This window comes from Dyella flagellata (genome assembly GCF_030160275.1).
In the GTDB taxonomy this organism is placed as follows: Bacteria; Pseudomonadota; Gammaproteobacteria; order Xanthomonadales; family Rhodanobacteraceae; genus Dyella_B; species Dyella_B flagellata.
Genome location: NZ_BSOA01000006.1, coordinates 57,672 through 173,014 on the forward strand (window position 1 = coordinate 57,672; position 115,343 = coordinate 173,014).

Annotated in this window: 80 protein-coding genes (1 of these 80 only partly in view); 16 read left to right on the top strand and 64 right to left on the bottom strand. The window is 61.6% G+C overall.

The features are described from left to right. The 9 genes from QQJ96_RS04775 to QQJ96_RS04815 all read right to left on the bottom strand — a co-directional run. Nucleotides 1-136, bottom strand: the start of a protein-coding gene (locus tag QQJ96_RS04775; protein ID WP_284330820.1) for a cupredoxin domain-containing protein. The gene continues 434 nt to the left of window position 1, outside the view; only the first 136 of its 570 coding nucleotides appear in the window; its start codon is at nucleotides 134-136; its stop codon lies beyond the left edge, outside the window. A 10-nt stretch (nucleotides 137-146) separates the two neighbouring features. Continuing rightward, complete coding sequence (locus QQJ96_RS04780) at nucleotides 147-320, bottom strand: hypothetical protein (RefSeq protein WP_284330821.1); 174 nt, start codon at nucleotides 318-320, stop codon at nucleotides 147-149. 16 nt (nucleotides 321-336) lie between these two features. After that, nucleotides 337-1,608 (bottom strand): cytochrome c, encoded by a 1,272-nt coding sequence (locus QQJ96_RS04785; RefSeq protein ID WP_284330822.1) that lies wholly within the window; start codon nucleotides 1,606-1,608, stop codon nucleotides 337-339. Between the two features lie 2 nt (nucleotides 1,609-1,610). Continuing rightward, the gene (locus QQJ96_RS04790) at nucleotides 1,611-2,366 is read right to left on the bottom strand and encodes a c-type cytochrome (RefSeq protein ID WP_284330823.1); all 756 of its coding nucleotides are present in this window, start codon (nucleotides 2,364-2,366) and stop codon (nucleotides 1,611-1,613) included. 389 nt (nucleotides 2,367-2,755) lie between these two features. Beyond that, the gene (locus tag QQJ96_RS04795) at nucleotides 2,756-3,583 is read right to left on the bottom strand and encodes a hypothetical protein (protein ID WP_284330824.1); all 828 of its coding nucleotides are present in this window, start codon (nucleotides 3,581-3,583) and stop codon (nucleotides 2,756-2,758) included. Nucleotides 3,584-4,048: 465 nt separating this feature from the next. Continuing rightward, nucleotides 4,049-4,198 carry a hypothetical protein gene (locus QQJ96_RS04800; RefSeq protein WP_284330825.1) on the bottom strand — a complete coding sequence of 50 codons (150 nt, stop codon included), beginning with the start codon at nucleotides 4,196-4,198 and terminating at the stop codon, nucleotides 4,049-4,051. Continuing rightward, nucleotides 4,195-4,989 (bottom strand): thioesterase II family protein, encoded by a 795-nt coding sequence (locus tag QQJ96_RS04805; RefSeq protein ID WP_284330826.1) that lies wholly within the window; start codon nucleotides 4,987-4,989, stop codon nucleotides 4,195-4,197. Before QQJ96_RS04805 ends, QQJ96_RS04800 begins: the two co-directional genes overlap by 4 nt. Before the next feature lie 305 nt (nucleotides 4,990-5,294). Beyond that, nucleotides 5,295-6,614: an ATP-binding protein gene (locus tag QQJ96_RS04810; protein WP_284330827.1), complete on the bottom strand. Its 1,320-nt coding sequence runs from the start codon at nucleotides 6,612-6,614 to the stop codon at nucleotides 5,295-5,297. 2 nt (nucleotides 6,615-6,616) lie between these two features. Beyond that, nucleotides 6,617-7,291 (bottom strand): response regulator, encoded by a 675-nt coding sequence (locus QQJ96_RS04815; protein ID WP_284330828.1) that lies wholly within the window; start codon nucleotides 7,289-7,291, stop codon nucleotides 6,617-6,619. Between the two features lie 97 nt (nucleotides 7,292-7,388). Between QQJ96_RS04815 and QQJ96_RS04820 the strand changes: the two genes are divergently transcribed. From QQJ96_RS04820 to QQJ96_RS04835, 4 genes are read left to right on the top strand one after another with little or no spacing between them, the layout of a single operon-like run. Further along, entirely contained in the window at nucleotides 7,389-8,150 is a 762-nt protein-coding gene (locus tag QQJ96_RS04820) for an ABC transporter ATP-binding protein (protein ID WP_284330829.1), read from the top strand. Then, nucleotides 8,140-9,057 carry an efflux RND transporter periplasmic adaptor subunit gene (locus QQJ96_RS04825; RefSeq protein ID WP_284330830.1) on the top strand — a complete coding sequence of 306 codons (918 nt, stop codon included), beginning with the start codon at nucleotides 8,140-8,142 and terminating at the stop codon, nucleotides 9,055-9,057. Before QQJ96_RS04820 ends, QQJ96_RS04825 begins: the two co-directional genes overlap by 11 nt. A gap of 11 nt (nucleotides 9,058-9,068) precedes the next feature. Further along, complete coding sequence (locus tag QQJ96_RS04830; protein ID WP_284330831.1) at nucleotides 9,069-10,553, top strand: efflux transporter outer membrane subunit; 1,485 nt, start codon at nucleotides 9,069-9,071, stop codon at nucleotides 10,551-10,553. Then, nucleotides 10,553-11,746: an ABC transporter permease gene (locus QQJ96_RS04835; RefSeq protein WP_284330832.1), complete on the top strand. Its 1,194-nt coding sequence runs from the start codon at nucleotides 10,553-10,555 to the stop codon at nucleotides 11,744-11,746. Before QQJ96_RS04830 ends, QQJ96_RS04835 begins: the two co-directional genes overlap by 1 nt. Nucleotides 11,747-12,040: 294 nt before the next feature. Here the strand turns inward: QQJ96_RS04835 and merR are convergent, their stop codons facing one another. Both merR and QQJ96_RS04845 read right to left on the bottom strand, forming a co-directional pair. Continuing rightward, the gene (merR, locus tag QQJ96_RS04840) at nucleotides 12,041-12,436 is read right to left on the bottom strand and encodes a mercury resistance transcriptional regulator MerR (RefSeq protein WP_284330833.1); all 396 of its coding nucleotides are present in this window, start codon (nucleotides 12,434-12,436) and stop codon (nucleotides 12,041-12,043) included. 78 nt (nucleotides 12,437-12,514) lie between these two features. Next, the gene (locus tag QQJ96_RS04845) at nucleotides 12,515-13,891 is read right to left on the bottom strand and encodes an FAD-containing oxidoreductase (RefSeq protein WP_284330834.1); all 1,377 of its coding nucleotides are present in this window, start codon (nucleotides 13,889-13,891) and stop codon (nucleotides 12,515-12,517) included. 376 nt (nucleotides 13,892-14,267) lie between these two features. Here QQJ96_RS04845 and QQJ96_RS04850 point away from each other — a divergent pair, with 376 nt between their 5' ends. Both QQJ96_RS04850 and QQJ96_RS04855 read left to right on the top strand, forming a co-directional pair. After that, nucleotides 14,268-15,356: a TolB family protein gene (locus QQJ96_RS04850; protein WP_284330835.1), complete on the top strand. Its 1,089-nt coding sequence runs from the start codon at nucleotides 14,268-14,270 to the stop codon at nucleotides 15,354-15,356. 178 nt (nucleotides 15,357-15,534) lie between these two features. Next, a complete protein-coding gene (locus QQJ96_RS04855; protein ID WP_284330836.1) occupies nucleotides 15,535-16,170 on the top strand; it encodes a TetR/AcrR family transcriptional regulator in 636 nt (211 codons plus the stop codon). 81 nt (nucleotides 16,171-16,251) lie between these two features. Here QQJ96_RS04855 and QQJ96_RS04860 read toward each other — a convergent pair whose 3' ends face one another. Beyond that, nucleotides 16,252-16,665, bottom strand: a complete 414-nt coding sequence (locus tag QQJ96_RS04860; protein ID WP_284330837.1) for a hypothetical protein — start codon at nucleotides 16,663-16,665, stop codon at nucleotides 16,252-16,254. 33 nt (nucleotides 16,666-16,698) lie between these two features. On the opposite strand from QQJ96_RS04860, the gene QQJ96_RS04865 reads away from it, so the two are divergent. Both QQJ96_RS04865 and QQJ96_RS04870 read left to right on the top strand, forming a co-directional pair. Then, the gene (locus QQJ96_RS04865; protein WP_284330838.1) at nucleotides 16,699-16,863 is read left to right on the top strand and encodes a hypothetical protein; all 165 of its coding nucleotides are present in this window, start codon (nucleotides 16,699-16,701) and stop codon (nucleotides 16,861-16,863) included. A 361-nt stretch (nucleotides 16,864-17,224) separates the two neighbouring features. Next, nucleotides 17,225-19,486, top strand: coding sequence for a WD40/YVTN/BNR-like repeat-containing protein (locus QQJ96_RS04870; RefSeq protein WP_284330839.1), 2,262 nt, complete (start codon nucleotides 17,225-17,227; stop codon nucleotides 19,484-19,486). 309 nt (nucleotides 19,487-19,795) lie between these two features. Here QQJ96_RS04870 and QQJ96_RS04875 read toward each other — a convergent pair whose 3' ends face one another. Together QQJ96_RS04875 and QQJ96_RS04880 are read right to left on the bottom strand one after the other, a co-directional pair. Next, on the bottom strand, nucleotides 19,796-21,355 hold the full coding sequence (locus QQJ96_RS04875) for an alpha-N-arabinofuranosidase (RefSeq protein WP_284330840.1): 1,560 nt from the start codon (nucleotides 21,353-21,355) through the stop codon (nucleotides 19,796-19,798). A 157-nt stretch (nucleotides 21,356-21,512) separates the two neighbouring features. After that, nucleotides 21,513-23,330, bottom strand: a complete 1,818-nt coding sequence (locus tag QQJ96_RS04880) for a phospholipase D-like domain-containing protein (protein WP_284330841.1) — start codon at nucleotides 23,328-23,330, stop codon at nucleotides 21,513-21,515. 344 nt (nucleotides 23,331-23,674) lie between these two features. On the opposite strand from QQJ96_RS04880, the gene tssA reads away from it, so the two are divergent. After that, nucleotides 23,675-24,718, top strand: coding sequence for a type VI secretion system protein TssA (gene tssA, locus QQJ96_RS04885; RefSeq protein WP_284330842.1), 1,044 nt, complete (start codon nucleotides 23,675-23,677; stop codon nucleotides 24,716-24,718). 40 nt (nucleotides 24,719-24,758) lie between these two features. Here tssA and QQJ96_RS04890 read toward each other — a convergent pair whose 3' ends face one another. The 31 genes from QQJ96_RS04890 to QQJ96_RS05040 all read right to left on the bottom strand — a co-directional run bounded on the left by QQJ96_RS04890 (nucleotide 24,759) and on the right by QQJ96_RS05040 (nucleotide 71,856). Continuing rightward, nucleotides 24,759-25,856: a hypothetical protein gene (locus QQJ96_RS04890; RefSeq protein WP_284330843.1), complete on the bottom strand. Its 1,098-nt coding sequence runs from the start codon at nucleotides 25,854-25,856 to the stop codon at nucleotides 24,759-24,761. Nucleotides 25,857-25,867: 11 nt separating this feature from the next. Further along, nucleotides 25,868-35,203, bottom strand: a complete 9,336-nt coding sequence (locus QQJ96_RS04895; protein WP_284330844.1) for a filamentous hemagglutinin N-terminal domain-containing protein — start codon at nucleotides 35,201-35,203, stop codon at nucleotides 25,868-25,870. A 10-nt stretch (nucleotides 35,204-35,213) separates the two neighbouring features. Next, nucleotides 35,214-37,196: a ShlB/FhaC/HecB family hemolysin secretion/activation protein gene (locus QQJ96_RS04900; protein ID WP_284330845.1), complete on the bottom strand. Its 1,983-nt coding sequence runs from the start codon at nucleotides 37,194-37,196 to the stop codon at nucleotides 35,214-35,216. A gap of 530 nt (nucleotides 37,197-37,726) precedes the next feature. After that, nucleotides 37,727-38,137, bottom strand: coding sequence for an STY0301 family protein (locus QQJ96_RS04905; protein WP_345782684.1), 411 nt, complete (start codon nucleotides 38,135-38,137; stop codon nucleotides 37,727-37,729). A gap of 12 nt (nucleotides 38,138-38,149) precedes the next feature. After that, the gene (locus tag QQJ96_RS04910; protein ID WP_284330847.1) at nucleotides 38,150-38,542 is read right to left on the bottom strand and encodes a BPSL0067 family protein; all 393 of its coding nucleotides are present in this window, start codon (nucleotides 38,540-38,542) and stop codon (nucleotides 38,150-38,152) included. 75 nt (nucleotides 38,543-38,617) lie between these two features. Next, entirely contained in the window at nucleotides 38,618-39,031 is a 414-nt protein-coding gene (locus QQJ96_RS04915; protein ID WP_284330848.1) for an STY0301 family protein, read from the bottom strand. A gap of 237 nt (nucleotides 39,032-39,268) precedes the next feature. Next, nucleotides 39,269-39,592 (bottom strand): hypothetical protein, encoded by a 324-nt coding sequence (locus QQJ96_RS04920; RefSeq protein ID WP_284330849.1) that lies wholly within the window; start codon nucleotides 39,590-39,592, stop codon nucleotides 39,269-39,271. Beyond that, complete coding sequence (locus tag QQJ96_RS04925) at nucleotides 39,589-43,227, bottom strand: bifunctional serine/threonine-protein kinase/formylglycine-generating enzyme family protein (protein WP_284330850.1); 3,639 nt, start codon at nucleotides 43,225-43,227, stop codon at nucleotides 39,589-39,591. Before QQJ96_RS04925 ends, QQJ96_RS04920 begins: the two co-directional genes overlap by 4 nt. 1 nt (nucleotide 43,228) lies before the next feature. Further along, nucleotides 43,229-43,939, bottom strand: a complete 711-nt coding sequence (locus QQJ96_RS04930) for a PP2C family protein-serine/threonine phosphatase (RefSeq protein ID WP_284330851.1) — start codon at nucleotides 43,937-43,939, stop codon at nucleotides 43,229-43,231. Then, nucleotides 43,936-45,504 (bottom strand): type VI secretion system-associated protein TagF, encoded by a 1,569-nt coding sequence (gene tagF, locus QQJ96_RS04935; RefSeq protein WP_284330852.1) that lies wholly within the window; start codon nucleotides 45,502-45,504, stop codon nucleotides 43,936-43,938. The genes QQJ96_RS04930 and tagF overlap by 4 nt, the downstream gene beginning before the upstream one ends. Before the next feature lie 7 nt (nucleotides 45,505-45,511). Continuing rightward, nucleotides 45,512-49,018, bottom strand: a complete 3,507-nt coding sequence (tssM, locus tag QQJ96_RS04940; RefSeq protein WP_284330964.1) for a type VI secretion system membrane subunit TssM — start codon at nucleotides 49,016-49,018, stop codon at nucleotides 45,512-45,514. Between the two features lie 41 nt (nucleotides 49,019-49,059). Next, complete coding sequence (gene icmH / locus QQJ96_RS04945) at nucleotides 49,060-50,388, bottom strand: type IVB secretion system protein IcmH/DotU (RefSeq protein WP_404649145.1); 1,329 nt, start codon at nucleotides 50,386-50,388, stop codon at nucleotides 49,060-49,062. Beyond that, complete coding sequence (tssK, locus tag QQJ96_RS04950; RefSeq protein ID WP_284330854.1) at nucleotides 50,364-51,707, bottom strand: type VI secretion system baseplate subunit TssK; 1,344 nt, start codon at nucleotides 51,705-51,707, stop codon at nucleotides 50,364-50,366. The genes icmH and tssK overlap by 25 nt, the downstream gene beginning before the upstream one ends. Before the next feature lie 64 nt (nucleotides 51,708-51,771). Beyond that, on the bottom strand, nucleotides 51,772-53,142 hold the full coding sequence (tagH, locus tag QQJ96_RS04955) for a type VI secretion system-associated FHA domain protein TagH (protein ID WP_404649144.1): 1,371 nt from the start codon (nucleotides 53,140-53,142) through the stop codon (nucleotides 51,772-51,774). Next, nucleotides 53,114-53,659: a DUF6931 family protein gene (locus tag QQJ96_RS04960; protein WP_284330856.1), complete on the bottom strand. Its 546-nt coding sequence runs from the start codon at nucleotides 53,657-53,659 to the stop codon at nucleotides 53,114-53,116. Before QQJ96_RS04960 ends, tagH begins: the two co-directional genes overlap by 29 nt. 125 nt (nucleotides 53,660-53,784) lie before the next feature. After that, nucleotides 53,785-55,725: a type VI secretion system Vgr family protein gene (locus QQJ96_RS04965; protein WP_284330857.1), complete on the bottom strand. Its 1,941-nt coding sequence runs from the start codon at nucleotides 55,723-55,725 to the stop codon at nucleotides 53,785-53,787. 344 nt (nucleotides 55,726-56,069) lie between these two features. Continuing rightward, nucleotides 56,070-57,356, bottom strand: a complete 1,287-nt coding sequence (locus QQJ96_RS04970; RefSeq protein WP_284330965.1) for a tetratricopeptide repeat protein — start codon at nucleotides 57,354-57,356, stop codon at nucleotides 56,070-56,072. A 105-nt stretch (nucleotides 57,357-57,461) separates the two neighbouring features. Continuing rightward, nucleotides 57,462-58,601: a lipase family protein gene (locus QQJ96_RS04975; protein WP_284330858.1), complete on the bottom strand. Its 1,140-nt coding sequence runs from the start codon at nucleotides 58,599-58,601 to the stop codon at nucleotides 57,462-57,464. Between the two features lie 37 nt (nucleotides 58,602-58,638). Further along, nucleotides 58,639-59,043, bottom strand: coding sequence for a carboxypeptidase-like regulatory domain-containing protein (locus QQJ96_RS04980; protein ID WP_284330859.1), 405 nt, complete (start codon nucleotides 59,041-59,043; stop codon nucleotides 58,639-58,641). Nucleotides 59,044-59,203: 160 nt separating this feature from the next. Beyond that, a complete protein-coding gene (locus QQJ96_RS04985) occupies nucleotides 59,204-59,491 on the bottom strand; it encodes a PAAR domain-containing protein (RefSeq protein ID WP_284330860.1) in 288 nt (95 codons plus the stop codon). Nucleotides 59,492-59,590: 99 nt separating this feature from the next. Continuing rightward, nucleotides 59,591-60,550 carry a hypothetical protein gene (locus QQJ96_RS04990; RefSeq protein ID WP_284330861.1) on the bottom strand — a complete coding sequence of 320 codons (960 nt, stop codon included), beginning with the start codon at nucleotides 60,548-60,550 and terminating at the stop codon, nucleotides 59,591-59,593. 63 nt (nucleotides 60,551-60,613) lie between these two features. Further along, nucleotides 60,614-61,051, bottom strand: a complete 438-nt coding sequence (locus QQJ96_RS04995; protein WP_284330862.1) for a hypothetical protein — start codon at nucleotides 61,049-61,051, stop codon at nucleotides 60,614-60,616. A gap of 103 nt (nucleotides 61,052-61,154) precedes the next feature. Continuing rightward, nucleotides 61,155-63,890: a type VI secretion system ATPase TssH gene (gene tssH, locus QQJ96_RS05000; RefSeq protein WP_284330863.1), complete on the bottom strand. Its 2,736-nt coding sequence runs from the start codon at nucleotides 63,888-63,890 to the stop codon at nucleotides 61,155-61,157. 74 nt (nucleotides 63,891-63,964) lie between these two features. Next, nucleotides 63,965-64,987, bottom strand: coding sequence for a type VI secretion system baseplate subunit TssG (tssG, locus tag QQJ96_RS05005; RefSeq protein WP_284330864.1), 1,023 nt, complete (start codon nucleotides 64,985-64,987; stop codon nucleotides 63,965-63,967). After that, entirely contained in the window at nucleotides 64,951-66,834 is a 1,884-nt protein-coding gene (gene tssF / locus QQJ96_RS05010; RefSeq protein ID WP_284330865.1) for a type VI secretion system baseplate subunit TssF, read from the bottom strand. Before tssF ends, tssG begins: the two co-directional genes overlap by 37 nt. Next, nucleotides 66,834-67,337 (bottom strand): type VI secretion system baseplate subunit TssE, encoded by a 504-nt coding sequence (gene tssE / locus QQJ96_RS05015; protein ID WP_284330866.1) that lies wholly within the window; start codon nucleotides 67,335-67,337, stop codon nucleotides 66,834-66,836. The genes tssF and tssE overlap by 1 nt, the downstream gene beginning before the upstream one ends. A 6-nt stretch (nucleotides 67,338-67,343) precedes the next feature. Beyond that, nucleotides 67,344-68,132 (bottom strand): type VI secretion system accessory protein TagJ, encoded by a 789-nt coding sequence (locus tag QQJ96_RS05020; protein ID WP_284330867.1) that lies wholly within the window; start codon nucleotides 68,130-68,132, stop codon nucleotides 67,344-67,346. A 198-nt stretch (nucleotides 68,133-68,330) separates the two neighbouring features. Further along, nucleotides 68,331-68,834, bottom strand: a complete 504-nt coding sequence (locus QQJ96_RS05025; RefSeq protein ID WP_284330868.1) for an Hcp family type VI secretion system effector — start codon at nucleotides 68,832-68,834, stop codon at nucleotides 68,331-68,333. Between the two features lie 77 nt (nucleotides 68,835-68,911). Further along, complete coding sequence (gene tssC / locus QQJ96_RS05030; RefSeq protein ID WP_284330869.1) at nucleotides 68,912-70,402, bottom strand: type VI secretion system contractile sheath large subunit; 1,491 nt, start codon at nucleotides 70,400-70,402, stop codon at nucleotides 68,912-68,914. Between the two features lie 6 nt (nucleotides 70,403-70,408). After that, on the bottom strand, nucleotides 70,409-70,912 hold the full coding sequence (gene tssB / locus QQJ96_RS05035; RefSeq protein WP_284330870.1) for a type VI secretion system contractile sheath small subunit: 504 nt from the start codon (nucleotides 70,910-70,912) through the stop codon (nucleotides 70,409-70,411). Nucleotides 70,913-71,433: 521 nt separating this feature from the next. Next, nucleotides 71,434-71,856 (bottom strand): lysozyme family protein, encoded by a 423-nt coding sequence (locus QQJ96_RS05040; RefSeq protein ID WP_284330871.1) that lies wholly within the window; start codon nucleotides 71,854-71,856, stop codon nucleotides 71,434-71,436. Between the two features lie 426 nt (nucleotides 71,857-72,282). Between QQJ96_RS05040 and QQJ96_RS05045 the strand changes: the two genes are divergently transcribed. Further along, a complete protein-coding gene (locus QQJ96_RS05045; RefSeq protein WP_284330872.1) occupies nucleotides 72,283-72,699 on the top strand; it encodes a nuclear transport factor 2 family protein in 417 nt (138 codons plus the stop codon). Between the two features lie 8 nt (nucleotides 72,700-72,707). Here the strand turns inward: QQJ96_RS05045 and QQJ96_RS05050 are convergent, their stop codons facing one another. After that, complete coding sequence (locus QQJ96_RS05050; protein ID WP_284330873.1) at nucleotides 72,708-72,935, bottom strand: hypothetical protein; 228 nt, start codon at nucleotides 72,933-72,935, stop codon at nucleotides 72,708-72,710. Nucleotides 72,936-73,112: 177 nt separating this feature from the next. Continuing rightward, complete coding sequence (locus QQJ96_RS05055; protein ID WP_284330874.1) at nucleotides 73,113-73,382, bottom strand: hypothetical protein; 270 nt, start codon at nucleotides 73,380-73,382, stop codon at nucleotides 73,113-73,115. A 437-nt stretch (nucleotides 73,383-73,819) separates the two neighbouring features. Between QQJ96_RS05055 and QQJ96_RS05060 the strand changes: the two genes are divergently transcribed. Both QQJ96_RS05060 and QQJ96_RS05065 read left to right on the top strand, forming a co-directional pair. Then, entirely contained in the window at nucleotides 73,820-74,347 is a 528-nt protein-coding gene (locus tag QQJ96_RS05060) for an FHA domain-containing protein (RefSeq protein ID WP_284330875.1), read from the top strand. 18 nt (nucleotides 74,348-74,365) lie between these two features. Next, nucleotides 74,366-76,069 carry a serine/threonine-protein kinase gene (locus QQJ96_RS05065; RefSeq protein ID WP_284330876.1) on the top strand — a complete coding sequence of 568 codons (1,704 nt, stop codon included), beginning with the start codon at nucleotides 74,366-74,368 and terminating at the stop codon, nucleotides 76,067-76,069. A gap of 79 nt (nucleotides 76,070-76,148) precedes the next feature. Here the strand turns inward: QQJ96_RS05065 and QQJ96_RS05070 are convergent, their stop codons facing one another. The 8 genes from QQJ96_RS05070 to xylA form a co-directional block, all read right to left on the bottom strand. Next, nucleotides 76,149-77,072 (bottom strand): LysM peptidoglycan-binding domain-containing protein, encoded by a 924-nt coding sequence (locus QQJ96_RS05070; RefSeq protein ID WP_284330877.1) that lies wholly within the window; start codon nucleotides 77,070-77,072, stop codon nucleotides 76,149-76,151. 571 nt (nucleotides 77,073-77,643) lie between these two features. Next, entirely contained in the window at nucleotides 77,644-78,384 is a 741-nt protein-coding gene (locus tag QQJ96_RS05075) for a GH12 family glycosyl hydrolase domain-containing protein (RefSeq protein WP_284330878.1), read from the bottom strand. Between the two features lie 341 nt (nucleotides 78,385-78,725). Then, a complete protein-coding gene (locus QQJ96_RS05080) occupies nucleotides 78,726-80,333 on the bottom strand; it encodes a family 43 glycosylhydrolase (protein ID WP_284330879.1) in 1,608 nt (535 codons plus the stop codon). 36 nt (nucleotides 80,334-80,369) lie between these two features. Continuing rightward, nucleotides 80,370-81,512, bottom strand: a complete 1,143-nt coding sequence (locus tag QQJ96_RS05085) for a sugar ABC transporter permease (RefSeq protein WP_284330880.1) — start codon at nucleotides 81,510-81,512, stop codon at nucleotides 80,370-80,372. Nucleotides 81,513-81,627: 115 nt separating this feature from the next. Continuing rightward, nucleotides 81,628-83,160, bottom strand: coding sequence for a xylose ABC transporter ATP-binding protein (locus QQJ96_RS05090; RefSeq protein ID WP_284330881.1), 1,533 nt, complete (start codon nucleotides 83,158-83,160; stop codon nucleotides 81,628-81,630). Next, nucleotides 83,157-84,164: a D-xylose ABC transporter substrate-binding protein gene (xylF, locus tag QQJ96_RS05095; RefSeq protein WP_284330966.1), complete on the bottom strand. Its 1,008-nt coding sequence runs from the start codon at nucleotides 84,162-84,164 to the stop codon at nucleotides 83,157-83,159. The genes QQJ96_RS05090 and xylF overlap by 4 nt, the downstream gene beginning before the upstream one ends. 20 nt (nucleotides 84,165-84,184) lie before the next feature. Next, nucleotides 84,185-85,669, bottom strand: coding sequence for a xylulokinase (xylB, locus tag QQJ96_RS05100; protein WP_284330882.1), 1,485 nt, complete (start codon nucleotides 85,667-85,669; stop codon nucleotides 84,185-84,187). Between the two features lie 8 nt (nucleotides 85,670-85,677). Then, nucleotides 85,678-86,991 carry a xylose isomerase gene (gene xylA / locus QQJ96_RS05105; protein WP_284330883.1) on the bottom strand — a complete coding sequence of 438 codons (1,314 nt, stop codon included), beginning with the start codon at nucleotides 86,989-86,991 and terminating at the stop codon, nucleotides 85,678-85,680. Between the two features lie 173 nt (nucleotides 86,992-87,164). On the opposite strand from xylA, the gene QQJ96_RS05110 reads away from it, so the two are divergent. Continuing rightward, complete coding sequence (locus tag QQJ96_RS05110; RefSeq protein ID WP_284330884.1) at nucleotides 87,165-88,349, top strand: XylR family transcriptional regulator; 1,185 nt, start codon at nucleotides 87,165-87,167, stop codon at nucleotides 88,347-88,349. Nucleotides 88,350-88,405: 56 nt separating this feature from the next. On the opposite strand, the gene QQJ96_RS05115 is transcribed toward QQJ96_RS05110, so the two are convergent. Together QQJ96_RS05115 and QQJ96_RS05120 are read right to left on the bottom strand one after the other, a co-directional pair. After that, on the bottom strand, nucleotides 88,406-91,750 hold the full coding sequence (locus tag QQJ96_RS05115) for an autotransporter outer membrane beta-barrel domain-containing protein (protein ID WP_284330885.1): 3,345 nt from the start codon (nucleotides 91,748-91,750) through the stop codon (nucleotides 88,406-88,408). Nucleotides 91,751-92,293: 543 nt separating this feature from the next. Then, a complete protein-coding gene (locus QQJ96_RS05120; RefSeq protein WP_284330886.1) occupies nucleotides 92,294-94,705 on the bottom strand; it encodes a glycoside hydrolase family 31 protein in 2,412 nt (803 codons plus the stop codon). A gap of 621 nt (nucleotides 94,706-95,326) precedes the next feature. On the opposite strand from QQJ96_RS05120, the gene QQJ96_RS05125 reads away from it, so the two are divergent. Together QQJ96_RS05125 and QQJ96_RS05130 are read left to right on the top strand one after the other, a co-directional pair. Then, complete coding sequence (locus tag QQJ96_RS05125; protein WP_284330887.1) at nucleotides 95,327-97,585, top strand: sialidase family protein; 2,259 nt, start codon at nucleotides 95,327-95,329, stop codon at nucleotides 97,583-97,585. A 62-nt stretch (nucleotides 97,586-97,647) separates the two neighbouring features. After that, nucleotides 97,648-99,021, top strand: a complete 1,374-nt coding sequence (locus QQJ96_RS05130) for a glycoside hydrolase family 27 protein (protein ID WP_284330888.1) — start codon at nucleotides 97,648-97,650, stop codon at nucleotides 99,019-99,021. Between the two features lie 20 nt (nucleotides 99,022-99,041). On the opposite strand, the gene QQJ96_RS05135 is transcribed toward QQJ96_RS05130, so the two are convergent. Both QQJ96_RS05135 and QQJ96_RS05140 read right to left on the bottom strand, forming a co-directional pair. Then, nucleotides 99,042-100,313: an MFS transporter gene (locus QQJ96_RS05135; RefSeq protein WP_284330889.1), complete on the bottom strand. Its 1,272-nt coding sequence runs from the start codon at nucleotides 100,311-100,313 to the stop codon at nucleotides 99,042-99,044. Between the two features lie 50 nt (nucleotides 100,314-100,363). Continuing rightward, nucleotides 100,364-101,749: a porin gene (locus QQJ96_RS05140; RefSeq protein WP_284330890.1), complete on the bottom strand. Its 1,386-nt coding sequence runs from the start codon at nucleotides 101,747-101,749 to the stop codon at nucleotides 100,364-100,366. Between the two features lie 233 nt (nucleotides 101,750-101,982). Here QQJ96_RS05140 and QQJ96_RS05145 point away from each other — a divergent pair, with 233 nt between their 5' ends. Then, nucleotides 101,983-104,592, top strand: a complete 2,610-nt coding sequence (locus QQJ96_RS05145; RefSeq protein WP_284330891.1) for a PAS-domain containing protein — start codon at nucleotides 101,983-101,985, stop codon at nucleotides 104,590-104,592. A 54-nt stretch (nucleotides 104,593-104,646) separates the two neighbouring features. On the opposite strand, the gene QQJ96_RS05150 is transcribed toward QQJ96_RS05145, so the two are convergent. The 5 genes from QQJ96_RS05150 to QQJ96_RS05170 form a co-directional block, all read right to left on the bottom strand. Then, nucleotides 104,647-105,303, bottom strand: coding sequence for a response regulator (locus QQJ96_RS05150; RefSeq protein ID WP_284330892.1), 657 nt, complete (start codon nucleotides 105,301-105,303; stop codon nucleotides 104,647-104,649). Between the two features lie 95 nt (nucleotides 105,304-105,398). Further along, the gene (locus QQJ96_RS05155; RefSeq protein ID WP_284330893.1) at nucleotides 105,399-107,924 is read right to left on the bottom strand and encodes a glycoside hydrolase family 3 C-terminal domain-containing protein; all 2,526 of its coding nucleotides are present in this window, start codon (nucleotides 107,922-107,924) and stop codon (nucleotides 105,399-105,401) included. A 47-nt stretch (nucleotides 107,925-107,971) separates the two neighbouring features. Then, entirely contained in the window at nucleotides 107,972-109,507 is a 1,536-nt protein-coding gene (locus tag QQJ96_RS05160) for a DUF5597 domain-containing protein (RefSeq protein ID WP_425605330.1), read from the bottom strand. A gap of 178 nt (nucleotides 109,508-109,685) precedes the next feature. Continuing rightward, nucleotides 109,686-111,914 (bottom strand): WD40/YVTN/BNR-like repeat-containing protein, encoded by a 2,229-nt coding sequence (locus tag QQJ96_RS05165; protein WP_284330895.1) that lies wholly within the window; start codon nucleotides 111,912-111,914, stop codon nucleotides 109,686-109,688. A gap of 178 nt (nucleotides 111,915-112,092) precedes the next feature. Continuing rightward, the gene (locus QQJ96_RS05170; RefSeq protein ID WP_284330896.1) at nucleotides 112,093-115,092 is read right to left on the bottom strand and encodes a TonB-dependent receptor; all 3,000 of its coding nucleotides are present in this window, start codon (nucleotides 115,090-115,092) and stop codon (nucleotides 112,093-112,095) included. Nucleotides 115,093-115,343: the final 251 nt, after the last annotated feature.

The window sequence follows — 115,343 nt, forward strand, 5'->3', positions numbered from 1 at the left end:
CCCAATGCAGGCTGGTAAAAATGACCACTGCGACAAGCAGGCTGATGATGCCGACCATCAGGAAAGCCCATCGCTTCTCGATCCGCGCGGTCAGCGCGGCCGTATCGTGCGAATTAGCGGAAAACGTTTGGGCCACGACAGGTCCTTTAGTGAATCACGCCACGCGGCAGGAAAACCAGGAAATAGAACAGGAACCACAGCCCGATGACGATTGCCACTGCGATGCCGGTAACCGTCAGCGCGCCACGGGGGCCGGCTCTTACGATTTCCTCCACACGCTCGTCTTCGCTTCGTGCCGATGGATCGTCATGACTGGACATTGGGATCTCGCCCCTCTCAATTCAGCGGAACCGACCGCAACGCATTGACATCCTGGACCGTAATAGCCGTTCCGTGGTTATTCCAGGCCGTGCGAATGTAGGTCACCACCGCCGCGACTTCTTCGTCGGACAGCTGCTGTGCAAATGGCGGCATGCCGTAAGGCCGGGGATTGCGCATGGTCCCCGGTGGGTAACCGCCATTGAGGACCATGCGAATCGGATTGACGGAAGAGGCCATTTGAATCGACTGGTTCGCCGCAAGCGGAGGAAAATCCCAGCCCTTGCCCTCGCCATTCGATCCATGGCACATCGCACACTGTGCCGTGTAAATCTTCTTTCCCAATGGGGAGAGACGAAGCTTGTCCTGCGTCTGCGTTTCGTTCGGCGCAGCGGTTTGGCCGGTAGACGGCAATGCCTTCAGATAGACCGCCATGGCATGGATGTCGGCATCGGACAAGTATTGCAGGCTGTTGTACACCACTTCAGCCATGGGGCCATAGACTGCGCCGCGCTCCGATACACCCGCTTGCAGCAGGTCCGAAATATCCTTGATGCTCCAGTCGCCGAGTCCTGCTTCGCGATTGGAGGTCAGGGAGGGTGCATACCATTCCTGTGCAGGAATCAAGCCGCCCTGGAAGGTTTCCGACTTCGAGCTGCCGCCTAGCGCATTGATCGCGGTGTGGCACATCGAACAGTGCCCGAGCCCTTCGACAAGATACGCGCCGCGGTTCCATTCGCTCGACTTCGACGGGTCAGGTTGGTATTCCCCTTCACGAAAATAGAGAGTGCGCCAACCGAGCAACAAGTTGCGGTTGTTGTACGGGAATCGCAGGTCCTGCTCCCGATTTTTCTGGCGTACCGGCGGAACCGACTTCAAGTAGGCAAAAATGGCATCCGCGTCGGCGCGAGTCACCTTGGTGTAGGCGGCAAATGGCATGGCCGGGTAAAGCAGCGCCCCCGAGCGCGTCCGCCCAGTATGCATCATTGCGTAGAATTCGTCGGGCGTCCAAGCACCGATGCCGGTTACCGGATCGGGCGAAATATTCGGCGAATAGAGCGTGCCGAACGGCGTTGCCATCGCCCGGCCGCCTGTAAAGGGCTGGTCGCCGGGATTGCTGTGGCAGGCCACGCAGTCTCCCGCCCGGGCCAGGTACTCGCCTTGCGCAATGGTGGATGCTTCCTGGCATCGCGCGCCCTGCACCAGGACCATCAGGCCAAAGGCCAGGCCAAGCATCGACCGTAACGCGCCGGCCGACTGTCCATGGGTTTGTCGAGGTAGCGATGGCATGCTCATCTTGCCTCGGCGCCTTCGCAGCTGAGCGCCAGTTTCAGCGAACCCGCGGGGGCTGGCGCAGGATTCGCAGGCGCGGGAAGTGAAGATAGATAGGCGGAGACGGCCGTAATGTCTGTCTCCGACAACAGCTTGGTCAGCGGCTGCATGCAGTTGGACTTGCTTGCTATTCGTGTCCCATAACGCGATGCGCCAAGCTGCGCGCTGATGTATTTGCTGTGCAGTCCCAGCAAACCGGGAATATCGGGCGACATGCCGGTCAATGATGCGCCATGGCAAGCGACACACGCGGGAATATGCCGCGCAGCATCGCCTTTCAGCACCAGCTTCTTTCCCAGCGCCAGCACTTGCGGCCCCACACTGAGTCTTGGCAACACCGGAAAAGGAGCTTGCTGGCTTGCAAAATAACCGGCCATTTCATGCAGATAAGTATCCGGCAAATACGCGAGCAAATAATTCATCGGAGGGTATTTGCGCTGGCCGTCCCGAAAGGAAACCAGCTGGTTGTACAAATACCCTGCCGGCTTGCCGGCGAGCCGAGGAAAATAATCGTCCTCGCTGCCCTGCCCTCGCTCCCCATGACAGGCGGTACAAGCCATGACACGTGTTGCGGTGGAGTCCGACACCGTCAGCGAACTCTGGGTCTGTGCATGAAGTCGGCCAGCGACTGTCGAAAGCATCGCGATCGCCACCAGCACGGCGACTTCGCGGAAGGCTCCAAGAAAACCGCTGTGACGACAGTCGATCTTCCTCATGGAATAAACCCCATGCCTAGGGTGAATGGATCAGGCCGGCACCCATAGTGAAAATCCCCTTCGCGCAATGTACAAACATCAGACTGGTGCCGCAAGGTGATGGATCCTGATCAATTAGCACAAACGCCGCCCTGGCGCCTTGCAAAAAGGGTAGCTCAACAGCGCAACCAGGACTTGATCCAAATCAATTTCCCTTTACACGACGACTTTGCGCCTCATCTTTGCTTTGTGCTTGCCTGACGCAGCAGTAGAATTTTTTGAGCGAACTGCATGTCATGGCAACTTTCCATCATTGCGTCCGCCACGTAGCCGCGCTCGCGCCATGAGCCGGGATGCAGCACGCACTACACCGGATGCGGCCCCCTAGGGATGCCCTGATCTATTCCGCCTCAGGCAGCGTTGGGTTTTCCGCCTGCCCCGCGCAGATTAGTGACCTTGCCGAGCAGGCCGAACCAGAATGGCGCGCCAAACAACGACGAACTGGCGGTGATTAACCAGCCGGCCACCGCATACAGCACATTGACGCTCCAAACAGGCGGAGCACCCCATCCGATCGGCAACTGACCCAGTGCCGATAAAGCGTCGTTGACGCCCGGCGTCGATGACGGAACCGGCAGGTGGAACAAGCCTGCGGCGGACATCGTCCATAACTGGGTCAGCACATGACAGGCATCGATGTTGAAGGTGATGGATATCGCCAAGGCGAACACGAACGCCAGGAACTGCGCGTGTCTTTTATAGGCGCCGGAGATCCGGTCCATGGCCGAATCAAACCAGTCGGCAAGCTGCTTCTCGAAGGCGGCAGCATCGCCGGCGGCACGGTCGTACATGCCGCAGAGGCAACTGCGAATTTGCGCATCCGAAATGGCCTCGAGCATGGGGCGCAAATTCGCGAACGCGACTCGGCCTCCACTCAGCACGTCCACCAGCGCGCGCGCGAAATTCACCGGCGCGATATAGGACGGCGCCAGCTTCATGGACAGCTTGGCAAGACTGTCGGCGCGGCCGTCGCCGCGAGGATTGACCAGGGCATGGTTATAGATGTCCAGCACCAAGGAGTGGCCATTGAGCAATTGCGTGACACCCGTCAACAGCGTTCTGGCGCGCAGCCGGAACATGGAAGCGGCTGCCTCCTGCACGCTGCTGGAGATCAGCGCGACCGAGCCAAAGCACACGATCATGCCTGTAGCGACTTCAAGGACTATGCTGCCGAACATGGTTCCCTCCCCCGTTTGGCGAATGCCTTCGCCTTAGCTGCTTTTGGCCGCAACGCCCCGACCTGGCCGGACAAGAGCTTCGCCCCGAGCGAGCAATTTTACAAGCCATCCCGCTCCACGGATCACATATCGGCAAAAACCACCATCGCAACGACACCCGACGTCGGGGCTGCTTGCGCCAGCTAAACCGTCACCAGCTCCTCGCCCATCGGCAAATCCATCAACCGCAAGGCGGTCGGATGGCTGAGTACGGGTTCGTCCTGGTCCAAGCAAACGTCCTTGCGTGACGCCCGAGGGAAAAAGCGTACGGCACCGGCGCCCCGACGGGGCGAACCAGATGATGGGCCAGCGTACGGCCCAGCGCGACGTTACGCCGATCGTCAGCCTGACGAAAGCGCGCGGCACGTTGGCGATCCTTATCGACCAGCATGCTTTCGTCGGCAAAGGCCTCCACTCCGCGCAGGATCAGCATAAAGCTGTTGCCCCCAACAAGGCATCGTCGCAGATGCGTCGTGCCTCCAGCCATGAGTCGGCCGGCAAGTCATGGATGAGGGTGAATCGGCAACCCGCGCGGGCTTGCGGCAAGAGATCCGGTTCGGCGGCCGGATCATTCATGTGTTGGCTCCGGCAAAGCGCATCGCTGCGTGATGGCTCCAACGCGCAAGCAGATCGTCGATCAACGCGACGCGTTGATGATTCAGATAGAAATGATCGCCGTCGAAGCTGCGGCAGGCAAAGCCAGGCAGCGCCCAACGCTCCCAGGCCAGTATCCGCGTTGGCGTGATGTGCTTGTCGGCGGTACCGGCATAGGCGGTGATCGGCAATCGCAACGTGCAGCCTTCCGGCACCGCGTAACTATCGACGAGATTGAAGTCCGCACGCAGCACCGACAGCACCATCTGCAGGTATTCGGGATGTCCGAGGACCTCCTTCGAGGTGGCGGCATAACTTTGCAGTGTGTGCAACAGCTCGGCATCGCTCAGGCTGGCGCGCGATTTTTCCCGCCGGCACAGTTGCGGCGCGCAACAAGCCGACACGAACAGCCGCTGCGGCAAGGGCAAACGACGTTCATGCAACTGCCTTGCTACCTCGAAGGCAACCACGCCCCCCACGCTATGGCCGAAGAAGGCGAACGGCAGATCCAGCGGCATCACGTCCGCCAGCAGCATGGCCAGCGTATCCAGCCGATACAGTGGCCGTTCGGCGAAGCGCGTTTCCCGCCCCGGAATCGCCGCCGCCCATACTTCCGTATGCGGCGCGACGTACCGCTGCCACTCCCGGAACGACGAAGGTCCACCGCCAGCGTGATGGAAACAGATCAGGCGACGACGCGTGCCGGTATGCGCGCCAAAGCGCCGGAACCAGCGTCCCGGATCGACGGCGCTTGCTCGCATGCTCACTGCCATGCTCCCCCCTTATTGCTGGCAACCCCTTACACTGCCTTGAGTTCGTTCTGCGCAACCCGCCCGCGGCTGTTTCATATAAGAAATCAGTCTTGGCTCTGAGCATAGGCCGGCACCATGCCGCTCTGGCGCTTATTCACGGCGGCAAAGATGCACCAAAAATACAACATACCGATGACGGCCCCCCATGACCAACCGACCGTCCGGCGGGCAGAATACCCGAGTTTCCGACATGCGAGGTGGTGATTGCGTATATCGGTGAGTGGATACCCTCGATTTCGCTGAGCCGCGAGCACCAGCTGCCGAATTCAACTTGCCCTTGCTGCGATGTCCGAACACGGCAATCGCAAACGAACCAGCAGGCCGGACCCGGTAGTGTGCAAGCTCAGCTCCCCTCCGAGGTTTCGGGCCATGTCAGCGGCGATCGCCAGCCCAAGGCCGCTTCCGATTTCGGTGGTGCCCGGGGCGCGGAAAAAGGGCTCGCAGGCGCGGGCGAGATCTTCCTGCCGCATGCCCGGGCCGTTGTCTTCCACCTCGATGCAGGCCCAGCCGCCATCCCGATAGGCGCGCAAGTCGACCCGGCCGTGTTCCGGTGTATAGCGAATGGCGTTGTCGACGAGATTCCTCAAGGCAGCGTGCAAGGCCAAGCGATCGGCATGCAGGGCGAGCGCCTCCAGCTGCTCTACACCGAGGTCAGTCTGCTTGCTCTCGGCATAAGCATAAGTTTCGTCCACGACCTGATGGACAAGCTCCTGCACCGCCACCGTTTCGCTTGCGGTCGCGGCGTCCTGCTGCAAACGTGCCAGCGAAAGCAGCTGCGCGACAAGCCGCGTACCTCGACTCAGGCCCGCGCGCAGTGCATCGATCCGCTCCCGCATCTCAGGCGTCATCGGCAACCGATCGAGGTTTTGCGCCTGCAGAGTCAAGGCGGTCAGCGGCGAACGCAGTTCGTGGGCGGCATCGGCGACAAAGCGGCGTTGCTGCGCGATCGATTCGCGCAAGCGCTTAAATTGCCGATTGATCGAGGCGATAAAAGGAGCAACCTCGGATGGTATACCCTGCGTAGGCAACTCGACCACGGTTCTTTCATCGGCGCGGTCGAGCGCCTCGGCCAGTTGCACGACCGGCTGCAACATGCGCCGAACGACCCCTGCCACCAGCGGAATCAAGGCCGCTATCAAGCACAGCATGGGCACCAAGGTGCGCATCGAACCATCGCGGGCGATTTCGTCACGCAAGGCAGTAGGCTGCGCCACCGCGAAGCGCAAACCGGAAGGCTGCGATCCGACCCAGACGCGCCATCGCCCGCCATGGGCATATAAGGCATGCAGGCCATCGCCGAGGCCGCAGGGAATCGTGATCTCACGCGTAGCGCCGCATGTTCCTGCGGCGCCATCCTGTTGCAGCGGGACGATATCGACCGAGGTTTCCGACGACAGCGCCTGCGAACGCTGCAAGTCGTTCTGCTTGACGACTGCGGCTGGAATCCGCGTGGCGAAAGCGCCGATCTGCTTGAGCGTGTCGTCCTGCAACGCATGCGCTTCCTGCATCGCAAAGTAGTACGAGGCCACGGTAGCGATCGATCCAATCACCAGCATCGAGCCGATGATCCACAGCGATAGCTGCACCCTCAACGATCGTGAGGCTGCGCGTTGCCCAATGTCCATCCCACACCTCTGACGTTCTTGATGACCGACGCGCCAAGTTTCTTGCGGACGCGGTGAATGAGGAACTCGATGGCATTGCTTTCCACTTCCTCGTTCCATCCGTACAACGCGGTTTCAAGGGTGGAGCGCGAAACAATGGAGCCGCGACGCAGCACCAAAGCTTCCAGCAGCGCGTATTCGCGCGCAGACAGTTCGCACTCCACACCGTCGAAACACGCCACGTGCCTGGCCGGGTCGAGCGTCAACAGGCCATGACTCAGCTTGCCCGTAGCCTGCCCGGCTGCACGACGCCCCACAGCGCGCAAACGCGCCAGCAGTTCGTTGATGTCGAAAGGCTTGACCAGGTAATCGTCGGCGCCCAGATCAAGCATGGCGATGCGATCGGCAATGGCATCGCGCGCAGTCATCACCACCACCGGCACGGTGTCGCCGTGCTTGCGAAGCTGTCGCAATACCGCTTCTCCATCTTTGCGTGGCAACCCGAGGTCGAGCAGCACCGCGTCATGCTCGTGCTGGGAGAGTACGTGCATCGCAGCTTGCCCGTCACGCACCCAGTCCGCCGCGTACGCGGCATCGCGCAGGGCTTGCAGCACAGCCTGCGCGATCATCGCGTCATCTTCTACGACCAGTATTCGCATGCGTCATTCTACGCGTCGCCGCGCATGGACTGGCAACCATGCATCCCGGCTCGCATACGCCTGGCCAGCGCTAAGTCTCATCTAAGTCTCGTCGGGCATGGTGTTCGCCCTGGCCGCCTATCGGCGTGAAGAACCCGCGATGCCTCCCCCCTCTTCCCCTGCCGTTCGTTGCCAGCGCATCGTCAAGTACTACGGGACCGGCGATACCCGTGTCGTGGCGCTGCGCGGCATCGACCTTGACGTGTACAAGGGAGAATTATTGATGCTGGTCGGCCCATCCGGCTGCGGCAAGACCAGCCTGATATCGGTGATTGCCGCCTTGCTCGAATCCGACGAGGGCGATTGTCACCTGCTTGGCGAGAATATTCAGCGCATGGAGCTTGAGGCTCGCACCGTGTTTCGCGGGCGCCACGTCGGTTTCGTGTTTCAGGCTTTCAATCTGTTGCCGACCTTGTCGGCCCTGGACAACGTGGCAGTTCCCTTGTTGATCCATGGCCTGCCGCGCAGCCTGGCCGAGACGAAAGCCGGGGCACTGCTGGAACGCGTCGGCCTCGCCGGTCACGCCCATCTGCTACCAAGCCAGCTCAGCGGCGGACAGCAACAGCGCGTCGCCATTGCTCGTGCGCTGGTGCACGAACCGGACCTCGTCATTTGCGATGAACCCACGAGCAGCCTGGATCACGCCACCGGCCACAGCATCATGCAATTGCTGCGCGAGCTGGCTCGGACGCAAGGGCGTGCCTTGATCGTCGTTACCCACGACCCGCGCATCCTGGAATTCGCCGATCGCATTGCGCATATGGACGACGGGCGCATCGTCGATGTGACCCGCGTGCCAGGAACTTCCCATGAAATCTAATTACCTATTACCGTCGCTGGCCGTACTCGGTTTTGCCGTCACCATCGCCGCCGTCGTGTTGGGCAACCCATGGCAACCATCCGCGCCGGCCACACCGATGCCGCAGCCGCGCATACCCTACGCCGCCTATGTTGCGGGTGCAGGCGTGATCGAAGCGCGCCTGGAGAACATTCCCATCGGCACCCCGGTAGCCGGCATCGTGACGGCGATCGATGTGCGTTGGGGCGATCGTGTCCAGGTTGGCGACCGGCTGTTCGAGATCGACGATCGCGCTTTGCAAGCCCAGCTGCTTCCCGCCACCGCCAAAGTGAGGGAGGCTGAGGCGCAATGGGCGCAAGCGACGCGTCAACTCGCGCTGGCGCAGAGCGTGCCTGACCCGCGCGCGGTCAGCGGCGAGGACATGAGTCGTCGCCGAGGCAACGCTGCCGTCGCCAAGGCCGCCCTGGACAGCGCGCGAGCGGATCTGGAACGCATCCGCAAGGAACTGGATCTGCACAGCGTGCACGCGCTGGCAGCGGGAACAGTCTTGCAGATCAATATTCATCCCGGGGAATACGCCTCTTCCGGCATGCCACTTATGTTACTGGGCGACAACACACGCCTGCATGTGCGCGCCAACATCGATCAGAACGATGCCTGGCGTGTGCACGCCGGCTCCGCCGCCACCGCCTTTGTGCGCGGGAACCCGAATATCGTCATCCCGCTGCGCTTCGAACGCATCGAGCCCACGGTGATTCCCCGTGCCGTCGTGACGGGCGACAGCACCGAGCGGGTCGACACGCGCGTGTTGCAGGTGATCTACAGTTTTGACCCGGCGAAATTGCCGGTTTACGTGGGCCAGCTGGTGGATGTCTATATCGAGGCGCCGCCGGAGCAGTCCGGCGGCAAAGCCACACCACGGTCATGAGCGAAGGCGTCATGACATCCCCGTTTACACGCACGCTGCTGCTTTCCATTCTCGCTTCATGCATTGGCGGCTGCATGGTGGGACCGGACTACCAGCGCCCATCCGTGTCCATGCCGGCGAATTGGAGTGAAGCTGCCAGCAACGACGATACGACCTCGGCGGTACCGCTTGAGTGGTGGAAACTCTATGGGGACGTGCAGCTCGACGCTCTCGTCCAGCGTGCGCTGAGCACCAACCTCGATCTGCAGCACGCCGATTACCGTATTCGCGAAGCGCGCGCCATGCTGCGGGAGAACCGCTCGGCATTGTGGCCGGCCGTGAATGCCTCTGCTTCGGCGGAACGAGGGCAGCAAAGTGCAAACGCGCCAGGTGTTTCTCCCTTCATCCAGGGCGGTGATCTTGGCTCGGGCGCTTCGCTGCAGAACTTGTTCCAGGCCGGATTCGATGCCAGCTGGGAGCTGGACCTGTTCGGCGGCACGCGCCGTTCGATCGAAGCCGCGCGAGCGAATGCGCAGAGCGCCGCTTTCGAGCGCAACGCCGTGGCGCTGTCGCTGACGGCGGAAGTGGCACGCACGTACGTGGACCTGCGCAACAGCCAGGCCCAGCTCGCCCTGTCCATGCAAAGTGCCGCAAACCAGCGTGATGCGCTGAGCCTGGTTCGCTCGCGATACCTCGGCGGGCTCGCCACCGACGTCGAGGTAGACGCTGCCGAAGCGCAGCTCCACAGTTCCGAAGCGACCTTACCGGCATGGGAAACCCTGAGCAAACAGGCCATCCATCGACTCGGCGTGCTGACGGGACAGCCGCCGGAGGCGCTCATTGGAGAGCTTGCAGCAAGCCGGCCATTGAATGACACACCGCCCGCTATAGCTGTTGGATTGCCGTCGGACCTGTTGCGTCGCCGGCCCGACCTGCAACGCGCCGAGCGGCAACTGGCGGCGGCCACTGCCCGCATTGGTGTCGCCACAGCCGAGCTTTATCCGCGATTTTCATTCGATGCTTCGGGGGGACTGGCGAGCTTCAGCGCCAGCAGTTTCTTCGATCCGCATAGCATTATCTGGTCCATCGGACCGTCGTTGACGTGGCCGGTCTTTCGCGGCGGACAGATCAAGGCCACCATCGAAGTGCGCGACATCCAAGCCCAGCAGGCTTTGCTTGCCTACCGGCAGGCGATCCTGACGGCGCTGGAAGATGTGGAAAACGCGCTAGCCGCGTATCACGACGAACAACGGCATCACGACGCATTGGCCGCCACCGTGACTTCTAGTCGGCAAGTTTTCGAGCGCACGCGCGCCCAGTATCAGGGCGGACTGATCGACTTTCGAGGTGTCCTCGACCAGCAGCAACGCCTGCTGCAGGCAGAGGGCGACCTGGAGCGCAGTACCGCAGCCGAATGGTCCAAGTTATTCGCGCTGTACAAAGCCCTTGGCGGTGGATGGGATAAATCGGCGCCGCATGCGGATACCACTGTTTCAAGCGCGCCTGGACACGGCTGATGTTTCGCATTGCCATCAAGATGTTGTGGGGTGACCGCGCCAAGTTCGCGGGGCTGATCTTCGGCATCGCATTCACTTCCTTTCTCGTCACCTTCGCCATGTCCTACTTTTGCGGGTTCATGACCTGGGGCTTCGCTTTAATTGCCGAGAATCCTTCGGCCGACGTCTGGGTGATGGATCCGGCCGTACCCTCGACCGAATTGACCACCAATCTTCCCGATTCCGCGCTGTACCGCGTGCGAAGCGTCCAAGGCGTGCACTACGCCGTGCCGATGGCGCTTGGCACGGCGGAAGTCCGCTTTCCCAATGGCAGCTTCCAGTCGTTCCAGGTCATCGGCGTGGATGACGCCAGCTTGGCAGGCATTCCTCCCATTCAAGCTGGCGCATCGCCGTCGCTGCTGCGCGCGCCTGACGCAGTGCTGGTCGCCGAAGGCGGCACCAGTGACAAGCTGAATACGCCAGCCCGGGTGCAGGATCAATGGCCGTACGGAGCATCTCATCTGGACGTCCCAACGCGGATGTTGCAGGCAGGCGACGAATTGCAGATCAATGATCGTCGCGCCGTGGTGATGGGTATCGCGCAAGCGCTGCCGCGTTATCCGGCACGCCCCTTGCTCTATACCACGATCGCCAACGCCAGCCGCTTCCTGCCGCCGGAACGCCACCGGCTGACCTTCGTGCTGGCCAGTGCGGCGCCCGGTATAAGCGCGCGCGAACTTGCCACACGCATCCAGGCAAGCACAGGCTTGAGGGCACGCGCCGCATCCGACTTCAAAACTGACACGGTACTCTGGTTCCTGGTCAACTCCGAAGACGTCGGCGACATCGCGGCAATGCTGCTCTTGGCCATGACCGTAGGATTTGGCGTTACGGGTGTAATGCTGTACATCTTCACCAGCGAGAATTTACGTCACTACGCCTTGCTTGGAGCAATGGGGGCAACGCCACGCCTGCTGATCCGCATGCTGTTCGTACAAGCCGGCATGTGCGCCATGCTGGGAAGCGGATTGGGGCTGGGTGCATGCAGTTTGGCCAGCTATGCCGTTGGCTACATCGACTACCCATTCCGCTTGATGTGGTTCACGCCGCTGTTCGGCATGCTGATGGTGGTGCTGGTGAGCCTGGGGGCCGCCGCACTAAGCGTGCGGCCCGTACTGAAGCTGTCACCGGCCGTGGTATTTGCCGGGCGCTAGGGATGCCCTGATCTATTCCACGTACCCGTCACCGCACTGTATGCGCGCCTCGCTTCGCCCCGGCGGCGACGGCATACCGGGAGTATGTCTAGACGGCGGGGCGAAGCGAGGCGCGCATACAGTGCGGCCCCAACATTTTAAATTTTGATGACGGGGTGACGTCCAGAAGGCCCGCAGGCCGTGCCCCGCGGCTTGAACAGACGGCCAGTCTGCCCTGTGCCACGCGACACGCCCTGCGGGCCTTCTGGACGTCATGCCGGGCACGCGGAATAGATCAGGGATCCCTAGCATGCCCTAAGCCATCTGTTCCAGGGCCGCGATCAGCGGACAATGCACCTGGCCGGTATTGCAATGGCACTGATCCACCAGCTCCGTTAAGGCTTGTTCGACGCGCCGCAGCTGTGCAATGCGCTCGCGCACGATCGCCAATTTATTCTCGCCCAGTTGCTCGGCCTCACGGCAATGGCGCCCATCTTCCAAAGCCAACAGATCAGCCACTTCGTCCAGGTTGAACCCGAGCGACTGCGCGCGCTTGATGAAGCGCAGGCGGCGCACATGGGTCTCATCGTAACGACGGATACCACCCAGTGGCTTGGCCGGCTCGGAAACCAGCCCGCGCCGCTGATAATAGCGGATCGTTTCGATGGGGACCTCGGCGACCTTGGCCAAGCTGCCGATGGTGTAGCTCATGGGTGACTCCGTAGCATCACTATAGATGCAAGCTTACGCTGGAGATAAGCCGAGCTGCACTGCATCGGCCTGAAGGCCTCATTTTACGGGTACAAGACTCTGCAAAGTGGTCGGCAGCAATTCCGCCACGGTGGGGTGGATATGCACGGCGTGAGTCACGGTTTGAAAGCGCGCCTTGGCATACATCACATCCAGCAGGCTATGGATAGCCTCGTCGCCGTTGACGCCCAGGATGGCCGCGCCGAGCAATTGCTCGCTTTTCCCATCGACGACCACTTTCATGAAGCCCAGCGTTTCACCGCGCTCGATCGCGCGCCCCACGCGCGTCATAGGCCGCACACCTACCCGCACGTCATGGCCCTTGTCCAAGGCCTCCCGCTCGGTAAGCCCGATGCGCCCCAAGGGCGGATCGATGAACAGCGCGTACGCAAGGATGCGATCGGAAATGCGCCGCGGCTGCTTGTCCAGCAGATTGGCGGCGACAATTTCGTAATCGTTGTAGGAGGTGTGAGTAAAGGCACCCTGGCCGTTGCACTCCCCCATGGCCCAGATGCCATCGACGTTGGTGCGGCATTGATCGTCGACGCGGATGTAACCATGCTCGTCGGTAATCACGCCAGCCTTGTTCAGTTCAAGCGCGTCGGTATTGGGACGACGCCCTACCGCCAATAGAACGTGCGTGCCATGCACCTCCGTGCGCGGATTGGCGCATTTGGCCTCGATGCTTATATCGCCAGCTTTGCCCTGCAATTGGATGCATTCGGAAGCGAGATGAAACTGGATGCCCTCTCTCTGCAAAATGTCGACCACCGCCGCCGACACATCGGCATCTTCCCTTGGCAACAGGCGATCGCTGCGTTCGACAATGCTGACCTCGGCCCCGAAGCGCCGGAACATCTGCCCAAACTCCAGCCCTATATAGCTGCCACCGACGATCACCAGGTGCCTGGGAAGCTCGCGCAATCCTAGAATGCCGGTATTGGTGAGATAGGGCACGCTGTCGATGCCGGGGAAATCCGGGATGACGGCGCGGCCGCCGACATTGAGGAATATTTCGTCGGCTTCGATCAGCGCATCCCCCACACGCAGCGTGCGCGGCGATTCGAATGCTGCATGCCCGCGCAGCAGAGATACGTTCCGCATGCCGGCCAGCCACCTCTCGACATTGCTGCGCGATTGCCCGGATATGCCCTGCGTGCGCTGCCAGACGGCTTCCATATCCACTCGAACCTCGCCCGTGTTCACACCATAGCTGACCGAGCGACGCCCTTGATGCGCAACATAAGCGCTTGCCACCATGGCCTTGGTGGGAATGCATCCGGTATTGACGCAGGTGCCACCCACCAGCTTGCGCTCGACCACGGCCACCTTGCGGCCGGATTTACCCAGGCGCTCCGCCAAGGCAGGGCCTGCCTGCCCCGCGCCAACGACCACTGCATCGTATCGCTGCTTCATGACGCCGCCATCACGAATTCGGAGGTAGTTAAAGTGTGTAGCAAGAATGAAGAAGAAACTGTTAATAGCGCAACGATTTAAATCCTAGACATATAAGTCCTTGGAAAAACTTTGCGCGACGACGGAAACAAAATATTTTAACGCTCCATCTTCCATGAAAAAGAAAACGCTACAAACGTGCACGACTTCAGCGTCAATTTTACGAGCTTTTTTTCCGAAGCTTCACATTTGCAGCCCTAGCATCTCCCACACGCCCTAAGCATTTCGCGCTCAGGGCACATCTACACAGGGGAACACAGAGGTAGTCCGTATGATAGTCACGCAGCCAATGCGTCGCTGGGCAGCGACGTCCCTTATTGTCGCCGCCGGTTTATTTGTGGGCGCATCCGCATCCGCTACCCAGGCAGCCTTGCTGGCGCCTGTAGGTTCGGTTCTTTATTCACAAACTCATGTCGATACTTCCGATAGCCCAAATGGCACGACGCTGTATCGAGCGCCCGCAGCCGGTGGCGCGGTCACGCAGCTGATACCTCTAAGCCTAGGCACGCTGGATCTGGGGGCTCGCTGGTCCCCGTATGGCCGTGCCGTGGTCTTTGAACGCGTCTCCACCAAGCAATGGTTCACGCAATCGGAAATCTACCGCATGGATCGTGATGCCGGCAGGCTTCAGCAAATTACCGTAGGCAGCAGCCGGCACCAATTTCCGGTATGGGGACCCAGCAACTGGATCGCCTATATCGATGGCGGCGTGGACACCAATCAATGCCTGGCCCTGGTCAGGCCCTATGGCGAAGATCAGCACATCTTGTTCTGCCCCGGACCTGTCGATGCGGTGTTCCAGGCGCCACAGTGGTCGCTCGATGGTACGAAGCTATTCGTCGAGGTTCACTACTACGGAACCGAAGGGGTCAATCCGCCGGCGTATTCGGATGTCTATAGCGTCAACGCTGCGACAGGCAAGGCCACCCGAATCTCGCATCTGACTACTGGCGACGTCGCTCATCTGGAGATTTCTCCCGATGGCACCCACGGTGTTTATGCCTGGGATGCCACCACCGCCATGGAGATCGTGAACTTCACCACCGGCCAGACGCTGGGTTCGGAATTCGGCACGCTTTATGGCAGCTCGCCGAGCTGGTCGCATGACGGCAGAGAAATAGCATTCGCCAGGGATGTCGCTGTGCCCGGCACCAACTACGGTACTTTTGGTGCCGTGTTTGTGATGTACCCCGATGGCAGCCACGTCCGCCAGATCACCACGCACCCCGTGGCGTTCGATTATTACTATCCCGTGCAATGGTCGGCGGATGATTCGCACGTGCTTGTGAACTGTACGCGCTATGTCACCCAAGGCACGCATCCGGGGCAGTACTTCTCGGTGCATCTGCTCGACATGGCGACACAGGCCATCACCAATGTCGCCGCCAATGGCACCGCCAATGAAGGGGCGTGGGGGCCGCTTTAATCCTTCCTAGGGAGGCCCTCTCCCTTCCAGGAGAGGGCCCACTCGCATCATACCGGCGCACGAATGCCGGGGTCGACACCCCGCAGCTGGAAAACCCATTGCCAGGCCCTCAAAATCCTCAATCAGGTTATGCTGTCCGCTGACACCATCCATCCGGTTCAAAGCGACACCGCACGCCATGATTCTCCGCGACGAGCAGAAAAAAATAACCCGCCAACGCATCATTGATGCTGCCGGCCGCGGCTTTCGCAAAGGCGGCTACGGCGGTATCGGCGTCGACGCTCTAGCGAAGGAAGCAGGCATGACTTCCGGCGCGTTCTACGTGCATTTCGACTCCAAGAAAGCAGCGTTCCAGGAATCGATGCTGCAGGGCATGCTGGAACTGCAGGAAGCCGTGCGCCATTTGCAGGCACAGCATGACAAGGCATGGTGGCCTCAATTCGTGCGCTTCTATCTCAGCGTAAAGCGTACTTGCGATCTGTCCGAAAGCTGCGCTCTGCAAAGTCTTCCTGCGGAAATCGCGCGCCTGGATGAACCGCTGCGCGCGCAATTTGAAGCCGAGCTGCGCAAGCTTGCCAAAGCCATCGCCGAAGGCCCGCCCTCCCCCGTTACGCCGGCGGACGAGGAATCCGCCTATGCAGCCCTGGCGCTGCTTGCCGGCGCGGTGACCCTGGCGCGCGCGGTTTCCAGCGAAAGCCTGTCCCGGAAAATCGCGCAAGGCGCGCTCCAGGCACTGTTGCCGATGAAAGAAAAACCCAAAGCTGCCCCCAAAAAACGCGCGACGAAGAAAGCGGCGATCAAAAAGAGAAAATGATGGTCGCAAGAACGCACCATCCCGCCGAAGCAGGCGGGATGGTGCGGAGTACGTTTCACGGCCGGAGCGTAAGCGGCGAACTCAGGCCGCGGCGGACCCAGTCAACTGGGCATTGGTCAGCGCCTGACCCGCAATCCCCCAGGCGCCGTCCACCGCATGCACCACATTGACCCAGATACGGTCCTTGGGCTGCCTGCCGTTGGAAGCCTCGTACACGATGCTGGTGGCCTCCTCGATGTAGCCCTGCTGGATCTCACGTCTCGCAAAGATAAACGCCGGCACTTTCCATTCGATGAACACCACCGGGCCTTCCATCGAGCCTGAGAAGCTACGGTCTTGCGGAACCACGTGGATGGAACCGACTACATTACGCTTCAAATCCTGGTTCTCGGACTGGCCATGCCACTTGAGCATGCAATCGGAAAGGCGGGCAAACGTGGTCTTTTCGGTCCCCTTGGGCAAAACGCCTTCGGTGAGAGTCAGAGTGAGCGGCATGACAGACTCCTTGTGGGTAGTTGGCACCGCGGAATGGGCGCGGCCGTCAACGGCCGTACAAATAACGACCGTTATCCAATACTAGATAACGATCGTTATTTCGTCAACGCCTTGGCGCCTGCGGATGGCGGCTCGCCCGAACAAGGCCTGCCGCTTCCGAAGAAAGCCGTTGCTGCTGTGCAGCTAGCATTTTCATAAGCCCGATTGGTGTCCTTCGCAATGCCACCCTCAAGTGCTTGAAAGATAGAGTGCCGGAGCAGGAAAAGCTCTCGCGCATGAATCGCTGACCAGCGATTCGGCATGGCGTTTGTCGGCACAAATCCAGCCCGTGATTTGTTGCATTGCATGAGTATCCGCATCGCCCGGCAATCGACGCGCCAAGGACAGGGTGTCCAAAAAAAAATCGGCGTAGAGTGCCGCCGGCTTCAAGCAAGCCCGCAACGAAAGAGCTGTTCTGTTGCGAAAACACGGCGTAGTGAATCGCCTGCCTAACGGTGCCTGGATGGATCAAAGGCAGCGAACTCCCGCCATGATCTGCATAGACAAACCGGAGGGGACCATGAAGAAGCTGTTGCACCGGGCGATTGCCCAGGGACTCTTTTGCGGCACGCTTGCCGCGCTTTCGCTCTCAGCCGTAACGACACTCTCGGCGCAAACCACGTCCCCCTCTTACACCTGGGACAACGCAAGAATCGTTGCCGGTGGTTATGTCGACGGCATCATCGCGCATCCAAGGCAACCAGGATTGTTCTACGCCCGCACCGACGTGGGCGGCGCCTACCGCTACAACGCCTTCACTGGCCAATGGGTATCGCTGAGCGACTGGACATCGCCGGCCGACTCGCAATGGATGGGCATCGAAAGCATCGCGATCGATCCGAACAACCCGCATATGCTGTACCTGGTCGCCGGTTTGTATACGCAATGGTGGGGCGCCAACGGTGCGATCTTGGTGTCGTCCGACCAGGGCGCGCACTTTACTGCGCATCCGCTCAACTTCCGCGTCGGCGGCAATGACGATGGACGCAACGTCGGCGAACGTTTGCAGGTGGACCCGAACAAAGGCTCGATTCTGTTTTACGGCACTTTCAACGACTCAGCGCAAGCCAGCACCAACGGCCTGTGGACGAGCACGGACAGCGGTAGTACCTGGACCAAGGTAATCGGCTTCAATGCGCTGTCCAGCGACGGCAGCGGTGCCGGCGTAGCCTTTATTGCTTTCTACAAACATTCCGGCCACCGAGGCTCACCGACCAAGACCGTCTTTGCCGGAGTATCCACCAAAACTGCAACGTCGACGCTTTATAAGAGCACCGACGGCGGCGTGACCTGGTTGCCGGTCAGCGGCGGTCCGAGCGGACTTCTGCCGCAACGTGGCTTGATCGGTCCGGACGGCAACCTGTACGTGACTTACGGCAATGCCATCGGCCCCAACGGCATGACCGCGGGCCAAGTGTGGAAATACAACATCGGCCTGAATACCTGGCAGAACATCACGCCATCGGATAAATACAATTATCCCTCCGGCTTCAGCGGTCTGGCGGTGGATTCGGCCAGGCCCGGCACGGTGGTGGTGATGAGCATGGATCACTGGTGGCCGAGCGACACCATGTATCGCACTATCAACGGCGGTTCGAGCTGGACGGACGTAGGTGCCAATGCCGTGCGTGACGCCAGCTTGTCGCCGTGGATCGTGCCGCAAGGCCAGACCCAGGCGCCGTTTGGCAATTGGGGGGAAGTGGTGATCGATCCATTCAATTCCGCCCATGCGATGTACGGCACCGGCGGCGGCATCTGGGGCACCTTCGACCTGACCGCCGCCGATGCCGGCAAGGCGACCCATTGGCACGTCGGCGCCAATGGTATCGAGGAAACGGCGGTGCTGGCGATGATCTCGCCCACGGCCGGTGCGCCGTTGATCAGCGGCCTCGGCGACGTCTGCGGTTTCGTGCATGCCAGCCTCACTGTTGCTCCCAGTACCCAGGTCAGCAACCCCGTCTGCGGGAATGGCACCGGATTGGACTTTGCAAAGAACGCACCGTCGACGATCGTGCGCGTTGGTACCGGCGGCAACAATGTGTTCGGTTCGGTCTCAAGCGACGGAGGCAAGACCTGGACGGCGTTTGCCAATCAGGCAGGCTCCAGCAATGGCGGCGGCACGGTGGCGGTTTCTGCGGACGGCGACACCATCGTATGGGCCCCTACGGATGTAGCGCCTGTAGCCTCCACCGATCATGGCACCACCTGGACGACGCTGACCTATCCCTCCGCCAGCGGTGCGACGAAACTTCCCACCGGCGCACAAGTCCTGTCGGACGGCGCCAACGCCAATCTGTTTTATGCCTGGAACCCGGCATCCGGCACGTTCTTCAGCAGCTCCGACAAAGGCGTAACCTGGTATGCATCGGCAACATCCGGCCTGCCCACCGTGGCCTCGTGGCAGAAAAGCCAGGCGGTCACGGTGACCAGCGTACAAGGAGATATCTGGCTCGCTACACCATCGGGCCTGTATCGCAGCACCAGTTCCGGCTGGAGCTGGAGTCAGGTCGACGCTTCCACCGTGACAACCGCCAATTCGATCGGTTTCGGCAAGGCGGCAGTCGGCAAGTACTATCCGACCATCTATCTATCAGGCACGGTGAACGGTGTAACCGGGCTGTTCCGCTCTACCGATATCGGCGCCAGCTGGGTGCAGATCAATGACGCGCAACATCAATGGGGCGGCGTGTCGCTGGTGGTGGGTGATCCGCGGACGTTCGGCACGGTGTATCTGGGCACGAACGGCGCTCGCGGTGTTATCTACGGCACGTCGCCGAATTGATGCACTGGCCACTCCATCCCCTGCGTGCAGGGGAGGAGCAAGCGCGCTTTGCTACATAATCCACCATCGCGATAGGCATACAGGGCAATGCTTGGGTTTGCACCCTGAGGTATCCCCACGTTTTTCCTTTACCTGCATACGTGCCCCAAATGCCGTCATTCCCGCGAAAGCGGGAATGACGGCCCGTTTCTTTGGATATCAGCGGGCTAAAACGCAGCTGCCTGATTTTTACGGGATCCAAGAGCAAAAAACGTGGGGATACCTCAGGGTTTGCACTCCAGCTTACGCGTAGTCAGACGCACATGCGGTTTAGCGGATATCCAACACCACTACCGACTTCGACGGCAACGCGACAGTCAATATCCCCGCGCCGAATTTCGCTCCGTCAAAAGCCGTAGGCTGCACTTCATGCGGCTGGTCAAAGGTATTGATGGACGTCATTTGCGGCGCCGTAAGCAGCTTCCCCTGAACACTGCTAGCGCGAAGGCCATCCAATCGAACTTGGACGGTATCGGCGTGGTGCGGGTCCAGGTTCACCAGCGCCACATGCACGACGCCCGCAGCGTCGCGCCCCGCCGTAGCATGCACGCCTGGCACCGAGACTGCCCCGTAACGATACGTAGCGCCTTGCACGTCCACCGGCAAAGAGGTCGCGTCCTGGAACACCTTGTACAGGTCGAACACGTAATACGTCGGCGTCAGCACCATCTTCGCCTTGTCGGTCAGAATCATCGCCTGCAGCACATTCACCATCTGCGCGATATTGGCCATGCGTACGCGGTCCGCGTGCGCATGGAAAATATCCAGGGTGATCGCCGCTGAAATGGCATCGCGCAGGCTGTTCTGCTGAAAGAGCGCCGCATCGCCCGCCCCAGGCTCCTGATCGGTCCAAATGCCCCACTCGTCCACCGCCAATCCCACGCGTTTGCTCGGATCGTATTTATCCATCACCGCGCTGTGCCTGGCGATCAGTTCATCCATGTGCAGCGCTCCCTGCAACGTGGACATCCACTGCGCCTCGTCGAAATGCGTGGCCGATCCCTTGTGCGACCAATCGCCCGTGGGGATGGTGTAGTTGTGCAGGCTGATGGCATCGATCTGGCTGCCGGCCAGCGACATCACGGTATCGGTCCAAGCCACATCGTCCGCATTGGCGCCGCTGGCGATCTTGATGATCGGCTTATGCTCCGGCGCATGCACGAAGGTGGCGTACTGGCGATAGACATCGGCATAGAATTGCGGCCGCATCGAACCGCCGCAGCCCCACATTTCGTTGCCGATGCCGATGTAGTCGAGCCTCCAGGGCCGGTCGCGGCCGTTTGCACGCCGCTCTCGCGCCAGGCTCGTGTCGCCATCGGCAGTGATGTATTCGATCCACTGGCTCATCTCGCGCGGCGAGCCGGTGCCTACATTGATGCTGAGATAGGTCTTGGCGCCGATCAGTTCGGCAAGATCCATGAACTCGTGCGTACCGAAATGGTTGTTTTCCTGGCCACCCCAGGAGGCGTTCAAACGCACTGGCCGTTGGTCACGCGGACCTACGCCGTCATGCCAGTCGTATTGATCGGCAAAACAGCCGCCCGGCCAGCGGATCACCGGCACCTTGATCGCTTTCAGCGCGTCGACCACATCCTTGCGGTAGCCCCTGATATTGGGAATGGAGGAGTCTTCCCCCACCCAGATGCCACCGTAGATGCCGCGCCCAAGCTGCTCGGCGAACTGGCCGTAAATCTCGCGATGGATGACCGCGCCTGGCTGATCGGCGTGCACAGTCACTCGAACTGCGGTACCCGCATGGCCTTGGCTGGCATGGCCTTGACTGGAAATAAGCAATAACGCGGCCACCAGATTGATTTTCCACCCTGCCATGATCATCCCCATGCGTGCCGGCACACACGCACTCCAGCAAAGCTCGGGCAATGATTTCCAGAGCATGGCCTTTATGATTTTGACCAGCGGGCCGGAGCGATTGGAGCGCAGATCCGTCGCCCCGGCAAAAAGCCGGGGCGACGGGCCCACTGGCTGATCACGCCCGCTTCTTCGCCACCTTCCTGGTCTTACCCCTGTGTGCGGTACCGTCCGCGGCATGCACCGGATGACCGTGCTGCAGGATGTGTGCCGTCCCCTTGCCGGGCACGGAAGGATGGAATTCGCCGAACCAGAACGCCAGCTCACGCTGGTGCGCCGGCTGCAGATAGGCATCCTGCCACGAAGGATCGCTCTGCAATCCGCCCCACTTCGCGGCATTCGCAGCGCCCTTCTTCGGCTTGGCGGACTTCGCGCTGACGTGGTGGTTCTGACGGAATTTGTAGTGATCGAACACGCCCATGATGTTGACCGCGTATTCCTGCGCGAGGCCCGGCGCGTTCTCGATGATCAGCAGGTTGTCGTCGTTTTTCATGCTGGCTTTCGGCCCCAGGTTGTGCGAACCGGTCATCACCACCGGATGCGCGCCAAAGGGGTCGATCACGACGACCTTGGAATGGATCATCACCATCGGTCCACCGGGCTCATTCTTGAACCAGGGACTTAAGTACTCGTTGATATTGGCCGGCAGGGTGACTTCCGGGTCCGCGTCGATGCGATCGCCATGCTCGTGCAGCGAGAGAATGGGCGCCTTGCCGCCACCCGGATCGGCATTGACTACACCGTGGATATAGAGGTTTTCCTGATTCAGCGCCAGGATGTCGTTGAGCAAGGTTCCTTTCGGCCCTGGATTGAAGAACAGGAACAGCACCCCTTGCCTGGCGCCCTGGATCAGGCGGCGCGCATCGGCCAGATCCACGAGCTGATTGCAGGGTACGTTCCAGGCCGTGGCTGGCGCCTTGGCCGTTCCCACCACCACATGCGCCGGCTTGCTGCCCTGTTGGGCCAGCGACGGCGGATAGGCGTTTTTCGCCTGCATCAGGGCCTGCCAGCGTGTCAGGTAGGCGCGCGCCAGTTCCGGGCTCTCCACCAGTATCCCGTTGTTGACCTGGGTGCACAGGCCGGTCACGGTCCAGTTGGTGCTGCCCGTCCACACGCGCACCGGTTGCTGGTGCTTGTCGCAAAACACCACGAACTTGTTGTGCGCAAAATGCGGATTGGTGACCAGCCGATCGTAGACGGCAATCGTGTGGGAAGCCTTCAACGCCTTGCGAACGTCCGCGTTTTCGTCAGTGACCTTCTTCCCTTTCTTGTTGCCGTAAGCGCCGGAGCCAAGCAGCAGGTGTCCGCGCTTGCCGAATGCCTTCAGCGCACCGATGAGTTCGACGTCGTTCAATTCATACAGCGCGGCGTAAATGGTCTCTCCGTTGGCATTGGATTGCTTCATCAAACCCGTCAGGGCGGTAAGCAATACGCCACCGAGTTCCTCGCGCAGAGGGTTCCCGGGCTTTTCGATATCCTGGGGTTTGCCATGCGTGATGGCCTGTGCGGTCCGCGCCATATACTGCGACGGCACAATCCCGCGGTTGAAATAGGCCTTGAAACCATCCGTCTTGCCGGTACCGACTTCGACCGCCGCACACCAGTCGCTGGCTACACCGTCTTTCAGCGCACCCGGCTTGCCGATCTTCGCCACTACCCGGTACTGCACCTGGCCCGCGGCTTCCGCGCTGTAGTCGCTCCAGATCATCCGCTGGATCGGCCAGATATCGCTGGACTGATGCTCGCCCGGCGCCGCGCCCGAATCACCCTGAAAGCCGATACGGTTCTCGATGACGACCTCATTGCCACCGCCGTCAGATCGGCGGTGCAACGCAAAACCCAGGCAACCGGGAATCGCCTGCTCCGTGCGCCATACGACCGTAGTGCTGTCGGCATTGGCGTAGGCCTTGATCTGGATACTCTTGGCATTTTCCATAACCCCTCCTTCGCTGACCCAGTGGATTGGAAAGCAACAACCGCTTGAACCTGCCGCATGGGCGGATTGCGTGCATCGAGGCGAGTAGGTACCAGTCCCTGTACGGCGACGATGGACTTATCCAAAAAAAACAAGCAAAAAAAAAAAATGATGCAAATCACTATTGCACGGGCTTTTCGGGGCAGTAGCGCCTGGCTGTGCCACGAGGGCACACCCACTATTGCAGAGCGGTTGGGGCAGCCGTTGCAAGCATGTATCAATACGCCGCCCCGCCCATCAAAAACAGCATGCATGCACCGCCAATTGCGGTAGGATTCTCCCACCTCAAGGACCGTCGTGCATCTATGACCAGCCACGCTCTGGAGTCGCTGTTATCCCCCCTCGATGGCGAATCGCCCACGGGGGGAAACCTGGAATATGACCAAGATTTCATGACCCTGGAGCGCATGGCCGCGTCCAAGGCCGAGCGGTCCATCGGCGAGGACGTGATCGCCGCCGAGGAGCCGGACTGGGACAAGGTGTCCAACCAGGCCCAAGCGCTGCTGGGGCGCTCCAAGGACCTGCGCGTGGCGGTGTATTTGACCATCGCCTGGATGCGCACCTCCGGGCTAACGGGCTGGAGTGCCGGCCTGCATTTGATCCGCAGCCTGCTGGAGCAGTTCTGGGAGGGAGTGCATCCGCAACTGGACGCCGAGGATGACAACGACCCCACCGCACGGGTCAACGCCGTCGCGGCGATCGCCGATCTGCAGGGCATGCTGCGTTTTTTCCGCAGCACCCCGTTCGTGCAGTCGCCCAGGATGGGACGGTTTTCGCTGCGCGATCTGCGCATCGCCAACGGCACTTTGAAATTGGCCGAAAGCGAACAGGGTGGTGCCGAGCCGCCGAGCCTGAGCCAGATCGAAGCCTGCTGCATGGATTGCCCGGAAGATCAGCTGGCCGACAACGTGGCTGCGGTCAGCGCCGCGCTTGAGCACGTCAAGGCTATCGATGCCATTTTCGGTGACCACGTCGGCACGGCCGGACCCGAGTTGAAGCCGCTGCTCAGCGATATCTTCGAAGTGAAGAAGTTTCTGGAGCCGCAACTGGCGAAGCGCTTGCCGCAGGCTGTCGAAGCGCCTACCGAGGGCGAGGCGGAAGCGTCGTCGAACTCATCGGGTTCCACGCAACAAACGGCCAGCGGTCGGATCGAAACACCGCAGGACGTGATGCGCCGGCTGGATGAAATCTGCGACTACTACGCGCGATGCGAGCCTTCCAGCCCTATTCCGCTGCTGTTGCGTCGTGCGCAGCGCCTGGTGGGCTTGAACTTCGTGGATTTGATGAAGGACCTGGCGCCCGGTGGCATGAGTGAATTGCAGGTAATTTCCGGAACCAGCGACGACTAAGCTGAGAAAACGTAGGCTGGGATGACAATCCCAGCCTGAGTCAGTACACAGCCTTGCAAACATTCGCCGCCGAGCGCACGAACACCGTCCGTGTCGAAGGACTCCAGCTCAACGTAAACCCCGCCGGCAAGCCCATGGTGATATCGGCCGCAGCCGTTTGCTCGACCGGCCCGACGGAAGCGCTGGCGCCGTCGCCAAACGTCACCTTGGCGCTGATCGCGTAACGCGATGGACTGGGGCACGCGGCATCCACCTGGCGAGATGCAGTGGCACCGTAGGCGGTGATGTCTGGCAAATTGCCGGAAGCCGGCACGCGCTCACCGCCGCTGCACGTGGTAGTCAAGTCATAGCTGACGGAGACACGCATGGGAGACGTCACCTGCAGCGCAGTCGTAGCCTCCGGTTGGGCGGAACAGCCCATCAGAAATCCCTTGTGCTTGGGCACCACATGTAACACCAGCGCGCCCGGCCGCCCCCCTGCCCCGTCCGGCAGTTTCAACTCGATCCGGGTAGGCAATACACCGGTGATGACCGGTTGATTGTCGAGCAGCTTGCCCTTGTCGTCGGTAGCGCTGATCTGTGGATCGGCGCATTGCGGATCGGACAGATTCGTGCCGACCAGCGCCAAGGCCACGGGCGCATTGCCAGGATGCAGCGCAAACAACGGACGGTGGTCGATGGTTTCGACGCCGCTGATCACCGGCGCCGCTTTCGATGAGCCCGATGCCTTGGCGAGCTGCTCGATGGTGGTGGCCAAGGCTTCCGTCAACGCCTTGGCATCGCTGCCGGGGCAACTGGGCGCGGCATCGAGAAAACCACGCGTGCGTTGTACGGCGGCGTCCGCGCGCAAGACAGCGATACGCCTGCTGTCGTCCATGATGTCAGCCGGCTGACCCGCCTTGTCGCCCAGCGATTTACGCAGTGCATCTGCCATCTCGCCTAGCCGCGTGCCCACCGAAGCGAGTCGATCGTCATGCGTAGCGCTGGCGCGCGCAGCCACGTCCTGCTTGGCGGTATCGAGGCGGGCGATGACCGCCTCTCCGGTCAAGCGCGGCGCGATTTGCGCCGACGCGTGGCTTGCCGCTCCGACGAGCAGCAAGCCACACCACCACGTAACAACCGCGCGCGCGCTACGCATCAACCCATCCTTCACTCATCCGGACAATCTGTACCGCCACCGCCAGCTTGGCAGCCTCGCTGGTCCTGCGGCAACAGAATGCCTGTGGGTACGATACCGAACGAACGGTAGTTCGCCGTAATCACGCTGGCGTCGATATACGAATCCAGGTGGTTGTTGACGTTCTGCGCACGGCTTGAGAACAGCGAGGTGGGAATGTTCACGCTGTCGCCGACGATCGGCAGGATCGAGCCGACCCTATCCACCGCATAGAAATACGCTGGCGGAGTACCGACCAGATTTACGTACTGCGTGGTGGTGCCCAATACGTAGATCGGACTGGCCTGGGTACCGATCGCGCCGGTCGAAGACCAGGAACCGGTGCCATCGTAGGTCCAGGTGTGATCGGCGTCATACAGGCTGCCGTGGGACACCGCGATCGATACCGGCGAGGTGCCCGCATCTACTGCGTAGCTGCTGCCGTTGACGGAGCCCAAGGCAAGCGTTTGATCGTTTGCGAAGCTGAAGCCGGCCAGCGAGCGGAAATCGCCCAGCGTGTCCACTTTGTTCAAGCCGGTAAGCGTGGTACCGCCGTCGACATTGCCGCTGAGCGTGTCGGCAGTAATGCTGCCGCTGCCACCTTCACTGAGCGCGCCTGACGAGTTGAGGTTCATGGCTGAACCGCTTACTGCGCCATCCAACGCGAGGCTACCGCCGGTGGTGGTCAGCGCAAGACTGCTGCCGCCGTTGACTGGACCCACCACGGTCAAGGCTCGAGCATCGCTAAGGCTGAAGCCATTGGCCGTAAAGCTTCCGAGTGTGGCGACCTGGTTGTAACCATTGAGTGTGGTCGCACCCGCGGAGCCGCCGGTGAGCGTATCGGCATTGACGCCAGCGCCACCTTCGGTGATCGCACCCGCCGAGTACAGCGCGACGTTGCTGCCCGTCACTGTACTGTTGAGTGTGATGTTGCCGGTAGTGGTGGTCAGTGTGGTATTGCCGCCGCCATTCACTGACCCGTTGACGGTCAGCGACTGCCCATCCTTGAAACTGAAACCGTTCGCGCTGAAGTTGCCCAGAGTGCCCACCTGGTTGTTACCGGTGAGGACAGCAGCACCTGCCGCGCTGCCACTAAGCAAACCGGCGGTGATGCTGCCGCTTTCATTGATGCCACCGGCAGAATGCAAGGCCGTATTGGTGCCGCTGATCGAACCGTTGATGGTGATGCCACCGCCACTGCTGGTCAGTGATGCGCTGGCGCCGCCGTTGACTGCCCCGCTTACCGTCAACGCCTGCCCATCGATGAGGCTGAAATTGGCCGCGCTGAAGTTGCCCAGCGTGCCAATCTGGTTGGTGCCATTGAAGGTGACGACGCCACCTGCACTGCCGGTCAAGGTGCTGGCCGTCACGCTACCGCTGCCGCCCTCGTTGATCGCGCCTGCGGCGGACAGCGCCGTGTTGATGCCGCTCACGCTGCCATTCAGCGTAAGATCGCCGCTGCTTACGGCCAACGCAACGCTGTTGTTGCCATTCAACGGGCCACTTACCGTCAGACTTTGGCCATTGCTCAAGCTGAAGCCGTTGGCGCTGAAACCGCCTAGGGTACCGATTGAATTGCTGCCATTGAGTGCGGTAGCGCCGCTGGAAGATCCAGTGAGGCTGCCGGCTGCGATACCGCCCGCGCTGGTGATGCTTCCCTGCGAGCTGTTCAAGGTAAGCGTGCCGCTGGCGTTGATGGTGTTACTTGAGTTGATGCCTTTGAGACCCGTAAGCGAGATATTGCCACCGCTGATCGCACCACCGGTCGACAGCGTGCCGCCATTGGAGGCGAGCGAAATATCACCGCTGCCTGCGCTGATGCCGTAAGCGGTGAGCGTGCCGGTGGCAGTGAGATTGACACCACCATTGGCGTTGTCGGTAAGCGATGCAACGGTGAGGTCGCCTGCGTCATTCAGCGACACGCCCGCGCCGATCGCCGTAACCGCACCGGTGAACACATTGCCACTGTCGGTAAGCGTTACCGAGCCATTGCCGCTGTTCAGCGTGGTAGTTCCGGCTACCGAAAGCGCGCCGGTCTGACTGATCGCGCCGCCATTGCTGGTCGCCGCCAGGTTGCCGCCGACGCTGCCGCCGCCAAGATTCAGGTTGCCAATGCTCGTTGCGGTCAGGTCGCCGGTGTTCAGCGTACCCAGGCTCAACGCGGCAGCATCCGTGATCTGCGTAGCGCCACCGACGAGGTTGACGGCGCCTCCGAAGGTGTTGCCGGTGTTGTTCAGCGTGATTGCCCCGGTACCGGCGTTGAGCGTGCTATTGCCGCTGACCGACAACGCCCCGCTCTCGCCGATGGCGCCGCCATTGCTGGTCGCCGCCAGATCGCCGCTGACCGAGCCGCTGCCCAGATTCAGATCGCCCTGGCTGTTCACCGTCAGCGCCCCTGTGTGCACCGCACCCAGCGTGAGCGCCGAACCTTGACTGATTTGCGCAGCACCACCGGTCAACGCCACGGCGCCGGCAAAGTTGTTGCCGCCGTTGGTCAGCGTGATCGCATTGCTGCCGGCGTTGAATGAGCTATTGCCGGTGACGGTGAATGCACCGGTCTGGGTGATCGCGCCACCCGTCGTGGTGATGGCCAGGCCGCCGCTGCCGATCGTCAACGCGTTGCCGCTGAAGGTGTTGCTGGTGCTGTTCAAGCCGCTGAGATTTGCCGCACCGCCCAGCGTGACGTTGCCTCCCGTGTTGAGCGTCAGCGCATGCGTGCCATTGATGCTGGAAGCGAAATCGATATCGCCGTTGCCCGTACTGTGCAACGTGGCATCGCTCCCCAGGGTGACCGCGCCGTTATAGGCTTGCCCACCACCGGTGGTTTCGTTGCCGCTGATAGTGATGCCGTTCGCGGTGACGCTCAGCGTGCCGCCTACCGAAGTACCCGGCAAACCCAAACCCGCGTTGGGGTAATCCAGCGCAAGGTTGCCGTTGATGCTGGCAGGCAGCGACAGGGCGCTGCTTGAGGTGGCATAGGCGTCCGCAAACGAGAGATTCCTGATCTGCGCACCGGCGAAGCTCACCGTGTTCTTGAACTGGTTACCGGTGTTGGCGAGCAGCACATCCTGCCCGCTGCCGTTCTGCGTAATGCTTGCCGCGCCATTGACCGTGAGCACGCCGCTTTGGGTGATCAAGCCATTGCCTGCTGCCGTGAGCGCACCGCCCACCGTGCCGCTGCCCAGGTTCAAGCCAGCGCCACTGGTCGCGGTCAGGGCACCGGTGTTGAGCGTGCCAAGCGTGAGCTGCGCCGCGCCATTGGTAATCTGCGTAGTACCGCCGGTTAGCGTCACCGCACCGCCGAAGTGGTTGGCAGCGGTCAGCGTTATGCTATTGCTGCCGGCGCTGATACCGCTTGTACCGGTCACCGCCAGCGCGCCCGACTGCGTGATAGCGCCGCCACTGTTTGCGCTAAGCACGCCATTGACCGTACCACTGCCAAGGTTCAGGGCAGCTTGGCTGGTAACGGTCAGCGCTCCGGTGTTCAAACTGCCCAAGGTCAACGCAGAGTTCTGGCTGATCGTAGTCGTGCCGCCGGTCAACGACACCGCTCCGGCAAAACTGTTGCCGGGATTGGTCAGCGTTATGCTATTGCTGCCGGCATTGAAGGCGCTGGTCCCGGCCACGATGAAGGCGCCGGTCTGCGTGATCGTACCGTTCGTCGTGGTGATCGACAGACCGTTGCTGCCGATCGTCAACGCGTTGCCGCTGAAGGTACTGCTGGTGCTGGTCAGGCCGCCGAGCTGCGTGGTGCCACCGACCGTTGCCGCGCCCCCTGTGAGTAGCGTGAGCGTGTTGGCGGGGCCAGTCACGTTGGAAACAAAGTCTATCGCGCCGCCACCCGTGCTCTGCAGGGTGGCATTCGTGTTCAACGTCACCGCGCTGTGGTAGGTCTGGCCACCGCCAGTCGCTTCATTACCGTTGATGTGGATGCCGTTCGCAGCGGTAACGTCCAGCGAGCCGCCCACGGCCGTAGCCGGCAGGGTAAGTCCGCTGCTGGCGGCGTAGTTCAGCGTGAGATTGCCGCTGATGCTGGCCGGCAAACCGGGCGCGTTCGAGGTGAGATCCGTGTTGGTGAGCGAGAGATTCCTGATACCGGTACCGGCGATCGTCACCGTGTTCTGGAAATCGTTGCCTGCGTTGAGCAGGACGTCTGCCCCTGCGCCGTTCTGCGTGAAGCTAGCCGCACCGGTCACGGTCAATGCCCCACTCTGGCTGATCGTGCCAGTGTTGCTGACCGCTAGCGTACCGCTGATCGTGCCGGTGCCCAGGTTCAGCGCACTGCCGCTGGCGATCTGGGTATTGCCGCCGGTGAGATCCAAGGCGCCGATGAAACTGTTGCTGGTGTTGTTCAGCGTAAGGGCGCTAGACCCCGCGTCGAAGGTGCTGGTGCCGGTCACGGAAAGCGCGCCGCCCTGCGTGATCCCCGCGTGGCTAGTTGCACTCAGGCTGCCGCCAACCTGGATTGTCGGTAACGCCAGCGCTGCAGTGGTGTAATCCAGCGTCAGGTTGCCGGTGATGCTGGCGGGCAAAGTCAGCGTGCCGGGCGTGGCGTCCGTATTGGTCAGCGACAGGTTGTGGATCTGCGCGTTGGTACCCGTGGCGGCAAAGCTGACGGTGTTTTTGAAATCGTTGCTGGTGTTGCCCAGAACGATGTCCTGCCCGCTTCCGGCAGTGGCATTGGTCTGCGTGAAGCTGGCCGCGCCGGTCACGCTCAGCGCACCACTCTGGCTCACCGCACCATTATTGCTGACCGCAAGCGTACCGCTGATGGTGCTGGTGCCCAGGTTCAATGCGCTGCCGCTGGTGATCTGCGTGTTGCCGCCGGTTAGGTCCACCGCCCCGGTGAAGCTGTTGGTGGCGCTGTTCAAGGTAATGGCATTGCTGCCCGCATTGAAGCTGGCCGTGCTGGCGCCGGAAGCCTGCACGATACGCCCGCCCGATTGCACGATGCCGGCACCGATAAGGTTCAGTGCACCGCTGCCCACGTTGACGTTGCCCAGCGTGAGCAGGCCGCCATTGGTAAGCGAAACATTGTTGGAGCCACTGTTGGCAAGCGACACCGCGCCGGTGAACGCATTGCTGCCATTGGTCAAGGTGATGGCGTTGCCACCGGCATTGAAGATGCTGGCACCCGCCACCGTGAACGCGCCGCCTTGCGTGATATCACCACCGGTGGTGGTGATGGACAGGCCGCCGGCGCCGATCTTGAGCGTGCTGCTATCGCTGAACGTGCTGCTTTGGGTGGTCAGTCCGCCGAGGGCGCCGTTGGTGGCGCTCGAACCTACGGCGGCGCCGAAGTTCACAGCACCGCCGGGTGCGTCAGCAATCAGCAGTTCAGGCGTGATCGTATTGTTGTCAACCGTATTGGAGAAAACGACACTGCCACCGGTGCTGTCAAGCGTTGCATTGCTGGCCAGGGTCACTGGACCGGTAAATGTTTGCCAGCCGCTGGTAGTGACATTGCCTTGCAGCAGGGTGCTGCCGGTTACCGCCAAGCCCGATAAAGAGGAACTTCCGCCGAGCGTGGCGTTGCCATTGAGGGTGACACCACTACTGGCGCTGCCTCCATCCGCACCATTGCCGAACGTGATGCTCGTAGCGGTAAGGCTGGTAACGGAGCCGCCCAGGGTGGCCAGTCCGGCATAGCTTTGGGCGCCACTCGTAGTAACGTTGCCATTGAGCGTGCTGGTGCCGCTGACACTCAGCGTAGACAGATGCTCCGTGCCGGTGCTGTTGAGCACGACATTGCCGGTGATGGTCAGGCTCTGGCTGGATTGGTTGATCGCGCTGTTCACCGTCACCGTGCTTCCGGTCAAGACGGTGCTGGAATTGCCAAGGGCCAACACCCCGGTATAACTCTGCGTGCCTGAGGTAGTGACGTTGCCACCCAGCGTGATCCCGGTGCTGCCGCTGCCATGAGCAGTCAGCGAAGCCAATGACGCGAGGCTGCCAACCGCGCCACCGAAAGAAACCGAGTTGTTCGAACTGGTGACACCCAGGCTGTAATTACCGTCCACGGTGGAACCGAAGCTGATTGCCCCACCCGATCCAGTGCTGTTAAGCGTGGAACTGCCGGCCAGTGTCACTGCACCCGTGTAGGTTTGCGCCCCGGTACTGCTGACCGCACCGGCTAGCTGTGTCGTACCGCTGACCGACAATCCGGAAAGCGCTGACGAGGTGCCGCCGAGACCAGCATTGCCGGTAATGGTCAGCGAATGATTGACACCGCTGACACCCGCGTTCAAGTTGACGGTGCTGCCCTGCAGCGTGGTCGACCGGCCCAGCGTCACCTGGCCGTTGTAGGTCTGGATGCCCGTCGTGGCAATGCTATGGACAGCGCTGGTCAACGTAACGCCACCAGTACCCACGGACAGCGAGGTCAAGTTGGCGGAAGCGCCGACGTTCTGGTCGAACTCGGTCGTACCTGTGGTGCTGACGGTAAGGTTATGCCCACCATCCACGGTGTTCTGGAAGACCACGCCACTGCCGCTGGAATCGGTCAGCGTGGCATCAGCCATGAGCGTGACAGGGCCCTGGTAGGTCTGCGTGCCACCTGAACTGACGTTTTGGGTCAGGCGGATCGCATTCGAACTGATCGCAAAAGCACCTCCCGCCGCCACCGTACCCAAAGTCAGCGTATTACCGCCATTGTTGAGGCTTACGTCGTTGGCCCCGCTATTGCTGACGTTGACCAGGCCAGTAAAGTTATTGCCATTGCCGAACGTGATCGCGCCAGTGCCGCCGTTGAGCGTTACCGCGCCAGCGCCGGCCGCCTGTGCAACCGAGGTGAAGCCCGCCTGGGCCAGGCCCGTACCGCTGACGGCGAATGTGCCAGTGCCCACTAATACGTTGTCAAGGGTGAGCGAATTGGCACCATTGTTGACGCTGACGTTGTTGGCACCGCTGTTATTGAGCCCCACCGAACCGGTGAAGTCGTTGCCGGCGTTGGCAAGGGTAATGACGCCCGCACCCGCGTTGAATGTGGCCGTGCCGGCACCTGCGGCCTGCGTGATCGATGTACCACTGGCCTGCGTAATACCGGTACCACTTATGGCCAGCGTGCCAGTGCCGACGGCAACATTGCCCAGTTGCAACGCGTTGCCGTTGTTGCTGAGTGCAACGTTGTTATTGCCGTTGTTGCTCAACGCCACCGGACCGGCGAAATTGTTACCCGTATTGGTGAGCGTGATAATCCCTGCGCCGGCATTGAACGAGGCAGGCCCCGCATTGGTTGTGATCGACGTGCCGCTTACCTGCGTAATGCCAACGCCCGACAACGTTAGCGCTCCTGCACCAGTTGCAACGTTATTCAATAGCAGCGCATTCGTGCCATTGCTGAGCGTAACGGCGTTGCTGCTGGTGTCGCTCAATTGCACCCAGCCATTGAAATTGTTGTTGGAATTGGCGGCCAAAATCGCCCCATTTCCCACCAACAAGGTATTGCCGGCAGTCAACGCACCCTGCGCCGTAATGCCGGAATTGGTGACGATGGCCAGCGTGCCGTTCGAAAAGGTGCCAGTGGTATCGATGCTGGAGGCAGCATCGATGGAAACGTTACCGCCCGCTTCAATGTCGACATAACCGCCGCTAGTAGTGATGGCGGCGCCGTTCAATTGCACCACGCAGGCGGTACTGGAGGCGCAACTGCTGGCACGGCTGTAAGTCGTACCGGCTGCTGCGCCGCTGTAATCGGCCCACAGCTTGACGTTCAAGGCATCAAAGCCGTCGCTTGAGATACTATTGTTGACCAGGATGCTGCCGGCCGCTTCCAGATACAGCGACCCACCGCCGTTGGCCGCAATCGGCGCGGATACGGTGATGTCGCCATTCTGTGTACCGCTGCTGCCGGTGAACACGAACACATTGGTACCACCAGTCAACGCGTTGTTGATCACGTTGTTGCCGATGACCGAAGAATTACCACTGGCGGTGTATGTGCTGCCGGACGTCGTGATGCCGCTGGTGGTGGACCCGCTGTTGATCGTTACGTCATAGGGATCGAGCAGCCAGGTACCCGCCTTGCCGCGCGCAGCCGAGGCGTCCACGCTGCCCTGCGCGTTCAGCCCGTAATGCGAGGAAGTTTCGACCAGGCCGCCGTTGCCACCCAGCGCACCACCGCGCGCACTGATGCTGCCGTAGAAATTATTGACCTGGTTGCCCCATACGACGACGGAGCCGCCATTGCCGGTCTGGGTGGCATCGGCTTTCAACGCCGCGGTAGGTGCCACATAGGTGGCATTGGCGGTCTGCAACCCTTCCCCGCCCTGATAGCCGCCGCCCACGCGAATATTGCCGCCACCCTGAATGCCGGACGCATCGATGCTGCCGGTCACGCCCACGTTCTGGTCCGACAGCACCTGCACGCTGCCGCCTTGGGTACCGGAGACGTCGATAGTGCCGCTGGTCACGGCGTTGCCGCCGCTGGCGATCAACTGTACCTTGCCACCGTTGGTGCTGATGCCGCCGGCGCTGATCACGCCGGTGTTGTTCACCAGATCGGTAAACAGTTCCTTCGCCGCCGAAGCCTGCAGTACCACCGTGCCGTCATCGGCCTTCAAGCTGCCCTTGTTGGCGACCGCGGCTTCATCTTTATTGAGGCGTTTTTGCAGATCGCCGGTGATCTGCACGTTGATCAAGCCGTCGCCGTCGAAGTCCAGTACGGCGCGATCGGCGCCGTCGAGATTGATGTGACCGTAGTTGGCGATAATCAGGCCGTCGTTGGCTACCTGCCCGCCGACCAGGCTTACCGAACCGCCGCTGGCGGCCTCGATGGTGCCGTGGTTGACAACACCGGCACTGCCGCCGTGCGCATCCAGGTTGAAATGGTTGGCCAGAAAATCGCTCGGCGTGAGGTCCAGCGTGCTCGCCACCAGGCCGCCGACATTAACCTGCGCATTGCGGCCAAAGATGATGCCGTGCGTGTTGATCAGGAAGATCTGGCCATTGGCGTTGACGTGGCCGAAGATCTGGCTGGCGTTCTGGTCGAGAATGCGGTTGAGCGCCACCGAGGTGAACGAAGGCTGCTTGAATATCACCGAGGCGTTCGAACCGACGTTGAACGTCTGCCAGTTCAGGGCCAGCATCTGCGAATTCTGCACCACGGTGGTGTTGGCGCCGCTCTGCGCAATGGAGCCACTACCGCCCACGATCGAACCGCCCGTGGGCGTGGTATTCGCCGCCACGTGGCCGCCTGCCCATGCGTCACCGCCACAGGCGAAGAGACCCAGCAAGGACACCAGGCTGGCCGGCAGCAACTTGCGTCGCAGGGCCGGCAATCCATTCGAGGGGGACGACGCGTGCTGCTGCTTGCGAATGCTGTTGCTCATGACTGTCTCCTTAGAACGTCAAGCCCATACGTCCGTATACGTGGTAACCGTGGCGGTCCGTTGCCTGCTGGCTGCCCAGCGGTATCGCGCCGTCCAGGTGAAACTCGAAATGGTGGAATTGCGGAATGCGGAAGATGAAGCCCGCGCCGAAGCCGCTGAAAGTCAACGGCGGCGTGCTGCTGCTGTGGTTCGCGCCCGCGGTAAAGCCGCGTGCGTAGTCGAGGAAGGTCTCCAGTTCCAGCACTTCGCGCCAAGGCCGCGCATAGAACGGCGACGGCTTGTTGCCGAAGCCCGGTGCATCCACGTGGTATTCCAGCGAGGTGTAATAGCCGCGGTCGGTCAGGCCGTCGGCGATCGGATACGAACGCACGCTGTCCGGGCCGCCGATGACGAACTGTTCCATCGGCACCAGCGCATCGGGCGTCCACTGGCCATTGAGCTTGAAGTAGAGGCGCTGCGATTGGGTCAGGAACTGCAGGCGCGTGTACGACACCTTCGCCAGGGTGAAATCATGCGCATGGTTGGGGCTGACCAGGTCCGGCTCATGCGACTGGTCCGTCAGCGATTTGCGCACATTGACCTGCAACAGATCGACGCCATGGAAACGGCGATCGGTGTGGTTCATGGCATAGCCAAGATCCAGCACGTTGAACTTCTCGTCCGACAGCTCCATGCCTTGCGTGCTGAGCCTGGACTGCTCGCGCATCACATGCAGGCTGGCCTGCATCTTCATGTCGTCGGTGTTGATGAACTTCCAGTCGCTGCCGATGAAATGCGTAGTGGTCGGGCCGCGCACCTTCAATGCGCCCAAGCCATCGGAGCTGATCTGCAATTGGCTGCGCGTATAGCCTGCCGTCATGCCCAGCCCGGGTACCACCACCAGCGGCACGTTGTAGATCAGCGAACCGTAGGCGTTCTGGTTCGGGTCAAGTGAGTAGTCCACATTGGCGGACAAGCTGTCGCCGATACCCAGCGGGCTGTTCCAGGTCACACCCGCCAACGCGCGATAGCGGCCGGTAAGTGACGTGCCGTAATTGTCTGCGCCGGTGGTAAAGGTAAAGGGGCTCTTCGCCTCGTGCGCCACCATGATCAGATCGGTGTCGCCGGTCTGGCGGCCCGGCTGGAAGGTGGAGGTCACGGTCACACCGGGCAGATCACGCACATACAACAATGCGGAGTCCACCGTGTCCTTTTGCAGCGGCTTGTTCTTCAATTGCTGCGCAGGAGCCGCGATAACGCTGGCGTAGTAGCGTTTGTTGCCCTTGACGACAATACGCCCGACCTGACCTTCCAGAATCTGGATCTCAACGACCTGGTCGTTGCCGATGGTCTGTGCCGGCAGGAAGGCGTCGGCCACGATGAAGCCAGCCTTGCGGTAGCGATCGGTGATCTTGTCGGCCACCCCTTGCATCTGGGCGAAACTGAGCATCACCGGCTGGCCGGCACTGCCACCCAGCTTGCGATATTCCTCGCTGACCAGCGCATGGATGCTGTCATAGGTAATACCGGCATCCGGATGATCGCCAACGCCGTCGATGCGGAAGCCGCGCACGGCGATCTTCTGCCCGGCGGCGCTGCCGCTTTCGCGCTCCTTCACCGGAGGCACCACGCCTGCTGCGCTGGGCGCAGAGGCCAAGGAAGCACTACCCTCGCCACCCGCCGCCACCGCGCTGGCAGCCTCCTGGGCATTTGCAGGAGCGGACTTCGCCCCTGCGCCAAAGCTGTAAGCGGCGAACTGGTCGGCCAGATAGGCGTGCGCTTCGGGATAGCCCGCCTTATGCAAAGCCGCGGTAATCCGCTGGGCTAGCGCTTGCAGCTGCGCATGGTCCAGCGCACCTGTTCCCGCCGCCTTCTGGTATTCCCCGTCAATGATCTTCTGGATCTCCGGCGCCGAAGCCGGTACCCCGCTAATCAGGATCTGGCCCGGCTGGGATTGAGTGCCTTGCCCCCATGCCGAACTGCTACCCAATGCCAAAGCCAATGCTGCTGCCATGCATGCAATCCGCACGATACTTGTCCTCTGAATCGAAACGCGGTGGTGCTTGTGGGTGGAGGAGCGCCCCATGCGCTCCCCTTGCAACGAATTTAAAAAACCTAAAAACCCCTGCTGCCGGTGCGCAAGCTTTTGCGAACGCCAATCACCATGACTTAAGTCCAAGGTGCGATACGAGCGCGTCCCGCAATGCTCACAAACCCTATGCTTCGCCGCGCATTAAACCTGCTCTCGGCTTCGCCGATATGACATGCGTGGCTTCAATTGGAAACCCTGATCCCCCTGCCGCATCTCGCCTGAACCTCGGGGAGCGCAGCCGGAACGCATATAATGCCTCCACTCCATACCTCGTTCCAAGTCAAAATAATGATGCCTGGAACGTGGTGGCGGCACTACTCTTGCATCATCAGGCCCCTTCCATGCAGGGTTACCTGTCGGGGAACAGGCCGAGGGCAATCCCGGCATGCGGAAGCCGCCTATAAACCTCATTCGGCACCCACACCCTCAACCACCTGTCATAGAAATCATGGCTACTCGCAGCGGGCTGCGATCAGACCGGATTTCTCGCCCTTGCGTGGCGAACCGTAAAGCGCCTCGCAACGCGTAACTCCCTGCGGCACGGGCATGGCTGTGAACAATGATGTGCCGGTGTAGAAGCACGCCGCCCACATTTTTTCCGTGGCGTCGAATGTCCACACATCCTTGGAGCGACCTTGCCTTTCATCCGTCGTTTCCGGCACGGAAGATTGCAAATCCGAGGGATTTCCGCGGTATAGCCCCACATGATCCAATACGTGCGGCTCCGGCGACTCGACAATTTGCCAACCGGATGGCGCCGCCGCCGTGCTTTTCACCATCAGCGTAGCGGGACACTCGATTTGAAAGCTGCCAGCAGAGGCAGCCACGGGGGTTAGCAGCGCCAAGACTAGTGCGCATCTCATGGTTTGTTGCCCTTACTCGATCACGTAGAAGGTATCGCCGTCATCGCTACGCTTCGTTCCCGCCTTGGGATGGAAGCGTATAACCCTCTTCTTTACCTCGCCTTGACTGTCCCACTGGTCGAGCACCTCGATCCCCTTGTCGGTCGTGCCAAGATAGATGGCCGCATGCTTACCCAAAGCGTCAGTGGGGTATTTGCCGTGCTCGTCGAACGTCGCTATCGCGGTGCCGGGAGCCAATTCACCCGGCTTGAGGGATTTCACCAGCCGCCCGCGAACCCATTTAGGCGTTTCAGGCGCTCCGGTGGCCTGCCTGACGAACTCAACGCATTCCGTGTTTCCTTTCGCGTTGACGAATTTTCCCTTGCCGTATACGGAATTCTGGTCGATCTGAAGCGTGTATGGCACGTCCTGTCTCCTCCATGGAATCTTGTGCGGTCGGTCATTGCGCTTGCGCGCATGAAGCATGAAATAGCAAGCTGCCTATTCGCAGCGAGCGGCGATAACACCTACCCGAGTATGAGCGCCAACCGTGCGATATCGGACTTCGCATCGCGTGACATTTTGGCCAACCGGCCTTACCAGGAACAGGCTGGTACCGGTATACGCGCAGGCAGCCCAGACTTGTTGCGGCAAAGGAGCGTGAAACACCCAGGTATCGCGGGATTCGCCCGGCTTGTTTACGGTACCCAGAGGCGCAGGCACGAGCTTGGATGGCGTGCCCAATTGAAAGCTTACGCGTTCCAGCACATGGGGTTCAGGGCTTTGGAAAACTTGTGCTCCTGACGGCGCCGACGCCGAGTCTTTCACCTCAAGCGAGGCTGGACATTCCAGCTTTTGTTCAGCGCCTTGCGCCATGGCCGGAACCAGCAACACCAGCGCCAGAAGAAATTTCATCGCCTACCCCTTGGCAAACAGCCCGAACGGAACGGGCGCGTCATCGTGAATCCGCATTGGCCGGGTTGCCGACATCAATGGGATATTCCTTACACAAAGTGTGGCAGTCTCCTCACTCTTCCGCAATACGCCAGCGCGCGACGGAGCACACGCTTTGGATTGCCAAGCACCGCACGGTGTCATGGAGCCATATTCAGCTGGCCCATCATGACAACCCCGGCATTTGGAACTACGGTTTCAACCCGCTTTGGACAGCCAATACCACAAACCGGCGCACAGCAGGACGCCAGCCACCAGTAGTGGCAGCATCCATTTCCACATCGGCAGACGCGACGAAAACACGTCGCGTAACACATCGTCACCCACCATAGGCACAGCTGCCTGTGGCGGCGGCGCCGATCGCACGATGGCATTGCGCGCGGTAACCACATGGCTGTCGCGCAATGCACCTAGCAAATGCCGTCGGCGGGAGCGGTATTCCTCGCGTGTGAGCCGGCCAAGGCGATGGGCTTCGTCGAGGGCGCGCAGGCTATGGTTGACGTGCCGTTCCCGTTCGCTCATTTCAGTTCTCTCAACACGCGGAATCCCACGTCTTTTTGCGCAGCGCCGGTATCGTCGCGGCGAGCGTTCACCGTGCAGTCGGACCAGTAACTGTTATAGCTGCCGCCGCGCACACTCACGCCGCCGCCATTGGTGACCCATTCCCACACGTTGCCGGTCATGTTCACCAGGCCCCAGGGATTGGCTTCGCGCCCGCGCGAGGAAATGGGCGCGCCGGTGTTGTCATCACCATTGCCTGCGGTGGGCGGAATGCAGTTGCTGTCGGAGGCTTGTGACCAACTGCCGCCGCCTTTCGCCGCGTGGGTCCACTCGGCATCCGTCGGCAGCCGGTAGACATAGCCGCCGCTGGCGGAAGACAACCACGCCACATAGGCCTTGGCTTGGGCCAGGCTGATGTTGGCGATCGGCAGGCCGCCGGAATCGGGATCGTCGCCCGTCTTGGCCGAGCACTGCCCGGTAGTGGTGCAGTAGCGGTTGAATTCCGCCACGGTGATTTCCGCTCGTGACAAAGCGTAGGGCTTGCCTCCGGAAATACCCGGTATGACTACCAGCGAAGGGCCGCGGCGCTGACCTAGCGTGTCATAGCAAACCTTGCCCTTGCCGATCAGGTCGGCCTGGTTGCAGGGGTCGCTGCTGGGGGCGGCGGGAGTCGTCGTTGTCGCGACATTTGCCGATGCGGACGCGCTATTGCCGGCCGTCGCGGTTTTGCCGTTGGCCCCAGCTTTTACCGCAGGCGTGCCCGGAGTCGCAGTGGATGGGTTACTGGCACCGGGCTGGGTGGCAATATTTGGCGCAGGCGTGGCTGGAAGTGTCGTTGCGGCGGCTTCGCTTGGCTTCATGCTGTCGAGCAGATCAGACAGCGTCGCTTGCAGTTGGCCGCGTTGCTTCAGGTCCGACTCCAGTTGCTTCAAGCCATCCGGATCGGTCTTGCGAGCGTCGGCAAGCTGTTTTTGCATGCGGTCGAAGTCGGCAGCGCTTACCGGCTTGCCGCGTGCGTTCATCACGGCGGCGAGCAAGTCATAGCGCGCCTTCGCCTTGCGCAATTCAGGACGATTGCCAAGCGACTTCAGGCCCCTGGCCAGCAACTCGGATGCGCTCTGGTAACGCCCGCGTTGCACAGCGGTATCCGCTTGGGCGAGATAGGCGGCTGCCAGCAATTGCGGCCCATCCTGGGCCAGGAACGGATTGTCCGGTTGCAAGGCGCGAATGCGCGCCAGCGATTCTTCCGCCTTGCCGATGTCGTTGGCGGCGGCGGCGCGCTTGACCGACTCGATGCGCGAGGTGACTTCGGCTGCGATACTTTCCTGATTGAGCTGCGCCTCCTGCTGTTGCAACAGGGTGTCGAGGCGTGTGCGCTGCGCGCGCAGTGCGCTGGACTGTGGCTCGTATTGCAGGCCGAGATTGACCAGGTTGCTCGCCTGTTGCAGCTGCAGCGGGTCGGTCTGCGTTGCCGCCTGCGTGGCAATAACCGTGGCCAGATCGTTCACCAATTTGCGCGTGTCGGGCGAACTGTCGTTGTGCAGCGTGCTCATCGCGCTGGCAACTTCCTGCTGCCATTCCGAACTCATCGCCGGCTGAGCGATCAGTGCAGCCAGCGTCTTGCGTGCTTGCGGCAAATTCGCCGGTGGCGCGGCCTGTCCAGGCGCTGTCGCGGCAAGCGTCCCGTTGAGTGCCGCAAGCTGCGTTTCACGCTGTTTCAAGCGAGCCGAATCGGGAAACAGGCGCGTCGCCAACGCAAGATCGGACTTCGCTTCGTCCACACGGTTGGCGCTCAGGGCATGACCGATGGCAATGTCATATTTCAGCTCCAGCTCCGCATTCTTCAGCAAGGCGCTGCGTGGATCGATGGCGCGGATCTGCGCCAGGGTTTCCACCGCATTGTTGGGCTGGTTCTCGAATATCGCACCTGCGTCGATGCGCTGGGTGAGCTGGGTATCGAGCGAGTTAAGCAGGTCATTCTTTTGCTGTTCGATTGCGCTGCGCTTCGCGTCCAGGTTCGGCGAATACAGTTTCAGCTGGTCGCGCAATTGGAAAACATGCTGCGTGGCGGCGTAGTCGTAGTGGTTCTGCGCCGGATCCCAGTAAGTAACGATGCGGCTGAGTAGGTAGTTCTGGATTGTGTCGCCCTGGTCGAGCACGATGCGCTTGCGCTCGTCGTCGCCCAAGGTGTTCAAGGCCTGCGCGGCCTGGTCTTCATTGGCGTAGCGGTCGGGCGCCGTAGGCGCGAAGCGCGCGACGATCTGATCGACCTGGCGGGCGTGCAAGTAATGATTCAGGCCCCAACCCGCGCCAACCAATAGCACCAGCGCGCCGCCGCCATAGGCAAGCTGCGGGCCGATACGTTCGCGCAGGCTGATTTCGCGCAGGCCTTCGACCAGCTCGGCGGCAGTTTTCAGGCGCCGCTCGCCGTGGAACGCCACCGCATCGCACAGCGCCTTGTATTGCCGCTTGGTCAAGCCCGATACCGGCGGCGGCTTGCGGCCTTCGCGCTCCGCCACCTCCGCACTGTCCTTGTCGAACGGGTGCTTGCCCGTCAGCAGTTCGAAGGCGACGCAACCCAGCGCGTAGATGTCGTCGCTGGGGGTCGGTTCCTTGCCCTGGATCATTTCCAGGCTGGCATAGGCAGGCGTGAGCGCGCCAAGCGTACCGGCGTCGAATACGGTTTGTTCGCCCGACGCATCGCTTGCATGCTTACCTGCGCGCGCGATACCGAAATCGAACACCTTCGGCACGCCATCGCGCGTGACCATCACGTTGCCGGGTTTGAAATCCGAGTGCACCACGCCGGCGCTATGCGCACGCTTCAGCGCCCAGGCCATGCCTTCGATCAGCGTGCGCGCTTCCGATAGCGGCATGCCGTTGAAGCGTTCGCGGATCAGGGCCTTGAGGTCCTGGCCGTCGACGTACTCCATCGTCATGAAGACGATGGTGCCGTCCTTGTCGAAATCGAACACGCGCACGATGTTGTCGTGCGCCAGCAATTGCGAGCGACGCGCTTCGCGCTGCAGTGCGATCAGCGAGTCGGGGTGGCGGCGGAATTCGTCATTCAACACCTTCACGGCGACGTAGGGGTCGCGATCACGTGCTTCCACCTTGCGCTCGTCACGCGCCAGATAGACCACGCCCATGCCGCCGCGGCCGATTTCGCGCTCAAGCAGGAAGCGGCCCTTCAGCAGCATGCCAACGGTGGCGTATTCGCCAACCTCCGCTTGCGCGACGCGTGCCCAGGTGTCGCGGTTGGAACTGGAATTGCCGGTGTTATGGCCGGTGTTCTGGGTGATGACCGAAGGTCCCGAAGCCGGCTTCACCAGCGTGGCCTCGGCATCGCCCGACGCGGTGGCCAGGGCGGGCTTGACCTGCGTAACATCCGCTTCCATCGCCGCCGGAGGCTTGACCAGGGTGGCGTCGTTCGCACTTACGCCAAGCGGCTGCTGCACTGCGTGCAGCTTGGCGATCAGGGCGCGGGCGATGTCCGGCGCCAGCGTGCCCTCTTCGAGCATGCGCGTGAGCAGCGCAAGATCGTCACGATAGATTTCTTCGGGTTGCGGCCCGCGTTCGCCCAGCGCCTGGAACAATTCCGGCAATTTGCGCTGGCGCGCGTTGAAGTCGTCGATCAGTTCGGCTAGGAACGTCATATCAATCCTGCAGCCGCACGACCACGGCGGAAATGTTGTCGCGTCCGGCGCGGTTCAAGGACAGCTCGAACAGCCTGGCCAGCAATATCTGCGGATCGGCGTTGCTGCGGTATTCCTCGTCCAGTTCGTGGTCGGACAATTCCTTGTTGACGCCGTCGCTGCACAGCAGGAAGGACATGCCGGGACGGCTGCCGGTCACCACCCAATCCACGAACAGCTGTTCCTCCGCGCCAATGGCGCGCGTGAGCACGCCGGCACCGGCCGGCTGCGACTGGCCCAGTTGCGTGGCGTCGTTTTTTTCGCCGTGCACGTGATCGCGCGTGATCTGCCGCAGATGCCCATCCTCGAAACAGTAGCCGCGGCTGTCGCCCACCCAGCCGCACAACATGAAATCCTTGTCGTGCACCAGCACCACGACGGTGGAACCGATCACGTCGACATTGCGTTCGCGCGCCACGTTACGCAGGTCGGCATTCACTTGCGCCAGGCTATCCTCGATCGCTTCCACGAAATCGAATACGTCGCCCGGCCGCGGCAGCGCACGCAGGCGCTCGACGATCATGCCGCTGGCGTAATCGCCGGCGCTGTGCCCCCCCAGTCCATCAGCCACCACCCACATGCCAACGTCCTCGCGCACCAGGATCGCATCCTCGTTGTGCGCACGGACCTTGCCGGTGTCGGTATGGCCGACGGATTCGTAGCGTAGCGTCATGAAGTCACCTCGATCACGGCCAACGGCCAGCGGGCAGGCTCGCCTGCGAACCCGGCGGCGGCGGCGATGCGCGCACGCGCTTCGTCGCAGGAAGGCATGGCCAGCGCGCGCGCATAGACATCCGGGGCAAACTGCACCAGGCCCTGCGTCACCACGAGCAGCAGGCGATCGCCTTCTTCCACCGCGCACACCACCTCATCGCATAGCGGTTCGGTGGAGCCACCCAAACCGGACGCCACCGGTGCGGCGCGCGTGAACAGGAGATCGTCGAAATCTCCGCCGAGCGCATTGTCCTCTCCCGCTTCCGCGGCAGTGGCGAACAACGATTGCAGCGTACCCTTGCGCCAATGCCAGGCCGCGGCGGTACCGATGCGCAGTAGATTGGCCCAGCGCTGGGTGATGTGCACGGCGATCACCGAGCCATCTTCCGGTACCGGATTGATCAAGTCTTCACTGCGTTCGCGCAAGCGCGGATGCAGGGCCAGCAGGCGCTGGCTCAATACCTTCAGATCGCCGGCGAGGTCGTCCGCTCGCAGTTCGTTCGCGACCTGGTTAGCCGTAGCGGCGGCCTGCCGGCGGGCATCGGGCTCGCCTTCGTCGGCGGCAACCAGCGCCAACGCGATATCGCTACGATAAGTGGTGGTGGCGCCTTGGCTTGCCGAAGCTTGAGCGCCTTCTTCAGCGATTCCGGCAGCAACCGCCATCGACACCGAAGGCACCAGGTCGGCAAACAGTTCGCTCAAGTCATCCGGCAGCAGCTGGCGTGAGGGTGGCGATACGACCGACGCCGAGACAGAAACGTGTGGCGCATGCTGATGGCGGTGCGGCGCTTCGTCGAAAGTCCCTAGCGTCTGCCAACCCTCGCTGGCGTGCTGAGCATCGAGAAACCCCACATAACTGGAAGGCTCCGGCAAGCCGCGCGTAACCAAGGCGCAGGCGGGCACATGACCACCGCCCTGCGTCCACCACAGGCACCAGCCATCGCCGCTTTGATGGATGCGCGCCCACAATTTCTGGAGAAAATCGCCATCGGCATGCGTAGGCGGCAACGGCATGCGCCATTGCGCGGCATTCTGCCAGGCAACGTTTTCCACCCCATTGGCTACCGTTGGCGCGGGAGCCACGAGAGGCGTGTCGGCGAGTGCAAGCAGTTGCGAGTCGAACGCCTCCACACTGGTGGAAGGATCGGCCTGCGCGGCAACCTGTACCCGCTCGATGGCGGCGAACCACCTATCGCCATCGCGCAACACTTGGCCCGCTGTCGCCTGGTCATCCAGCGGCAGCGCGATAACCATGGGAAAACTGCGCCCCACACGGTCGCCGGCCGGCCCCATCACGCCGGCCCAGGCCGATGCCGTGCATACGCCTGGCGACAACAAAAAGCGCCATACCGGGCTGCTGCGATACGCATGCTGCCAGGCATGCCCCAAGGCCTGACGGCTGGCATCCACCGCGCGCTCGAAATGCTGGTCCCAGGTTTCCACGAAGGATGATGGCAGCCGCCGCTGCACAAAATCGCCCGCACTGGGAAGTTTGCCGAAAAATCCTGCCCCTGTCGGATTCATAACCCGCCTAGCCTCCACACCTGAAACGCTGCACGGCGGTATTGAGGAAGGGGTTTTTAAGATTGTCCGCCTGCACGATGAGCTTGGCGACGTGGCCGCCGAAATTGAAGCTGGCCTGATAGCGCAAGTCCGACTGCCGCTGCAGATTGGCGGCCTGCATAGCATGGAAGAACGCCCAATCGCCCTGGTAATCGAAGGTGCTGAGCAGATTGCCGCTGCTGTCCCAGGCGGAAATCGTGACGTGACCGGGCTGCGGACCGGGCCACTTCATGCCCATGCTGCTGGCGTTGCCGGGTTGGTATTCGAACTTCTGGCCGTCGATGGTCACGGCCAGCTTGCCGATGCCCGGGTCGAGCGACGGCGCCGCCAGTGTGAAGTCCACTTCGGGGATGCTGCCGTTGTTGCGGAAATACATCTGCTTGATGGTATCGGCCAGCTGCATCTGCGCGAGCATGCCGGGCGAGCCGCTGATGGCTCCGGGGCCGGTTTTCCATTTCCAGATGGCGCCGCTGGCGTCGACCAGCTTGTCCAGCGTCTGCTTGTAGAAACTGTCGAAGCGCCCGCCGTAACCGAACAGCTCGCCGAAATTCTGCAGCGGAATATCCTGGGCGCTGTTGGGCGAGAACGGATAGCGGCCGCGGGTGAAGTCCGCACAATCTTTGCCGGCCGTCTGCTGGAATGCGTCGCCCAGTGCACCGCTGGTGCCGGTGGCGACCAGCGCCTGACTCTTGCCGGTCAAGGCGGCCACCCAGCCGGACACCGGTGGCGGCAGTTGCGAAGCTTCCTGCTGCGCCATCAGCAATTGCGGATTGGGCTGGCCGGCGGCGCTGCTGAAGTCGGTCATGGTCAGCAAGGTCTTGCTGAGCTGGTCGAGCACGCTCAGGGTGTGATCGATCGGCGCACTGCCCGGGGCTCCTTCGGTGAGCTTGTCGAGCGTGTCGAAGTGAGCGCTGATCTCATCACCAGGCTTGGCGGCGGCGCCCTGTCCTTCCCCACTGCCAGGCTTGATACCGGCATTGGCAAGCGCACGCATCACCGTGGTTTGCTCGGCACGTTGCTCGGCACGCTTTTCTGCGGCTTTCTTCAACGCAGCTTCCGCCTTGTCGGCGTCGCTGGCCGGTGGCACGCGCAGCAAGTCATTGGTGTTGTTGCGCACCAGTGCGAGCAGCGATTTCAGCGGTGAGCTGGGGCCGGACAGTTTCGCGGCAGTGGCGCTGGCATCCTGGATATTGGTGATGGGCTGTAACTGCAAGTCGTTGAGCAGTTCGTCCCAGGCCTTGATGTAGTCCTGCTGGTACAGCGCCAACACTTGCTGCGCCAGCTTGGCCTGCTGGATGGCGTCGATTTTGCCGGTGCCGAAGACCCAATCGTCCTGTGTGAATTGCTTCACCGCCTCCTCGATACCTTTGTTCACTTCCATCGCGAACACTGGTTGCGTGTACAGCGCGGGAATCGGCTCGGACAAGGCGGCACCGCTGCGGCGGTGGAACACGTTGCCGAGCAGGCCCAGCTCCTTGTCCAATTGCAGCGGCGCGTGGTCGGAGCTGTCCATGCTCAGCTTGAGGCTGCCGTAGATCAGCGTGGAAAGATCGGCCGTGCGCAACGTGCTGCGCGCCTGCTCCACCAGTTGGTCGTCCAGATGCAGGGCGCGCAACTGTCCAGGTTCGGCCACCAGTGCTTCGAAATGCTTGGACAGCGCCTTCTGCAGCACGGCATCGTCGGGGAAAACCTTGCGCCATTCGATATTGGTAAGCGCGACCAGTTCATCCGCGTTCTGATGCTTGGGCTCGCCCAGCATCAAATAGCCCTTCAGGTAATAATACAGCGCCTGTGGATCGCTCGCGCTGCTGGTCAGGCCGCTACGGAATTGCGAGGCCACGCCGGGCAGCAGCAGGCCATTCAGTTCGCGCACGTAAGCATCGTGCACTTCGCCGCCCACAGCATGCCCTTGAAAGAGACCCAAGCGCATCGACAGCGGCACGTCGTCCTTGTATTGCTGCGCGACATCCTGCACGCCGGCCATGCCTTCCAGACGCGCCAGTACACGCGCGAAATACTCTTTCTGCGTGGTGGCGCCCGAAACGTCGCTGCTGGCGGGATAGTTCTTCAACCCATCCTCGACCTGCGACAGATAGGCGCGATTGCGCCCGTAGCTCTCGGCAAAGCCGGCTAGCAACAGCACGCTGACCACCAGCACGCCCAGATACGCGGCAGCCTGCAGCATGATCTTCTGCCGCTCCAGCTTTGGATTGGTGCCGGCGAAACCGGATTCGCGGAACAGCACCTCCTTCAGCAGGCGCTCGACGAAGAAAGTGCGCTGCTGCGCACCGGGAGCGTGCACCTGTGCCGCATCAAGACCGAAGGTGCGCGCCACCGCCACCATCATGCGGTCGATCGGCGTACCTTCCTGGGTACCTGATGTGAGATACACGCCACGCAACAGCGGTGGCGTGCCATAGGCATAGCCAGTGAACACGCCTTCGACGAACTGGCGCAGGGTTTCGCGCAAGGCGCCCAGTTGCTGCGGAAACGACAGGATGGCCGAGCGGCGGTTGGCATCGCGCTCCGCATGCAGGCGGCTCAGGATGCGCGTATGCAGCCGATTCAACAACAATTCGAATTCGCCGCCGAATTGCTTGGCCGCCGCGCCGTTCATGGTCTGCTCGACCGGGAACGACATGCCCCAGACCTGGCTGCGCAGTTCCGGGTTGAGATCGTCGAAAAATTCACTGAAGCCGGCGATCAGGTCGCACTTGGTCAGCACCAGGTACACTGGCACGCCGATGCGCAGCTGGCTGGCCAGCTCATCCAGGCGGCGGCGAATTGCCTCAACGTGCTCCTGCATGCCGTTCTGATCCAACGTGAGCAGGTCGGACATGCTCATCGCAATCAGCACGCCGTTGATCGGCCGGCGCTTGCGGTATTTGCGCAACAGCTTCAGGAACTCGCCCCAGGCCGAGGCATCCGCAGCCTGGTCGGACTGCTGCATGGTGTAACGGCCGGCAGTGTCGAGGAACACCGCTTCATCCGTAAACCACCAGTCGCAATTGCGGGTGCCGCCGACGCCGCGCAAGGCCTGCTTGCCGAAGCGATCGGACAGCGGGAAATTCAGGCCGGAATTCTGCAGCAGCGTGCTCTTGCCCGAGCCCGGCGGGCCGATCACCACGTACCACGGCAAGGTGTAGAGATTGCTGCCGCGCTTGCTCTTGCGCAGAGTATCGACCGCTTCCTGGAAGCGTCCTTGCAATTGCGTGCGTTCGGCCGCACTGCGTTGGTCCTGATCGTTGCCGGCTGGCCCGCTCTCTTGCGAGACCATGTCGCCGGACATCTGCTTGGCCTTGTTGCGTGCACGCAGCTGCAGCACCTGCAACCAGATCGCCCACACCGCGAGGATCAGAATGATCAGCACCAGGCGCGACACCGGGCTGGCCAGCGGTTGCGTATCGCCTATGCCCAGATACGGGCCGCCCAGCCAGATCAGGATCGACAGCAGGATGACGCCGACCAGCGCCATGAACCAACCGGATTTGAACAGCGCAAAAATCTTCACAGGGTTCAATCCTCCGGAATGAACATGATTTCCACGCGCCGGTTACGCGTGCGGTTTTCGGGTGTATCGGGCGGCAGCGCGATCGGTTGCGACGAACCTGCCCCGCTGGATTCGACGCGTGCAGGATTGTCCAGCCCGTCGTCCAGGATCTGCGCCACGTTGCGCGCACGCGCGCTGGACAGCTCGAAGTTGTCCTTGTATTTCAGCGAACGGATCGGCTGGTCGTCGGTATGTCCCACCACGATCACCCTGCCCTGCACCTGGTTGAGCGCGGCGGTGATCTTGTGCAGCAGCGGAACCTGGTCCGCACTCACGTCGACGCCGCCGGAGGGGAACAGCCCGGTGGCGGCCAAACGCACCTTCGCCTCGCCATCGGGCTTTTCCTCGACCGTAAGCTGGCCGGCCTGTTCTTCCGGTGACAGCAATTGCTTGAGGCTTTTGCGCGCCGGATGCGGCTGGCGCGCGGTATCCGGCGGCGTGCCGTTCTCCAGGCCGATTTGCGCAAGCTGCGCACTGATCGGCGAGGAGGCTGCATTGAGGCGGGCATAGAAGAACAGGAATGCGCCGAGCAGTATCACCGCGGCAAACGCGGCGACCACCCATAGCGGCACGTAGCGGATCAAAGGATTGCGCCGGTCATCGATGCCGCGCCAATGCGGCGCCAGTTCGTCCGCCGGCTTGGCGCGCTGCGCCTGGATACGCCGGTACAGGTCTTCCTGGATGTCGGCGAGCTTGGCGCGTCCGCCCGTCTCGATGTGGTAGCGGCCGGCGAAGCCCAGCGCCAGGCAGATGTACATCAGCTCGATCAGGTCGATGTGCTTGGCGAAGTCCGAGCACAGCCGTTCGAGAATCTGGAAGAACTTGGCGCCGCCATAGGATTCGCTATGGAAGGTGACCAGCAGCGTTTTCTGCGCCCAGCCGCTGTGCTCGCCCCAGGGTGAATTGAGTACGGCTTCGTCCAGCATCGTGCACAGCACGTAGCGCGCCGCGAGGATGGTTTGCTGCTGGATATTGGCCGCCTGCGCCAGGCTTTCGAAGCGATGGATCTGCGCCACGGTCTGATCGCGCAAATGCGCCGCATCCGGCGGAGCCATGCTGTGGCGCAACTGCACCGCCAGCAGCAACAGGGGGCTGGCTGCCTGCACCAGCGGATTGGCCCCACCCTCCAGAAACTGGTTGATTTCCGCTGGCGGCGTATACGGCGCAGGTGCCCGCGCCGGGGAAGCTGGCGGCGGTGCGGCAGGCGCAGGCGCTGCACCGCGCGGACGCACAATGGTGGCGTCGCGCATATCGTCATTAGGGCCGTTGCTCATGTTCCGCCTCGGATCGCCCACAGTTGCAGGTCAAGCCCTGCGAATTCCTCGCCAAAGTGGAAGGCGATGCCGCCGGACGTCTTCAGCATCCGCCACATCTGGGAGTTCTTGTCGAATTCGAAATAGAGGAAACCCGCGTTGTACGGAATCTGCCGTGGCGCCACCGGCATCGGCGCGACCACGATGCCAGGCAGTTGCAGGTTGACCAGGTCGCGGATTTTTTCCACCGGCCCGATCTTCGATTGCGCCGGCAACTGGCGCCGCAAGTCTTCCGATTTCATGTCGGACTTGGCGGCAAGCACGAACGCCGCGGTGTCGAGCAGGGTCAGGTCCGGCACCACCGCTACCCACACGCCGAACTTGCGCTGCTGCAGCGGTATCGGCGTGGCCGTCTGTTCCATCACCGCGCTCAGGCTGTTGCGCAAGGCCACGATCACCGGCTCGAAGCTTTCGCGCAGGAATTCGTGCCGGTAAGCCGGAAACGCCTGCGCACGCTTACCCGGCGCAGTGAAGGTGGCCAGTTCGCCGGCCATCGACACGGCCACGCGATACAAATCCTCCGGATGGGCGACCGGCGCCGCGGCCAGGTGCGCGATCAAGGGCTGATAGCGGTTTACGACTTGCAGCAGCAGGAAGTCGGCGATTTCCGCCGCGCCACCGCGATCGGTGACCGCTACGCGGCTGGCCAGCGCTTCGCCGCGCTGATGCAGCAGGCCGAGCAATTCGGTCAGGAAGGTCACCAGCCGCGGTACCGCCTGGCAGCTCTGCCCGGTCGGCATGAAGCTTTCATCCAGCATCACGCGACGGTCGGCACGGCATTCGACGATGCGCGCCAGCGGGATTTGCGCCAGGCCCTCCATCGGTTGCGATTGCGGTAGCAGCCGGCTGCTCATGCCGCCGACTTCCACCACGGTGAGTCCATCCATGCTGCCCGAGGCATCGCGCACCTCGGCCTCGCGCACGCGAAAGCGGAACAGCTTTTCCGACGACGCTTCCGGACGCCCGCTATCGGGTTGCGTGGGCGAGCGCAATGGCAAAGTGAGGTAGACAATCTGGTCGCGCCAGTTCGGATCCACTTCCAGCGCGGGCGGCAGCGGATCGTCGTTGGGCATGGAGAACGGCGTGCCGTCCGGAAACACGCCGCGCGCGCGCTTGATGCCGATCTTGCCGATGGCCAGCAGATCCGTCTCCAGTTCCAATTCGTGAAAGCCCCAGGCATACGGTCGTAGTGCGCCTGCGCGCACCTCCACGAAGCGCTCCAGGTAACGCTCTTGCTGCTGCAAGTGCTGAGGGCGCAGAAACAGCCCTTCGCTCCACACCACTTTGTTATTTTGCGTCATGTATCGGGTCCGTCAGTCCTGCATTGGTAGGTGGGGATGCAAACCAGGCATGCATACAAAACTCCTACCTACGTTCATTGCGCCGATTCGCCTTGAGCCGCGCCAGCTGCTCCTCATACGCCCGCGCAAACTCATCCCCGAACAAGCGCCGGAACGTATCGTCCGGGTTCTTCACCAGGCCTTCGAAGTTGTCGCGGTACTTGTCCCAGTACCGCCCCTTGGCGCCGAACGCCACGCCGCGCTTGCCACCATCCACCTCGTTCTCGTAGCGGTCGGGGTTGAAATGCATCAGCAAGCCCTCGAAGCCCGCACGCACGCCGGCAAGCATCGCCATCTGGTGCAAGCGGATATCTTCGAACGCGTCCTGGAACGCCGCCGTGCCGGAAAGAAAGCCGGGGTTGGCCGGCCCCAGGATTTTTTGCATCGCCTCGTCCGTGCCGAGCGCGAATTTCAGCGGGTTGTTTTCCGAGCGCTGGATGATGGTGACCGGCAAGCGGAAAGTGTTCTTGATTTCGGCACGCGCGCGCAGCACATCCATCACCCCGTCCACCACGATGCGCAGGATCTGCTCCATATCCGCCGGCAATGCCCCGTTCGAAACAGGCGCAGGCGCGGGCGCCACGGCCGGCGGTGGCGGCGGTGCTACGGCTACGGGTTCCGGCGCAGGCGGTGGCGCGGGTGCAGCCGGCGGTGGCGGCGCAAAATCGCCGGTGGTCAGGTCCCAGTTTTCCGGCAGTCGATTGGCCTGCTTGCGCACGTCCGTGGTCGGGGGGCGGAAGTGGTCGCTGATGCTGGGCGTGTGATTCCAGCTTGGCGCCGGCGCCGGTTCCGGCCTGGCTACGCCTAGCGGCTCGTCGAGGAAACTCAAGGGATCCAGGTCGACACCCGCGGGCATGGCTTGCTGCGTACCAGGGATCAGGTTGTCCAGGGAAGAAGTGCGCGACGGCGACGGCGCGGGCGCCATCGGATTGAGGAAATCGAAATCCAGCGGATCGTCATGGAAAGCGGCCGGCGCAGGCGCCGGGATCGGCGACGCGACCGGTGCGCTCGGCTGCACGATGGTTACGCTGTCGTGCTCCATGCGTACGGCGATCTCGAACGTATCGATCTGCAGCCGATCGCCACTCTTCAAGGCCGCGGGATCACCCCTGAGCAGCGGCGAGCCATTGAGCAGCATGCCGTTGGTGCTGCAATCCTCGATGAAATAGATGCCGTTGAGATAGCGCACCATCGCATGCACGCGTGACACACCGGCAGTGCTCAGCACCCAATCGCAGTCCTCGGAACGGCCTATGCTGCCGTCTTTCGCATGGAAGGTCTTCTGGCTGCGACTGCCGAATTGCGCCGCTTGCTGGCCTTGTACGACGAGCGTCAATGTCTGTAGCGTCGACACCTGTATCCCCCGCTTAGCGACCGCTGCCGTTGGTGCTGGCATGAAGCAGGCTCATCGCGCGCTCGATAAAAGCGCCACGGCGTGCCTCGAACTGTTCGCTGACCAGCGCGGCCATCAGATTGATCGCCGCCACCGTGGCGCGCGCAGTGAGATGGTCCGGCGGCGGAACGGCTTGCTCCTGCGTGGCCGGTGCCAGGCTTCCGCCCGACCAGCCCGCAGATGCCGCCAGCCATGCGCCGAGCGAGCGATAGCCACCGGCATTGGCGAATTCGAACGCGGCGCGGCGGTTGTCTTCATTCGGTTCGCGCACCCATTTTTCCGCCAGGGATGCGCCAGCCTTGTCTTCCAGGCCCAGCGGCTGTTCACGCGCGCATTGCAGCAGCCATGCAACGGCATAGCGCTTGGGCAACAAACGGGCGAGCAACTTGAGCGCGTCCTGGATCTCGCCGGCATCGAGCAGCGTCTGCACCGCCACTTGCGGCGTCATTTCGGGGCGTAGCCGGGCGCTGGCCAGCGCCGACAAACCCATCTGCATCGAAGCCTGCGTAACCACCGACATTCCGACGTCCCCTTTCACCAATCCGTGTACAGCATTTGCCGTGTTGCGTCTGCCCCATGCGAGGCATTTCCTTTAGCCACCGTCATTCCCGCGCAAGCGGGAATCCAGTTTGATCTTCAAACCCATCAACCAATCATGATGATGCCGCCCGATACCTGCATCATGCCGTCGCCGGTGGCGCTGACTGCCGCACCCTTCAAGGTGGTCATGGCGCTGCCTTCGATATCCAGCATGGCATCGGAATGCAGCTTCATGTTGACGCCAGCACCGATGTCCACCTGCACTTGTCCGGCCACCTTGACCGACGAATTGCCGGTGATGGTGACGTTGATGCCGCTGATCTGGATTTCGCCCGTGCTCTTGAGAATGATACTCGATGAGCCGGTGACAAGTTCGATCTGGGTGCCGGCGGTAAGCTTGAAAACCTTGCCGACGTCCAGCGTGTCGTTGTTGTTGATGGTGTGGTGGCGGTCATTCTTGATGGTGACCGTTTCATCGTGATCGATAGTCACCACATGATCGTTCTCCACCTCCTCGTGCATGTCCTTCTGGGCATGCATGAAGAAATCCTCGCTGCCTTTCTTGTCCTCGAAGCGCAGCTCGTTGAAATCGGCGGTGCCACCGAGCAGGCTGCGGCTCTTGATGCCGCTTTGGGTCTTGTTGTCCGGCAGGCCGTACGGCACGTTGTTGTCGCCGTTGTAGACGCTGCCGATGATCAACGGGCGATCCGGGTCGCCTTCCAGGAAGCTCACCACCACTTCCTGTCCCACGCGTGGGATGCTGATCGCGCCCCAGTTCTTGCCCGCCCATGGCGTGGCCACGCGCACCGGACAGGAACTCTTGGCGTGGGGTTTATCGGGCTTGTTCCAGTGGAAGGTGACCTGCACGCGGCCGTGCTGGTCCACCACGATGTCCTCGTCGGTCTTGCTGCCGCACACGACCGCCGTTTGCAGACCGACCACCGTGGGTTTCACCGCGGTGGGCAGGCTGCGGAAAGTCTGGCTGCTTTCGATCGCTTCGAAGCTGCATTGGAAGGCCGGCCCATTGTCGCTGCTGCCCGACGCAGCTGCGGCGCCGGACAGGTGAATGGTGGTGCCGATGATCAGGTATTCGCGGTTGAGCGGCTTGCGCGGATAGTCGCTCAGCGTAAACAGCCCACCGATCTCGACACTGCAGGCGCCGGTAGTGGCGGTGTAATGCGATCGCGCCACGCTCAGGGCTTCGGCACGCACCTGCGCGAAATGCTGCCCCACATCGGCAACCTTGTGTGCGCCCGGAAAGTCGAACGCCACCACGCCGTCGCTGGAGCCGGCGGTGCCGTGGCCGTCGCTGGTGCCGGTGGCCAGCAGCGAGGTCTTGGGCGCCATCGGATCGTAATCGGTCAGCTGGTACTTGGCTGCATCCATGCCGCGCGACGAGGCCCAGGTAGTGATGGTCGACTCGCGCCGCAGCACGCTGTCGGTGCTGGGCAAGAAGGGGACGCGCGCAAAGTCCTTGTTTACCGCGTGCGCGCTCACGCTGTCGGCGAGCACCATGGTGTGCTTGCTTGCATCGTGCGTGAAGAAGTAATAGATGCCCTCCTGCTCCATCAGGCGACTGACGAAGTTGAGGCAGTCCTCGCGGTACTGCACGCAGTATTCGCGCTGCGCATAATTGCCGCTGAGGCTGAGTTTCACGTCGCTGTAGCCGGCATCGTTCAACACCGACTTCACGATATCCGGCACCGTCATGTCGGTATAGATACGGCAATCCACCTTCTGCCCCAGCAGCCATGGCTTGGGCACCAGCCGCACGCTGTATTGCGCGTAGACCAGGTTGTCGATCGTTTCAACGCCCGTCTGCGACGACTCGCATACGATGCCGTTGAAGTAGCGTTCGTAGCCGTCCTCGGTGGCGATTTTCACCGTCATCGGCGAGCCCAGCAGGCCGCTCAGGTCGATGTTGGGGTCCTGGCTTTCGAACTGCAGATGGAAGGAAAACAGCCGCCCCAGACGCTCGTCGGCAGTCATGCTGCGGAACAGCAGGCCGCTGACCTTGGCGGAAGAAATACTGATCTGGGCGGTCATGATGCGAATCTCCTAGGAGCCTGCTCGGCTCTATACGTTTCCATGGTGCACTCATGTCCGAGGGGCTCCACGCACCGGTTCAGGTGATGAAGCGGGTGGAACCTGCCAATACTCCCCAAGCCCCCGCGGCTCCAGTGCAAAGTTTCGCCCAGCGGCAGCGCCGAATCCAGCGGCTTTACCGTCAAAGGGTGCACAATCTGCAAGATCAGTTCTCCTAAACCGTACCTGGTCCGACTTTCCCTGGGCTTCTGCCCGTTCCTGGGCTGAAGGCGCCACCCGTAGGGCAGCCTGCCCCGACCACCTCCGACGCACAACAGCAGCCGGAGGCTGGGCCTGCCCATCGTTCAGCCTTGCCCCGCGCGTTGTGCCAAGACCACCCAGCCAGTCACGGGCTGTCCGCCTTCCTTGCGCAAAGTGTCAGTACCGATACTTTTCCGCGAGAACCCTGCCGACGACAAGGCGCGTTCGACATGGTGGCGCGTGTGCTGGTAGCGGCCACTGGGCGAAAGATCGACGCGATCGTCCTCGCCCTGCGCCGCTTCCACCGTGAACGCCAACCAGCCATGCTGGCGCAGCGCGGCATGCGCAGCATCCAGCACTTCCTCAAGATCGCCGAAATACTCCAGGGTATCGGCCGAAAACACGATGTCGTAAGCGGCCGGATGCGCCCGCAAATAGGCGGTGAGTTCGGCCACGTCGAGCTCGTCATAGCCACCGCGCAAGCGCGCCTTTTCGATCATGCCGCCGGAAAGGTCCACCCCCACCAGCCGCTTCGCATACGGGCGCAGAAGCGGCTCGCAAAGACCGGTGCCGCAGCCGGCATCCAGGATCTCGAACTCGCCCGCCGCGCCGGGCAACATGCCGCCCAAGGCTTCCGCAAGGATTTCTGGCGCTCGGTAACCCAGGTTCTTCAACAGTTGCTCGTCAAAACTGTCGGCAAACGCGTCGAAAACCTCGCGCACGTAATCATCGGCCGCGCGCGTCGGCGCCTGCGCGCCGCCACAAGCAGCCAGCATATGGCGAGGCACTGGATGATCCGGTTCGCGCGCCACCCAATCACGATAAACCTGAACCGCCTCTCCGATGCGGTTCAACGTGTACAAGGACATGCCCAATGACTCCAGCGCACGCAGGTTGCGCGGGTCCAGCTCATAGGCTGTGCGAAAACATTGCGCCGACTGCTCGACATGTTCCTTGCTCTGGGCGTAATTGCGCAGAAACCTGCCCATCAGGTAATACCCCTGCGCGAACTTCGGCGCCTGCTGCAGCAGCTTGGCGTAAGCCTGGAACGCTTCTTCCACGCGCTCCTGCGCCTCCAACACCACCGCCAGGTTGTTCTGCGCGTTGTAATGCAGCGAACCGCATTTGAGCGCCTTGCGGTAGCAGCGCTCCGCTTCGGCCAGGCGCCCGCATTCCTTATGGATGTTACCGAGGTTGTTGTGCGCGTCCGGGTGCTTGGGCGTGATCTTCAACGCCGCTTCGATCAGGCGCACGCCTTCGTCGCTGCGTCCGCGTTGATGACAAAGCACACCCAGGTAGTGCATGGCATCGGGCTGCCCCGCACGCAGCTCCAGCACTTCGCGGTACCGATGCTCGGCTGCGTCCAGATCGCCGGCCTGATGCGATTGCATGGCTTGCTTGAGGACCCGGCGATAGTCCGCCGCCTCGCCAGGCGAGCGAACGGCAACGCGGGTTGCCGCCCGACTCAAAGGCATTTTCCTCGTCCGCGCCATGCGTCAAAGTTTGTCCACGGCGTTCCTGGCCATCGTCGATATAAAGCGGAACAGCATGCCCAGCACGAACTGGATGAAATCCACCGTGATATTGGCGCCCTGCGCCAACGTGCGCCCCATGAAACGCATCGCCGCGGCCAGCATGTTGCGAACCGCCTCGGCAATGCGGATCGATTGCAACACGCCGGTGTAAAGCAGGCGCGCAAGGCCGTCGAGCAGGGTGACATCGGCAAACAAGGCCAATTCGGGCACCTTGATCAGCTGTTTCAGGATCCAGTCCAGCCCCGAAAGAATCAGCTGGAGCGCCAGCGAAGAGAGCATGATGAAGGGGCCACTGTCCTTTGCTGCCTCCTTGAGCCAGTCGCTGGCCGCCTCGAAGCTGCTGTGCTTGGGCAGGATGACCGGCAACGACGACCAGGTGCAGCCCTCCACCGACTTCAGATAGCCGGGCATCAGATGCGCTTCGATGTTGATGCGCCGGCCCGGCCCCTTCAGGCGGTAGGCATTGCTGGCATAGGGCACGTGGCTGTAGGGAAACACCGGAATCATCGGTACCGGGTCGTTTTCGTGATAACCGCGGTAGATGTTCTCGGCGCCAAGCTTGGCGGTGAGATATTGGGCATGCTCCACCACGCCGCAACGTGGCGCACCAAAGGAGTAAAGCCGAATGGGGCAGCCCACGTCAGTAAGCGCATCGGCCAGCAAAGTGGCCATGGCACCGCCCAGGCTATGACCGATCACATGTAGCGCCTGCGGCTTGCGGTGACGCAATTGTTCCCTGATTTGCGGCAGTACCGATTGCGCACCACGCCAGAATCCGGCGTGCACCAGATAGCCACTCGGCCCGATCACACCGGCGAAACGCAAATTGGTCAGCCAGTCATAACCCGTAGCGGTACCGCGCACGGCAACCAGGCATTCACCCTCGCGTCCGCCCTGCCCCCAGGCCACGAAACCGAAGCCCGAATGCTGCTGCGCTATGGTGCCGGTCGTACCCGCCAGACGGGCTCCCCCCATGATGTCGAAGGACTCTCTTGCACTGGGCGCAACCAGCCACGCCGAACGCATGTCCTTGGAAGTGCGCAGTTCATAAGTACTGGTAGCAATTTCGCCGACCTGGGTCGGTGAAAGTTCCATCGCCATAAGTTAATCCCCTTGGATGATTTGAACGATCCGTGTTTCAAACCGGTTTGCAGATACCGTAGTGAGTACCTACCGCTTCCGGTTTGCTGGTCAATTCGCACACAAAATTCAGTGGCCGGCCGTCAAGCTCGGTATTGGCGTCGTAATCGGCCTTGCCATGCACCCAGGCCTCGTACTCCACGCCCTGATACTTGATTACGATGGTCTGGTGCACCATCGGCTGGGTCGGCAGAAAACGATGAAGAAAGCCCCGCTTACGCTCGATCGTAGGGAACGAGAACCGCCCTTTTTCATCGGTAACCGTGTGCTGGGTGGGGTTATCCGCGTCGTTTTCCGACCACTCGGCCTTGGCCACCAGCTCGGCCCCTTGTACCGGCTTGCCATCCTGCAACACCGTGCCGTTCACTTCAGAAAACAGCACCCAACGATCCGACGTACCCATAGCGCATCCCTCTGACAAACCCGACAACAGGAAAACTACACCGACTGACATGACAGTACGAACCAGGAAAAGCCAGCTTGACCGCCATCTCCTGCTTCGAGAATTCAAAAACGATCGCGTCATCTTGCCACCTCTGACAAGCCCGGTAGTAAGCAGGCCATTAGCCAATCAACACCTTGAAACATCCCAGCACGATCACACCGCCATGGGCCGTGCTGTCCCCCAGACGTGCCACCGGCCGGCCGCCGGCCAGCACCTTCGGCGAGCCCATGGCAATCGCATCCGGTGGCCCCACGCATACCGCCATGTCGCCGACGCATGCGACGGGCAAGCCACCTACCAATACGTTCGGCGCACCCGGTGCGGCGATCGGGCCGCCAACGTGGGGCACCGGCCCGGTCGTCATCGGGCAGGTGTGCATGTCGGTGAGGCGGGCTGCCGGTTGCATGGTGATCCTCGCTTGGGGTCAGGAATGGGATGGAGCAAAAAGGGAGCACGTGAACAGAGTGAGCCCTCGACATCAGATCAGCCTGTTGCTGTTTTGCTTTCAGGTGAAATATTGGACCCAGGCACTATGGTTGTGGCCAAGGCGACCGTCCGAGAGCCACTGCGCTTCCACCACCGTACCGTACACGCGTGAAGCTGATTGCTTATGCCTGCTCGTCGGTGCCACGCCATAGTAGCTTTTGCTGGCACCCGCATAGTTGGGATAGGCATTCATAAATTGCAGGCCCAACGCGTTGACTATGCTTTGGCCGGCGGCATGCTGGTTGTTGTTCATGCTGTACAGGTGGTTCGCCACCCACCCTTCCTTCATCTGACTGTAGCCAGGCGGCACGAATGCCGAGGAGTTCACGGCAGCGCCGGGACCTTTCGCCTCGACGATCAGAAAGTCGCTCCCGCCATTGCTGTTCGGCCTTTGCCAAATCTGGTCTATCCCCGTCCCGGCGTGGATGTGGTAGCCCCAGATCATCTTGAAGCGGGGGTCATGCTCGAGCACATAGATCGCAGCGGCAGCCTCACCGACGCACTCGGTGATACGCGTGTTTGCCACCAAGGCACGCATATCGGTAGCGATCTGATTGAAGTGCGCACGCGCGAGGTTATCGGCGCGCAGACCTGCAACTTCCTGTTCCAATCCTTGCCACACGGCCTGGCCACCCAAGTTCAGCCAGGCAAACGGCAGGAAGATTTCGTCCCCGGTTCTCATGTTCCAACCGGGGGCGTTACTCAGGTCGCCGTGATAAGTAACGTCCTGATGCATGCCGGAGAACGGCCACGACGTAAGCGGGGGCGCGGCCAGCGCCCGCCCAAGGGCAACATTGATGTTGACGACGCGGGTCTTCGGCTTCTTTTTCGAAATGAACGAAAGTTTGTCGTACTTTTTTTCGATCCCCGCGTAATCCACTTTCTTACGCGCCCGCAAAACCCGTTTAGTTGCGCCGGACGTTTTATGACTTGGCATGGTTTCTCCTTTGGGTCGACACGCTTGCAAGACACGTGACACCTGACTTTCCTTTCCGTTGGAACCCACTCAATCAGCCATCAGAAAAGCACTCTGACCGTTTTTCTATCTCGACGCCGGAAGATATTCAACGAAGATATGGCCATTTATCCGACCAATAGCATCGTAGCCAGTGCACCAGTACGAATAGCCCACATGCGTCCTGTCCGGCCCATTGCCACCCTGCCCTGGGGTAACAATGTCCATGTCAACCATCAAGGTCCAGTTCCTTGCGTGACCGCCATGCCCGGTGGTGGCGTTGTAGGTCCATTCCACTGGCGTAGTCCTGCTCACATCACCCGCTGATGTTCGCGTAACCGTAAAAGCATCCAAGGTTACGTTAAGCCCAGTCCGGTTATTCAACTCGACAATCGCACGCGCCTTCGCTGCGTTTTCCTTGGAGCTCATCCTCGCGCTGAATCCCGTAAGCGGCGGATTATCCTGAAGATCGACGTCGTAGGCCGATAACTGATAATTGTTTAAAGTGCCTCGGACAGCAACCATCGTTCATCTCCTTTCCAGTTGAAGGAACGGGGCAGATTCAAGCCTCGATCGTCAGTGGTTCTTACCCGGCAAGTCACTGCGCCCTACGCTTTGCAAAAGCCAATCAGGCAAATCCATACTCGAAGTCCTGGCCGCTGACCCCTACGTTCACTCCCGCCACCGCCTTCCCTTCGATCATTCGCAGCAGGAATTCGCGGCTCACATCCGGCAGCATGGAGTTGGTCAGGATCGCGTCGATCATGCGCCCACCCGATTCGCTCTCGGTACAACGGCTCACCACCAGCTTCACGACCTCGTCGTTGTATTCGAACGGAATCTTGTAGCGCGTCTCGATCCGCTTCTTGATGCGGCCGAGCTGCAGTTTCACGATCTCGCCCAGCATTTTTTCGCTCAACGGGTAATAAGGAATCGTTACCAGGCGACCGAGCAGCGCCGGCGGGAAGATCTTGAGCAGCGGCTCGCGCAACGCCTTGGCCATGCCATCCGGTTCGGGCATCAGGTCCGGGTCCTTGCACAGGCTGGCGATCAGGTCGGTGCCCGCATTGGTGGTGAGCAGGATCAGGGTGTTCTTGAAGTCGATCTGGCGGCCCTCGCCGTCTTCCATCATGCCCTTGTCGAACACCTGGAAGAAGATTTCGTGCACGTCGGGATGCGCTTTTTCCACTTCGTCCAGCAGCACCACGCTGTACGGTTTGCGGCGCACGGCTTCGGTGAGCACGCCGCCTTCGCCGTAACCAACGTATCCCGGAGGAGCGCCCTTGAGCGTGGAAACGGTATGCGCCTCCTGGAATTCGCTCATGTTGATGGTGATGAGGTTTTGCTCGCCACCATAGAGCGCCTCGGCCAGCGCCAGCGCAGTTTCGGTTTTGCCCACGCCGGAGGTGCCGGCGAGCATGAACACGCCGATCGGCTTGTTGGGGTTGTCCAGGCCCGCGCGTGAGGTCTGGATGCGCTTGGCGATCATTTCCATGGCGTGGTCCTGGCCGATCACGCGCTGGCTCATGAGCCGAGCCAGGTTCATCACCGTTTCCAGTTCGCTCTTCACCATGCGGCCGACCGGGATGCCGGTCCAATCGGCAACCACCGAACCTACGGCGGTGTAATCCACCGTTGGCAGGATCAGCGGATGCTCGCCTTGCAGTTCGGTAAGCTGCGCCTGCAGCTCATGCAGCTCTTCAAGCGCCGCGTTGCGTTCGGCATCGCTCAGCTCTTCGGGTACATGAGCCGCTTCGGCTTCGGCGGCGGCAGCCTGTTCCAGCTTGCTGCCGGTACCCTCCACCGGTGAATGGTCGCCACGCAGCCTTGCGCGAATGGCAAGGATCTTTTCGACCAGACCCTTTTCCGCCAGCCAGTTGGCCTCCAGCTGCTCCAGCCGCGCCTGCTGTACGGCGAGTTTTTCCGTGGCGCCGGCTTCGCGCTCGGTGACGTCTACGCCGACGATCTTTTCGCGAGCGATGATGGCCAGCTCGGTTTCCAGTGCCTGAATCCGTTTGCGCGTGTCGTCCACTTGTGGCGGCACGGCATGTTGGCTGATGGCAACGCGCGCGCAGGCCGTATCGAGCAGGCTCACCGCCTTGTCCGGCAACTGGCGTGCAGGAATGTAGCGATGCGACAGCTTGACCGCGGCTTCCAGCGCCTCGTCCAGAATCTGCACACGGTGGTGCTTCTCCATGACGCTGGCGACGCCGCGCATCATCAGAATGCCCTTCTCTTCGCTGGGCTCGTCCACCTGCACGGTCTGGAAGCGGCGGGTCAGCGCTGGATCTTTTTCGATGTGCTTCTTGTATTCGGCCCAGGTAGTGGCCCCCACGGTGCGCAGGTTGCCGCGTGCAAGCGCAGGCTTGAGCAAATTGGCTGCATCGCCGGTGCCTGCCGCGCCGCCGGCGCCAACCAGCGTGTGCGCCTCGTCGATAAACAAAATGATCGGCTTGGGCGAAGACTGCACTTCCTCGATCACCTGGCGCAGACGATTCTCGAATTCGCCCTTCATGCTTGCGCCGGCCTGCAGCAGGCCAACGTCGAGGGTGCGCAGCTCAACGTCTTTCAATTGCGGCGGCACATCGCCGGCAGCGATGCGCAAGGCAAAGCCTTCCACTACCGCGGTCTTGCCCACGCCGGCTTCGCCGACCAGCATCGGGTTGTTCTGGCGGCGGCGCATCAGGATGTCGACCACCTGGCGGATTTCTTCGTCGCGTCCGACGATCGGGTCGATCTTGCCATTGCGCGCCTGCTCGGTCAGGTCGACGGTGAATTGACGCAAGGCTTCCTGCTTGCCCATTTGCGCGGGCGGGATCGCACCACTCGCTTCACCCGGGGCCGCTGCGCCGCCGATGCGGAAGCCGTCGCTGGCATTCTGCCCGTCCTCGGGCGAGCCACTGACTACTTCTGCGAATTTCTCCGCCAAGGTCTCCGGCTTTACCTTTTCGAACTCCTGCGAGATGTTGAGCAGTTTGTTGTGCAGGCTGCGCGTGCGCAGCACGCCAAAGATCAGATAGCCGGTGCGCACTTGCGCCTCGCCGAACATCAGCGTGGCGAACACCCAGGCACGCTCGACGGCCTCCTCCACGTCGCTCGACAGGTCGGAGATCGTGCTGGAGCCGCGCGGCAGGCGATCCAGCGCATCGGTCACGTCGCGCGCCAGGTTGGACGGATTGAGGTTGAACTGCTTGACGATGCGATGCAGGTCCGAATCCTGCAATTGCAGGATCTGATGGATCCAATGCACCAGCTCGACGTAAGGGTTGCCCCGGAGCTTGCAAAATACGGTGGCACTTTCGATGCCCCGGTACGCGAGCTTGTTGAGCTTGCCGAATAGAGCGCTGCGACTGATTTCTGCCATACCCTTGATCCTTAGCCTTGGCACGCCGGCAGCACGTTGCTGCCGCACTTCGTTGATGAATCGAAACGGCGGTGCTAGCCCACCGGCCTCAATACAACCTGATCAGCATCCGTCTGTTCTTGCCGCTGGCCCAGCCAGGTAGTCAAGCCCATGCGGCCGCTCTGCCCCATCCGCGTGGTCGGCACTTCGTCGCGCTTGAGCACGAGTTGCACGTCCCACGCCTTTTCCTCGCCGACATAGGTTTTTACCGCCGCCATCAACTGGCGCAGCGCCTCGCCGCCCGGCAGGAAATTGTTGAACTGCGCTCTCGTCAGCGGGCCCAGCCGCAGGCGGAATCGTTGTTGCGCGCCCCATACATGCTCGCCCAGCACCGCCGTGAGCCCCAAGCCCGCGACCTCGCGCGACTGGCCCAGCTTCAAATGCGCCGAGTCCGGCAGGCGCATCCATTCGGCGACGAATTCGATCACCCGCACCGGAATCCCGAAGAAATGCTCCAGCAGGTGTTTCAGGCCTTCGCCATTGCGCGCCTGCGCCAGCAGGCGTCCGGCAAAGAAATGCTTATAGCGGTCCGGCAAGGCGTCGCGCGATTGCAGGTTGGGCGTGGACAAGCCGATCAACGCGCCCATGTAAAGGCTGAAGCGGTCTTCACCGGGACGATCGAGCTGGATAGTCGGCTGCGAGTCGGCCCACGCGCGGTAGAACAGGCTCAGCATGCGATGGTGGAAGATGTCCGCAAACGCGATGAAAGTACCGTCGCGTGAGTTGTGCTTGCGATCCAGCGCGTATTCGGTCAGGTGCAACGGCAGCGGCGCGTTCGGCCCGAACAGGCCAAAGAACAACCCGTACATGCGCGGTGGCTTGCCGTTCGCTTGCGGCTCGAAACGATCCACCGTGCGCGGAGCGAACTCCAGCGACGGCGTCTGGCACAGGCGCACGGGATCTTCCGCCGGCTTGGTGGAGCGCCCAAAGCGCGGCCGGCCGGGATGGGCGCTTTCGAGCCAGCGCAGCGCTTCGAAGAACTCGAAGGCTTCCGGCTGCCCGCGCAGCGCGTTTTCCAGCGCTACAGGATCTGGCGCTTGCCGAGCCGGGCCGTCCATCGGGCCACCTCATTGCGTTCGAGGGTGCGCAACACGGTTTCGGTAAAGGAATTGACCGAAACGTAGCGCGCGAAGAAATGCCGCATCACCGAACCGAGCAGGAAGGCCCCCGTGCCTTCGAAAGCGCCGTCATCACACGTCAAAGTGATTTCCAAGCCCCGCCCGAAGGTGATCGGGCCGGGTACCGGGATCCGCCGCACCACGGATTTGCTGCTGACCGCCTTCACGCCTTCGATCTGGCGGCGCGCACCGGCATCGAATTCATCGCAGTACAAGGTCAGCATTTCGCGCAACGCCGCTGCGCCCTCTTCGCCGCTGTCACCCAGCAGCGATACGTAGTTGAGCTGCAGGTGGCTGAGCAGACGCCACGCGGTTTCGCCATGTGCCGTGGGCGCACGCGGCTTGGTGGGGCCTGCCACGCAGCGAATGGAAGTTATCGGGGCGCCGGTTTCCAACGTGAAATCGGTGCGCGATTTGCCCACCGGCATCTGCAGCGGCAGATCGCGGTTGGTGCACATCAGCATCATGCCGACCTGCCGCAACTGGGTGGAATAAGGAGCATCGTTGGCATCCACCAGCGAGATGAACACTTCGTTGCCGACGTAGCTGGAACGCGCTCCGTGCAATTTTTGCCGTGCGGACAGGAGGCGCGGTTCGCGCCGCATGGTATAGAACGCGGCGCTGCCGCTGTGCCAGACGCGCTCGTCGCAGCCGTAGAACGGCTGGAAGCGTTGTTCCGGTTCCTGCCGATCGCCGAATCCCTCCACCTGGCTCAGGCTATGCACTTCGAAATCCATCGGCCGCGTGCGGTCCGCCAGCACGTGGTATTCGGTTTTTCCCTGCTGCAGGTGGATGCGATCGGCACGACGCGGGAACAGATTGATCGCCGGCGTGCAGAACAGCCTGAAATTGCTGGTGTCGACGGCGTTGTGCAGCCGGCTGACGCTACGGTCGAAGAAAACGGTGAGATCGAACTCGGTGGCCTGCGAACGCGAGAGCACCTGCTTCAAGCCGGTGAACACGGCGAACAGGAAGCGCTCCGGGCAGGCAAAATATTCCTGCAGCAGGCGATAGCCGCTGAAAGAGCGATCCGAATACGGCAGCAGGGCCTCGTCGTCGGCAAAACCCTTGTCGCGGATGGCCGAAGCATCGAAATGCTCGACCAGCATGCCGCTTGGTCCGGGCATGCGCACCACGAAGCCCTGGGCGTTGCCCAGCAGTTGCTCGTACAGCCGCTTGGGCAATTCATCGGCACCGGCAATGAATACCGGCAGCTCGTCCATCGCCAGCATGTTGGCTTGCGCGCCGGCGGTAATGGTGAATTTCAGGCGCAGGCCGGCGCGCACCGTCTTGCCGGACGGAATCGGCACGCTGGCCGCGGCGATGGCGGCGGGTGTTTCGAAATACTTGGCCTCGACCAGTTCCAGCGGCCACAGGGTGACGTCGTGGGCGGTGCGATATTCGCAAGCAGTGCGGTCGTCGTTGGAGATCAAGCTGCGCAACGCGGTATTGCGCGCCACGGTATAGCCGGTGGCCAGCGCGCTTTCTTTCTGGTCGGGATTCAATTGCACTACGGCCATCGAGGGAATCGGCGCCAGGTAGTGCGGGTAGATCATTTCCAGCAGGTGCTGCGTGAACACCGGGTATTGCGCGTCGAGCTTCAACTGGATGCGGGCCGCCAAAAAGGCGAAACCTTCCAGCAAACGCTCTACATAAGGGTCCGCGCACTCGAAGCCTTCCATGCCGAGGCGGCCGGCAATCTTGGGGTATTCACGCGCGAATTCCGCGCCCATCTCCCGCACGTGTTGCAGCTCGCGGTTGTAATAGCGAAGCAGTCGCGGGTCCATCAGCCGAAGCTCTCTGATACGTTGAACTTGCCTGTTTCCAGGTCCACTTCGGTCTTGAGATAAAGATTCAGCGGAATCGGCTGCGCCCACATCTCCGATTCGATGTTGAAAGCGAGCGATTGGCGATCCATGCGCTTGAGGTCGGTAGTGACCGTCACGCGCAACGTGGCCGAGGTCAGCCGCGGCTCGAATGCCAGGATCGCTTCACGAAGCTGCCGCTGCAACACCTTGGCGTCGACCCCGGCAACCGCCACACCGGTGAGGTCGGGAATGCCGAAATTGACCACGGAACGAGCCACTTCCGGGTAGTCGGCCAGTTGGTCGTCCAGGCCTAGATTCACGCAATTGAGCAGCCAGGAAATGTCGCGCGCCACGCAATCGCGCAGGCGCGAGGCGGAAATCACGCGCTTCTCGCGGCTTTCCTCCGCCTTCGCCGGTTCGTCATCGGCCAGCCGATCCAGCAGCGAAGGCTGCAGGCGTTCCTGGGTGGTCAGCTCGGCCATATGCGATTACGTATCAAATGAAATGCTGCGGATGTCCAGCAACGGATATTCGCCGGCATCGGTGGCGAACATGCGCTGGCCGAAGCCCACATGACAGTCATGGCCCAGATCGATCCATTCGGTCTTGCGTGCCAGCACCACATCGCTGTCCTGCGCGCGCTCCGAACCAGGGTAGCGGCAAGGCACGAAACCGACCGATTCGCCGCCGTTGCTCCAGATGATCTGCACCGGTGCCCAGACTTTGTCGCGCAGATCGGTCGGCGCTTCGAACTTCAATTCGCGGATGCGCGCAAACGGCACCCATGAATAGCCCCCGTTGACGACGACCTCCAGGCACGGCCCGAAGCGCGGATCGGCGTCGGCGATCCACTCGAACCGCTCGCCGTCGATACTGCCGGACACTGCTTCGGCGGCTTCAAAAGCTTGCTCGCGCAACGGCAGCGCCTGCGCATAGCGTTCCTCGCCCATCAGCTTCAGCGACTGCAGCAGCAAGGCCAGCCATTGCGCCGGCTCGCCGATCACCAGCGGCGGACGCGTGCCGCTCATCACCGCATGGCGCTCCAGCTCACCTTGCAAGGCGCGGCTATAGGCACCCACCATCAAGGTGTTGCCGGTATCCAGTTCGCCACTTACCTTCAACTGCGTTTGCGCGCGCTCCCATTGCCCCAACAGCGCCAGCAGCTGAAACAAAAACACTCTTGCCTTGGCATCGGCCGGATTGCCGCGCACCTGCGCGGTCAAACCCTGCAACGCCTCGTCGAGGCGGCCTTCTTTGAGCATGTTTTCGGGAGTCATGTCCTTGAACCTTGAGCATTCTAAGAAGGACAGGGATTTTTGGCGGGGCAAGCCCCAACACCCTCCCCTGCATGCAAGGGAGGGTCAGGGTTGGGTTGCCCGAAGCCCGCGGGTGGAGCGAGCTTCGCGCAACACCACATGTCGCCAACAAAATCCCCGGCAGCTGTTACCGAGATCGGTACAAAAGCCGGGTCAGGCTCAGCCCTTGGCGACCTGCTGCATGTCGAAGGTGAAGTCCTTCGTGCCACCCTCTTTGCCGCCCTTGTCGTCCTGCGGCTGGAACGAGTACTTGAACTTGCCGAAGTGCAGCGTGACGTTCTCGGTGAGGCGATCCTCGCCACCGCTGCCGCCGGTGGACACGGAGGTGATCAGCACGCCTTCGCTCAGCTCGATGGTGAGGAAGTCGGTCTGCTCGCCGGTCGCATTGGTCACGTACAGCGTCGCCTTTTCCACGCGCGCGCCGGTGCAGCAGGCCTGCATCATCGCGTTGGAGCAGCCGTCCACGTACTTGGTGATCGAAATATCCTGTACGTGAGCCTTGCCGCCGCTGGCCGAGCCCGCGCCGGCGTGCAGGTCACCGGAGTTGCTCACACCCCATGACCAGGCCAGGATCGGCACCTCGCCCTTGTGCTTCTTGTGGTTGGAAGCGCCCTTGATAGCGACACTGCCGCCTTCGAACTTGATGTGCATGTCGAATGCCATGAAACCTCTCCTCGGTTACCTGATTGATGATGGCTACCGCCACACTGGCGGCTCCTTTTACAGCACTACTTCCTGATTCAAGCCTTCGCCGCCGACGGCAGACGCGAGACCAGGCGCAACGACACGGTCAGACCCTCAAGCTGGTAATGCGGCTTGAGGAAGAACTTGGAGGAGTAATAGCCGGGCGCGCCCTCGACCTCCTCCACTACCACTTCCGCCGCCGACAGCGGCTTGCGCGCCTTGGTTTCTTCGCTGGAGTTCTGCGGATCGCCGTCGATGTACTGGCTGATCCAGTTGGTGAGCCATTTCTCCACCGACTCGCGGCTGCTGAACGAACCGATCTTGTCGCGCACGATGCACTTGAGGTAATGCGCGAAGCGGCAGCACGCGAACATGTACGGCAAGCGCGCAGCCAGCGCCGCATTGGCGGTGGCGTCGGGATTGTCGTACTCCTCCGGCTTGGCCAGCGACTGCGCACTGATGAAGGCGGCCATGTCGGAGTTCTTGCGGTGGACCAGCGGCATCAGGCCCATCTTGTCCAGCTCCGCCGAGCGGCGGTCGGTGATAGCGATCTCGGTGGGGCACTTCATGTCCACCCCGCCGTCGTCGGTCGGGAAGGTGTGCACGGGCAGGCCTTCCACCGCACCACCCGATTCGATCCCTCGAATCCGCGAGCACCAGCCGTATTCCTTGAACGAGCGGTTGATGTTCACCGCCATCGCGTAGGCGGCGTTCTGCCAGGTGTACTTGGACGAGTCTGCGCCGGCGGTGTCTTCCTCGAAATCGAACTCGTCCACCGGGTTGGTCTTGGCGCCGTACGGCAGGCGCGCCAGCGTGCGCGGCATGGCCAGGCCAAGGTACTTGGCGTCTTCCGATTCACGCAGCGAACGCCAGGAAGCGTAATCGGGCGTAGAGAAAATCTTCGCCAGGTCGCGCGGATTGGCCAGCTCGTTCCAATTGTCCATGCCCATCAGGGTGGAGTTGGCGGCGCTGATGAACGGTGCGTGCGCAGCGGCCGCCACCTGGGCAATGCCACCGAGCATCTCGACGTCCTGCGGACTGTGATCGAAATAATAGTCGCCGACCAGGCAGCCATACGGTTCACCGCCCAGCTGACCGTATTCCTCTTCGTAGATCTTCTTGAAGATCGGGCTCTGGTCCCAGGCTGTGCCCTTGTAACGCTTCAGCGTCTTGCCCAGCTCCTTCTTGGAGACGTTGAACACGCGGATCTTCAGCAGCTGATCGGTTTCGGTGTTGTTGACCAGGTAATGCAGGCCGCGCCAGGCGCTTTCCAGCTTCTGGAATTCCGGATGGTGCATGACCAGGTTGAGCTGCTCGCTGATCTTGCGATCCAGCTCGGCGATGTAGGCGTTGATGGTCTGGGTGACGTCATCGGAAACGATGTCCGCCTTGTTCAACACCTGCTCGGCCAGCGTACGCACGGCCGACTCCACCTCTTCGCGCGCGCGTTCGCTCTTGGGCTTGAACTCCTTGTTGAGCAGCGAGGCGAAATCGCCCGCTTCAAGGGTCGCTACGCCGCCTTGTTCGGCCAGTTTCTCGGTTGCCATGGCTGCTTACTCCCCTGCCGGCTTGGGTGCGGAGGCCAGCGACTGCAGCAAGGCCGGATCGTTAATGGCTTGGGCGATCAGCTTTTCAGCGCCGGCCTTGCCGTCCAGGTAGGTGCCGAGATTGGCGAGCTGGGTGCGCGCTTCGAGCAGCTTGGCCACGGCGCCTACCTTGCGCGCCACCGCCGCGGGCGAGAAGTCGTCCATGCTTTCGAAGGTAATGTCGACGTTCAAATTGCCTTCACCGGTGAGGGTGTTGGGCACGGCAAAACTCACGCGCGGCTTCATTGCCTGCAGGCGGGTATCGAAATTGTCCACGTCGATTTCCAGCGCCTTGCGTTCTTCGATCTGCGGCAGCTCGGCATTGTTGGCGCCGGACAGATCGGACATTACGCCCATCACGAACGGAACCTGCACCTTCTTCTGCGCGCCATAAACCTCGACGTCGTATTCGATCTGCACCCGCGGCGCGCGATTTCGCGCGATGAATTTTTGACTGCTCTGCTTGGCCATACGACGTCTCCTTGGAAAGGATCAAACTAAGTGGAACTGCACCATTCGAATCCCGCAGCCGGGTAAAACGGATTACAACCAGATGACAGGCGTGCGTCACCCGACGGAGCAAACTTTGCAACCGACATCAAAGTTGAAACAAAGCGGCTACTGCGGCACCCCCTTGGGCCTGCATAGCGGAAACGACGCCGCGCAGCAGCTGCGAGGCGACGCGTTACGAACATCAATTGGGTCCCTATTACCCCGCTAAATCTATGCTCAATCGGGTCAACTGGCAACGCCGGCCCGGTCCGTGAAAAATAAGTGAATAAAGCTAAAGCTATGGCCTATCAACTGCAACGAACTCCTTGATTATCCACTAGCTTGGCGAGCCCCTATGCGACACCATACTCATTGTGGGTTGGCCGAGTCATCGATACTGACGCAATGGCATGGGCTCGGCCTCATAGCGCCCCAGGCCAAGCCGCTTCATCAGCGCCGACATGCGCGGTCCATCATGCGCAAAACCCGCCGTAAGTTGCTTACCCTACGCATCGAACAGCCGCCCCCATTCGCGCGACGTGCCTGCGCAATCGGGGCGCAAATCGCTTTCCGTACGACGCAAATCGCAGCTTCATCACCTGCCCGCAGCTTCGCTCAGGTATTTGGCAAATAACGCACGTGCCTCGTCCATGGTCATTTTCGATTGCAAGGCGCCCGGCAGCGAAGTCCATTCCTTGCACATGAAGTGGAATGGCATGGTCGATATCGTCCTGTTCGACATAGCCCAATGCGTGGCGGCTGCGCAGCTTTTCAATAGCCAGCTTGTCCTGAGAGGACTTGGAAAGGTCGCTCACGCCGCCTTTTTTCCAGGCTTCGTACCAGGTCGGATAGAGGATTTGATAAGCGCCGGCGGCGGTGGACTCCTTCCCCCAGGCAGCGACATCGGCTTCTTCTTTGGTCATCCTGATTTGGTCATCCTGATCATCCTTGAGAACTTCTGCGCAGAGGCTGTGCGCAGTGGCGAGGCGCCCTAGCTAATGGCCAAGCAACGCGTCGGGGTTTCCTCTCCCGCTGTGGGTGCGAAATTTACCGACAGTAGGAAAGAGATTACAAGTACCTGCGGCACTGAAATTTTGCCGCCTAGTCAATTCAACGCCTTACGATTGCCTCGGCGTTGTGCAACAAGCGTATCTGTCAGGACTTGCCGAGTGGCAAGGCGAGAGGCGAAGAGCATCGAATCATCGCCACCCTGCCCGATGCCGACCACAAAAAGCGTGACTATAAAATTGCAATAGGCGTATTTTGCCCTGGCTCACACTTTTCAATCACCCCGCAAAAACAGTGCAGCGATTAATTTCCGACCCATCGTCAAACCGGAAGTCGCTCTCATGCAAAGCGGATCCACCCCCGTTGAACGCATGTATTTTGCCTGGAACGATGCACTGTCGCGCAACGACGCGGAAGCACTCCTAAAGCTATATGCGTGCGACGCCTGCCTTGAAAGCCCACTGGTAACGCATCTGCTCGGAGGCGAAAGCGGCGTGCTGCATGGGCATGACGAGCTGCGACCGCTGTTTGCGAAATTGGCCGATCGCAAGCCTGTGGTGCGGCAGTATTACCGCACGCCCTACCTCACCGATGGCAAACGCCTGATCTGGGAATACCCGCGCGACGCCGGCCAGGGCGAACAGATGGATTTCGCCGAGGTGATGGAGATCAACGACGAGGGGCTGATTCAGCGGCACTGCGTTTATTGGGGATGGTTCGGCGTTCGCGTCATGCAGCGCGACCAATACCATCGTTGAACGCGTCCTCAGGCCAAGGCATCCGGTTTCGGCACGTAGCGATGGTCTTTCACCTGCGACGGGTCGACTTCGAGCGGATGGGAAAAATCGGCCACCAGCTTGCCGTTGGGGCTGAAATGTTCACGCTCGATGGCTTCCCAGGTCACCCATACATGCGGCGCTTCGGTCGAGTCAGCCTGCTGCGAACGGAAGCGGCAAGGGTAAACGGTCATGGTGGGCTTGATGCGAGACTGCATAGGCGTTTCCCATTAACCTGAATGGCCGGCCATGATGCTTGGCCGGGACATTGACCTTAGCGCGTTTCGCCGCCCGGATGCCAGCGCTACAAGGGTTCAGCAAGGTGAAACCCATGATGCCAGCGATAAAAAAGGAGCCGCGCACTCGCGCGGCTCCATGGCGTCACAAACCGGGGATCAATGCTTGCCGTGGCTCTTGGCGTGCCCCTTATTGCCGTGCGTGGCACCGGTCACGCCCTTCCCTTTGGCCTTGCTCTGCGCCACATCGCTCACCGCCGGACCCACGCGGGTATCGCCTGCCCTGGCCTGGGCGGCGGCCGCCGAAACGGTATCGCCGTGAGTGTCACGGTTCATCCCGCCACCACCCCTGCCATGCGACTGCGGCGCCGCGAACGCGCTGGTCGCTGCGAGGCCGAATACAAGGGCTACAAGAATCTTGGTACGCATAGGTCTAACCTCGCTGGACAAATACCGCTCGAGCGGTGCGCAGACAGTAAGGCCGCGAAGCCTGCCGGCTGCTGAATTTTTTTGCGAATGGCTGAATGCCGCATAGCCGCTAAAAAAGTGTGCAAAAAAACGGGAACCCTGCACGCCTTCGATTGTGCGGTGGCACACATTTCGCTGCAGCCCTGGCCCAAATCGACAGTCTTTGGGCCCTTGCAGCTCTTAGTCGGCGGCGGCGCATTCGGGTATTTTTGCGTCCGTCTTCGAATGTCGAGGCGTGCCGCCTAGGAACCGACAAGGCCTCGGCATTCGATGACTTCAGGCGGTGCGTCCGGTTTTGGACCGTGCGGCGACAAGTCGTTCACTATCGCCAGGGCAGGCTTGCCGGGGTCCCAATCCGCCGCGATTTCGCTATAGTTCCCTCGCAACAGGGGATTTTAATGTCTATGAACACTGGCCAACCGCCCCACAACGAGGGCGGCAAGCTCCGTGCAGGGCCTCAGGGCACGCAGGTGCTGTCCGCTGCTCAAATGCAGCAGCTGGCGCTTGAGAATGCGCCGGCAACGGACGGTCGCGCTTCCACGCACCAACCGGTGCTGGCGGGAACGCAAGGCGCACTCAAAGGCTTGCGCTTCACCCTGCGCCAGGGCCGTCAGACGATCGGCCGCCGTGTCGACAATGACATTGTGATCAACGACCCCAGCGTTTCGGCCACGCATGCATGGATCATCAATCAGCAGGGCCATTACGTGCTGATGAATACGCTTTCCACCAATGGCAGCTTTGTCAACGACAAGCGCATTCACGAAACGGTGCTGGTGCATGGCGATCGCGTGCGCTTCGGCCAGGCCGAGTTTACGTTCATCACGCATGAGCAAGGCGCGCATAAGTTGCGGGTCTACGGCTACGCGGCAGCAGCGCTGCTGGGTGTATTGGCGCTGGCTGGCCTGACATGGTGGATGCTCTAAGTTGATGAGCCTCCCGGCATGAGCCAGGCCATTCCTGCCACCATCGGGCGTTATCGCATCGACGGCGTGCTCGGCGAAGGGGCGATGTCGATTGTTTACGCCGGCTTCGATCCGGAGATCCAGCGGCAGGTGGCGATCAAGTGCCTGCACGATAACTTCGCCGAAGATTCCGATTACCGGCAGCGCTTCCTGGTCGAGGCGCGTGCGGCCGGACGCCTGACGCATCCGCATATCGTCACGATTTTCGATACGGGCGAGACAGAAGACGGCCGCCCGTATATCGCCATGGAACGGCTGCCGGGCGAAACGCTTGCCCATCATGTGGCGCTGCACGGAATGCCTTCCGCTTCGGCGCTGCTCGAACTGGCCACGCAGCTCGCCAACGCCCTGCACTACGCCCACTCGCAGGGCGTAATCCATCACGACATCAAGCCTGACAACATCATGCTGCTGGAGGGCTGGCACGCCAAGATCGCTGACTTCGGCATTGCCGAACGGCGCTCGGCTCGCGTCAAGTCGTCCGCCGTCGTGCAAGGCCAGATCGGCGGCACGCCCAACTACATGTCGCCCGAGCGCCTGCGCGGCGAACGTGTCGATGCGCGCAGCGATCTGTTCTCGCTGGGCGTAGTACTGTTCTGGCTGGTCACCGGCCGGCTGCCATGGTCCTATGCCGGTGACGTGGAGCGATTTTTGCGCCAGCGCCAGCGCCTGCCCGAGCCGCCCATCAAGCCGCTCGATCCGGCCACGCCACCGATTCTGGTCGACATCATTCGCACGCTGATGGCGGCCACGCCCGAAGCGCGCTACCAATCCGGCGCGGAGGTCGCCGAAGACCTGCGCCTGGCACGCCGAAGCTACGAGCGATCAAAGGAAGAACTGCCCTACCCTCGACTGCGATCGCTTGGCCTGCGCTGGGCGGTCTCGCTGGGCGCCGCGGTGGTTGTCGTCCTGCTGCTTGGCATGCTGGCCATCTACGGCGTGCAGCGCGTAGCGGTTACGGGTCTCGCCCGGGATTTCGGCAGCTCATTGGGCCAGAACATCGCCAGGGACGCGGCGGAAAACATCGTGATGGGCGATCACGCCGCAACGCGCGCGTTGGTCCAAGACATGGCTCGCAATGCGCAGATCGATTACCTGGCCATCGCCGATCGCGACGGAAAAATCATCGCCAGCACGCAGTCCAGCGAAGACAGCCAGAACTTGCCGGCGCCGGCCGAGACGTCCATGCGGCAATTGCCCAACGGCATCGACAGCTACCACACTCGCTTGACCGGCACACATGGCGCGCAAAACGCACTCGTGTTCGACGTACCTATCCGCTATCAGACCAAGGCTGTCGGCCGCCTGCGCCTGGGTGTAAGCGAGGCGCCGCTGCAGGCTGCGCAAAATACCGCGCTCGGCGTGATCGGATTGGTTTTGCTGACGACGCTGGCGGCGGTGCTGCTGACCGCGTACTGGCTGTTCCGCCATTTACGCGGCGCGCTCGATCTCATCGTCGCTTCGTTGCTACGGATGGCGCACGGCGACCGTCAGCACCGCATCCGGATTGTTCGCCGCGATGAATTAGGACGCGTGTTTGCCGCGTTCAATCTGATGGGGGATGCACTGGGCATCGAGAAGGAAGCCGTCGCGGTGGTTTCCGACGTGCCCAAGCCGGAATTGGTGCTCCAGCCTACGCAGATCCTTCCAGTGCCGGAGACGCGCGAGCATCATCCCCGTTGAGGGGCGCGTAGGCTGGGATGACAATCCCAGCTTGACAGGCAACATTCCGATGCTGGGATTGTCATCCCAGCCTACGCGCTCAGTACTGCTGCAAGCGCTGCTTCAGCTCCAGCGCCCGCGTCCGATAAACCGCGGCCGGTTCGTAGGCTGGATCGACTATCAGGATGCGATCCCACAAGGCAATCGCCTGGTCCAGATGCTGATCCAAGTACAACACCATTGCCTGCTGGTGCGAGTTCGCCTCCCATACGCGGCTGAGCGCCACGAAGTCGGGATCGGAGGACTTCAGATGCGGGTTCAGCGCCAGGGCTTGATCGAACAAGCTCAACGCCTGGTCCTTTTGTCCCTGCCGGTACAATGCAAGACTCTGGCCTTCCAGTTGCTGTGCGCGTTGAGTCGGCTTCACCGGCGCCGGCAGTACCACCGGCGCGGTCACCGGCGGAGGCGCATTCGATGTAACACTGGCCGCCGGGGCTGCGCTGCTGGCCGGCGACGACGGTGATGCAGCCGCCACGCTCGCGCCGTTCTGAGCGCCCGGCAACTGCAAGGTGGAGCCAACCAGGATCAGGGCCGGGTTGGTGGAACCGTTGTAGCGCGCCAATACCAGGAACAGGTTGGGATCACCCAGATATTTCGCCGCTAGCGTGCTGTACGACTCCCCTGGCTGCACCACATGCGCACTGGAAGCCGCACCCAGCATCTGCTTGGGATCCTCGGTCAACTGCCGCAGGAAGAATTGCGCGGTGCGATCGCCCGGATGCTCCTGCAAATAGCTACGCAGCGCTTTTTCGCCTTCCGCGTAATGGCCGTTCTGCAGGTACCGCCTTACGATCGTCGACAGCGAAGCTGGTGGCGCAGCCTCGTTTTCGCTGGAATTGGGGCTGCTCTCGACGTGCTCGCGTGTCGTAGCCTGCGCGGGCGTAATGGTGACGGACGGTTTTTTGATACCCATCTTGGCGCAGCCGCTGGCCAGGCTGACGACCAGCAAGGCAGCCACAATCATCCAAGAGCGCAGCGATCTCCAGCCAGCATGTATATCCATCATCACTCTTACGCCACCCCTGATCAGACGCTTTTATCCAGCCGCATGCGCGACTTGACCCAACAAATTAAGCTACTGGGCCAACTTACGCAAACCTATCTCGCCATCGAGCTAGGTCATGTGAAGGTGACGAGAGGGTAATCCAAGGCATGGACCGGACCGGGTGAACTCCCGCACGCATTCGCCGCCCTGCCCGATCGCTTGTCGTGCCGGCGCCTTGCGCACCAGGACGCCGGTCTCAGCAACCGGAACTTGGCCCATCCGAACCGGTATTTGACCCCTTAAGCTATAGGCATGGCTGGCGGGCTTGCCCAGACTGCAAAGGCATCCGCGTGATGCTGCCAGGGCGCGACACTCCCAGCAGTCCCCCTGACGATGCAGTAGCGATGGCGGGCATGCGCAACGGTTGGCTTTTCTCCCTTGTTGCAACCGTTGTTGAACTCACGGCGCCGAAGCTGTATCCACCCGCAGCTTCGGCGCCGATTTTTTTGCTTCAACAAAGCTGGGACGAACCTTCCAGCTTGCGTCGCGGCTACTGCGCGCTCACCTGGAACCAGGTGGTGCTCACCCAACCATTGCCGCGCACGACCTCGCAGCCGGCTTCCACCACGTCCAGGTACATCGACGTGCTGAAGTACGCGCGGCCCTGTAGCTTCTTGAAGAAATGCATGATGTCGATATTGGCGCTACCGCTGGTAGGCAGGCTGGCCGGTACGCTGCTGCGCTGGGGCAGGAAGGTGTAGACATAGTACCCAGCTGCAGAGTTGTTGCCAGCCCACAGGTCGTACGTCACACCGTTCTCGGTGATCACGCCGGTGGCTATCGGCGAACCGATCGGGTAGGAGTTGTTGCCGGCCCAGATCATCACTTCCAGCTGCGGCGTCGATTTCTGCGCATCCTTGCGCAAAAACAGGTCGTAGGCAAAGTCGCCGGCCATGTTGCTGCCGCCGGAGGCATAAGAAAACGCCGCCGGAATCGTGCTGGTGGATGAAAGCTTTTTCGGAAACAAGGTGTCACCGGTGGGGTTCCAGCCGTAATGCCAGCCGCGAATGCTCGCTGGGTATCCATACAGGCTGTAGCTGGAGAAATTGAACGAAGCCGTCCATTGCGGATACTGGCCGCTGGACGGACTCCACGCGATATTGCTGTTGTTGAAATTATTATCCCACGCAAAATAAGGGGTATAGAGATTGTAGGGACCGGCTTGTGCGGCACCGGCCACGCCGATGCAAAGCAATGAACCGGCCAACAGCGAAGCAAGCTTCTTTTTCATCTTCATGCTCCCGATGTAATGATCAGACCCAGTTTTCTGGCGTGCAAACATCCCTGGGAGTCAAACCCCACGTTGCCATGCATGGATGGTCACGCCCCTCTTTTCGCACGGCCGAACGGCCGCGCGAATCAGTCGCTATCGATAGTGGCGGGCAGAGCTTGCGTCAAATCAAATATCGAGAATATGCGTTTGAACACTCAATTTCGTAAGAAGAGGTTCTGGTTTTGATAACTGCCGTGAAAAATATGTCACGCAGTATGCGATACGACAATTCAATTGCGGCGCACGACTTGTCTCTTTGACCTTTTCATCCGTCACATAAGGACATGCGGATGATGGCATCAAACCATGGCGCGATACGAAAAATCCCGCAGCCGGATGCTGCCCTTGTTCGCGCTGTAGACGCCCAGCTTGAGGCTCAGGAATTCACCGAACACATTGTGGTGAAGGCCGGACACCTCCATGCGCAAGTCGTGCAGCGTCCAGGTCTTGCCCTCGTCGTGCGAGTAGTGAAAGCTCACGATCTGCTTGTCGTTGGTCAGCCGGATGCGCACGCGGGACGTAGCCATGGCTTTGCGCGCCCAGGTTTGCTCGGCGGCGTATTCGAAGGTTTTCAGGTGCTGCGGCGTAAAACCGATGCCTACGAAGGCCTTCGGGTTATAGAACAGCAGCAGCCCGCCTTCGGCGTCACCGATAAGATCGAAGCCTGCTTCCGCCACATAGGCACGATCACCCACCAGGCAGGTCAATGGCGAGGTATCGGCGGGCGACAGCCCTTTGCCGCCAATGCGCAAGCCGCCCGCTTCATAGCTGGCTCGCCGCATATCCTCCGGCGTAGGGTCGTAGAAGGTCCACTGCACGCCCAGCCTATCGACCTTGAAATCATCCGACCACGCCGCGCCTGAAGCTCCGCTGCGACCACCTTTTGGCTTCGGCAAAGGCCGGGACAGATCGCCACCCTTGGCCTTGAACCAGCCGTCGCTGGTCCATTCCATGGGTTCCAGCAAGGTCTGACGTCCCAGTGTGCGGAAGCCGTTTTCGTAACCGTGATAAACCATCCACCAGTCGCCAGCCGGTCCCTCCACCAATGAAGCGTGGCCGCGCGACCACCAGGGTTCATCCGCACTCATCGTACGCACCAGCGGATTGTGCGGGCAGTGTTCCCACGGCCCATGGATCGACCTGGAACGCGCGGCGATCACCATATGGCTGGTCGGCGGCCCCGCCGTGCCGCCTACGGCGGTGATCAGGTAGAACCATTCGCCGTGCCGCAGCAGCTTCGGGCCTTCCGGCGCGAAATCTTCCACCACCCAGTCTTCCGGGTAGCGCCAGGGACTATAGGCGGGCTCCAAAGGACCATCCGCGGCCAATCCATCATCCGTTAGCCGCAGCTTGCGAATACCGTTGACGAACAGATAGCGCTTGCCGTCCTCGCCCACCACGTGGCCTGGATCGATGCAGTCCAGGATATGCATGTCGATGGGTTCGCTCCACGGACCTTCGATGGCATCGGCCCAGATCACATGGATGGACCAGCCATTCGCCGTGGCGGCGGGAATGTAGATGAAATAGCGCCCGTTGTGCTTGCACAGGTCGACCGCGAAGATGGTGCCTAGCGGCTTGGAGAGTGCGGCCGTCACCGGCGCCCAGTTCACCAGATCGGTGGAATGCCAGATCACCACGCCCGGGTAATAGCAGAACGAGGTGAACGTCATGTAGTAGTCGCTGCCATCCTTGAGGATGGTGGGATCGGGATGATCGCCGGCAACGATGGGGTTGAGATAGGTGCCGTTGCCCAGGTCGGCCTTGCGTTGGTTTTCCGGACCACGCGCCCATTGGGGCTTGTATGGCGTGCATGGCGCCGAGGCGACGGATTTCGCTGCGAAAGGCGCAGCAGCGGCGCTGGTCAACAACAGCTTGAAGGCGTTGCGCCGGGAGGTGCTCACCATATTCGCAAGATTCCTTTTTTCTTCGATCGCGTGGACTCAGTCGCGCTTGGTGCCCGACAACACATCCACCCAGACGGCAATGACCAGGATCGAACCCTTCACGATCAGCTGCCAGTAATTGTCGACATCCATCATCGACATGCCGTTGTCCAGGCTCGCCATCACCAGTGCGCCGATCAACGCACCGTGCACCGTACCCGCCCCACCGCGCATGGAGGCTCCGCCGATGAAGCACGCCGCAATCGCATCCAGTTCACCGTTGGTGCCTGCCGAAGGCGAACCCGCCGCAAGCCGGGCGGTGTTGATGATGCCGGCAAAGGCGCACATCAAGCCCATCAAGGCAAACACCACCATCTTTACGCCAGCCACGTCGATGCCGGAAAGACGGCTGGCCTCCATGTTGCCGCCCACCGCATAGATGTGCCGGCCAAACACCGTCTGCGTGCCTAGGTAGGTAAAGATCGCCAGCAAGGCGAGCAGGATCATCACCGGCAAGGGCACGCCGTTGTAGCGGTTGAGCATCACCAGGAAGCCGGCCATCACCAGGCCAATCGCAAGCAGCTTCAAGGCATCGCTCCACATCGCGGCTTGTGGAATCGACAGGGCGGCGCGACGGCGGCGGCGCGCGACCGTCATCGCCACCAGCGCAAGAAAAATGATCACGGCCAACCAGCTCGACAGGGTCGGATTCACGTAGCCCTGCGCGAGATACACCAGGTCGGCAGGCACCGGGGCGATGGTGGCGCCGTGGGTAATGCCCTGCAGCACGCCGCGGAACGCCAGCATGCCGCCGAGGCCGACGATGAAAGAAGGAACCCGCAAGCGCGTCACGATGAAACCATTGAGCAGGCCAGCGGCCACGCCCAGCAGCAAGACCGCGATCACCGCCGGCCAGGAGGTCCACTGCAAGTTGACCGTGAGCACGGCGGCAATACCGCCGAGCAAACCAAGCAAGGAACCCACCGACAGATCGATCTCGCCGGCGATGATGACAAACACCATGCCGCACGCCAGCATGCCGGTGATCGAAGTCTGCCGCAGCAGATTGGAAAGATTGCGCGAACTGATGAAGGCGCCGTCGGTGGCGATGTGGAAGAAGATCCAGATCACCGCCAGCGCCAGCAGCAGCGCCAGGATCTTGTAGCGGACGAAGAGGGTTCGGAGTTCTTGGGAGCGCATGGGGAAGACAAGGATTCCTATCAACTGTTGTAGGCTGGGATGGCAATCCCAGCTTCGTGATGCCGGGATTGCCATCCCAGCCTACGGAGCTGCGCATTGCGGAGTCAGTGCATCCTCAAGCCCTCTTCGCCTGCGGAATCGCCGCCGCCATCACCTGCTCCTGGGTAAGTCCCTCGTTGGGCAGGTCCGCGCACAGGCGCCCTTCGCTCATCACCAGCACGCGGTCGCTCATGCCAAGGATTTCCGGCAGCTCCGAAGAAACCAGGATGATCGAGATCCCCTCTTTGGCCAGTTCGAAAATCAGGCGGTAGATATCCACCTTCGCGCCTACATCGACCCCGCGCGTCGGCTCGTCAAGAATCAGGATGCGCGGCCGTGTCAGCAGCATGCGCGAGAACAACGCCTTTTGTTGATTGCCACCGGACAGGCTGGCGATCGGCAGCGCGGCGTTGGCGGCCTTGATGTGCAGGGAGGCGATCTGCGCTTCGGCCACGCTCCATTCGCGCCCGCTGTCCACGTGGCCGGCGCTGGCGTAATGCCGCAGGGTGGCCAAAGTAATGTTCCTGTCCACGCCAAGCAGCGGCACGATGCCATGGCGTTTGCGGTCTTCCGACACCAGGCCCATGCCAGCGCGGATCGCGTCGCGCGGCGAGCGGATTTTCAGCGGATTGCCGTCCATCGACAATTGAACATGATGGCGCCCGGGATAGGCGCCGAAGATCGCGCTGACCAGCTCGGTGCGACCGGCACCCACCAGCCCGGCGATACCGAGGATCTCGCCACGCCGCAAGGAGAAGGAAACGTCCTTTACGCGCTGGCGCGAGGGATCGGCAACGTCGTAGCAGGTGGCGTGTTTCGCTTCGAACACCACCTCGCCGATCGCATGCTCCACCCTGGGGTAGAGCGTTTCCAACCGGCGTCCCACCATCATGGCGATGATGCCGTCTTCATCCAGCTCGCTCATCGGCCTGGTCGCCACGTGCTTGCCGTCGCGAATCACGCTGACGGTATCGCAAATGCGCGCCACCTCGTCCAGCTTGTGCGAAATATAAATACAAGCGATGCCGCGCTGCTTCAGTCGCTCGATGATGCCCAACAGCACCTCGGTTTCCTTGGCGGACAGCGACGAGGTGGGTTCATCGAAGATCAGCAGGCGTGCGTTCTTCGCCAAGGCCTTGGCGATCTCGAACAATTGCTGGTGGCCGCCGCCGAAAGCTTTCACCGGCAACGCGAGATTGACGTCATCCAGCTCCAGCTCCTTCAGCAAGGCATGGCCGCGGGCATACATCGCCTCGTAATCCATGCGGCCGCCCGGCAAGGTCGACTCATTGCCGAGAAACAGGTTCTCCACCACCGAAAGCTCCGGCACCAGCATCAGTTCCTGATGGATGATGACGATGCCGGCGTGCTCGCTGTCGCGCACCGAGCGCGCCTCAAGCGGCTTGCCCTGCCAACGGATCTCGCCCTCCCAGCTGCCGTAGGGATACACGCCGGACAGCACCTTCATCAGGGTGGACTTGCCGGCGCCGTTTTCGCCGCACAGTCCAAGGCATTCGCCCGGGCGAACCTGCAAGTCGATGCCATCCAGCGCCTTGACGCCATCGAACGACTTGCGGATGCCGCGCATCTCGAACAAGTGCTCGCTCATGGCTTGTCCGCTCCGCGGCCATACACTTGCTCGTGCGTGTAGAAGCCGTCCTGGATCACCACGTCCACATTCTGCTGCGTGAGCAGGATCGGATTGAGCAGCACGGTGTCGACGTTCTTGCTGCCGTTGTTCAGCGTGGTGTCGTACTTGGGCTGCTCATCACGCACCAGCTGCACCGACAGTTCCGCCGCTCGCGTGGCGAGCTGCTTGATCGGCTTGTACACGGTCATCGCCTGCGTGCCGTCGATCACCCGCTTGACCGCGGCCAGGTCCGCATCCTGCCCCGACACCGGCACCTTGCCGGCCAGGCCCTGCGCCGCCAGCGCCTGGATCGCGCCACCGGCCGTGCCGTCATTGGAAGCGACCACGCCCTGGATGTTGTTGGCATTAGCGGTGAGCGCATCCTCCACGATGCGCAGCGCCTTGGAGGCATCCCAGTCCGGCGTCCACTGCTGCCCGACGATCTTGATCGCGCCGCTGTCGATCGCCGGCTGCAATACCTTCATCTGGCCCTGGCGGATGATCTTGGCGTTGTTGTCGGTCGGCGAACCGCCGAGCAGGAAGTAATTGCCTTTGGGTGCCTTGTTCAAGACACCCTGCGCTTGCAGCTCACCCACCCGTTCGTTGTCGAACGTGATATAGGCATTCACGTCGGCATTGAGAATCAGGCGATCGTAGGAAACCACCTTGATGCCGTTGCGCCGCGCTTCGGCAATCACGTTGCTGAGCACCTTGGAATTGAACGGCACGATCACCAGCACGTCGACTTCGCGCGCGATCAGGTTTTCCAGCTGCGCCACCTGGCGCTCCTCGCTGGCATCGGCGGACTGCACGTAAACCTTCGCGCCGAGCTTGGTCGCGGCGGCGACGAAGTAGTCGCGGTCGTGCGCCCAGCGTTCCAGGCGCAAGTCGTCGATGGAGAAGCCGATGACGGGATGGTCTTTGCTGGCGTGAGCGGCGGTGCAAAGCATCGACATGGCCAAAGCCAGGCTCACGCCAAGCATTCTCCTGGTCGTCCTTTTCGTCACACCGCCCCCTCTGCGCGATAAACACCCGCAAGCTGGCGATACAGTGCCCGAAACTTCGGCTGCCTGACATCGCGGAAATACGCATGCCGTGCGGCATCCGGCTCACGCACTGCCGTCACGTCCGGCATGCCGCACACATCTTCCAGTGTAGCGCCGGGCTCCGCAGCGAGATGCGCCAGGCGTGCAGCACCCAGCGCCGCACCCACTTCGCCACCGGCACGCAAGGTCAACGGACGGCCAATGATGTCCGCCAGCATTTGCGTCCAATACGCGCTGCGCGAACCGCCGCCAATCACGGTGATGTCGTCGGCATGCAAGCCGGCTGCGTCCACCGCTTCGATACCATCCAGCAGCCCAAGGCCAACGCCTTCCAGGGTGGCGTTGGCAAGATCGGCGCGCGTGGTATCGGCACGCATGCCGGTAAAAGCGCCACATGCGTGCACGTCGTTGTGCGGTGTGCGCTCACCGCTGAGGTAAGGCAGGAAGAAGGGAGCTTCGCGGCGCGAGCCGGCTCGTTCGGCGTCGGCAAGCATCGCCGGCACGTCGGCATAGCCACCGAGATTGGCTGTGAAGTCCAGGCAGCTTGCGGCGCTCAGCATTACCGACATCAGGTGCCAGGTACCCGGCAAGGCGTGGCAGAAACTGTGCACTGCCTGCTCGGGACGCGCTAGATAGCCGTCGGATACGGCGAAATACACACCCGATGTGCCAAGCGACAACATCGCCTGCTTGTGCTTCACGATACCCACACCAACCGCGCCCGCCGCATTGTCTCCACCGCCGGCCGCGACTGGCACACGCTGCATGCCCCAGCGATCGGCCAGCTCTTGGCTGAGATGGCCAGTCACCGCATTACCTTCGTACAACGCAGGCATCGCATCCGCCGGCAAGCCGGTGGCTTCCAGCATGGGCTGGCTCCAACGACGCTCGGCGACGTCCAACCACAGCGTGCCCGCTGCGTCGGAAGCATCCGTGGCGTATTCGCCGGTCAGGCACCATCGCAGGTAATCCTTGGGCAGCAGCACCTTGGCAATGCGCTCGAACACAGCCGGCTCATGTTCGCGCAACCAAAGCAGCTTGGGTGCGGTAAAGCCGGGCATGGCAAGATTGCCGGTGATCGCGCGAAAACCCGGCCAGCGCTCCATTTCTCGGCATTGCGCGTCGCAGCGGCCGTCGTTCCACAGAATGGCTGGCCGCAATACGCGGCCGGCCTTGTCCAGCACCGTGGCGCCATGCATCTGCCCGCTGAGGCCGATGCCGGCTACCTGGCGCGCAGCGACGCCGGCCCTGCCCGCTTCGGCCAGCACTTGCTCGATGGCCGCCTGCGCGGCCGTCCACCATGCATGCGGATCCTGCTCGGACCAGCGTGGTTGCGGATTGGACACGGCCAGCGCATGCGACGCGGTGGCGCGCACCTTGCCGACAGCATCGATCAAAACGGCCTTGACGGCCGAGGTCCCCAGATCTATCCCCAGATACATGCGGCTGCTCAGCCGTAGATGTAAGCGTTGACCAGATTTTCCAGATATTCCTGCTGCCCGGATACATGCGCGGGACGCAGATCGCGTTTGATCGCTTCCTGGGCCAGCGATTCGAGCGTGAAACCCCCGGTCAGGATTTGCTGGCCGAGCGGCGCGTCCCAGCCGGCATAGCGCTTGGCCTTGAACTCGGCCAGTGCATCGCGTTCGATCATCTTGGCCGCGCGTTCCAGTGCCAGCGCCAGGGTATCGAAGGCGCCGATGTGGCCGTGGAACAGGTCGGTCGGATCGCTGCTCTGGCGACGCACCTTGGTGTCGAAATTGAAGCCGCCGGTGGTGAAGCCGCCGTGGCGCAGGATTTCGTACATCACCAGGGTCATTTCTTCCACGCTGTTGGGGAACTGGTCGGTGTCCCAGCCGTTCTGCGGATCGCCGCGGTTGGCGTCGATGCTGCCGAACAGGCCCAGTGCAATCGAGGTAGCCACTTCATGCTGGAAGGAATGGCCGGCCAGCGTGGCGTGGTTGGCCTCCAGGTTCACCTTGATCTCCTGCTCCAGGCCGAACTCCTTCAGGAAGCCGTACACCGTGGCGGTGTCGTAGTCGTATTGGTGCTTGGTCGGCTCCTGCGGCTTGGGTTCGATCAGGATGGTGCCCTGGAAACCCAGCTTGTGCTTGTGTTCCACCACCATCTGGAAGAAACGGCCCAGTTGCGCGCGCTCCCGCTTCAGGTCGGTGTTGAGCAAGGTGTCGTAGCCTTCGCGGCCGCCCCACAGCACATAGTTCGCGCCGCCAAGGCGCTGGGTGGCGGCCATGGCGTGGAACACCTGGGTCGCCGCGCAGGCGAACACCTCTGGCTGAGGATTGCTGGCCGCACCGGCCGCATAGCGCGGATGGCTGAACAGGTTGGCGGTGCCCCACAGCAGTTTTACGCCGGTTTGCGCCTGCTTGGCCGCCAGCACGTCCACCATGGCCGAGAGATTGCTCACGTACTCGGCCAGGCTGTCGCCTTCCGGCGCCACATCGGTGTCATGGAAGGTATAGAAAGGCGTGCCCAGGCGCTGGAAGAAATCGAAAGCCGCATCGGCTTTCTCGCGCGCCCGTTGCAGCGGGTCGCCGGCCTGGTGCCACGGCCGGCCAAAGGTGCCATGGCCGAACATGTCCGTACCGGGCCAAACGAAGTTATGCCAGTAGCACACGGCCAGCCGGAGGTGTTCGTCCATGCGCTTGCCCAGCACCAGGCGGGCCGGGTCGTAATGACGGAACGCCAGGTCGGCGGAAGGGGAAGCGGCCTGGCCAAGGGGGGAAATATTCTGGAAGTAACTCATGCGAAGCTCCTGATTCACCACCGGATGCTGCAGTTGGCGTCACGGCCCCGCAATTGCGAAATCCGCCAACCGCGCTGGGTTTTTCTTTGTCGCGTTGCGTCATGTGCCTGATCCTGCAAGCTGTTAGCGTCGCGGTCACGGCACTTGTGGTTGTGCCTGGTTGCTGACCGCCCATGACTAAGCCTCATCGCATCGCACTGCTTTTCAACGCCAACAAGGTGTACGACCGGCAGGTCATTGCCGGCATCGGCCAATATCTCACCTCCACCCGCGTGAAATGGGACCTCTTCATGGAAGAGGATTTCCGCAGCCGCACCGTGGGTATCCACCAGTGGCGCGGCGACGGCATCATCGCCGACTTCGACGATCCGGTGGTGGGCGAGGCACTGGCCTCCCTGCCTATTCCGGTGGTCGCCGTGGGCGGCTCCTATGCGGATGAAACGCACTACCCGCGCAACATTCCCTATGTGGCCACCGACAACCACCAGCTGGTGCGGCTGGCCTACGACCACCTGATCGAACAGGGCCTGCAGCGCTTCGCCTTCTACGGCCTGCCGCCCAATCCCGGCAACCGCTGGGCGCACGAACGCGAATTGGCCTTCATGCAGATGGCACGGGCCGACGGATTGGAAGGCATCGTATATCGCGGCTCCTCCACCAGTGCGGGCGGCTGGGGCCGCGCGCAGGAAGAAATGGTGGAATGGGTGCGTTCGCTGCCCAAGCCGATCGGCATCATCGCCACCACCGACGCACGCGCCCGGCATCTATTGCAGGCTTGCATCGTGGCGGATGTGCCGATTCCCGAACAGATCGCCATCGTCGGCATCGACAACGACCCGATCGCCCAATTGCTCTGCCGCATCCCACTCACGTCGGTGATCCAGGGCGCGGAAGAAATGGGCCGCATGGCCGCCCAAGTGTTGCACCAGATGCTGCACGGCGGCGACTGCTCCACCACCCGCGTCCTGGTGCCGCCGGTGGGCATCAACGTCCAGGCCACCAGCCTGCATCAGCCACTGAAGAGTGCGTACGTGATGCGCGCCAAGCATTACATCCGCCAGTACGCGTGCCTGGGCATCAAGACCGAGCAGGTGGCCGATTACGTGGGCATCTCGCGCACGCTGCTGGAAGAGCACTTCAAGCGCGAATTGAAGCAGTCGGTGCACCAGACCATCCTCGAGCACAAGCTGGAGATGGCGCGCAACATGCTAGCCGATCCGTCTATCCCGCTTGGCGAGGTCGCCGTACGCAGCGGGTTCACCTCGTTGCAGTACATGTACGCAGTGTTCCGGCGTGAGTTCAATTGCACGCCGCGGCAGTATATGGAAAACGCCAGGGAAAGTACGCGCAGCCACTGAGATAGCCGTCGCCCTACGGGTGCTCGCTATCGAAAGTGGGCCCGCACGCCAATCCATCAGAAACTCGCCCGCACGCCCGCACTCGCGCGCCATCCGCCGGGCACCGCGTCGGATTTCGATACCTGCCCTGCCTCGGCGAAAACGCTCCAGCGACCCGCCAGCGCAAAATGCGCGCCGGCGGCTATCTCACCGACGGTGCCATGCCGTGACGGCAAGTTCACCGGCACGGCACCGCCGTCGAGCGAAGCAGTGATATTTGGGTGGCTGCCTACCGTGTGCACGGCCGATACACGCAGATACATGTCGCCCTTGATCGATGCCGCCGGCGCGAATGCCTGGCCGATCAGTACGCCGGCGCGGGTGAGGAGCGCATGGTTGCGGCTTACATCAAAGTGCACTTGATCGCTGGCGACATAGCTGCTGGAACCGATCGAGCCGTAGGCGGCCTGCACTTGCGGTTCCACATAGCCGCCGTCATCCGCCTGATAGCGCCATCCTGCACGTGCGGAGACGCTCGCAGCGAGCGGACGATAGTGGCCCGACGCACTACCGAAGGCATCCGTCGAAGTGTAACTGTCGCGCAGCCGGCCAACGCGCACCACCGCATCGGCGAACACTCCGTGGCGAGAATTCCACGTGTCGTAAACACCGATCGAGTCACCCCGCAAATCGGCGCTACCGTTCTCCAGGCTGGCGCGCGAGTCAGTATGCGTATAAACCAGGCCGAGCGCATTGCGACCGCCATCGAAATCGGACAGCCGCTCTACGCCGAACGAGGCACTGGCTCGATGTTGACGGTAACTGCGGCTGTCGCTGCTTAACCCAGTGAAATCGCCAACGTCCGTATCAACCCACGCGCCGGATGTGCCCGTCAGCTGACTCAGACGGCCCGATTCGCTGCGACGGGACACGGCCTGATCGTCGATCTGCCATGCATTGGCAAGCGCAAGCGCGGCATCGCCCGCCACCAGCACGCCGGTGGACGGCGTCACCGCAACGTTGCTTGGCACAGTGTCGCTGCCGGGCGTCGTGGCTGGCGGCGGCGTAGCCGGCGGGGTCGTCGATGGCGGTGTCGATGGCGGTGGATTGCTGCTGCCGGCGCTCGGCGTACCGCTCGTGCCGGCGCCGGAACTGCTCGGCGTTGTTGATGTACCGCCGGAACCCGAAGAGGTCGACGAGCCCACTCCCGTCGTCGTACCGGTGCCTGTGCCTGTACTGCTACCGGTACCACTGCCGTTGCCAAGGATGTCGATGCCGGTAAGCAGGATCTGCTTGCGATCCGAACTCAGGCTTACGACGGGCACATACGAGTAACGCACCAGCGCATTCTCATACGTGGTGCCCCATTGGCTGGTCAACCCCGCCGCACCCAGGAAGCTCGCCGTACCGCTCGCTGCGGAGCTGGCGTCGACCATCACGATGGGACTTGGCGCGGTGATCGTAACGCCGTTCTGGATCGCACTGGCATTGACCCATGACGTATCGTCCAGCGCAGGATCGTAAGCGATACGAATGCCTTGAGTGCCCTGCGCGGTGAACGACTTGACGCCGCTGCCGAACACCACTTTGTCCGCTTGCGCATGGCGGACATCGCTGAGCAAGGTAAACACCGCGCCATCGGAAAGGCTCACGCTGGCGCCGCCGCTGCCGGTGCTGCCGATCTGCAAAGTCCGCAAACTGTAGGATGGCACGCTACCGCGCGCAAACGTGCCCCAGCTGCCAGCCATGTCGATCGCGCTGCCAGCACCGACAACCAGGCTGCCCGCACCGAAATCCGTGGCAAGCACGCCGGTGCCGGTGGGCATCCAGCTGGCACCGTTCGTCAATGACAATTTGGCGCTGCCACTTTGCGTATAGCCGAGCACCAGGCCTTTCAGGTACGAAGTGCCGGTGTCGAGGTTGAGCGCGGTAGTACCCATGTAGACCGTGCCGGTGGTGGTATCCGTCACGTTGCCGGTCAGCACGTCGCCGTCGATGTTCACCGGCTGATGGCTACCCTGGTTGACGTTGACTGTCGCGTCGACGCCGTTCGCCGCGACATTCCAGATCGCGTAGCGATGTCCCGTCCCGTTGGTGGTTACAGCAACATCCAGACCACCCGCAAATGTAAGTGGACCACCGCTATTCAAGGCGCCGATCACGTCGCAGGCCGGGCAATTCGCACTGGCACGCAGTGTGACCGTCTTTGCGGCGTTGGTGAATGACATTACACCGTTATTGGTGATGGCGTAGTCCGCAGTGACCGCTGAAATACTGATATTCGCCGCACCGCCTACGGTCAGGTAATCGTTCATGCCATACGTATTGCTCACCCCGACGGGATTGCCGAACGGCGTGTAGCCGGTGGTATTGGTGACCGACACAGTGAGGTCGCCGCCTACATACGTGCGTGCCGTAGCATGCCGGTTGTCGATGCCGTAAGCAGAGCGTGGGCCACTGGCTGCAATGGAGGCGTTGCCGTTGATCCGCAGATTGCCCTGATTGCGGATACCCATCACTGTTGAGCCGTACGACGCAGCCACCAGACTCAAGTTGCCGTTGATGGTCAACCGAGTGTTCACGTTATCGTTGTAGATGCCATGCACGTTGTCGTTCGGCCAGATGCCCAAACCCTGCACTGTGGCATTGCCATTGATAACGACGTTGCCGTAACCCCCACCCGAGATGTAGAGGGCACTGGTCATCGAGCCTCGCGCCTGCGCGGTAAAGGAAACGTCGCCGTTGAACGTGACAAAGCTGCGGTTGATCGACACGGCTTGCGAATAGCCGGGCGTGTACGTGCTGACGCTCGTGGTGCCGTTGAAAGTGGCCGTGGAATCGTTGACGTGCAGGCCGATCGCCGTGCTGTTCCACACGTCCGCCGTCTTGGCAAAAATGTTGCTATTGCCGTTAACGGTCAGATTGGCGCCGTTGTTCACATTGACCGTGTTCACTACGCCCCACACGCCGGTGACAGGCCGCACGCTGGAAAAGCTCAGCTGTCCCGCCCCGTTCGACCCCGCCTGCAGGATGACCTTCGGGCTGCTGTTCTCCAGGTCCACGCCATAGACATTGGCGCCGCTATCGGTGGTATTGATGCTGTCGCCGTTTGCGAAGCGGTAGACCAGGTTACCGCTGGCGTCCTTGAATGAGTTGTAGGACGTATCGGCCGATGTCCCGGCAAGAGTGGTGGTGTAGGTCGTCGATTTCGCCTTGCTGACGGTCAACGCCGCCAAGGTCGCCAGGATCGAGACGGGTATCGCCTTGCGCCGCTGCCTCATCCGAAGCCGTTTTGTCGCATCGTTGTAGTTCGCTTCCACCGACAACTGCCATGCTTCCGGCAGCTGTGCGAACAAGTACGGTTGCCTACGATAGTAGCGCCACAGCTCGATGTTCGACGCGTCGACCTTCTTGCTCACCATTGCTCCCCCTCGCTGATGTGCGTGCACGCACTTGTCACTCAAGGACAAGCCACTGCATTTCCTGACAAGAAAAATGCATCGGACTCGTCACCGTGCCGCGTAAGTACCACATCGATCGAATTCGGCTAGCGCGCGCCTGCATGGATGTGAATCCAATCACACAACATCCCCCGCGACATACGCGGCTTCCTTGCACTCACCCATTGATGCGAACACCCACCTTGGCGCTGCAACCGTTGCTACGGTTATTCACCAATACATTTCACGCCGGTGTTGGCCATGAATTCGCGCCGCAGGTCGACGCGAATGAAGTGCGCGGGATTATTTACGTTACCGCGCAGGACTGATCGCCATGCGGCTCGCTGCCTGCATGAGCAGGCATGCCTGGATCGAACGCAACTACGTGCCAACTCAAGAGATCTGGCCTAAGCCACCATCAAGCTCGTCGACGACAACGGCACACCTGTGTACAACCAAAGCAACGATCGGCGAGTAAACCTCCGCGGCGTTGGTGCCGGCGAGTTTGCCGGCGTGGGCAATGGCTCAGTAACCGCCTATCACCGAGACGACAGTCGAATCCGGCTCGCGCCAGGCTGCCTCGCCCTCTTGTTTCAATTGGTGAGTGGCGTCGTTCCACATCAGTTTGGTGACCGAGTATTTGCCCTGCTCATAACCATAGGACTTCCCGTCATCCCGGAACAGCTCAAAGCGGCCATCCGCTCCCGGGTATACCTTCACCGACACGATCTTCTGCGATTGCTGTGCGCCCGCTGCGTCCGGTCCCAGCGGCACGATGCTCCCTGCCCTTACGAACAACGGCAGCGTATCGATGGGAGCATCCACCTCGACCGTCTGCCCGCCGTGCAGGTGCTGGTTCGTCCAATAGTTGTACCAATCGCAGCCTGCCGGGAGGTACACGCTACGGCGGGTAGCACCTTGCTCCGTGATCGGAGCCACCAGGAAAGCCGGCCCGTACATGTATTCATCGGGGATGTCCGCCACTTTCGGATCGTGCGGAAAATCCATGAAAAGCGCGCGCATGTACGGCGCACCGGTCTGGTAGCTGCGATAGGCCACCGAATACGTATAGGGCAAAAGCTGGTAGCGTAGCTTCAGGTACTTGGCCAGGATCGGTTCGGCCTGTTTGCCATAGGACCATACTTCATTGTGGTCCCGCTCTCCGTGTGCACGCATCACGGGCTGGAACACGCCCCATTCGAACCAGCGTACGAAGAGTTCCGGATAGTCCTCGTAGTTGCCTATCGTGCCGCGAACGTCGGAACCATCGATCAAGGGTTTATGCGCCGCATGGTAATCGGCGGGCATGTGCGGCGAAAAGAACCCGGCGATATCGGTGTCCCAATAGGGCAGGCCCGTCGCGGTGAAATTGAGCCCGGCTGGAATGGATCGCCTGAGCATGTCCCAGGTCGCGAAAATGTCGCTCGACCAGAACACAGTGCCGTTGCGTTGCGCGCCCAGATAAGCGGCTCGCGCTAGAATCATCACTCTTCGGCTGTTACCAAAATCGCGGCGAAATCCTTCGTACACGGAAGCGGTATGAAACAAGGGATATACGTTGTAGTAGCGCGTACCCGAGCCGATCCAGAACACGTCGTTCGCCGGATCGATATCCGGCTCGGTCTCATCTAGCCACAGATAATCGAAGCCGTACGGCTTTATGTAGCGGTCACGGATTTCCTGCCAGAACCACTTGGCCGCATCCGGATTGGTCGTGTCGATATTCGGCCCGATGATCGCCTTGTAGCCACCCGAGTCCGGCACGCCATCACGCGTATGGACCAGCCAGCCTTTGCTCGCCAGCATGGCATAGAACAACGATCCCTTTGAGAAGTGCGGCCATACACTGAGCAGCGTGTCCACGCCCATCGCATGCAACCGGCGGGTCATGGCGGCCGGATCCGGCCAGCGCGCGGGATCCAGATCCAGGTTCCCCTGCTTGGTCATGTTCAGGAAATCGACCACCATCACGCTCAGCGGCAGATTCTTTTGCCGATACTCATCGGCAACCGCCAGGACCTGTGCCTGCGTCGGATAAATCGCCTTGCTCTGGATATAGCCATAGACATTTCGGGGCAACAGGTGCGTCACACCTGTCAACAGGCGGTAACCCTCGTAGACCTCGTCGGTGTTGTCTCCCGCAATGACGAAATAGGAGACGCGATCGCCCACTTCCGACGACCAGCTGTTCCGGCCATTGAAACCCAGTTGTATGGTCGTCTTCGAGGGATTGTCCCAAACCAGGCCGTAGCCGAGGCTGGACACCATGAAAGGAACGCATACGGCTTCGCCGCCGAGAGCGTAATAGTCGTGCCAGCAACGTATCTCATGGTCGCGCAGGTCCATCCACCCCTGCTGCTGCTGTCCGAGCCCGTAGTAGTGCTCGTTGGCGGGCGAGTCAAACGTGGCGGCAATGCGAAAGCCCTTTGCACCGGCGTCCGCCTGCGCTACTTGCGGCGGTTCGGGTGCCATGGACCACGTGCGCATGTGCAATAACGTCTTGCCTTCGGCATTGGTGATTTGCAGCGCATCGTCGAAGGTACTTCGATCCCGTCCTCCTCCGAAATACTTTTCGCGCAGTTGGCGATTCAGCGCGTCCAAGGGCATGGCCTGCGGCAGTTGGTCAGGCGCAAGATCCGCGGGCGCCACCCGCACGACCATTTTCGCCGAACGGTAAATATCGCCGCCTGCCGCATCACGCGTATGTGTCCATCCCTGGGCCGAAGCCTTGGCCTCAAATCCGTATCCGGGCCGATTCATCACCGCCGCCCGATCGACGCCCAGCGTTACACGCAAGATATTCGGCGCATAAGGTTCAAGTGAAATGGTCCTGCCGTCGCGCTGCAGTACGAGCGGGACATCCTGGGCGACCGCAGCACCGCTTAGCGATACGCCCAACAGCAGCGCGAAAAATCCGCCAAAAAAAAGTTTTCGCATAGTGCCCTGGACCCTTCACTTTCGTCCGGCGCATTCTGTCACTCCGGGAACTACCGTCCTCGGCCCTCGGCCGGACCCAATAAATAATCACAAGCTTAGGTGATCAATATCGCAATAGAGGACGCCAAAGTTCGTGCAAACCGTTGCCCTGCTCGTCAGTTGGCACGCACTTGTGAACCAGGGCACAAAAGCAGGACGCCGCCGAACCGATAAAAAAATGGACGGCTGCGATGCCAACTTGCATATCGCGATCCGCCGCCCATCAAGGATGTCGCGTAGTCGGTCACACAACATCCACATTGCTGCTTTGCAGCTTCAATTTTCGCAAGCGCCACTGGCGTTGTTCGCAATGCCATCCGCGGCAGCTCAAACGATAGAGTTCGTCTCCACGGTTGTCGCGGCTCATGCAGCGCCACCCGTCAGGATAAAGCAAGCAAACCGAGTGGAACGCTCAGCAAATCTTCGCCCAGCATGGCGATGAGAGGTGGATGAAACTGTGCGGCATACGTGCCGCCGGCTTTGGTTAAGCGTGAGTCTTGTTGCTCAAACAACTCTGCGGTGCGCAACCGTCTGCTGAGCAGCGGAGAAACACCGCAAACGATCCAACCACCGAGGGGTACCATGAAGACACTTTTGCACCGGGCTGTCGCCCGGGGAATCCTTTACGGCGCACTTGCCGTGCTTCCGTTGTCGCCGGTTGCGTCATTTGCGCAAACCGCTCCGTCCTACACCTGGAACAACGTGCGCATCGTCGCCGGCGGTTATGTCGACGGCATCATTGCGCATCCCACGCAGCAAGGACTGTTCTATGCGCGTACCGATGTTGGCGGCGCCTACCGCTACAACGCCAGCACAGCGCAATGGGTGCCGTTGAACGATTGGACGCCGCCAGCCGATTCGCAGTGGATGGGTATCGAAAGCATCGCCATCGATCCCAACAATCCGAACATGCTTTACCTGGTGGCTGGCTTGTACACGCAGTCCTGGGGCGCCAGCGGCTCGATTCTCGTATCGTCCGACCAGGGCGCGCACTTCACTTCGTACCCGCTCAATTTCCGCGTCGGTGGCAATGAAAATGGACGCAACGTGGGCGAACGCTTGCAGGTGGACCCGAACAAGGGCTCGATCCTGTTCTACGGCACGTTCAACGATGCCTCGCAAGCCAGCAGCAACGGCTTGTGGACCAGCACCAACAGCGGCGCCAGCTGGTCCAAGGTGAGCGGCTTCAACGCGCTGTCCAGCGACGGCAGTGGCGCTGGAGTGGCTTTTGTCGCCTTCTACAAGCCCACCGGTGGCAAAAACTTGCCGACCAAGACCATCTTCGCCGGGGTATCCACCAGCACGGCAGCCTCGTCGCTATATAAAAGCACGGACGGCGGCGTGACCTGGGCGCCGGTTACCGGCGGCCCTGCTGCAGGCATGCTGCCGCAGCGGGGCATGATCGGCCCGGACGGCAACCTGTACATCACCTACGGCAACAACATCGGCCCCAACGGCATGACCGCCGGCCAGGTGTGGAAATACAGCATCGGCCTGAATACCTGGCAGAACATCACGCCGCCGGACAAATACAACTACGCGTCCGGCTTCAGCGGCCTGGCGGTGGATCCGGCCAAGCCCGGCACCGTGGTGGTGATGAGCATGGACCATTGGTGGCCGAGCGACACCATGTATCGCACCACCGACGGCGGTTCGAGCTGGACGGATGTAGGCGGCAGCGCCGTGCGTGATGCCAGTGTTTCGCCCTGGATCGTGCCACAAGGACAGACGCAGGCGCCGTTCGGCAACTGGGGCGAAGTGGTGATCGACCCCTACGATTCGGCGCACGCCATCTACGGCACTGGTGAAACCGTCTGGACCACCTCTGACCTCACCTCTGCCGACGCCGGGCAACCGACTCACTGGACTGTGGGCGCTAGCGGCATCGAGGAAACGGCCGTGCTTGCGATGATCTCGCCGACTTCCGGCGCGCCTTTGATAAGCGGCCTCGGCGACGTTTGCGGCTTCGTGCATGCCAGCCTAACCGCCGCACCCACGGCGCAGCTGAGCAACCCCGTTTGCGGCAATGGTACGGGCCTGGATTTTGCCAAGAGCACCCCCTCCACCGTCGTGCGCGTCGGCACCGGCGGCAACAATGTGTTCGGCTCCGTTTCCAGCGATGGCGGCAGCACCTGGACGGCGTTCGCCAACCAGGCCGGCTCCAGCAACGGTGGCGGCACGGTGGCGATTTCCGCGGACGGAGGCACCATCGTGTGGGCTCCCTCGGATGTAGCGCCGGTGGCATCCACCGATCACGGCACCACCTGGACGACGTTGACCTATCCTTCCAGCGGCGTCGCGACGAATCTACCCACCGCCGTACAAGTGTTGTCCGATGGCTCCAACGGCAATCTGTTCTACGCCTGGAACCAGGCTACGGGCACGTTTTTCAGCAGCTCCGACAAAGGCGTGACGTGGTATGCGTCAACCACATCCGGCCTACCGGTGCTCGCCTCTTGGCAGAGCAGCCAGGCAGCGACGGTTACCGGCGTGCAGGGAGACATCTGGCTCGCCACGCCATCGGGCCTGTATCGCAGCCAGAGTTCCGGCTGGGGCTGGAGCCAGGTCGACGCCTCTACCGTCACCGCAGCAACATCGATCGGTTTCGGCAAAGCAGCGCCTGGCACGTATTACCCGGCGATCTACCTCTCCGGCACGGTAGACGGCGTGGCCGGCCTGTTCCGCTCCACTGACGCGGGTGCAAGCTGGGTGCAGATCAACGACGCGCAGCACCAATGGGCTGGCGTATCGCGCGTAATAGGCGATCCACGCACATTTGGCACCGTGTATCTGAGTGCGGGTGGTGCGCGCGGGATTATTTACGGCACATCGTCCAATTGATGCGCCTGTCCCTCCCTCCCCTGCTTGCAGGGGAGGGTTATGCTCAAAAACGGAATGACTCCATGTCACCTTGGCTAAGAACAGCGCTGCTATTGCTCATCCTGCTCACCGCCGCAACGGCAGCCGACGCACAGGAGGTCGCCCCTACTCCTCCCATGGGCTGGAACAGCTGGGACTCTTACGGCCTCACCATCGACGAAGCCGACTTCAGGGCCAACGCCACGCAGCTCGCCAAGCTGCACGCCTATGGCTGGACCTACGCCGTGATCGATGAAGGCTGGTACATGGGCAACCCATCCGGTGACAAGTTGCAGCATCGCGACTACGCGATGGATGCGCATGGACTGCTGATTCCAGCATCGAAGCGCTTCCCCTCCTCCACCGATGGGCAAGGCTTCAAACCCATCGCCGACTGGGTACATGCGCAAGGCTTGAAGTTCGGCATCCATATCGTGCGTGGCATTCCCAAGCAGGCCGTCGAGGCGAATCTGCCGATTGCCGGTTCAAGCTTCCGCGCGCAGGACGCGGCCGATACCGTCGACACCTGCCCCTGGGACGACGGCGACTACGGCGTTCGCGACAACGCGGCAGGACAGGCCTACTACGACTCCATGCTGGCGCTGTATGCACGCTGGGGCGTGGATTTTCTCAAGGTCGATTGCATTGCCGATCACCCTTACCGGATCAGCGAGATTCGCCAGATCGCCACGGCGATCAAAAAGACCGGACGCCCGATCGTACTGAGCCTGTCACCGGGACCGACGCAGCCTGCGCACGCCACGGAGATTCGCCAATACGGGCAGATGTGGCGCATTTCCAACGACGTGTGGGATGGCTGGACATTCAAGCATGAACACCCCACCGACGATTTCCCCATGGGCTTGCGCGATATCTTCGATCGCCTGCCAGCATGGGCAGGACAAGCCCGCGATGGCCACTGGCCCGACGCCGACATGCTGCCGTTCGGCATGCTTGCACCGCATCCGGGTTTGGGTGAAGCACGCCATTCGCGCTTGACGCTGGATGAAGACCGCACGCAACTGAGCTTGCTTGCCATCGCACGTTCCCCGCTGATTTTGGGCGCCAATCTGACCAAGCTGGACGACGCTACGCGCGCCTTGATCACCAACAAGGATCTCATCGCGGTGGATCAACACAGCCACGGCAACCACCCGGTGGAACACCTGCCACCGGGCCTCGGCCCCATGCGCGTGTGGGTTGCCGATGGCGAAGCCGGTGAGCGTTATCTGGCCGTGTTCAATCTGGACGACAAGCCGGCATCCTTGGACGCAAGCTGGGAGCAGTTGGGCCTTGCCTCGGGCAAACATGCGGCGCGCGAGCTGTGGAGCGGCCATCGCCAGGAGGCGTCCGGCCGTTTGACGATCAGTTTGCCGGCCCATGGATGCCTGCTGTTTGCAGTAGGTCCTGCGCGGTAGCCAACCCCTGCCGCGCTCGCTCAGCTGCCGAGCGAGCGCGTGCCTTCATTCCAGCCTTCGTCCCGCAGCGAAGCCGGACCGGCCGCCGCCATCGCCACGCCTCGCGCTTCCGGCCCGAACGCCATCAACAAGATGAGCGCAACCGCCACGCCTGCGGCCACCAACAGCAGTGCATAGCCGTAATCCTGCCCATGCCGCTGCGCGATTTCCGCCTGCAGTACCGGATTGATCGCAGCCAGGAAATTGCCCAGTTGGTACACGAAGCCGGGGAAGGTGCCACGGATCGAAGCCGGCGACAGCTCATTCAAGTGCGCGGGCACAACACCCCATGCGCCTTGTACGCCAAACTGCATCGCAAACGCCGCCGCGCACAGCATGTACACATCCCGGCTATGCGACCACGGGTACACCGCCAACAACGCCAGCAGACAGGCCAGCATGATCGCGCGGCGCCGGCCGATCTTCTGGCTCAGCATGCCGAAGCACAGACCGCCCAGGATCGCCGCCACGTTGTAGACCAGTACGATGTTGGTCAGCGTGGCATGCGGCAGGCCCAACTGCTTGGCCAGGAACAGCTTGGGATAGATATCCTGCGTGCCGTGGGAAAAGAAATTGAATGCGGTCATCATGGCGATCGCGTAGATCGTCAACTTCGCATTCGCCTTCACGATCTCAAGCAGGGAAACTTTGGGGCGCTGCCGCATGACCTCGAAAGCCGGACTTTCATGGATCTTGGCGTTGATGAAGAACACCAGCAAGGCAGGTGCCGCGCCGACGAAAAACATGCCGCGCCATCCGAGGCTGGCGTAAAACAGCCCAAACAGCAGCGTCGCCAGAAAATAGCCCGCCGGATAGCCGGCCTGCAACAGTCCCGACACCCAGCCGCGCCAGCGTACCGGTATCGTCTCCATCACCAGTGAGCTGCCCACCCCCCACTCGCCACCCATGGCGATGCCGAACAAGGTGCGGATCACCAAGAACGATACGTACGACCACGCCAGGCCGCTGGCGAATTCGAACAACGAATACAGAACAATCACAAGCATCAGCGTCGGCTTGCGCCCGTAGCGATCCGCCATGCGGCCAAACACGAAAGCCCCCACTGCGCGCGAAGCCAGGGTCAGGGTAATCGCCAGCGTGATGCTGGTGATGCTCACGCCGAAAGTCTTGGCGACCTCATCGAAAGTGAAGATCAGGATGAAAAAGTCGAACGCGTCCAGGGTCCAGCCGAGGAAGGCGGCGATGACGGTGTTGCGCGCTCGCGTGAGGTCGATGTCTGCTGCGGAAGCCATGATTGTTCCTGCTGATTGCCGATACCAGGCAAGGGGTTTGCCGATAAAAGTTAAAACACGATCCTCACGCCCACGGTCGGATCGAACGAAGCACGCTGCAGATAACCGCTGCCCATGCCGTCGTAAACCTTGGACCACTGCACGCCGCCGTACACATCGAAGTGCCTGCCAAACCGTTGATCGAGCACCAGCGACAAGGCGTTGTAATGACCGCTGCATTGCGGCGAACTGGCATCCGAACAGCTCACTTTTGCGTAGCTGCCCTGCATCGCGCGGTAGTACGCACCGAAGAAGTCGAGCGAAGGCGTCACCGCATAGCGCAAGCCGACCCAGGCGACCTCCAGGATCTTCGGCCGTGGAAAGGCGCTATTGCTGGGAATGATGAAATAGCCGCCGATGGTCTGGCTGCCTATCGGCAGCGGCGAGGATGGATTGACGTAGCGAATATGTTCATAGGCGCCAAACAACTTTGCCCTGCCTGCATCGTATTCGCTCAGCAACGTGTAGGAGGTGTTGTCCGACACGGTGCCCGGCAGCGTCTTGTCGACTGGCAAGCCATACGTGGAAGAACCCGGCGTAGTCAGCGCCGCCACCTGCCCTGCAGTCAACGAGCCACCTACAGCAAGGGCGTCATGCTTGCGCGCCCAAATGCCGTCCACGGACCAGGGACCGTAAGTGATGCCCAGATCCAGCTGATAGGCGCTGCCGCGCGAACTGGAAAGCTCGCGCGCATTGCCGAACTGGTACATCACGCCGCCGTGGAATAGTCCCCGCTTGAGGGTATATTTGAGCGTACCGTCGAGCGCGCGGTCCTCTGTATCGCCGGTGCCGGCGGTGGCTCCGAAAAAGCCCACGTAGGAAAAGGCCAGCGAGCAGCTCAGCGGATCGTACTTGCATACGCCATCATTGAGCAGCGTTGGCTGACGACCGAAGCTGAGCGTGCCGTAATGCGGCGATTCGATGCCGACAAACGCCTTGCCGTTGAACGCCTGGCCGGCACGGCTCGAGTCGCCGTACGATTTCTGTTGCGCCAGCGGCACGCCATTGTTCCTCGCGATCGAACGCAGGCCATCGATCAGCGTCATCGATGCCGGCAGGAAACCGGTATCCAGCTGAAAAATTCCCCACCAGTCCGCCCCCAGCGGCTCGCGTCCCTTCACGCCGATGGTCGAAAGGCTCATGCCATTGGAAGCCAGCGACGTGTTCGGCTTGTTGCTGGCCTTGATCAGGAAGTTGTTCACGTTGGTGGCCGCCGCATCGCTGAATGCGCTGCCATGGCTTTGATAGGACACGCCGACGTCAACCGTGCCGTACAGCGTGATGCCGTACATCGTCAGGCTGTCTGCGGTGCCCGATTCGGTACCGGCCCAGGATGGTGAAGCGGCCAAGGCGCAGGCGATCGCCAATGCGCTGAGGGTGTGGCTTGCTTTGGACATGTGTAACGCTCTCCCCGGAATGAAGCAGGCTGGCCTCTTGCGCATCAGCCCTTATCGATCGTCCCCGGGGAACAGCATGCCGCCGTCCGGCATGGCGTTGAATAACACCATGCGGCTAATACCTTCCGGCTACCGTGCAGGCTGGGATGGCAATCCCGGCATCGGAACCTTGCAAGCGCTGGGATGGTCATCCCAGCCTACGCGGCACTGGCTTAGGAGTTAGCATGTCTTGCATGCCAAGGCCCTCCCCCAAAGCCCTGAAAATCAGCCTGCTGGCAGTGCTGATCGCAGTTGTTGCGATCAGCACCTGGGCGGCCGCCTGGTACACGGAACAGCGCTCGCTGGCGCAGCTTTCCGGACAAGCCCTGACCCAGTTGCAGATACGCGCGCTCGCCTTGCAGCGCCTGGTCGACCGCTACCGGGTACTGCCGACGGTGCTGGCGCTCGATCCGGAATTGCGCAACGCCCTTGCCGTCCCAGTCTCCTCCCTTGACATCCCTGCGCTCAATCGCAAGTTGACACGCGCCAACGGCGCCACCCATGTCTCCACCCTCACCCTGATCGACCGTCATGGCGTCGCCATCGCGGCCAGCAACTGGAATACATCTTCCAGCAACGTCGGGCTGGACTATGCGTTTCGCCCTTATTTCCAGCAGGCGATGCAGCACGATCGGGGTACGTTCTACGGCATCGGCATTTCCACCAACCTGCCCGGCTATTTCATCTCCGAAGCACTGCATGACGAGCAAGGCCAGCGCATCGGCGTGATCGTGATCAAAATTCCGTTGGACACGCTCGAGAAGGAATGGGGGAGCAACGGCGACACTGTGCTGTTGAGCGATACCAACGAAGTGGTGTTCCTCGGCAACCAGCCGGCGTGGATATACCGGCCGTTGACGCCGCTGGGCCCGAGCGCCGAATCCACGCTCGCGCGAACTCGCCAGTATGGCAACAGCCTGTTGCCGCCCGCATCGCTGCGTATTTTGTCTGCGCTTGCTGCGGGCGGGCAGCTGGTGCACGTCGCGCAACCGGGCACGCCGCATGACGTCGTCTGGCAGTCCATGACCCTACCCGCTCAGCAGTGGACCTTGCATCTGCTGCGCGATGCACGCCCGGCCCTCATCGCTGCCTACCGTACCGCGATCCTCACGCTGTGCATCTGGCTGTTGGCGACCTTGCTTGCGTTGTTCCTGCGACAGCGCTGGCGTGCTGCACAATTGCTCAAACGCAGCCGACGAGATCTGGAACGTCTGATCTCGCACTACGCCAGCGCCCTGCGTTCGGAAGAAGACAGCCTGGTGCACGCGGCACTGCAGGCCATGGCCGGCCACCCTGAAGTGTTGGAACGCCTGCCGCAAGGCGTCAGCGTGATCGACTCGCAACTGCGCCTGGTGGCCTGGAATGCCAGGTACGCTGAGCTGTTCGGCTATCCGGATTCGCTGCTGCAAGCGGGCCATCCGGTGGAGGAGCTGTTCCGCTACAACGCCAGGCACGGCCTGCTCGGACCCGGCGACGTCGAAGATGCGATCCAGCGCCGTCTCAACTACCTGCGCCGGGGCAGTCCACATATGGTCGAGCGTGAACGTCCTGACGGCGTGCTGCTGGAGATACGCGGCAGGCCGCTGCCGGGAGGCGGTTTCGTCACCAGCTACGCGGATATCTCCCTGTACAAGGAAGCCGCCCGCGAGCTGCGCACATTGACCAGCACGCTGGAGGAGCGCATCGAAAAAAGCACGCAGGATCTGCGTGCCGCGAAAGCGGAAGCCGAGCGGGCCAATCGCAACAAGACGCGCTATGTCGCCGCTGCCGTGCACGATCTGCTGCAACCCTTGAATGCAGCCCGGCTGTTCGCCGGCTCTCTGCAGCAATCCGATGCCGCAAAGGCCGGCGTGGCGGAAAGAATCGAGCGCTCCCTGCAGGCGCTGGACAGCCAACTGACGAGCATGCTCGACCTGGCTCGCCTGGACGCGGGAGCGATCACGCCGGATATCGGGGCGTTTGCGCTGGGACCATTGCTGCAGGAAATCGCCGGCCAGTTCCGTAGCATGGCGCAAGCGAAGGGCTTGCAGCTGTCCTTCGTCGATACCTCAACTTGGGTGCGCAGCAATCGAGCACTGTTGCAGCGCGCCGTACAGAATTTCCTCTCCAATGCCCTGCACTACACCACGCAAGGACGTATCCTGCTCGGCTGCCGCCGGGTGGGAGCTGCGATACGGATTGAAGTGTGGGATACCGGCATCGGCATTCCGGAAGACCGGCACGAAATCATTTTTCAGGAGTTCCGTCGCCTAGATACCGCGGTCGAAGCGGACGAACGCAGTGCAGGCCTTGGCCTTGCCATCGTCAAGCGCATTGCTCATTTGCTCGATCACCCCCTGCTGGTGCGCTCGTGGCCCGGTAGGGGGAGCGTATTCGGCATCACGCTGGAACGGACACCGCCACCCGCGCCGAGCACGCAGGTGGAGGCTGACGGCAGCAGCGATTCCCTGCTGAAGAGCCGGACCATCTGGCTGATCCATGAGAACAACCATCTACGTCAGAAAGTGGCAGCGCTGCTGCAAGGCTGGGGTTGCGAGGTGTTGGAGTGGGCCAAGGCCGATGAAGCCCTGATTCCCGGATCGGCCGTTCCCGACCTGATGGTGGTGGGTGGGCAATGGGAGCCGATCCTGGCGCTGCTCAAACTGCGCCAGGAAAGACGCAAGCCGCCGATCGTCGCCTTGCTCGGCAAGGACGAAGCCGGGCTGGCTGATGTCTTGCGGCAGGCCGGCGTGCACACCACCAAGCTTCCACTGTCGCCAGCTCGCTTACGCGCGATGATGACGCAGCTGCTGCTGGGTACGTAGGCTGGGATGCCAATCCCAGCATCTGGAGCAAGCTGGGATTGGCATCCCAGCCTACTAGGTGTCCTCGCTGCCGCCCTCATCCAGGTCCAACGATTTCGCCAGCACGGCCGCCTGCGTACGCGAGCGGCAGTCGAGCTTGGACAGCACCGCCGTTACGTGGATTTTCACGGTGTTCTCGGCCAGTCCAAGGCGATCGGCAATTTGCTTGTTGAGCAAGCCTTCCGCCATCAGCATCAGGACCCGGAACTGCTGCGGCGTCAGCTGTGCGAAGCGTGCGGCAAGCGCCGCATCCTGCTCGCTACGTTCCGCTCGCGTGGATTCGAACCATAGCCCACCGTCCAGCACTCGCTGCACGGCCTTGTTCAAGTCTTCAACGGGTGCCGCCTTGGGCACGAAACCTGCTGCGCCGAACTGCTGAGCGCGGCGCACGGTGCGGGGGCGATCGTCGGAAGAAATGACAATCACCGGCACATCGGGCCGCTCGGCACGCAGCCATAGCAGGGAGGAGAAGCCGATGGCCCCCGGCATCATCAGGTCCAGCAAGACCAGGTCGATATCGTGCGCGGCGGCGAGGCAGGCTTCGAGCGTGCTCTGGCTGGAGGCCTCCCGCACCCGGCATTCGTTCATCGCCGTTTGCAAAGCGTGCACGATCGCCGCGCGCAACATCGGGTGGTCGTCGGCAACCAGGATGGAGACGGGAGTTTCGCTCATGGATGTGCGGCCACGGTATTGTAGGCTGGGATGATAGACCCAGCCTACGATACCGCGAAGCCGGGATGGCCATCCCAGCCTACGGTTCGCGCGTTCTAGTGCTGCAACGTCAGCGACGCTTCCAGCGGCGTGTCATTGGAAGCATCGCCTACGTAGACCTTGAACAAGCCGGGATCGACCTGCCAATCGTGATGGCCAACGTCGTAATAGGCGAACGCCCGGCGATCCAGCAGCAAGCTGACGTGCTGCGTCTGGCCGGGCTTCAGGCGCAGTTTGCGAAAGGCCTTCAACTCGCGCGCCGGCCGCGCCACCTTGGCGGATGGATCGCCCACATAGACTTGCGCCACCTCGGCGCCTTCGCGTTTGCCGGTGTTGCGCACGTCGAACGACACCTGTACCTGATCCGGCGCGACGGTGCTCGTCTTGAGATTCGCAAAGCGGAAGCTGGTGTACGACAGGCCATAGCCAAACGAGAACAAGGGTTGCGCCTTGTCCAGGTGACTGGTAAACCCGCGATAGCCCAGGAACACCCCTTCGCCATAGGTGACAGTAGGATTCGTGCCCGCCGGATGCGCTGGCGCGTCGTACCAGTCGTGCGTCGGATTGTCGGCCCACTGCCGTTCGAAACTGATCGGCAGCTTGCCTTCGGGCGAATGTTCGCCGAACAACACTTGCGCGATCGCCGTACCGCCCTCCTGCCCCGGGTACCAGTTCTGCAGCAGTGCCGGCACCTTATCGAGCCAGCCGTCGGTGGCGTAAGCGCCGCCCGAGGTAACGCTGACCACAGTCTTGGGGTTGATCGCGGCCATCGCCTCGATCAAGGCTTCCTGGCCCCAAGGCAGTTGGAAGGTGCGATCGTAGGCTTCGCTTTCGGAGCTGGGATCGAATCCCACCGCTACCACCGCTGCGTCGGCCAGCGCGGCCATCTTCTTCGCGTCGGCGGAAATCAGCTCGTCGATGGCGACCACACCCAAGCCCATGCGGCTGTAATCGACATCGGGCCGGTAATCGAGCCGAATCGATACTGGCTGGTTCGCGTGCAACGCCAGCGTGGCGTACAACGGTGCCTGCCCTTCGCGATGCGGCTGCGTGATGACGGGTTTACCGTCAACGTACAGCGTGTACGTGTCTTCGCTCGCCGCCGCCGTGAGGAACAAGTATTTGCCGTCGTGCTTGGGTACAAAGTTTCCGCTCCAGCGTATGCTCTGCCGCTGAGTGGCGTGCTCGGTCCAAAGCTCCGGCTTCCACAAGTCGACCTGTGCATCCACCGTGCTGGTGGCGGGCTTGCCCTGGAACGCATCGTTGGCGAAAGTCTCTTTGAGCAGACCCGGTTTGCCATCCGGCGTACTGAAGGTCGATTTCTTGAATATTTCCATCGCCGACGGCAGGCCGCGGCTGTACAGCACCTTCACCTTGCCGGCGCCCAGATGGGTGATGCCGGTCAATACGCTTTGCGCCTGAAAAGTGTCGACGTGCGAACTGCCGCCTGCGCTGCTGATGGCTGGATCGGCATCCGGACCGATTACAGCGATGGTCTTTATGCTCGCGTCAAAGGGCAGCACATGGTGGTCGTTCTTCAGCAGCACCAGGCTTTCAAGAGCATCGTTCAACGCCACCTGGTCGTTCTGCAGGCTGTATAGCGGCAAGTTCACATCTTTCTGCGGCCGGTCAAGAAAGCCAAAGCGTACGGCCGTGCGCAGGATGCGACGTACCTTGTCGTCCAGCATCGCCGACGAGAGCTGGCCGCTGCGCAGGTGGCTCACGATCAGCTCCGGCGTCATTGCCTCCGCCGCCGGCATTTCCAGGTCGAGCCCGGCCCGGAAGGCTTTCAGGCCATCGTGCGTGGCGCCCCAGTCGGACATGAAGATGCCGTCGAAACCCCAATCCTTCTTCAGGATGTCGTAGCTGATCGTGCGGTTTTCCGCCAGGTAATCGCCATTGACCAGGTTGTAGCTGCTCATCACCGCGCCGACGTGGCCTTGCTTGACCGCCATCTCGAAGGCCGGCAGGTAGATCTCGCGCAGCGTGCGTTCGTCGATGTGCGTATCCAGGTGCCGACGGTCGTATTCGGAATTGTTGGCGACAAAGTGCTTCACGGTCGCCACTACCCCCTGGCTTTGCACACCTTCGATCAAGCCCACCGCCATGCTGCCCGCCAGCAGCGGGTCTTCACCAAAATATTCCATGTTGCGGCCGTTTTGCGGCGCGCGGTACATGTTCACGCCCGGGCCCAGCAGAAAGCTGACACCGCGCGCACGTGCGTCCCGTCCCATCGCCGCGCCAACGTCCTTGGCCAAGGCCGGGTCCCACGATGCGGCCAGGCCGATGCCGGCCGCATAAGCGGTCGAAGGGCCGACGGCACGCACACCATAAGGACCATCGGACATGCTGAGCGCCGGCAGGCCGATGTTCGGCTCGGCATGGGTGAAGAAGTTGTCCACCCCGCCGAGCAGTTCCACTTTTTGCTCCAGGCTGAGCTTGGCGAGCATGGCGTCGACGCGTTGCTCGACGGCCGGAGTGTCGGCGGCGGGGGTCGCGATGGTGTCGGCATACGCAGCGCCGCATACGCCAAGCGCAACCCACAGCGAAAGCGTCAGGTGTTTCAAAAACCGGTTGTGCATGACGCAGATTTTTCCTTGTACTGAAGCTTGAGTCGCGAGTGTTCTTGTCAATACGTCGCTAACTTCACATGCAGCACCTGCGGCCGCTCGGTGAAATTTAGCCCCCAATCGGTCTGGTCGCCATTCCACAGCCGCATGAAATGCCAGTGGCCCTGTTCGTCATAGCGACCCTCTTCCACGCGCTCCAGCATGAAGTGCTCATGCTCCTTGGCTTTGCCGCGCATGAAATCAACGCGAGCGAAATAGCCGGTGACCAGGTATTCGTTCTTGCCCAGCTCGGCGATCACCACCCCGCCCTTCGGCGGTGTGTTGCCGGGCGCAGAGGTGCTGCTTCCGAACGATGGTAGACCATAGGAAACCGTGGCGCGCCAGTCACCCATATCCAGCACTTGGGCGTGCTCATGCTCCGGCTCGGCAACGCCCCACACCTTGCCGGCAAAACTCAGCTTCGCGATCAATTCGCCCATCGGCCGCAACAAGCGGTTGGTCATCGCGAACGGCTCGAAAGCTTCCGCATCCGTGGTCTTCGAACCGAGCGGCCAGTTGGAATAGCCTGTGTAGTCGATGCCGAACGGCGCAAAGCCCAGGCCCTGCTTGCCCAGTGTGGCGAAGATGTAGCGCGCGTAGGGCTGATCGTTGCCGGTTTCGGTGACGATCAACGGGTTGTCAGGCCGTGCATAGCGATCGAGCACGGTGGTGTAGTAGTCGTACTCGCGGTGGTAGATGTCCGGCCCCAGCAAATCCAAGGCAGGCGCTGCGGCTTTCCAGATGAACATCACGTTGTCGGTGGGGCCACCGCTCGCGTAGGCGCCCGGGGGACCGGGATGGAACGGATCTCGCAATGACGCGTTTGCGTACATCGGCAGCGGATACACCGCTTTGCCCGCAGCGGCCACTTGGCCGATGAAATGAGCAACCTGCCACGCCTGGAAATATTCGGCTGCATCATGGCCAAATACCTGGCTCCACGTACCCGCTTGCTTGTTCGCCGCCTTCAGCAGCGCGGTAGGCACCTGCCCGGCGAACGCCTGATTGGCGGCCGGCGAATAGTCGCGATCCGTACCGTAAGTACCCGATTCATTTTCCACTTGCACCATGATGGTGGTGTGTTGCGTACCATCGACCTGGCGCAGATGCGTCATGAATTGCACGAAGGCCTTGCGGTCCGCCTCCAGCGTGGCCGCGTTGAGCGGCGACAGCGAATGATCCACTTGCTTGCCGTCACGCCCTATCACACGGGGAAAACGCCGGTTGCCCAGCTTCACCCAGGAAGGTGTGTAGTTGGGCCCATTGTTCTTCCAGGTACCGAACCACAGCAGCACCAGGCGAACCTTGTGCTCGCGCGCCTGAGTGAGCAATGTGTCGAGAAAGCTGAAATCGAAATGGCCTTCGGTGGGCTCGATCTGCTCCCAGGCGATCGGCACCATCACCGTGTTGGCATCAACGTGATCGATAGCGGGCCAAACTTGATCCAGCACGCCCGGCCAGTTGCTGGAGTTGTTGACCTGGGCACCCAGCAGCAGGAACGGCTTACCGTCGACCAATAAGACATGGCGCCCGTCTTTGGTGAGGATGTGCGGCATATCCTCGGGGGTTTCGGCTCCCGATGAAGGCATGGCCAGGCCGATACTGAACAGGGCGGCGAGAATCAGCCAGAGGGACATGACCCGACGGCGCAATGTAGCTTGCATAGAAATCACCATAGTGGCGCCAAACCAAGCCCCCTCTCCCTTTCGCAGAGAGGGGACGGATATCGCATGCTCATGGCTGCGCCGCATCGGCCGGATCGCCATAAAACAGCCCTCGTCCGCTGGTCGCAAAATACACACGCCCGAACACGCGCGGATCACCCGTAACCAGCCGCTCGCCACCATAGCGATGCGCATCGTCATCGATACGCAGCCAATGAGCACCCGCATCGGTCGAGCGATAAAGCCCATAAATCCCGGCATATTCACCAGCCGCGAACACCGTGGGCAAGGAACTGCCCGGCGCCGGCTTGCCGAAACCAAAATCGCGCGCGTCGGCCAATCCACCCAGTTGCGTCAAAGCGCTGCCATCGTCCTTCGCACGCAACAAACCAAGGCCAAGGCCGCTGACGTACACCACGCCGGCCGCATCAGGCGCCGCGCGCATCTCAACCACGTAGGCTTGCTTCACCCGCTCACCCAAGGCACCTGCCATTGGCTTAAAGTGCTCACCACCATCGCGGCTGACGAAAACCTGCCGTGCCTTGCCGTCATAAGCGTAAAAGCGCCTCGGGTCGACACGATCGCTCAATACGCGCGCGCGCGACGATAGACCCTGGACGGGAATCCATCGTTTGCCGAAGTCATGCGTGACATAAGCGTTGGGCGCCTCTTCCGGAAACCACAGTACCGCCGAACCGTCGGCGGCAACGGCGATAGTGCCCGCCGCCTGCCCTACCTGTGCGGGTTCGCTGGCAAAGGCTTGCCAGTGCTCGCCACCATCGCGCGAATACGCGACGCGGATCGCCGGGTCGAACGGCTTTCGCAAGCGGCCGCTACGCACGATCAAGGCGGGTTTGGCGGCAGCAAAATCGATGCTTTCCGTGTTGGCGTAACGCGGCGGCGCGGTGAATTGCAATTGCGCCACGGCCAAATGGTCATGCTTGTAACCGTCGAGATCGCCGAGCGCACTCAACAGATGCGCACCTTGCGGGGGGCTGACCAGATCCAGCGCCACGGTTTCCTCCAGGCCGTGATCCTGGAATTGCCAGTGCACGCTGCCACCGTGATCGGCCTGGCGCATATCCGTGGACATCCACACGCCGTAGCCAGTGACGAACCATACGCGATCCGCATCGTGCGGATCGATGGCGATCGAAGCAAGCCAGTGCGGCGTATGCTCGCGCGTCCATACCGGATCGCTGTAGTCGAACTGCGAGCGCGCGAAAATTTCCTGCCAGTGATGACCGCCGTCGGTGCTGCGAAACAATTCGTCTTTCGGGTTGTAATGCGCGAACGTGGCAGTCATCACCACGTTCGGGTCGCGCGGATCCACCGCAATCGCCCCCCAACCATAACCGCTCGGTGTGCCTACGACGTGCGGCAGTGGCGTAACGTCCGTCCAGCGCTGCACAGCGGGTTCATATTTCCACACCGCTCCGTCGTGCATGGTGTCCGGACCAGGCTCATCGCCATAGCTCAGGTAATAGGAACCATCGCCCGCGCGCACCATGTGATTGGGCCGCAGGCCAACGGGCTGTCCGGATACGGCATTCCAAGTACGTCCACCGTCAGTCGACCGAAACAGACTGGTTTCCCGAGTGGAAACACCGGCGTAAAGCACGTTGGACGGTTTGCCTGCCGCACTGCCGGCCGGATCGAACACCACGAACACGATGCCGACCGCTTGCGAGCGCGTATGCGTCTTTGCACTGGCCGAAGAGGAGGTGGCGACGGCAGGAAAGCTAGCCACCTTGTTCCAATGCGAACCGTAATCGTCACTGCGCCACAAGCCCGCATCGCGCGAGCCGAGGAAGAGGATGCGCCCGTCATGGGGATCCACCGCCAACCGCTCACCGTCGCCCCGCCCCAGTTCATTGCCACCCGCCTTGAACGGCAGGTCGGCGCGCTGGAAGCGCGTGCCGCGATCGGTTGAGCGCATCACGGCTGCATAGCCGGAACGAGGCTCGTTGTAAGTGCCCGAGAGCAGATAGACACGATTGGCGTCACTCGGATCTATGGCAATGCTGTCGATGCCGAGCAGATTGTTGTCCGCCGCACTCACCCAGTCGGTGATCGCCGTCCAGTGCATGGTGGACTGATCCCAGCGATAGGCGCCACCGACGTCAGTGCGTGCATAGAGCAGACCTTGTGCCGTGGGATGGTAGATCAGCCCGCTGACGAAACCGCCGCCGCCGATGTCGACGCTGGTGAAGTGGTAAGGAACCGTGGCCGGTTGACTGGCGTGAACACTCAGCGTGAGGAACAAAGAGCAGGCAATAACACTGATGTTTCTGAACATGCCTAAGAAATTCCTGCTCGCCTTGCCGTCATTCCGGCGGGAGCCCAAATGACCGGCTGCGGGTGAGCAGGATGGATGAGCCGGAACACAGAGAGATTTTCGAGGTGCCGAGCAAGGCACCCAATGCTGGATGCCTTGCCATGCCGGAGCCCTCATCGCCCGCTCAAACCCTGCACAATCAGAACGACACACGCACAGTCAGCGCATAACGGGTGTCGTTCACGTACCATGAGGTGATGTGCTTGCCGGCGGCATTCTGGTACATGATCGTGCGCTGTTCGGCGTTGTTGAGATTGTTCATCTCCAGGCCGAGCTTCACGTGCTGGTTGAACGCGTAGAAGATCGAACCATCCAGCTGTCCGTAGGCATCGGCGAACACCGGCAGTTTCCACGGAATGTTGTTATCGGTACCGTTGTAGCCATTCGGACCGATCGACAGCAGATACTGGCTGCGCCAGTTGTAGGCCAATCGGATCTGCCACGGACCGTGCTCATAGAAACCGGCGACATTGAGCGAATCCCTTGACAGGCCGTCCGCCGGCAGGTTGCCGTATTTGGACCCATCGGTATCCAGCGGCACCGCCGTGGAGTCGTTCGGCACATGAGTCCTGCTGCGGATGTAGGTGTAGTTCGCCGACATGCCGAAGCCCTTGACCGGCAGGAAATCGAAGAACTGGTTCCAGCCGACTTCCGCGCCATCGATCGTGGCCTTGCCGATGTTCACCGGACGGGTGATCAGGTACTGATAGTTGTTGCCGTCAACGCCCGGATACGTCACGAACTGCGACTCGTTGCGGAAGTAGTCGCTTATTCCCTTGTGGAAGAAGTTGATCCAGGTCATGCCGCCATGATCCTGATCGAAGTACCACTCCAGCGACAGATCGAACTGATTGGCCTTCATCGGCGTCAGGTACGGGTTGCTGGTGGAAGTGCCGGTCAAAACCAACTCGTTGAGCGGCAGCGAGGTGGCGCCTTTGGGCGGTGTATAGCCGGCGTTCACTGCGGCATTGAGCACCTGATAGGCTTGCATCTGGCTGAAATCCGGCCGCGCAACCGCCTTGGAAAAGGCGAAACGCGTGATCACGTTCGGAGCAAACTCCCACTTCAGGTTCAAGCTGGGCAGGACGTCGGTGTACTCGTTCCGCGCCGTGATGGGCGAACTCTGGCCCGTGCCCAGAAAGGGCGCCAACGCCTGATTGGGATACACCAGAAAGCCCTGGGCGGCGTTGCTGGTCCTCACCGCACGCACGCCGACGTTGCCGCTCAGATTGGCATCGTCCACCCCGAATTCGAGCATGCCGTACGCTGCGTAGGTTTTCTCGTGCTGAACATTGGTGTGGGCAGCATCGAGCAACGTGGGCTCGTATGGCTTGTCATAGCCGCCGCCGATGTAATACGGATTGGCGGCGTCGTGGATGTCCGCATAGCTGGCCGGGTAGCCCAGCGCGGTCGACAGCACCGGTGCGTAGAACGCGCCCGGTATGCTGGCGGAGCCCTTGTAGAAGTTGTTGAACGTATCCAGGTGCACCAGGCTGGAATTCACCGTACCGTTCAAGTTCAGGCCAGGCATCGCGCCGCTTGGTATTGCCCATCCTTGCATCCAGGTCTGGAACACGGGATTCCAGTTGTAACCGGTATCGATGTTATTGGCATAGCGGTCGGTTATGCGCACACCCGCCTTCACCGCATGCACGAACCCGCTGGCGAAGCTGTGCTCGATGTCGCCGCGCCAAGCCAGCTCTTTGGCGTAGTTCTGGTCCTGGTGATCCATGGTGAACCCCCAATAGTAATTGGCGGGGTTCGTGGTGAAGCTGGTATCGACGCCAATGCGCGGCGGGTTGCTACCGTTCAGGGCGACGTCGATATAGGGCACGTTGGTGCCCAGGGCCACCGTGGAATCCAGACTATTGGTCGTAGCCTTGACGAACTGCAACTCGCTCGTGACATCGGTGCTCGTGCCCAGCTGCCACTTCAGGCCGGTGGAGAAATCCGTGGTCTTGGAATGGCTGTTCGATGCGCGGATGTCGGTGCCCATCGGCACGCCGCCGGGCTGCGTTAGGCGACCGGACTGGAACACGCCGCCGTTGATCTGGCTCGGCTGGCTGGCATCCACCACCACCTGCGTCGGGTCGTTGCTCACGAAGATCGCATCCTCGTCCCAGACCTCGTGGTACTTGCTCTGGAACGCGGTGGCGTAAAGCTCAAGATCGTTGCTGGGGCGCCACTGGAAGGCCAGGTAATAGCCATCGCGCTTGCGGTCATAGAGCAACGTGCGCCAGTCGGCGCCGCGCGGTACCCAAACGCCGGCCGAGTCCTTGAAGAACGGACGCACGAACAGGCCATCGGTACGCGTGGCCAGGCGGGAATCGGCGACATCGACGAGGAAACCCATATCGCCGATGCTGGTGTGCCAGCGATTGCTGTAGAGCACGGAGGCGGACGGCTTGTACTTCTTGTCGAAGTCGCCATAGTTCTCGCTCGCGGAAGCAGCGATCTTCTGGCCCTGGAAGTCGAAAGGCATGAAGGTGCGCAGGTTCACGGTGCCGCCCAGGCCGCCTTCGATCATGTCGGCCTTCTGGTTCTTGAAGACGTCGACGCCGGACATCAATTCCGACGGCACGTCCTGGAAGCTGAGAGCACGTCCACCGTTGGCGGAAAAACTGTCGCGGCCATTCAATTCCGAACGCACCTGCGTAAGACCACGCACCTGCACGCCATTGCCTTCGGCGGAGAAGTGTTCCGGGTCGCCCTGGGAGAGAAAATGGTCGATGGTGACGCCGGGAATGCGCGACAGGCTTTCCGTGACGCTGCGATCCGGCAGCGCACCGATGTCCGTTGCGGATAACGAATCGACGAAGGTGTCGGCGTAGCGCTTGGTGTCCTGCGCCATTTCGACCGACGCGCGGATGCCCGTGACGGTGACCGTGACCAGCTGCTTGGCTTGTTCCTGCGTCTTCTTTTTGGCCGCGTTTGAGGTGTCCACCGCCCCTGTCTGCGCGGATGTACTGCCCGTACCGGAAGCCAGCGCCGCATCCTGGGCATGTACGGCGGCTGAGCCATACGTGAACGCAAGTCCCATTGCCACTGCCACAGCCAGTCGACCGCCGGACACCGGCTTGACCCCCACAGGACGTTGTCCGACGCCATGCTTACCCGAAGCTTGCACTTTCCCGATCATGAGCTTTCTTCTCTCCCCGCAGTTACCCGCGCCGGCGGACCGTAGTCAGCCAACTGTTGTTGTCATTTCGGGCCAGCGGCCCGGCGGATGCATCCGACGGCAAACTCCCCTGAGTGTTATCTGTCCGTCATGGATGCTTGGCAATGTCGATGCTGGGGCTTAAGCCTTATGTCGGGCAATTACGAAATTGACGGCGCGGATTAATGTTTCTTCATTTGCGGTCGCGGTAATAGATCGATCCAAAACCGGAT

Coding starts and splice junctions, on each gene's coding strand:
- QQJ96_RS04780 (WP_284330821.1), bottom strand. CDS start 320: ATGTCCAGTCATGACGATCCATCGGCACGAAGCGAAGACGAGCGTGTG.
- QQJ96_RS04785 (WP_284330822.1), bottom strand. CDS start 1,608: ATGCCATCGCTACCTCGACAAACCCATGGACAGTCGGCCGGCGCGTTA.
- QQJ96_RS04790 (WP_284330823.1), bottom strand. CDS start 2,366: ATGAGGAAGATCGACTGTCGTCACAGCGGTTTTCTTGGAGCCTTCCGC.
- QQJ96_RS04795 (WP_284330824.1), bottom strand. CDS start 3,583: ATGTTCGGCAGCATAGTCCTTGAAGTCGCTACAGGCATGATCGTGTGC.
- QQJ96_RS04800 (WP_284330825.1), bottom strand. CDS start 4,198: ATGAATGATCCGGCCGCCGAACCGGATCTCTTGCCGCAAGCCCGCGCG.
- QQJ96_RS04805 (WP_284330826.1), bottom strand. CDS start 4,989: ATGGCAGTGAGCATGCGAGCAAGCGCCGTCGATCCGGGACGCTGGTTC.
- QQJ96_RS04815 (WP_284330828.1), bottom strand. CDS start 7,291: ATGCGAATACTGGTCGTAGAAGATGACGCGATGATCGCGCAGGCTGTG.
- QQJ96_RS04820 (WP_284330829.1), top strand. CDS start 7,389: ATGGTGTTCGCCCTGGCCGCCTATCGGCGTGAAGAACCCGCGATGCCT.
- QQJ96_RS04825 (WP_284330830.1), top strand. CDS start 8,140: ATGAAATCTAATTACCTATTACCGTCGCTGGCCGTACTCGGTTTTGCC.
- QQJ96_RS04830 (WP_284330831.1), top strand. CDS start 9,069: ATGACATCCCCGTTTACACGCACGCTGCTGCTTTCCATTCTCGCTTCA.
- QQJ96_RS04835 (WP_284330832.1), top strand. CDS start 10,553: ATGTTTCGCATTGCCATCAAGATGTTGTGGGGTGACCGCGCCAAGTTC.
- merR (WP_284330833.1), bottom strand. CDS start 12,436: ATGAGCTACACCATCGGCAGCTTGGCCAAGGTCGCCGAGGTCCCCATC.
- QQJ96_RS04845 (WP_284330834.1), bottom strand. CDS start 13,891: ATGAAGCAGCGATACGATGCAGTGGTCGTTGGCGCGGGGCAGGCAGGC.
- QQJ96_RS04855 (WP_284330836.1), top strand. CDS start 15,535: ATGATTCTCCGCGACGAGCAGAAAAAAATAACCCGCCAACGCATCATT.
- QQJ96_RS04860 (WP_284330837.1), bottom strand. CDS start 16,665: ATGCCGCTCACTCTGACTCTCACCGAAGGCGTTTTGCCCAAGGGGACC.
- QQJ96_RS04865 (WP_284330838.1), top strand. CDS start 16,699: ATGGGCGCGGCCGTCAACGGCCGTACAAATAACGACCGTTATCCAATA.
- QQJ96_RS04870 (WP_284330839.1), top strand. CDS start 17,225: ATGAAGAAGCTGTTGCACCGGGCGATTGCCCAGGGACTCTTTTGCGGC.
- QQJ96_RS04875 (WP_284330840.1), bottom strand. CDS start 21,355: ATGGCAGGGTGGAAAATCAATCTGGTGGCCGCGTTATTGCTTATTTCC.
- QQJ96_RS04880 (WP_284330841.1), bottom strand. CDS start 23,330: ATGGAAAATGCCAAGAGTATCCAGATCAAGGCCTACGCCAATGCCGAC.
- tssA (WP_284330842.1), top strand. CDS start 23,675: ATGACCAGCCACGCTCTGGAGTCGCTGTTATCCCCCCTCGATGGCGAA.
- QQJ96_RS04890 (WP_284330843.1), bottom strand. CDS start 25,856: ATGCGTAGCGCGCGCGCGGTTGTTACGTGGTGGTGTGGCTTGCTGCTC.
- QQJ96_RS04895 (WP_284330844.1), bottom strand. CDS start 35,203: ATGAGCAACAGCATTCGCAAGCAGCAGCACGCGTCGTCCCCCTCGAAT.
- QQJ96_RS04900 (WP_284330845.1), bottom strand. CDS start 37,196: ATGGCAGCAGCATTGGCTTTGGCATTGGGTAGCAGTTCGGCATGGGGG.
- QQJ96_RS04905 (WP_345782684.1), bottom strand. CDS start 38,137: ATGAGATGCGCACTAGTCTTGGCGCTGCTAACCCCCGTGGCTGCCTCT.
- QQJ96_RS04915 (WP_284330848.1), bottom strand. CDS start 39,031: ATGAAATTTCTTCTGGCGCTGGTGTTGCTGGTTCCGGCCATGGCGCAA.
- QQJ96_RS04920 (WP_284330849.1), bottom strand. CDS start 39,592: ATGAGCGAACGGGAACGGCACGTCAACCATAGCCTGCGCGCCCTCGAC.
- QQJ96_RS04925 (WP_284330850.1), bottom strand. CDS start 43,227: ATGACGTTCCTAGCCGAACTGATCGACGACTTCAACGCGCGCCAGCGC.
- QQJ96_RS04930 (WP_284330851.1), bottom strand. CDS start 43,939: ATGACGCTACGCTACGAATCCGTCGGCCATACCGACACCGGCAAGGTC.
- tagF (WP_284330852.1), bottom strand. CDS start 45,504: ATGAATCCGACAGGGGCAGGATTTTTCGGCAAACTTCCCAGTGCGGGC.
- tssM (WP_284330964.1), bottom strand. CDS start 49,018: ATGGCGCTGGTCGGCGTCATCCTGCTGTCGATCCTGATCTGGCTGGGC.
- tssK (WP_284330854.1), bottom strand. CDS start 51,707: ATGACGCAAAATAACAAAGTGGTGTGGAGCGAAGGGCTGTTTCTGCGC.
- tagH (WP_404649144.1), bottom strand. CDS start 53,142: ATGCCAGCACCAACGGCAGCGGTCGCTAAGCGGGGGATACAGGTGTCG.
- QQJ96_RS04960 (WP_284330856.1), bottom strand. CDS start 53,659: ATGTCGGTGGTTACGCAGGCTTCGATGCAGATGGGTTTGTCGGCGCTG.
- QQJ96_RS04965 (WP_284330857.1), bottom strand. CDS start 55,725: ATGACCGCCCAGATCAGTATTTCTTCCGCCAAGGTCAGCGGCCTGCTG.
- QQJ96_RS04970 (WP_284330965.1), bottom strand. CDS start 57,356: ATGCAATCGCATCAGGCCGGCGATCTGGACGCAGCCGAGCATCGGTAC.
- QQJ96_RS04975 (WP_284330858.1), bottom strand. CDS start 58,601: ATGGCGATGGAACTTTCACCGACCCAGGTCGGCGAAATTGCTACCAGT.
- QQJ96_RS04980 (WP_284330859.1), bottom strand. CDS start 59,043: ATGGGTACGTCGGATCGTTGGGTGCTGTTTTCTGAAGTGAACGGCACG.
- QQJ96_RS04985 (WP_284330860.1), bottom strand. CDS start 59,491: ATGCAACCGGCAGCCCGCCTCACCGACATGCACACCTGCCCGATGACG.
- QQJ96_RS04995 (WP_284330862.1), bottom strand. CDS start 61,051: ATGGTTGCTGTCCGAGGCACTTTAAACAATTATCAGTTATCGGCCTAC.
- tssH (WP_284330863.1), bottom strand. CDS start 63,890: ATGGCAGAAATCAGTCGCAGCGCTCTATTCGGCAAGCTCAACAAGCTC.
- tssG (WP_284330864.1), bottom strand. CDS start 64,987: ATGGACGGCCCGGCTCGGCAAGCGCCAGATCCTGTAGCGCTGGAAAAC.
- tssF (WP_284330865.1), bottom strand. CDS start 66,834: ATGGACCCGCGACTGCTTCGCTATTACAACCGCGAGCTGCAACACGTG.
- tssE (WP_284330866.1), bottom strand. CDS start 67,337: ATGGCCGAGCTGACCACCCAGGAACGCCTGCAGCCTTCGCTGCTGGAT.
- QQJ96_RS05020 (WP_284330867.1), bottom strand. CDS start 68,132: ATGACTCCCGAAAACATGCTCAAAGAAGGCCGCCTCGACGAGGCGTTG.
- QQJ96_RS05025 (WP_284330868.1), bottom strand. CDS start 68,834: ATGGCATTCGACATGCACATCAAGTTCGAAGGCGGCAGTGTCGCTATC.
- tssC (WP_284330869.1), bottom strand. CDS start 70,402: ATGGCAACCGAGAAACTGGCCGAACAAGGCGGCGTAGCGACCCTTGAA.
- tssB (WP_284330870.1), bottom strand. CDS start 70,912: ATGGCCAAGCAGAGCAGTCAAAAATTCATCGCGCGAAATCGCGCGCCG.
- QQJ96_RS05040 (WP_284330871.1), bottom strand. CDS start 71,856: ATGACCAAAGAAGAAGCCGATGTCGCTGCCTGGGGGAAGGAGTCCACC.
- QQJ96_RS05045 (WP_284330872.1), top strand. CDS start 72,283: ATGCAAAGCGGATCCACCCCCGTTGAACGCATGTATTTTGCCTGGAAC.
- QQJ96_RS05050 (WP_284330873.1), bottom strand. CDS start 72,935: ATGCAGTCTCGCATCAAGCCCACCATGACCGTTTACCCTTGCCGCTTC.
- QQJ96_RS05055 (WP_284330874.1), bottom strand. CDS start 73,382: ATGCGTACCAAGATTCTTGTAGCCCTTGTATTCGGCCTCGCAGCGACC.
- QQJ96_RS05060 (WP_284330875.1), top strand. CDS start 73,820: ATGTCTATGAACACTGGCCAACCGCCCCACAACGAGGGCGGCAAGCTC.
- QQJ96_RS05065 (WP_284330876.1), top strand. CDS start 74,366: ATGAGCCAGGCCATTCCTGCCACCATCGGGCGTTATCGCATCGACGGC.
- QQJ96_RS05070 (WP_284330877.1), bottom strand. CDS start 77,072: ATGATTGTGGCTGCCTTGCTGGTCGTCAGCCTGGCCAGCGGCTGCGCC.
- QQJ96_RS05075 (WP_284330878.1), bottom strand. CDS start 78,384: ATGAAAAAGAAGCTTGCTTCGCTGTTGGCCGGTTCATTGCTTTGCATC.
- QQJ96_RS05080 (WP_284330879.1), bottom strand. CDS start 80,333: ATGGTGAGCACCTCCCGGCGCAACGCCTTCAAGCTGTTGTTGACCAGC.
- QQJ96_RS05085 (WP_284330880.1), bottom strand. CDS start 81,512: ATGCGCTCCCAAGAACTCCGAACCCTCTTCGTCCGCTACAAGATCCTG.
- QQJ96_RS05090 (WP_284330881.1), bottom strand. CDS start 83,160: ATGAGCGAGCACTTGTTCGAGATGCGCGGCATCCGCAAGTCGTTCGAT.
- xylF (WP_284330966.1), bottom strand. CDS start 84,164: ATGCTTGGCGTGAGCCTGGCTTTGGCCATGTCGATGCTTTGCACCGCC.
- xylB (WP_284330882.1), bottom strand. CDS start 85,669: ATGTATCTGGGGATAGATCTGGGGACCTCGGCCGTCAAGGCCGTTTTG.
- xylA (WP_284330883.1), bottom strand. CDS start 86,991: ATGAGTTACTTCCAGAATATTTCCCCCCTTGGCCAGGCCGCTTCCCCT.
- QQJ96_RS05110 (WP_284330884.1), top strand. CDS start 87,165: ATGACTAAGCCTCATCGCATCGCACTGCTTTTCAACGCCAACAAGGTG.
- QQJ96_RS05115 (WP_284330885.1), bottom strand. CDS start 91,750: ATGGTGAGCAAGAAGGTCGACGCGTCGAACATCGAGCTGTGGCGCTAC.
- QQJ96_RS05120 (WP_284330886.1), bottom strand. CDS start 94,705: ATGCGAAAACTTTTTTTTGGCGGATTTTTCGCGCTGCTGTTGGGCGTA.
- QQJ96_RS05125 (WP_284330887.1), top strand. CDS start 95,327: ATGAAGACACTTTTGCACCGGGCTGTCGCCCGGGGAATCCTTTACGGC.
- QQJ96_RS05130 (WP_284330888.1), top strand. CDS start 97,648: ATGTCACCTTGGCTAAGAACAGCGCTGCTATTGCTCATCCTGCTCACC.
- QQJ96_RS05135 (WP_284330889.1), bottom strand. CDS start 100,313: ATGGCTTCCGCAGCAGACATCGACCTCACGCGAGCGCGCAACACCGTC.
- QQJ96_RS05140 (WP_284330890.1), bottom strand. CDS start 101,749: ATGTCCAAAGCAAGCCACACCCTCAGCGCATTGGCGATCGCCTGCGCC.
- QQJ96_RS05145 (WP_284330891.1), top strand. CDS start 101,983: ATGCCAAGGCCCTCCCCCAAAGCCCTGAAAATCAGCCTGCTGGCAGTG.
- QQJ96_RS05150 (WP_284330892.1), bottom strand. CDS start 105,303: ATGAGCGAAACTCCCGTCTCCATCCTGGTTGCCGACGACCACCCGATG.
- QQJ96_RS05155 (WP_284330893.1), bottom strand. CDS start 107,924: ATGCACAACCGGTTTTTGAAACACCTGACGCTTTCGCTGTGGGTTGCG.
- QQJ96_RS05160 (WP_425605330.1), bottom strand. CDS start 109,507: ATGCCGCACATCCTCACCAAAGACGGGCGCCATGTCTTATTGGTCGAC.
- QQJ96_RS05165 (WP_284330895.1), bottom strand. CDS start 111,914: ATGTTCAGAAACATCAGTGTTATTGCCTGCTCTTTGTTCCTCACGCTG.
- QQJ96_RS05170 (WP_284330896.1), bottom strand. CDS start 115,092: ATGATCGGGAAAGTGCAAGCTTCGGGTAAGCATGGCGTCGGACAACGT.